This window comes from Qipengyuania pacifica (assembly GCF_019857205.1).
Classification (GTDB): Bacteria; Pseudomonadota; Alphaproteobacteria; order Sphingomonadales; family Sphingomonadaceae; genus Qipengyuania; species Qipengyuania pacifica.
The window spans coordinates 1-108,587 of the sequence record NZ_JAHWXO010000010.1 but is presented as its reverse complement, the minus strand read 5'-3'; the positions used below and the strand labels follow the sequence as shown (position 1 = coordinate 108,587).

Annotated in this window: 103 protein-coding genes, 6 tRNA genes and 1 other RNA gene; 67 read left to right on the top strand and 43 right to left on the bottom strand. The window is 61.6% G+C overall.

The features are described 5' to 3' along the window. The first annotated feature begins 269 nt into the window (after window positions 1-269). Window positions 270-1,649: an NAD-dependent succinate-semialdehyde dehydrogenase gene (locus KYK83_RS14670; protein ID WP_222828810.1), complete on the top strand. Its 1,380-nt coding sequence runs from the start codon at window positions 270-272 to the stop codon at window positions 1,647-1,649. A 127-nt stretch (window positions 1,650-1,776) separates the two neighbouring features. Here KYK83_RS14670 and KYK83_RS14665 read toward each other — a convergent pair whose 3' ends face one another. Together KYK83_RS14665 and ettA are read right to left on the bottom strand one after the other, a co-directional pair. Then, on the bottom strand, window positions 1,777-1,941 hold the full coding sequence (locus KYK83_RS14665; protein WP_221598127.1) for a hypothetical protein: 165 nt from the start codon (window positions 1,939-1,941) through the stop codon (window positions 1,777-1,779). Between the two features lie 154 nt (window positions 1,942-2,095). Beyond that, a complete protein-coding gene (gene ettA / locus KYK83_RS14660) occupies window positions 2,096-3,769 on the bottom strand; it encodes an energy-dependent translational throttle protein EttA (RefSeq protein WP_103025173.1) in 1,674 nt (557 codons plus the stop codon). Window positions 3,770-3,916: 147 nt separating this feature from the next. Between ettA and KYK83_RS14655 the strand changes: the two genes are divergently transcribed. Next, the gene (locus tag KYK83_RS14655) at window positions 3,917-5,266 is read left to right on the top strand and encodes a M20/M25/M40 family metallo-hydrolase (RefSeq protein ID WP_222828809.1); all 1,350 of its coding nucleotides are present in this window, start codon (window positions 3,917-3,919) and stop codon (window positions 5,264-5,266) included. 7 nt (window positions 5,267-5,273) lie between these two features. Here the strand turns inward: KYK83_RS14655 and KYK83_RS14650 are convergent, their stop codons facing one another. The 5 genes from KYK83_RS14650 to KYK83_RS14630 form a co-directional block, all read right to left on the bottom strand. Further along, the gene (locus tag KYK83_RS14650) at window positions 5,274-6,620 is read right to left on the bottom strand and encodes an MATE family efflux transporter (protein WP_222828808.1); all 1,347 of its coding nucleotides are present in this window, start codon (window positions 6,618-6,620) and stop codon (window positions 5,274-5,276) included. Between the two features lie 51 nt (window positions 6,621-6,671). Further along, window positions 6,672-6,748 (bottom strand) — tRNA-Pro (locus tag KYK83_RS14645). Between the two features lie 26 nt (window positions 6,749-6,774). Continuing rightward, window positions 6,775-6,851, bottom strand: a tRNA-Ile gene (locus tag KYK83_RS14640). A 56-nt stretch (window positions 6,852-6,907) separates the two neighbouring features. Next, a complete protein-coding gene (locus KYK83_RS14635; RefSeq protein WP_222828817.1) occupies window positions 6,908-7,909 on the bottom strand; it encodes a polysaccharide deacetylase family protein in 1,002 nt (333 codons plus the stop codon). Window positions 7,910-7,921: 12 nt separating this feature from the next. Continuing rightward, window positions 7,922-9,760 (bottom strand): sensor histidine kinase, encoded by a 1,839-nt coding sequence (locus KYK83_RS14630; RefSeq protein ID WP_222828807.1) that lies wholly within the window; start codon window positions 9,758-9,760, stop codon window positions 7,922-7,924. A gap of 228 nt (window positions 9,761-9,988) precedes the next feature. On the opposite strand from KYK83_RS14630, the gene KYK83_RS14625 reads away from it, so the two are divergent. After that, the gene (locus KYK83_RS14625) at window positions 9,989-10,450 is read left to right on the top strand and encodes an Lrp/AsnC family transcriptional regulator (protein WP_103025164.1); all 462 of its coding nucleotides are present in this window, start codon (window positions 9,989-9,991) and stop codon (window positions 10,448-10,450) included. Next, the gene (locus KYK83_RS14620) at window positions 10,447-10,881 is read left to right on the top strand and encodes a GFA family protein (protein ID WP_222828806.1); all 435 of its coding nucleotides are present in this window, start codon (window positions 10,447-10,449) and stop codon (window positions 10,879-10,881) included. Before KYK83_RS14625 ends, KYK83_RS14620 begins: the two co-directional genes overlap by 4 nt. 317 nt (window positions 10,882-11,198) lie before the next feature. On the opposite strand, the gene accC is transcribed toward KYK83_RS14620, so the two are convergent. The 10 genes from accC to KYK83_RS14570 form a co-directional block, all read right to left on the bottom strand. Beyond that, entirely contained in the window at window positions 11,199-12,548 is a 1,350-nt protein-coding gene (gene accC, locus KYK83_RS14615; protein ID WP_222828805.1) for an acetyl-CoA carboxylase biotin carboxylase subunit, read from the bottom strand. A gap of 8 nt (window positions 12,549-12,556) precedes the next feature. After that, entirely contained in the window at window positions 12,557-13,042 is a 486-nt protein-coding gene (gene accB, locus KYK83_RS14610) for an acetyl-CoA carboxylase biotin carboxyl carrier protein (RefSeq protein WP_103025161.1), read from the bottom strand. A gap of 72 nt (window positions 13,043-13,114) precedes the next feature. Next, window positions 13,115-13,549: a type II 3-dehydroquinate dehydratase gene (locus KYK83_RS14605; RefSeq protein ID WP_222828804.1), complete on the bottom strand. Its 435-nt coding sequence runs from the start codon at window positions 13,547-13,549 to the stop codon at window positions 13,115-13,117. Window positions 13,550-13,579: 30 nt separating this feature from the next. Continuing rightward, window positions 13,580-13,990: a holin family protein gene (locus tag KYK83_RS14600; protein WP_222828803.1), complete on the bottom strand. Its 411-nt coding sequence runs from the start codon at window positions 13,988-13,990 to the stop codon at window positions 13,580-13,582. A 112-nt stretch (window positions 13,991-14,102) separates the two neighbouring features. Beyond that, complete coding sequence (locus KYK83_RS14595) at window positions 14,103-16,130, bottom strand: proprotein convertase P-domain-containing protein (RefSeq protein WP_222828802.1); 2,028 nt, start codon at window positions 16,128-16,130, stop codon at window positions 14,103-14,105. A gap of 101 nt (window positions 16,131-16,231) precedes the next feature. Further along, window positions 16,232-21,310: an isopeptide-forming domain-containing fimbrial protein gene (locus KYK83_RS14590; protein ID WP_222828801.1), complete on the bottom strand. Its 5,079-nt coding sequence runs from the start codon at window positions 21,308-21,310 to the stop codon at window positions 16,232-16,234. Between the two features lie 22 nt (window positions 21,311-21,332). Further along, on the bottom strand, window positions 21,333-22,388 hold the full coding sequence (locus KYK83_RS14585; RefSeq protein ID WP_222828800.1) for a hypothetical protein: 1,056 nt from the start codon (window positions 22,386-22,388) through the stop codon (window positions 21,333-21,335). Window positions 22,389-22,459: 71 nt separating this feature from the next. Then, a complete protein-coding gene (locus KYK83_RS14580) occupies window positions 22,460-22,834 on the bottom strand; it encodes a hypothetical protein (RefSeq protein WP_248284488.1) in 375 nt (124 codons plus the stop codon). A gap of 133 nt (window positions 22,835-22,967) precedes the next feature. After that, window positions 22,968-23,942 carry a hypothetical protein gene (locus KYK83_RS14575; protein ID WP_222828798.1) on the bottom strand — a complete coding sequence of 325 codons (975 nt, stop codon included), beginning with the start codon at window positions 23,940-23,942 and terminating at the stop codon, window positions 22,968-22,970. Between the two features lie 268 nt (window positions 23,943-24,210). Further along, window positions 24,211-24,287 (bottom strand) — tRNA-Pro (locus tag KYK83_RS14570). Window positions 24,288-24,489: 202 nt separating this feature from the next. Here KYK83_RS14570 and yajC point away from each other — a divergent pair. The 3 genes from yajC to secF are packed head-to-tail and all read left to right on the top strand — an operon-like array spanning window position 24,490 to window position 27,421. Next, window positions 24,490-24,813, top strand: coding sequence for a preprotein translocase subunit YajC (gene yajC / locus KYK83_RS14565; RefSeq protein ID WP_103025153.1), 324 nt, complete (start codon window positions 24,490-24,492; stop codon window positions 24,811-24,813). Between the two features lie 18 nt (window positions 24,814-24,831). After that, the gene (secD, locus tag KYK83_RS14560) at window positions 24,832-26,430 is read left to right on the top strand and encodes a protein translocase subunit SecD (protein ID WP_196845850.1); all 1,599 of its coding nucleotides are present in this window, start codon (window positions 24,832-24,834) and stop codon (window positions 26,428-26,430) included. 13 nt (window positions 26,431-26,443) lie between these two features. After that, window positions 26,444-27,421, top strand: a complete 978-nt coding sequence (secF, locus tag KYK83_RS14555) for a protein translocase subunit SecF (protein WP_222828797.1) — start codon at window positions 26,444-26,446, stop codon at window positions 27,419-27,421. Here secF and KYK83_RS14550 read toward each other — a convergent pair. Both KYK83_RS14550 and KYK83_RS14545 read right to left on the bottom strand, forming a co-directional pair. Next, window positions 27,418-28,608 (bottom strand): glycosyltransferase, encoded by a 1,191-nt coding sequence (locus KYK83_RS14550; protein ID WP_222828796.1) that lies wholly within the window; start codon window positions 28,606-28,608, stop codon window positions 27,418-27,420. The genes secF and KYK83_RS14550 overlap by 4 nt on opposite strands. Beyond that, window positions 28,605-29,177 (bottom strand): helix-turn-helix domain-containing protein, encoded by a 573-nt coding sequence (locus KYK83_RS14545; protein ID WP_222828795.1) that lies wholly within the window; start codon window positions 29,175-29,177, stop codon window positions 28,605-28,607. The genes KYK83_RS14550 and KYK83_RS14545 overlap by 4 nt, the downstream gene beginning before the upstream one ends. Window positions 29,178-29,269: 92 nt before the next feature. Between KYK83_RS14545 and KYK83_RS14540 the strand changes: the two genes are divergently transcribed. Both KYK83_RS14540 and KYK83_RS14535 read left to right on the top strand, forming a co-directional pair. Continuing rightward, window positions 29,270-29,743 (top strand): DUF6456 domain-containing protein, encoded by a 474-nt coding sequence (locus tag KYK83_RS14540; RefSeq protein WP_196845854.1) that lies wholly within the window; start codon window positions 29,270-29,272, stop codon window positions 29,741-29,743. A gap of 114 nt (window positions 29,744-29,857) precedes the next feature. After that, window positions 29,858-30,439 carry a glutathione binding-like protein gene (locus KYK83_RS14535; RefSeq protein WP_222828794.1) on the top strand — a complete coding sequence of 194 codons (582 nt, stop codon included), beginning with the start codon at window positions 29,858-29,860 and terminating at the stop codon, window positions 30,437-30,439. Between the two features lie 24 nt (window positions 30,440-30,463). Here the strand turns inward: KYK83_RS14535 and KYK83_RS14530 are convergent, their stop codons facing one another. The 3 genes from KYK83_RS14530 to KYK83_RS14520 all read right to left on the bottom strand — a co-directional run bounded on the left by KYK83_RS14530 (window position 30,464) and on the right by KYK83_RS14520 (window position 34,500). Next, window positions 30,464-31,039: a uracil-DNA glycosylase family protein gene (locus tag KYK83_RS14530; RefSeq protein ID WP_222828793.1), complete on the bottom strand. Its 576-nt coding sequence runs from the start codon at window positions 31,037-31,039 to the stop codon at window positions 30,464-30,466. Next, window positions 31,036-32,841: an ABC-F family ATP-binding cassette domain-containing protein gene (locus KYK83_RS14525; RefSeq protein WP_222828792.1), complete on the bottom strand. Its 1,806-nt coding sequence runs from the start codon at window positions 32,839-32,841 to the stop codon at window positions 31,036-31,038. The genes KYK83_RS14530 and KYK83_RS14525 overlap by 4 nt, the downstream gene beginning before the upstream one ends. A gap of 93 nt (window positions 32,842-32,934) precedes the next feature. Further along, window positions 32,935-34,500: an amidohydrolase family protein gene (locus tag KYK83_RS14520; protein WP_222828791.1), complete on the bottom strand. Its 1,566-nt coding sequence runs from the start codon at window positions 34,498-34,500 to the stop codon at window positions 32,935-32,937. Window positions 34,501-34,626: 126 nt separating this feature from the next. Between KYK83_RS14520 and KYK83_RS14515 the strand changes: the two genes are divergently transcribed. The 4 genes from KYK83_RS14515 to KYK83_RS14500 all read left to right on the top strand — a co-directional run bounded on the left by KYK83_RS14515 (window position 34,627) and on the right by KYK83_RS14500 (window position 37,927). Further along, window positions 34,627-35,346: an SIMPL domain-containing protein gene (locus KYK83_RS14515; RefSeq protein ID WP_248284486.1), complete on the top strand. Its 720-nt coding sequence runs from the start codon at window positions 34,627-34,629 to the stop codon at window positions 35,344-35,346. 69 nt (window positions 35,347-35,415) lie between these two features. Further along, window positions 35,416-35,721 (top strand): PepSY domain-containing protein, encoded by a 306-nt coding sequence (locus KYK83_RS14510; protein WP_222828789.1) that lies wholly within the window; start codon window positions 35,416-35,418, stop codon window positions 35,719-35,721. A 96-nt stretch (window positions 35,722-35,817) separates the two neighbouring features. After that, the gene (locus KYK83_RS14505; protein WP_103025141.1) at window positions 35,818-36,498 is read left to right on the top strand and encodes a response regulator transcription factor; all 681 of its coding nucleotides are present in this window, start codon (window positions 35,818-35,820) and stop codon (window positions 36,496-36,498) included. A gap of 112 nt (window positions 36,499-36,610) precedes the next feature. Continuing rightward, window positions 36,611-37,927 (top strand): sensor histidine kinase, encoded by a 1,317-nt coding sequence (locus tag KYK83_RS14500; protein ID WP_103025171.1) that lies wholly within the window; start codon window positions 36,611-36,613, stop codon window positions 37,925-37,927. A 7-nt stretch (window positions 37,928-37,934) separates the two neighbouring features. Here the strand turns inward: KYK83_RS14500 and KYK83_RS14495 are convergent, their stop codons facing one another. Then, the gene (locus tag KYK83_RS14495) at window positions 37,935-38,231 is read right to left on the bottom strand and encodes a chorismate mutase (protein ID WP_103025140.1); all 297 of its coding nucleotides are present in this window, start codon (window positions 38,229-38,231) and stop codon (window positions 37,935-37,937) included. 65 nt (window positions 38,232-38,296) lie between these two features. On the opposite strand from KYK83_RS14495, the gene KYK83_RS14490 reads away from it, so the two are divergent. From KYK83_RS14490 to KYK83_RS14440, 11 genes are all read left to right on the top strand, one after another. Further along, a complete protein-coding gene (locus KYK83_RS14490) occupies window positions 38,297-39,313 on the top strand; it encodes a polyprenyl synthetase family protein (RefSeq protein WP_196845861.1) in 1,017 nt (338 codons plus the stop codon). A 28-nt stretch (window positions 39,314-39,341) separates the two neighbouring features. Further along, on the top strand, window positions 39,342-41,780 hold the full coding sequence (gene hrpB, locus KYK83_RS14485; protein WP_222828788.1) for an ATP-dependent helicase HrpB: 2,439 nt from the start codon (window positions 39,342-39,344) through the stop codon (window positions 41,778-41,780). A gap of 16 nt (window positions 41,781-41,796) precedes the next feature. After that, complete coding sequence (locus tag KYK83_RS14480) at window positions 41,797-42,075, top strand: ETC complex I subunit (protein ID WP_222828787.1); 279 nt, start codon at window positions 41,797-41,799, stop codon at window positions 42,073-42,075. Window positions 42,076-42,083: 8 nt separating this feature from the next. Next, the gene (bla, locus tag KYK83_RS14475) at window positions 42,084-42,986 is read left to right on the top strand and encodes a class A beta-lactamase (RefSeq protein WP_222828786.1); all 903 of its coding nucleotides are present in this window, start codon (window positions 42,084-42,086) and stop codon (window positions 42,984-42,986) included. A 30-nt stretch (window positions 42,987-43,016) separates the two neighbouring features. Then, window positions 43,017-43,111: signal recognition particle sRNA small type (ffs, locus tag KYK83_RS14470), an RNA gene on the top strand. A gap of 61 nt (window positions 43,112-43,172) precedes the next feature. Further along, a complete protein-coding gene (locus KYK83_RS14465) occupies window positions 43,173-44,969 on the top strand; it encodes a DNA polymerase III subunit gamma/tau (RefSeq protein ID WP_222828785.1) in 1,797 nt (598 codons plus the stop codon). Then, window positions 44,966-45,301 (top strand): YbaB/EbfC family nucleoid-associated protein, encoded by a 336-nt coding sequence (locus tag KYK83_RS14460; RefSeq protein ID WP_430299266.1) that lies wholly within the window; start codon window positions 44,966-44,968, stop codon window positions 45,299-45,301. Before KYK83_RS14465 ends, KYK83_RS14460 begins: the two co-directional genes overlap by 4 nt. Window positions 45,302-45,415: 114 nt before the next feature. Further along, window positions 45,416-45,928: a Csu type fimbrial protein gene (locus tag KYK83_RS14455; RefSeq protein ID WP_222828784.1), complete on the top strand. Its 513-nt coding sequence runs from the start codon at window positions 45,416-45,418 to the stop codon at window positions 45,926-45,928. A 103-nt stretch (window positions 45,929-46,031) separates the two neighbouring features. Continuing rightward, window positions 46,032-46,517: a Csu type fimbrial protein gene (locus KYK83_RS14450; protein ID WP_222828783.1), complete on the top strand. Its 486-nt coding sequence runs from the start codon at window positions 46,032-46,034 to the stop codon at window positions 46,515-46,517. Between the two features lie 197 nt (window positions 46,518-46,714). Further along, entirely contained in the window at window positions 46,715-49,102 is a 2,388-nt protein-coding gene (gene lon, locus KYK83_RS14445) for an endopeptidase La (RefSeq protein WP_222828782.1), read from the top strand. A gap of 251 nt (window positions 49,103-49,353) precedes the next feature. Beyond that, window positions 49,354-49,626, top strand: coding sequence for an HU family DNA-binding protein (locus KYK83_RS14440; protein WP_103025290.1), 273 nt, complete (start codon window positions 49,354-49,356; stop codon window positions 49,624-49,626). A gap of 109 nt (window positions 49,627-49,735) precedes the next feature. Here the strand turns inward: KYK83_RS14440 and rlmB are convergent, their stop codons facing one another. Next, window positions 49,736-50,524 (bottom strand): 23S rRNA (guanosine(2251)-2'-O)-methyltransferase RlmB, encoded by a 789-nt coding sequence (gene rlmB, locus KYK83_RS14435; RefSeq protein ID WP_103025291.1) that lies wholly within the window; start codon window positions 50,522-50,524, stop codon window positions 49,736-49,738. A 141-nt stretch (window positions 50,525-50,665) separates the two neighbouring features. Between rlmB and KYK83_RS14430 the strand changes: the two genes are divergently transcribed. After that, window positions 50,666-50,751, top strand: a tRNA-Tyr gene (locus KYK83_RS14430). Between the two features lie 61 nt (window positions 50,752-50,812). Here KYK83_RS14430 and KYK83_RS14425 read toward each other — a convergent pair. After that, a complete protein-coding gene (locus tag KYK83_RS14425) occupies window positions 50,813-51,523 on the bottom strand; it encodes a Crp/Fnr family transcriptional regulator (RefSeq protein ID WP_222828781.1) in 711 nt (236 codons plus the stop codon). A 101-nt stretch (window positions 51,524-51,624) separates the two neighbouring features. On the opposite strand from KYK83_RS14425, the gene KYK83_RS14420 reads away from it, so the two are divergent. The 3 genes from KYK83_RS14420 (at window position 51,625) to KYK83_RS14410 (ending at window position 54,380) form a co-directional block, all read left to right on the top strand. Then, entirely contained in the window at window positions 51,625-52,767 is a 1,143-nt protein-coding gene (locus KYK83_RS14420; protein WP_222828780.1) for a beta-ketoacyl-ACP synthase III, read from the top strand. A 39-nt stretch (window positions 52,768-52,806) separates the two neighbouring features. Then, window positions 52,807-53,559, top strand: a complete 753-nt coding sequence (locus KYK83_RS14415; RefSeq protein ID WP_222828779.1) for a phosphatidylserine decarboxylase — start codon at window positions 52,807-52,809, stop codon at window positions 53,557-53,559. An 83-nt stretch (window positions 53,560-53,642) separates the two neighbouring features. Beyond that, a complete protein-coding gene (locus tag KYK83_RS14410; RefSeq protein ID WP_196848057.1) occupies window positions 53,643-54,380 on the top strand; it encodes a CDP-alcohol phosphatidyltransferase family protein in 738 nt (245 codons plus the stop codon). On the opposite strand, the gene KYK83_RS14405 is transcribed toward KYK83_RS14410, so the two are convergent. Further along, window positions 54,364-54,603 (bottom strand): hypothetical protein, encoded by a 240-nt coding sequence (locus KYK83_RS14405; protein WP_222828778.1) that lies wholly within the window; start codon window positions 54,601-54,603, stop codon window positions 54,364-54,366. The genes KYK83_RS14410 and KYK83_RS14405 overlap by 17 nt on opposite strands. Before the next feature lie 352 nt (window positions 54,604-54,955). Between KYK83_RS14405 and rpsB the strand changes: the two genes are divergently transcribed. Beyond that, a complete protein-coding gene (gene rpsB, locus KYK83_RS14400) occupies window positions 54,956-55,708 on the top strand; it encodes a 30S ribosomal protein S2 (protein WP_222828777.1) in 753 nt (250 codons plus the stop codon). A 110-nt stretch (window positions 55,709-55,818) separates the two neighbouring features. Further along, window positions 55,819-56,745, top strand: coding sequence for a translation elongation factor Ts (gene tsf / locus KYK83_RS14395; RefSeq protein WP_103023495.1), 927 nt, complete (start codon window positions 55,819-55,821; stop codon window positions 56,743-56,745). A gap of 201 nt (window positions 56,746-56,946) precedes the next feature. Here tsf and KYK83_RS14390 read toward each other — a convergent pair whose 3' ends face one another. Next, the gene (locus KYK83_RS14390; RefSeq protein ID WP_103023795.1) at window positions 56,947-58,548 is read right to left on the bottom strand and encodes an SLC13 family permease; all 1,602 of its coding nucleotides are present in this window, start codon (window positions 58,546-58,548) and stop codon (window positions 56,947-56,949) included. Window positions 58,549-58,768: 220 nt separating this feature from the next. On the opposite strand from KYK83_RS14390, the gene pyrH reads away from it, so the two are divergent. The 10 genes from pyrH to rpmE all read left to right on the top strand — a co-directional run bounded on the left by pyrH (window position 58,769) and on the right by rpmE (window position 68,241). Further along, window positions 58,769-59,494, top strand: coding sequence for a UMP kinase (pyrH, locus tag KYK83_RS14385; RefSeq protein ID WP_103023496.1), 726 nt, complete (start codon window positions 58,769-58,771; stop codon window positions 59,492-59,494). 12 nt (window positions 59,495-59,506) lie between these two features. Further along, window positions 59,507-60,064, top strand: a complete 558-nt coding sequence (frr, locus tag KYK83_RS14380; RefSeq protein ID WP_103023497.1) for a ribosome recycling factor — start codon at window positions 59,507-59,509, stop codon at window positions 60,062-60,064. A 24-nt stretch (window positions 60,065-60,088) separates the two neighbouring features. After that, window positions 60,089-60,772, top strand: a complete 684-nt coding sequence (uppS, locus tag KYK83_RS14375; protein ID WP_196845881.1) for a polyprenyl diphosphate synthase — start codon at window positions 60,089-60,091, stop codon at window positions 60,770-60,772. Continuing rightward, on the top strand, window positions 60,759-61,526 hold the full coding sequence (locus tag KYK83_RS14370) for a phosphatidate cytidylyltransferase (protein WP_248284485.1): 768 nt from the start codon (window positions 60,759-60,761) through the stop codon (window positions 61,524-61,526). Before uppS ends, KYK83_RS14370 begins: the two co-directional genes overlap by 14 nt. Beyond that, window positions 61,523-62,674, top strand: coding sequence for a 1-deoxy-D-xylulose-5-phosphate reductoisomerase (gene dxr, locus KYK83_RS14365; RefSeq protein WP_222828776.1), 1,152 nt, complete (start codon window positions 61,523-61,525; stop codon window positions 62,672-62,674). Before KYK83_RS14370 ends, dxr begins: the two co-directional genes overlap by 4 nt. 3 nt (window positions 62,675-62,677) lie before the next feature. Beyond that, window positions 62,678-63,820, top strand: coding sequence for an RIP metalloprotease RseP (rseP, locus tag KYK83_RS14360; RefSeq protein WP_346729475.1), 1,143 nt, complete (start codon window positions 62,678-62,680; stop codon window positions 63,818-63,820). 171 nt (window positions 63,821-63,991) lie between these two features. Beyond that, window positions 63,992-66,751 carry an outer membrane protein assembly factor BamA gene (gene bamA, locus KYK83_RS14355; protein WP_103023500.1) on the top strand — a complete coding sequence of 920 codons (2,760 nt, stop codon included), beginning with the start codon at window positions 63,992-63,994 and terminating at the stop codon, window positions 66,749-66,751. Further along, window positions 66,751-67,443: an OmpH family outer membrane protein gene (locus KYK83_RS14350; RefSeq protein WP_222828775.1), complete on the top strand. Its 693-nt coding sequence runs from the start codon at window positions 66,751-66,753 to the stop codon at window positions 67,441-67,443. Before bamA ends, KYK83_RS14350 begins: the two co-directional genes overlap by 1 nt. 23 nt (window positions 67,444-67,466) lie before the next feature. Next, a complete protein-coding gene (gene fabZ / locus KYK83_RS14345) occupies window positions 67,467-67,919 on the top strand; it encodes a 3-hydroxyacyl-ACP dehydratase FabZ (protein ID WP_103023502.1) in 453 nt (150 codons plus the stop codon). Window positions 67,920-68,013: 94 nt separating this feature from the next. Further along, on the top strand, window positions 68,014-68,241 hold the full coding sequence (gene rpmE / locus KYK83_RS14340) for a 50S ribosomal protein L31 (protein WP_103023798.1): 228 nt from the start codon (window positions 68,014-68,016) through the stop codon (window positions 68,239-68,241). A gap of 54 nt (window positions 68,242-68,295) precedes the next feature. Here rpmE and KYK83_RS14335 read toward each other — a convergent pair whose 3' ends face one another. Both KYK83_RS14335 and KYK83_RS14330 read right to left on the bottom strand, forming a co-directional pair. Then, complete coding sequence (locus tag KYK83_RS14335) at window positions 68,296-68,730, bottom strand: GFA family protein (RefSeq protein ID WP_222828774.1); 435 nt, start codon at window positions 68,728-68,730, stop codon at window positions 68,296-68,298. A 1-nt stretch (window position 68,731) separates the two neighbouring features. Beyond that, entirely contained in the window at window positions 68,732-69,367 is a 636-nt protein-coding gene (locus tag KYK83_RS14330) for a prolyl hydroxylase family protein (RefSeq protein ID WP_222828773.1), read from the bottom strand. A gap of 192 nt (window positions 69,368-69,559) precedes the next feature. Here KYK83_RS14330 and KYK83_RS14325 point away from each other — a divergent pair. The 11 genes from KYK83_RS14325 (at window position 69,560) to KYK83_RS14275 (ending at window position 79,056) form a co-directional block, all read left to right on the top strand. Beyond that, a tRNA-His gene (locus KYK83_RS14325) sits at window positions 69,560-69,636 on the top strand. Window positions 69,637-69,687: 51 nt separating this feature from the next. After that, window positions 69,688-70,752: a Leu/Phe/Val dehydrogenase gene (locus KYK83_RS14320; protein ID WP_103023505.1), complete on the top strand. Its 1,065-nt coding sequence runs from the start codon at window positions 69,688-69,690 to the stop codon at window positions 70,750-70,752. Between the two features lie 60 nt (window positions 70,753-70,812). Further along, the gene (gene ccmC, locus KYK83_RS14315; protein WP_196845889.1) at window positions 70,813-71,535 is read left to right on the top strand and encodes a heme ABC transporter permease CcmC; all 723 of its coding nucleotides are present in this window, start codon (window positions 70,813-70,815) and stop codon (window positions 71,533-71,535) included. Beyond that, window positions 71,535-71,675, top strand: a complete 141-nt coding sequence (locus KYK83_RS14310; RefSeq protein WP_222828772.1) for a hypothetical protein — start codon at window positions 71,535-71,537, stop codon at window positions 71,673-71,675. Before ccmC ends, KYK83_RS14310 begins: the two co-directional genes overlap by 1 nt. Then, a complete protein-coding gene (gene ccmE, locus KYK83_RS14305) occupies window positions 71,672-72,142 on the top strand; it encodes a cytochrome c maturation protein CcmE (protein ID WP_103023507.1) in 471 nt (156 codons plus the stop codon). The genes KYK83_RS14310 and ccmE overlap by 4 nt, the downstream gene beginning before the upstream one ends. After that, entirely contained in the window at window positions 72,139-74,094 is a 1,956-nt protein-coding gene (locus KYK83_RS14300) for a heme lyase CcmF/NrfE family subunit (protein WP_222828771.1), read from the top strand. The genes ccmE and KYK83_RS14300 overlap by 4 nt, the downstream gene beginning before the upstream one ends. Beyond that, window positions 74,091-74,618 carry a redoxin family protein gene (locus tag KYK83_RS14295; RefSeq protein ID WP_222828770.1) on the top strand — a complete coding sequence of 176 codons (528 nt, stop codon included), beginning with the start codon at window positions 74,091-74,093 and terminating at the stop codon, window positions 74,616-74,618. The genes KYK83_RS14300 and KYK83_RS14295 overlap by 4 nt, the downstream gene beginning before the upstream one ends. Beyond that, the gene (locus KYK83_RS14290) at window positions 74,615-75,031 is read left to right on the top strand and encodes a cytochrome c-type biogenesis protein (protein WP_103023510.1); all 417 of its coding nucleotides are present in this window, start codon (window positions 74,615-74,617) and stop codon (window positions 75,029-75,031) included. Before KYK83_RS14295 ends, KYK83_RS14290 begins: the two co-directional genes overlap by 4 nt. Then, window positions 75,028-75,684, top strand: a complete 657-nt coding sequence (locus KYK83_RS14285; RefSeq protein ID WP_222828769.1) for a tetratricopeptide repeat protein — start codon at window positions 75,028-75,030, stop codon at window positions 75,682-75,684. Before KYK83_RS14290 ends, KYK83_RS14285 begins: the two co-directional genes overlap by 4 nt. A gap of 105 nt (window positions 75,685-75,789) precedes the next feature. Next, window positions 75,790-77,736, top strand: coding sequence for a potassium transporter Kup (locus KYK83_RS14280; protein WP_103023512.1), 1,947 nt, complete (start codon window positions 75,790-75,792; stop codon window positions 77,734-77,736). 147 nt (window positions 77,737-77,883) lie between these two features. After that, on the top strand, window positions 77,884-79,056 hold the full coding sequence (locus tag KYK83_RS14275) for a GAF domain-containing sensor histidine kinase (RefSeq protein WP_222828768.1): 1,173 nt from the start codon (window positions 77,884-77,886) through the stop codon (window positions 79,054-79,056). 98 nt (window positions 79,057-79,154) lie between these two features. Here KYK83_RS14275 and KYK83_RS14270 read toward each other — a convergent pair whose 3' ends face one another. Next, entirely contained in the window at window positions 79,155-79,520 is a 366-nt protein-coding gene (locus KYK83_RS14270) for a hypothetical protein (RefSeq protein ID WP_222828767.1), read from the bottom strand. 132 nt (window positions 79,521-79,652) lie between these two features. Here KYK83_RS14270 and KYK83_RS14265 point away from each other — a divergent pair, with 132 nt between their 5' ends. Together KYK83_RS14265 and KYK83_RS14260 are read left to right on the top strand one after the other, a co-directional pair. Beyond that, window positions 79,653-80,183 (top strand): AAA family ATPase, encoded by a 531-nt coding sequence (locus KYK83_RS14265; protein WP_248284484.1) that lies wholly within the window; start codon window positions 79,653-79,655, stop codon window positions 80,181-80,183. 22 nt (window positions 80,184-80,205) lie between these two features. Then, the gene (locus KYK83_RS14260) at window positions 80,206-81,048 is read left to right on the top strand and encodes an HAD family hydrolase (RefSeq protein WP_248284483.1); all 843 of its coding nucleotides are present in this window, start codon (window positions 80,206-80,208) and stop codon (window positions 81,046-81,048) included. A 33-nt stretch (window positions 81,049-81,081) separates the two neighbouring features. Here KYK83_RS14260 and KYK83_RS14255 read toward each other — a convergent pair whose 3' ends face one another. From KYK83_RS14255 to KYK83_RS14235, 5 genes are read right to left on the bottom strand one after another with little or no spacing between them, the layout of a single operon-like run. Then, entirely contained in the window at window positions 81,082-81,729 is a 648-nt protein-coding gene (locus tag KYK83_RS14255; protein ID WP_103023519.1) for an inner membrane-spanning protein YciB, read from the bottom strand. Next, window positions 81,729-82,655, bottom strand: coding sequence for a signal recognition particle-docking protein FtsY (ftsY, locus tag KYK83_RS14250; protein ID WP_222828765.1), 927 nt, complete (start codon window positions 82,653-82,655; stop codon window positions 81,729-81,731). The genes KYK83_RS14255 and ftsY overlap by 1 nt, the downstream gene beginning before the upstream one ends. After that, window positions 82,652-83,827 carry a MiaB/RimO family radical SAM methylthiotransferase gene (locus KYK83_RS14245; protein ID WP_222828764.1) on the bottom strand — a complete coding sequence of 392 codons (1,176 nt, stop codon included), beginning with the start codon at window positions 83,825-83,827 and terminating at the stop codon, window positions 82,652-82,654. The genes ftsY and KYK83_RS14245 overlap by 4 nt, the downstream gene beginning before the upstream one ends. Continuing rightward, window positions 83,824-84,633 carry a diaminopimelate epimerase gene (gene dapF / locus KYK83_RS14240; RefSeq protein WP_222828812.1) on the bottom strand — a complete coding sequence of 270 codons (810 nt, stop codon included), beginning with the start codon at window positions 84,631-84,633 and terminating at the stop codon, window positions 83,824-83,826. The genes KYK83_RS14245 and dapF overlap by 4 nt, the downstream gene beginning before the upstream one ends. A gap of 47 nt (window positions 84,634-84,680) precedes the next feature. Beyond that, window positions 84,681-86,372, bottom strand: coding sequence for a putative bifunctional diguanylate cyclase/phosphodiesterase (locus KYK83_RS14235; protein WP_234003129.1), 1,692 nt, complete (start codon window positions 86,370-86,372; stop codon window positions 84,681-84,683). 152 nt (window positions 86,373-86,524) lie between these two features. Between KYK83_RS14235 and KYK83_RS14230 the strand changes: the two genes are divergently transcribed. Further along, window positions 86,525-86,932, top strand: a complete 408-nt coding sequence (locus KYK83_RS14230) for an EVE domain-containing protein (RefSeq protein ID WP_103023522.1) — start codon at window positions 86,525-86,527, stop codon at window positions 86,930-86,932. Window positions 86,933-87,047: 115 nt separating this feature from the next. Continuing rightward, on the top strand, window positions 87,048-87,230 hold the full coding sequence (locus KYK83_RS14225) for a CsbD family protein (RefSeq protein ID WP_222828763.1): 183 nt from the start codon (window positions 87,048-87,050) through the stop codon (window positions 87,228-87,230). A 72-nt stretch (window positions 87,231-87,302) separates the two neighbouring features. Here KYK83_RS14225 and KYK83_RS14220 read toward each other — a convergent pair whose 3' ends face one another. After that, on the bottom strand, window positions 87,303-88,970 hold the full coding sequence (locus KYK83_RS14220) for a thiamine pyrophosphate-binding protein (RefSeq protein WP_222828762.1): 1,668 nt from the start codon (window positions 88,968-88,970) through the stop codon (window positions 87,303-87,305). Window positions 88,971-89,102: 132 nt separating this feature from the next. Between KYK83_RS14220 and KYK83_RS14215 the strand changes: the two genes are divergently transcribed. After that, window positions 89,103-89,300 carry a hypothetical protein gene (locus tag KYK83_RS14215; RefSeq protein ID WP_103023525.1) on the top strand — a complete coding sequence of 66 codons (198 nt, stop codon included), beginning with the start codon at window positions 89,103-89,105 and terminating at the stop codon, window positions 89,298-89,300. Here KYK83_RS14215 and KYK83_RS14210 read toward each other — a convergent pair. Further along, window positions 89,297-90,631: an MFS transporter gene (locus KYK83_RS14210; protein ID WP_222828761.1), complete on the bottom strand. Its 1,335-nt coding sequence runs from the start codon at window positions 90,629-90,631 to the stop codon at window positions 89,297-89,299. The two genes, KYK83_RS14215 and KYK83_RS14210, sit on opposite strands and share 4 nt — an antisense overlap. Window positions 90,632-90,744: 113 nt before the next feature. Here KYK83_RS14210 and pgsA point away from each other — a divergent pair, with 113 nt between their 5' ends. Both pgsA and KYK83_RS14200 read left to right on the top strand, forming a co-directional pair. Then, the gene (pgsA, locus tag KYK83_RS14205) at window positions 90,745-91,338 is read left to right on the top strand and encodes a CDP-diacylglycerol--glycerol-3-phosphate 3-phosphatidyltransferase (RefSeq protein WP_103023527.1); all 594 of its coding nucleotides are present in this window, start codon (window positions 90,745-90,747) and stop codon (window positions 91,336-91,338) included. Window positions 91,339-91,494: 156 nt separating this feature from the next. Next, a complete protein-coding gene (locus tag KYK83_RS14200; RefSeq protein ID WP_222828760.1) occupies window positions 91,495-92,556 on the top strand; it encodes a CNNM domain-containing protein in 1,062 nt (353 codons plus the stop codon). Window positions 92,557-92,596: 40 nt separating this feature from the next. On the opposite strand, the gene KYK83_RS14195 is transcribed toward KYK83_RS14200, so the two are convergent. The 4 genes from KYK83_RS14195 to rnd form a co-directional block, all read right to left on the bottom strand. Further along, the gene (locus tag KYK83_RS14195; RefSeq protein ID WP_346729474.1) at window positions 92,597-93,574 is read right to left on the bottom strand and encodes a phytanoyl-CoA dioxygenase family protein; all 978 of its coding nucleotides are present in this window, start codon (window positions 93,572-93,574) and stop codon (window positions 92,597-92,599) included. Between the two features lie 56 nt (window positions 93,575-93,630). Continuing rightward, on the bottom strand, window positions 93,631-94,962 hold the full coding sequence (locus KYK83_RS17550; RefSeq protein WP_222828759.1) for a TylF/MycF/NovP-related O-methyltransferase: 1,332 nt from the start codon (window positions 94,960-94,962) through the stop codon (window positions 93,631-93,633). A 154-nt stretch (window positions 94,963-95,116) separates the two neighbouring features. After that, window positions 95,117-96,013 (bottom strand): hydrogen peroxide-inducible genes activator, encoded by an 897-nt coding sequence (locus KYK83_RS14185; protein WP_222828758.1) that lies wholly within the window; start codon window positions 96,011-96,013, stop codon window positions 95,117-95,119. 9 nt (window positions 96,014-96,022) lie between these two features. Continuing rightward, window positions 96,023-97,225 (bottom strand): ribonuclease D, encoded by a 1,203-nt coding sequence (gene rnd, locus KYK83_RS14180; protein WP_222828757.1) that lies wholly within the window; start codon window positions 97,223-97,225, stop codon window positions 96,023-96,025. A 179-nt stretch (window positions 97,226-97,404) separates the two neighbouring features. Between rnd and aspS the strand changes: the two genes are divergently transcribed. The 7 genes from aspS to KYK83_RS14145 all read left to right on the top strand — a co-directional run bounded on the left by aspS (window position 97,405) and on the right by KYK83_RS14145 (window position 104,107). After that, the gene (gene aspS, locus KYK83_RS14175; RefSeq protein ID WP_222828756.1) at window positions 97,405-99,222 is read left to right on the top strand and encodes an aspartate--tRNA ligase; all 1,818 of its coding nucleotides are present in this window, start codon (window positions 97,405-97,407) and stop codon (window positions 99,220-99,222) included. A gap of 119 nt (window positions 99,223-99,341) precedes the next feature. Then, window positions 99,342-99,578 carry an acyl carrier protein gene (locus KYK83_RS14170; protein WP_006834437.1) on the top strand — a complete coding sequence of 79 codons (237 nt, stop codon included), beginning with the start codon at window positions 99,342-99,344 and terminating at the stop codon, window positions 99,576-99,578. Between the two features lie 93 nt (window positions 99,579-99,671). Further along, window positions 99,672-100,931: a beta-ketoacyl-ACP synthase II gene (gene fabF, locus KYK83_RS14165; protein WP_222828755.1), complete on the top strand. Its 1,260-nt coding sequence runs from the start codon at window positions 99,672-99,674 to the stop codon at window positions 100,929-100,931. 1 nt (window position 100,932) lies between these two features. Then, a complete protein-coding gene (gene mltG, locus KYK83_RS14160) occupies window positions 100,933-101,904 on the top strand; it encodes an endolytic transglycosylase MltG (protein WP_222828754.1) in 972 nt (323 codons plus the stop codon). Continuing rightward, complete coding sequence (locus KYK83_RS14155) at window positions 101,901-102,431, top strand: 2'-5' RNA ligase family protein (protein WP_222828753.1); 531 nt, start codon at window positions 101,901-101,903, stop codon at window positions 102,429-102,431. The genes mltG and KYK83_RS14155 overlap by 4 nt, the downstream gene beginning before the upstream one ends. Window positions 102,432-102,598: 167 nt before the next feature. Beyond that, a tRNA-Met gene (locus KYK83_RS14150) sits at window positions 102,599-102,675 on the top strand. A gap of 94 nt (window positions 102,676-102,769) precedes the next feature. Beyond that, entirely contained in the window at window positions 102,770-104,107 is a 1,338-nt protein-coding gene (locus tag KYK83_RS14145; protein WP_248284482.1) for a tyrosine-type recombinase/integrase, read from the top strand. Between the two features lie 15 nt (window positions 104,108-104,122). Here KYK83_RS14145 and KYK83_RS14140 read toward each other — a convergent pair whose 3' ends face one another. Further along, window positions 104,123-104,320: a DUF5818 domain-containing protein gene (locus tag KYK83_RS14140; protein ID WP_346729473.1), complete on the bottom strand. Its 198-nt coding sequence runs from the start codon at window positions 104,318-104,320 to the stop codon at window positions 104,123-104,125. A gap of 12 nt (window positions 104,321-104,332) precedes the next feature. Continuing rightward, complete coding sequence (locus tag KYK83_RS14135) at window positions 104,333-104,992, bottom strand: lytic transglycosylase domain-containing protein (protein WP_419956935.1); 660 nt, start codon at window positions 104,990-104,992, stop codon at window positions 104,333-104,335. A gap of 126 nt (window positions 104,993-105,118) precedes the next feature. Between KYK83_RS14135 and KYK83_RS14130 the strand changes: the two genes are divergently transcribed. Continuing rightward, window positions 105,119-106,027: a DUF7146 domain-containing protein gene (locus tag KYK83_RS14130; RefSeq protein ID WP_222828751.1), complete on the top strand. Its 909-nt coding sequence runs from the start codon at window positions 105,119-105,121 to the stop codon at window positions 106,025-106,027. 103 nt (window positions 106,028-106,130) lie between these two features. Then, a partial coding sequence (locus KYK83_RS14125) for a strawberry notch family protein (RefSeq protein ID WP_222828750.1) occupies window positions 106,131-108,587 on the top strand: 2,457 nt, incomplete at its 3' end.

Here is a 108,587-nt window from a genome sequence, read left to right as displayed (position 1 = left end):
CCGATCCGGCGGGGGATATGCCGAAAAGGTGTATGAAAGTCAAGCATTTAGCGCAGAAATAGGATTGTTCGAGAGGGGGTCCTACGGCTGGTGGCGGGCATGGCTGCGGTCATCGGCGAGACGGCGATGACGCGCCGGGCCAGGCTGGATTCCCGCCTGCGCGGGAATGACGAGAGCGGGGGTGGGACGGCTGTTCGACCGATTAGTGTTGGAACGTTCGGGGGCGCTCGTTCCTTGAGTGGGTAAACAGACACGAAAGAGAAACCCCCATGTCCACCATCACCACCGTAAATCCCGCAACCGGCGAAAACATCGAGAGCTTCGAGATGATTTCCGCCAAGGACGCCGCGGCCAAGGTCGAGGCCTGCCACGAGGCCTTTAGCGAATGGAAGCTGAAAAGCCTGGAGGACCGGGCTGCCGTAATCGGCGGCATCGGCAAGGCGCTGCGCGACAACAAGGAAGAACTTGCGCAGCTGATGACGCGCGAGGTCGGCAAGCTGATCGGCGATAGCCGTGACGAGATCGAGCTGTGCGCCGGCATCTGCGACTATACCGCCGCCACCGGGCCGAAGGAGCTCGCCGACGAAAAACGCGATCCCAGCAATGCGGCGCGCGGCATCGTCACCTATTCGCCGATCGGCGTGATCTACGGCATCCAGCCGTGGAATTTTCCCGCCTATCAGGTGATCCGCTATGCCATCGCCAGCCTGATGGCCGGGAACGGCGTGCTGCTGAAGCACTCCTCGCTCTGCACCGGCAGCGGACTGATGATCGAGAAGATATTCAGGGAAGGCGGCCTGCCCGAGAACCTGTTCACCGTTCTGGTGATCGATCATGACACGTCGGATGAAATCATCGCCCACGACAAGGTGCGCGGCGTAACGCTGACCGGATCGGACGGAGCGGGGCGCCACGTGGCGGAGAAGGCGGCCAAGGTCATCAAGAAGACCGTGCTCGAGCTGGGGTCGAACGATGCCTATCTGGTGCTGGAAGACGCCGATCTGGCGAAGGCAGCCGATGTGTGCGCACAGGCGCGCCTCTACAACAATGGCCAGACCTGCATCAACGGCAAGCGCTTTATCGTGACCGACAAGGTCTATGACGCGTTTCTGGAAAAGTTCGTCGGGCGTTTCGAAGGGGTCAAGCTTGGCGATCCGACCGCCAAGGATAGCGACATGGGACCGATGTCGTCGGCGGACCTGCGCGACGATCTGCAGAAGCAGGTGGACGAATCCGTATCCAAGGGCGCCAAGATCGCCTGCGGCGGCAAGATCCCCGACGGACCCGGCGCGTTCTATCCGGCGACCGTGCTCACGGATGTCGCACCGGGACAGCCGGCCTATGACGATGAATTGTTCGGCCCGGTCGCCAGCGTGATCCGCGCAAAGGACGACGAGGACGCGATGCGCCTCGCTAACGACAGCCGCTATGGCTTGGGCGGAGGCATATTGTGCGGCGATACCGACCGCGCGATCGAACTGGCGAGCAAGCACTTCGACACCGGCATGGTCTATATCAACACCTATGGCGTGGCGGACCCATCGATGCCCTTCGGCGGGGTGAAGAATTCCGGCTATGGCCGCGAACACGGCGGCTTCGGCGTCAAGGAATTCGTCAACGCGAAGGCGATCTTCATCGGCGCGGAGTAACTAGCTCTTCGATCTTGCAGAGGGCCGTAAGCCAACCCGGGGCTTGCGGCCCTTCTGTCTGAATTAGGCGTGGTTGCGCGGTATTATGCGTCGCGGCAGCGCAACCGCAGCGATCTGCTTGACGCCCTTACCGCTGCGCGGCCGCCGCATCCCGTGCATTGTCGCGCAGCGCCATATCCTTGCCCAAACTATAACCAAAGACGATAGCTACCACGAGAACGAGCCAGAACAGCGTTGCGGCCTTGAACAGCTTGTTGTGCTTCGATTGGTTGGCCGTTGAATGGTTCGTCACTGAAAGCTCCCTCGAACAGAGGCAGGCTATGTACCAACCGGAACAAGGTCAATCAGTTTGGCCAGAACGCCTGGCCCGCCTTTCGTCATCCCCGCGCAGGCAGGGATGACGAAATACGGTGGAGAGACCGACGCAAAGCGCGGCCTCAGCCTTCTCAGCGCGTAAGCTTCTTGTACGCCAGCCTTGTCGGACGGTCCGCAGCGTCGCCCAGGCGGCGGCGCTTGTCTTCTTCGTAGGCTTCGAAATTGCCTTCGAACCATTCCACGTGGCTGTCGCCTTCGAAGGCGAGGATGTGGGTGGCCAGACGGTCGAGGAAGAAGCGGTCGTGCGAGATGACCACGGCGCAGCCGGCGAAGTTTTCGATCGCCTCTTCCAGAGCGCCCAGCGTTTCGACGTCGAGATCGTTGGTCGGTTCGTCCAGCAGCAGCACGTTGCCGCCTTCTTTCAGCATCTTGGCCATGTGCACGCGGTTGCGTTCACCGCCCGACAGCTTGCCGACGTTCTTCTGCTGGTCGGCGCCCTTGAAGTTGAACGCGCCGACATAGGCCCGCGTGCTGGTGTCGTGGCCGTTGACCTTCATGTAATCGAGCCCGTCGGAGATTTCCTCCCACACGTTCTTGCTCGCATCGAGATGATCGCGGCTCTGGTCGACGAAGCCCAGGTGGACGGTCGAGCCGATTTCCACGGTACCGCTATCGGGTTCTTCCTTGCCGGTCAAAATCTTGAACAACGTGGACTTACCCGCACCGTTGGGGCCGATCACGCCGACGATGCCGCCCGGGGGCAGCATGAAGGACAGGTCTTCGAACAGCAGCTTGTCGCCATAGGCCTTGGTGATGTTCTTGGCTTCGATCACCTTGCCGCCGAGACGTTCGGGTACCTGAATGACGATCTGCGCCTTGCCGGGCTTGCGATCCTTCTGGCCTTCCTGGAGTTCCTCGAACTTGCGGATACGGGCCTTGGACTTGGTCTGGCGGGCGGAAGGCGTCTGCCGGATCCACTCCAGTTCGCGCGAAAGGGCTTTCGAGCGGCCGCTTTCTTCGCGGCTTTCCTGTTCGAGGCGCTTGGCCTTCTTTTCCAGATAGGTCGAGTAATTGCCTTCGTACGGATAGTAGCTGCCGCGGTCGAGCTCGAGGATCCATTCCACCACATTGTCGAGGAAGTAGCGATCGTGGGTGATCATCAGCACCGCACCCGCGTAGTCCTTGAGGTGGTTTTCGAGCCACTGGACCGACTCTGCGTCGAGGTGGTTGGTCGGTTCGTCCAGTAGCAGGATGGAGGGCTTCTGGATCAGCAGGCGGGTAAGCGCGACGCGGCGCTTTTCACCGCCCGACAGGTCGGTGACGGGCCAGTCGCCCGGCGGGCACCGCAGCGCTTCCATCGCGACTTCGAGCTGGTTGTCGAGCGTCCAGCCGTCGACCGCGTCGATCTTGTCCTGCAGTTCCGACATCTCGGTGCTGAGCGCGTCGAAATCGGCGTCTTCCTCTCCCATTTCCATGCCGATCGCATTGAAGCGTTCGACCATGTCGGCAATACCGCGCGCGCCGTCCTTGACGTTTTCGAGCACGGTCTTGCTTTCGTCGAGTTCGGGTTCCTGCTCGAGATAGCCGACGGTGATGTTCTCGCCCGGCCATGCCTCGCCGGTGAAATCGGTGTCGATGCCGGCCATGATCTTGATCAGCGTCGACTTACCTGCGCCGTTGGGGCCCACGATGCCGATCTTGGCGCCCTGGTAGAACTGCAGGTTGATGTTGCTGAGCACCGGCTTCTGGGCACCGGGGAAGGTCTTGGTCATGTCCTTCATCACGAAGGCGTATTGCGCGGCCATCTGGCGAATCCTTTTGGCGAGATCTGGAGTGGGGCGGGGCACCGCCCGCGTGACATGGGGCCGCAGATAGGGATGCAGGCGCAAAGGAGCAAGCGGAACGCGCAAAGCGGTGGACAGCGCGGGCCGGGCGACATAGCAGATGCGGCCATGCACAAACCCATCCTCGCGCTTGCCGCGCTTTCGCTCACCGCTCCCGCCCATGCCGACACCGCCGACGACGCGATGAAAAGCGATACGATCGCGTGGGATTTCGTCGAGGGAATCACGACGGAAGTGGGGCCGCGTATGGCCGGTACCGAAGCCGAAGCGCGCGGGCGCGCCTGGGCGCTGGAATGGCTGAGCGCCAACGGCTTCGCCAATGTCGTCGAAGAACCTTACGATATGCCGACCTGGGTGCGCGGGGAAGAACGCGCCGAGATTACGGGTCCGTTCCCGCAGCCGATGCAGATCACCGCACTGGGAACCAGCGCATCGACCGGACCGAAAGGCATCGAGGCGGAAGTGGTCTATTTCCCCAGCTATGCCGATCTGGAAGCGGCGGCACCGGGCAGCCTGAAGGGCAAGATCGCCTTCATCAGCCACGACATGCGCCCGACGCAGGACGGTTCGGGTTACGGCTTTGCCGGCCCGGCGCGCTGGACCGGCGCGGGGCTGGCCGCCAGCAAGGGCGCCGTGGCCACGGTCATCCGCTCGATCGGCACCGAAAACCACCGCACCCCGCATACCGGCGGCACGAGCTTTCCCGAGGGCGTGAAGGCGACGCCCGCCGGCGCGCTATCGAACCCCGATGCGGACAATCTGGAGCGCATTTTCGCACGCGCCGATGGCCAGCCGGTCACCATGCGGCTGACCATGACCCCGCGCGATGTCGGCACCACCAAGAGCGGCAATGTGACGGGCGAGATCGTAGGGCGCGATCCTTCGCTGCCGCCGCTGCTGCTGGCCTGCCATCTCGATAGCTGGGATCTTGGCACGGGCGCGATCGACGACGGTGCAGGCTGCGGTATCGCCGCTGCCGCCGCCAAGCATGTCGCCGCCGCCGGCCAGCCGCTGCGCACGATCCGCGTGCTGTTTGCAGGGGCGGAAGAAACCGGCCTGTGGGGCAGCAAGGCCTATGCCGCGGCCCACGCGGACGAACCCTTCATGGTGGGATATGAAAGCGATTTCGGTGCCGACCGCATCTGGCGCATCGACAGCAATTTCACCAAGAGCGATCCCGAACTCTACAAGGCTCTGGCGCAGGCCGTGGCGCGTTTCGGTGTTGCACCCTCTGCCGCTGTGGCGACGGGCGGGGCCGACATCAATGTGATCCGCGAGCAAGGCACCGCGATCATCGATCTTCAGCAGGACGGCACCCGCTACTTCGACCTGCACCACACGCCCGACGATACGCTGGACAAGATCGACCCCGAACAGCTGCGCCAGAACGTGGCTGTGTGGACGGCGGTGACCAATGTGCTCGCCAACCACAACCGGCCGATCGTAGTCGGGGAGTGACGCCTGCCTAGGGCCGGGCAGCGCGGAAATGCCGGGCGATCAGTCTGCGCATTGCCACCAGCTGCAGCCCGGCCCGAAGGACCAGGAAAGCGATGAAGCTGAGCCACAGCCCGTCATTGCCGAGTGGCCAGGTCAGCCATAGCAGGACGGCATAGCCCGCGACTGCGCCGACCATCGTCAGCAGCAGGGCGCGCGTCCAGCTTGCCCCCACAAAGACGCCATCGAGCACGAAGCCCGCGAACCCTGCCAGAGGGATCGCAACGAGCCACGGCCATAGCTGGCGCGCCTCGCTCGCAACGGCAGGCGTGGCGGCGAAGCTATCGGTAATCGCGCCGCCGATGGCGGCGAAGACAAGGGCAAGCACGATGGCAACACCTAGGCAGCGCCACAGGATCAACCGGATATAGGCCGTGAAGCCCACGCGGTCTTCATCGCCGGCTCGTTCGCCGTTGATGACCTGCGCGGCGTTTTCGAACCCGTCGAGCAGCAGCGCCGAAAGCACGAAGAGCTGGTAGATGATGCCGTTCGCCGCCAGGACGACGGGCCCGCGTTCCGCGCCTAGCCGGGTGAGGGCAGTGATGGCGACCATCAGCACCACCGTGCGCAGGAACAGGTCACGATTGACGGCGAGGAAGGGCTTGAGAGCGGCGAGCGAAACGCTTGTCCCCGACCGTAGCGCCTCGCCGATCTCGCCCCCGGCAATGCGCCAGATGACCAGCGATGCGATCGCCAGCTTGGCAAATTCGGCCGTGAAGCTGGACCAGCCGATCCCGGCGATGCCCCAGTCCAGACCAAGCGCCAGCCACAGGCCGAGCGCGACGTTGAGCAGATTGTAGAAAACCTCGATCGCCAGCACTTCGCGCATCCGGCGACGACCGACGAGAAAGCCGACCAGCGCGAAATTGGCCATGACGGCGGGTGCGCTCCAGTACCGGATGTCGGCATAGATCACGGCGGCCGTACGCACGCGGGCTTCGGCCCCGAGGGCATCGAGCAGCAGCGGCATGAGCACCGGCTTGGCCAATAGCAGCATCGCGGCAATGGCGCCGCCGACGACCAGACCCTTTATCAGAACCGCCGCCTGCGCCTGCGCGCCGGAGCGTGTGCCCGCCTGCGCAACGAGGCCCGTGGTGCCGGTCTTCAGGAAATTCATCACGGTGAACAGGGCGGCGAACAGCTTGGCCCCGATATCGACCGCGCCTTGCGTGGGTGCATCGCCAAGCTGGCCGACGATCCACATGTCGCCCACGCCGATCAGTGCCGTGGCGACATTGGTCACCATGGCGGGCAGCGCGATGGCCCAGATCAGACGCGTGTCGAAAGTGGGGGAGGGTGCGGCTGTCTGGCTAGTCAAACGGCGCACCTCCCGTGCTTCGCTTGCGACATGTCTGCCCTGCTGGAAATCTGGTCGGGGAGACTGGATTCGAACCAGCGACCCCTTGTACCCAAAACAAGTGCGCTACCAGGCTGCGCCACTCCCCGACCGATTTCCCGCATAGCGCCGAGCTTGGTGGGCCCGGCAGGACTCGAACCCGCGACCTAGCCGTTATGAGCGGCCAGCTCTAACCAACTGAGCTACAGGCCCCCAGCCACGCCGTGCGGAAAAGCGCGCCTAGCCGCGGTGCGTGGACGTTGCAAGCTCTAGCGAACAGCAGAGGCGATGATTTCTTCAACCGTTATCGGGCGGACGTCGCGCGTACGCAGATAGGAATAGACGCCGCGCAGCCAGTCATACAGCCGATCCAGATCGTCTTCATTATGGACGTAGGGGGTATGCCCCGGCGCGAGCGAGGGGCTATGAAAACTCAGGACAAGCAGCGGCAGACCATCGTCGACGGCGATATCCACGGCGCGCAGAGCTTCCTCGAGCGTGATGTCTTCCGGTGTCAGGCCGATTCGTTCCAGCATCCCGGTCTTGGCGAGTATGCTGCCAAGCAAGGGGTAGCGATGTGCGAGCGGGTACAATTGCTGCCCCTGCTGGCGCAGCATGCCCCAGAAGGACGTGGTCAGCGGAAGTTCGAGCAGGGTTTTCCCTGCATCGGCCCAATAGGGTGCAACCGGATGGCGGCTGTAATCGGGGCCACCTTCATCCGTGTAATCGAACCGGGCGCGCACCGAACTGTCGATGGCGATACCGCCTTCACCCAGAAGTCCCGCCGTATGCGGGCCCAGGCCATAACGGCCGGCACGGTAGATCAGCGGGACCGCGCCGAAGTTTTCCTCCACCAGATCGCGCAGGCGATGAAATTTCTCGGCTTCGAGTTCGGGAGGAAGATTGCCAGCGAAGCTGTTGCGGCGGTTAACCTCTTCGTGGTGGGGAGGGTTGACCCAGGGGTGTAACTGGACGCCGATTTCCGCCTGTCCGCGGCGTATGGCATCGCCGATGATCTCCTGCGCACGGGCATCCTGGGCTACAGGCCAATCAACGAGATAGACGGGAGAGACACCGATCCCTTCGCAGAATTGCTGAAAACCGGACAATGCCGCGATATGGTCGAGACCATAGCCATCTGCGCGAAAGGGCGCTTCCCAGTCGAATTCCTCTTCCGTGTCGATCGTCAGCAGCGAACGCTGTCCGAACCCATCGGCAAAGCGCGCAGTCTGCGATGAGGCCGGCGGGTTCAGGAGGTCGACTTGGCTGATGGCGTAGGTTTCCTAACCGGCCGCGCGATCGGGCGCATCGGCAGGGCTAGGCAGGGCATCGCTGACGGTCAAGAGAGGGAGGGTAAGGGCGAGCGAATCGCCTGCGCGTGCCAGTTCGCCCCCTGCGGCGCGCGCTTCTGCCCGGGCAAGGCGGAGAGAGAAGCCGGCCCCGAAGATACCGGAGCTGAGCGTGCCGCCACCGGCCCTGACTTCCGACGCGAAGATATTGTCGGCGTGCACCAGCTTGGACGGAAGCTGCGCACGCAGGGCAACCTGGTCGCCATCGAGATCCAGCGACAGGGCGACGTTTTCGCCAGCGCCCGTGGCGCCCGCCAGGGTCGCGAGTACGCGCCAGCCGAGCATTTCCGCTTCGTTCTGGGCCAGGGCGAGCCGGGCGGGCATGTCGGTCAACCTGGCATCGAAGCGCGCCACACGAGGGCCGAGTACCGTCTGGAGCTGGCCGATCTGCGCGCGCGCGATCGCGGCAAAATCGCTTTCGCCCGATTCAAGATCAAGCGCGCCTGTCTCCAGCCGCGCCAGCCGGTCGAGCTCGTCGAACCCGGCAAGAATGCGCGCGCTGTCACCGGCGATGGATGCGGCCAGAGCGCGATATTCGTGCGGTGTCGGGCCGAAGACCTGCTGCTGGATCACTTCCGCATAGCCCTGCATCGCATTTACCGGGGTGCGCAGTTCGTGGAGCAGTTGGCGCAGGCGATCCGCGCTGCGCTGGGCCCGGTCGTCGACCGGCGCGACCGCGCGGCGGAAGCGGCCAACATAGCCATAGAAGCGCCCGTCGCCGCGGGTGAAGCGGGGGGCGGCGTCGACGATCCAGTCGCCTTCGATAGCGTCGGCACCGCGAAGCGCGATGGCAAGTTCGTGAACCGGCTGGCGGTTGGCGAACGCCGCAGCGAAATCGTCCGAAGCCGCGTCCCCTTCGCGGCGCTGCGACAGATCGAGCCCGACGACCATGGGCGCAATTTCCGGTTCGGCCCAGTCGATCCTGCCTTCGGAATTCGTCCCGAAACTGAAAGCGTCGAGCTGTCTGCGCGGCTGCGTATCTTCCAGACCGGCAAGCGGGAGGGTGGGGGCATCGCCATCCCGCGGTTGCGGGCTGCGCGCCTTGCGGAAGGTCTCGATCCGTTCCACCAGAGCGCGGATGCCGTCCGATCTGCCCGAAGGTTCGGCAGCAGCACGGGGGGCAGAAGGCGCGGCGACAGGCTCGGGCCGGGCTGATGGTTCTGCCTGTGTGGGTGTGGCTTGTTCCGGCTCGGCTACCGGCGGTTCCGGTTCGACGTCGCTTGGAGGTGCGGCCTCTTCCTGGCTTTGCGGAAGCACGAGGGGTTCGACTTCGTCGAAATCGACCGTTGCTGCGGGCAGATCCTCGGCAGGTTGAACAGGCGGTGCGGCAATGGGCTGCGGGAGGGCGCGGTCGGATACGCCCAGCCGGTCGAGCACGCGCACAGCACCATCGGGCAGATCCCGGCGATGGCGCAGGAAGCCGCGCGCCCTGATCGGAAGGCGTGGGATCAGTTCGGCCCATTCCTCCCCGGTTAGCTGCGCGCGGTACAGTGCCGCGCCGGCAATCGAGGGGTGTGCTTCCCCAAACCAGCGCACCAGTTCAGGATTGCGGAAGCGCCAGCCGTTTTCACCAACAATGGCTGCGCGTTCGGGAGTGGGGATCATTTCCGCCAGCGCGATCAGGCGCAGATAGGCGGCCGCTTTTAGAGCAGGGTCGCCCGCCTGCGGCCGTTCGCCAAGCAGGTCGAGCAACTGGCGGAACTGTGTCTTTGCCGCGCGCGCACTGGCGGCGCGGTGGCGCAGCACAGTAGCAAGGCGGTCGTCAAAATGCATCGATACTCCGGTGACAGGCAATAGTTTGCGATACGTAAACCATCGCTCAGTACAGGTTCTAACCGTGCAAAACTTACGCTGAACGGAAAGTTGCCTGCGCGTTGCAAAGCGAGACAATTGCTGGCAAAGATAATAATGTTAGCCAAGACGGCTGCATCGCGTTGTCAACATTTCGTGGAAGTTTCGCGATGCCCCGCCGGTGGCGCTAGGGTAGCAGGAACGTATTATATGGCCAATCTCGACGAAATCGACCGGCGATTGCTCGGTGAACTCCAGAATGAAGGGAGAATCACCAATGTAGAACTCGCCCATCGCGTCGGACTGACCGCGCCGCCCTGCCTGCGCCGTGTGCGCGCCCTCGAAGAAGACGGGGTAATCCGGGGCTATCACGCCGAACTCGACCCCTCGAAGCTGGGATTTTCCATCACGGTTTTCGCCATGGTGAGCCTGAAGAGCCAGGCAGAAGATTCGCTGCGCGAATTCGAAATGGCGATGCGCGATTTGCCCGAAGTGCGCGAAGTGCATATGCTCAATGGCGAGATCGATTTCATCATCAAGATCGTCAGCCGCGATTTGCAGAGCTTCCAGGAATTCCTGACCAGCAAGTTGACGCCTGCGCCCAATGTGGAAAGCGTGAAAACCTCGCTCACCATTCGGACCAGCAAGCACGAGCCCGGCGTCCCGCTGTGACCGGGCCTGCGTCGATCGAAGGCCACTGCCTGTGCGGCGCGGTGACGATCACGCTCGACAATCCGGTGCAGCAGGTCGAAATTTGCCAGTGCGGCGTGTGCCGCCGATGGGGCGGCGCATTCTACAGCGCGCAAAGCGGGGACAACCCGCAGGTAACAGGCGCAAACGAGATTACCGAGTTTCGTTCCAGCGAATGGGCAGAGCGGGCGTTCTGTTCGAAATGCGGCAGCAATTTATGGTTTCGCTTCCTGCCGACCGGTAATCGCAGCTTTTCCGCCGGGCTATTCGATGCCGCCGCCACCCACGGGATCGAGAAGGAGATCTTCGTGGACGAACGCGCGGATTGGTGCAGGATCGAAGGCGACCATCCGCGCCAGACTGGCGAAGAGGTGATTGCCGAAGCCAAGGCGGCTGGGTTCAGTTTCGATTAGCGGGGATGGGTTTTTTTAGCTCAGCAGAACGAGGCTGCCTGCTAGCTCTGAGAGAATCTTCTATCCAGCCGGTTTCGGCATTTCTCCGCTTCGATAATCGACGCCGACTTGGCGACTTCCCCAGACCTCTGCGATAGGCTCTCAGGAGATCGGCAAAGCCCAACCGTTGCGCAGATCAACGGCTGAGCATCGGGAAATACTCGTCGTGAGCCTTCCCGATGTCAACCGGACTGCTTAGCGACCATATCCCGAATGGTCGGCCCGCGCAGTTTGCACTGCCTTAGCCTTATATTTTTCAGCAATGGCGGGCGAGGCGCCTACGCATCTCGCGTCTTGAGCCATTCTTCGAGCCATTTGATCGAGTACTGGCCGGTTTTCACGTCGTCCTGCTGCAAGAGTTCCTGGTGCAAGGGAATGCTGGTTTTGACACCCTCGACAACCATTTCTTCCAATGCGCGCTTGAGGCGCATCATGCAGCGTTCGCGGTCGCGACCGTATACGATCAGCTTGGCGATCATGCTGTCGTAATAAGGCGGGATCGAATAGCCTGCGTAGAGCCCGCTATCGACGCGCACATGCATGCCGCCCGCGGCGTGATAATAGGTGACCTTGCCGGGGCTGGGCGCGAAGGTGAAGGGATCTTCCGCGTTGATGCGGCATTCGATCGCATGGCCCTTGAACTCGATCTGATCCTGTCGGCAGGACAGTTCCTTGCCCGATGCGATACGGATCTGTTCGCGCACCAGATCGATACCGGTGATCATTTCGGTCACCGGGTGTTCGACCTGGAGGCGGGTGTTCATCTCGATGAAATAGAACTCGCCGTTTTCCCAGAGGAACTCGATCGTGCCGGCACCGCGGTAAGCCATGTCGCGCATGGCCTGGGCGCAGATTTCGCCCATGCGGTCGCGCTCTTCGGTCGAAAGGACGGGCGAGGGCGCCTCTTCGAGGACCTTCTGGTGGCGCCGCTGGAGCGAACAGTCGCGTTCGCCCAGATGGATGGCATTGCCATTGCCGTCGCCGAAGACCTGGAATTCGATGTGGCGCGGATCGCCGAGATATTTCTCGATATAAACGGTGGCATCGCCGAACGCGGCTTTCGCTTCGCTTCCGGCCTGCTTCATCAAGGTTTCGAGCTGGTCCTCGCTTTCGCAGACCTTCATGCCGCGGCCACCGCCGCCGCTGGCAGCCTTGATGATCACGGGATAGCCGATTTCGGCCGCAATCTCGCGCGCTTCCTGGACCGTTTCGACCGCGCCGTCGGATCCGGGCACGAGCGGCAGGCCAAGGGCGCCGGCCGTTTTCTTGGCAGCAACCTTGTCACCCATGGTGCGGATATGCTCGGGCTTGGGGCCGATCCAGGCGATGTCGTGCGCTTCGACGATCTCGGCGAACTTCGCGTTTTCGGACAGGAAGCCATAGCCGGGATGGATCGCATCGGCATGGCTGACTTCGGCGGCCGAAATGATGTTCGCGATGTTGAGATAGCTGTCGGTCGCGGCCGGGGGGCCGATGCACACGGCATGATCGGCCAGACGGACATGCATGGCATCGGCATCGGCGGTGGAGTGCACCGCGACGGTTTCGATACCCATTTCATGAGCCGCGCGGTGAATGCGCAGCGCGATTTCGCCCCGGTTGGCGATCAGGATACGGGAAATGCTCACGGGCGACCTCAGCCGATGCTGACGAGCGGCTGGTCGAATTCGACCGGCTGAGCGTTCTCGACGTGGATCGCCTTGACGGTCCCGGCCTTGTCGGCGGTGATCGGATTCATGACCTTCATCGCTTCTACGATGAGGAGGGTCTGCCCTTCCTTCACGCTGTCACCGACTTTGACGAAGTCGGGTGCGCCCGGTTCGGCAGCGAGATAGACGGTCCCGACCATGGGCGATTTGATCGCGCCGGCAAAGTCGGCAGCGGGTGCTTCGGGCGAAGGCGCGGCGGCGGCAGGTGCCGCTGCAGCAGGAGCGGGCGCGGCCATCTGCATCGGCGCTGCCATCGGAACGCCGCCGCCGCGCGAAACGCGGATCTTGCGCTCTCCGTCTTCCACTTCGATTTCGGTGAGCCCGGTGTCGCCCAGCATCTCTGCCAGTTCGCGAACGAGAGCGGTATCGACGTTCATGCCGGACTTGCCGGCGCTGCCCTTATGGTCGGCCATGGAACCCCTTGAGTGTTGTTTGGCCCGCCTATGCTCGCGCCGCGCAGATAGGGCAAGGGGGCAGGGACGCTTTTACAGGGCTGCTGCCTTCTCCAACGCTACGGCATAGCCGTTTGCGCCCATGCCTTTCACTTCGTCCACCGCCGCCATGCCGACATAGGAGAGGTGCCGAAACCCTTCGCGTGTCGCCGGGTCGGACAGGTGAACTTCGATTACCGGCACGTCGATGGCCTTGATCGCATCGAGCAGGGCTATCGACGTGTGGGTATAGGCAGCGGCGTTCAGCAACACCGCCTTGGCGCCCGCGGCGTGCGCCTCGTGCAGCCAGTCGACCAGTACGCCTTCATGATTGGTCTGACGGAAGTCGACGGTCAGGCCGATCTCTCCCGCCTTCTGTTCCAGCATCGCAGCAATATCGGCCAGGGTGGTCGAACCGTAAATCTCTGGCTCACGCGTGCCGAGCAGGTTGAGATTGGGGCCATTGAGGACGAAGACAATATCGGTCATGCCGCGGGTTTAGCGGCAATCGGCAGGACCTCAAGCGTCGGTACCCTTCGCTTTGCCCCATTGCCGAGCGGCAGTGTAGCCGAGGTAACCCGTACCGAAGAGCGCGTATAGGGATTCCGGCAAAGCGGCGAGGTAGCCAGTCATGCCTTTGGCGATGGCGCGGGCGGTGGTCGGATCGAAAGCGGCAATTATTCCCATCGGCAGGCTGAAAAGGATCAGCGTATACATGACATAAAGAAAGCTCGGCCGTGCGCGGCTGGTCCAGCCATCGGCACTTCGCGCTTCGGCGACTATTGCGGAAAGCCGTGCTTCGATCTTACGCAGTTCTTGCGTTCCCTGCAGCGCGAGCAGTTCGAGTTTCGCTTTTTCGCGAGCTTGTTTGTCGGGGATCACCTTGTCGATGATCGCTGCGATTGGTCCGATAACTGTTTCGAAAACCATGTTTGCCTCCATTAATAAAGAGGCGGTTCAGATAACCATATCGGTTCGTGTAGGAAACATGATTATGTTCAGTGATACGGGCATATCACCAAAAGGGTTCTCGTGTGATCGGCTATTTCACCATGAATCGTGCCCTGACCGTGGCGGCCCGCCCCGCGATCAGGACGCCGGTGGGGCTGACGCGAAAATCGGACACGGCCGGATCACATCCGTCGGCATCGGGAGTGGGCGTGTAATTCCACGTGGTCCCGCCATCGGCGGAGAATTGCAGGTTGTCGGTCGTATTTCCCAGCGCGACAAAGCTGTAGCCAAGGCCCGATGCCGGGCTGCCGCTTGAAAAAAGTACTGGACCGCTCCCCGGACCAGCGAGATTTGCGAGACACATCTTCGCGTCGGTGGGCGCGTCGTCCGTGATGATCACCGTATTACCGTCGGTGTTGTCGCTGCCCGTATTGCTGACGGTGATGAGGTATTCAATCAGCGCGCCCGGTATCGCCTTCGGATTGGACGTCCCGTTGACCGGGTCGGAAATGACCGAACTGACCTTGGTGACGGCGAGAGTGGTATAAGGGCGGCAGAAATTGATATCGTGCAAGGCTATGCCCTGTTGGCCGGGATTGGTCGGCGCGTTGGTATGGTTGCCATATGTGATGACGATCGTGTCGACCTTGGCGGTGAAGGTGACGACCAGATTGCCAGCCGAAGAATCGTTGTCAGATGCGCCATCCCCGATCGCCGTATTTCCGGTCACGTAATTGGCATTGCCGTTGCTGAGCGTCGGCATCACCGACGCACCGCCATTGGTACCGGTCACAACCACCCTGTCGGTGAACTGGTTCGCGGCATAGTCGACATCGAAAATCGTGAACTGGACGCCGTCGAATGCGCGCGGCAATGTGACAGTGATGGTGACTGCACCGTTACGGCTCGACTGGTCGGATACGACCGCCAGGCTCCGCTGGGCTGGTGAAAGTCCCCCCGTGAACGCGCTTTGCAGCGTGGGTGACTGACCACCGAAAGCGGCATTGTTAAGGTAGGCACCATCATTGCTGAGGTTGAAAGCGATGTTGCCGAACGCCCCCAGCGCGTAGGTATTGCTGGTCGAGCCGGCTGCCCAGCTAATGGCGGGCGAATCCCAGTCGAACAGCGTGGAGCCGTTAGGGCAGTTTACTGCCGGTACGATTCCAGCCGCGCGTCCTGCGACGACGGTGAAGGTCGCCGATGCGAAATCGTCTTCCGTCGTTATGCCGTTGTCGGGCGTGGAATCGCTATCGATGATGCTACTGGAAATGATTTCGGCGGTACTGGTGATCGTGGTCCCGGCATTGGCCGAAATCGTGCCCCTGATATCGAGCGTCGCGCTGGCCCCCGGCGCGAGCGTCGGGACGGACCAGACCCTCGTTCCGGCGTTGAAACTGCCGGCGCCAGAGGCGGACGAGAAAGTGAACTGGCCGGGAAACGTATCCCGCACCGCGATACCCGATGCAGAAGAAGGCGAGTTCGATGCATTGCTGACCGTGAGGCGATATATCGCCTGGCCGCCATTGGCCGGCGGGTTGCCGATGAGAACCTTCGTCAGCGACAGATCGGCGTAATTCGCAGGCGCCGACCTCAAATAGAGATCGGCCCGCACGAATTGCCCGTTATCGGCTGCAGGATAGAGATCGCATATTTCCAGTCGCCACGTACCGGCGGATGTTTCGCCGTCGAATGCGGAAAGCAGGCTGCGGGGCTGATAGGTGTTCTGATAGGGCGGCGCGCTTGTCGAATGGTTGCGGTTCGCCCCGTCCGTGTTGACCAATTGCGTTGCCGCATCGTCCAGCAGGACGTTGAAGTTGTCGCCGCTTATGCTTTGCGTGTCGCCATTGGTCAGTTGCACGCGCGTCCCGGTCGGGGATTGAAGCGTGAACTGCAGATCGCCGCGCCAGCTGTGCGTGGCCAATATGCCGATGTTCACGTCGGCCACCGTGAAATTGCTGCCCACGGCAAAGGTGCGAACCAGCGGGGTGGTGCAGACCGTCGTTCCGTTGATCGTACCGCTGGTGGTATTGGAGAAAGTCGATGTCGACTGCGCACCGGCGGGCGCGGCAACCGCCGTCAGGACGGTGAATATCAACAGGCGGACGAAATGGGCCGTCATGCTCCGCCAACTGACTGAAACCATCCCGTTGATCATGCTCTTGGCATACGCAAACATGGTTAAGGGCCGGTTTAGATCATGGTAACCCATCGTCTCGCCACCTATCGGCCCAGGCCGAGGAAGGAGAAGGTATCGGCATCGAACTTGATCCGGATCGAGGCGTATAGTCCCTCGTCTGTTTCGCGCGCGGCGGAGAAATCCTGGTCGCGAAAACCTGCGAAATTGTAGCCCACCGTTATCAGAGCGTTGTCCGCTGGACTGAACCCGACGTTCGGACCGATGGCAAAGCTCGTAAGGCCGTCCTCCAGACCTTTTCGAACCGTGCCTCGCGCGCCGATTTCGAAACGCTCGCCAAGGCCGAACTTTGCATCGAGTCCGCCCAACAGGGTGGTGCCTGCATAGTCGTAACCTTCGAACTGATCGAAATTGTGCCGCGCGCCGATGAAAATGCCGAATTCGTGGCGACGGACCCTCTGTCCGCTCGCATCCCGTCCCCGTGGCGACCAGTTGGTCGAAAGGCTGGCGATCAGGCGGCTGGCCTTGGCATCGCCGTCCACCAGCAATGCCGTATTGCCGGCAGCGCCTGCTTCACCGGCCACGGCATCGGTGACTTCATCGCTCCGAAACTCCAGTTTTCCGAGGAAGGCGAGGGCGGATTCGGCGGGACGGTGCGCGATGGCAATCGCCGCGTCCATGATTTGGGTTGCAGCTCCATTGTCGGCTTTCGCTTCCGTCCAGGTAAAGCCCGATCCGACGATGCTGCCTTCGCCCAGCTGGCGGATCGCACCGAGGGTCAGGCCCTTGCGATCGGCGAATTCGCCATCGCGATATTCGGCGCGCCCCGTGGCGCTCCACCGATCCTTGCGCCACGCCATGCCAAGGGTGACGGCGTTGAAGTCTTCGAACAGCGTGCCGTCCTGTCCCAGCTGTCCCCCGCTAGCCACGGGCTGAGCCGGATTGACGACGTCGGAAACTGTGTTGCTGCCGCCCAGAGTGCGATTGCCGTCGATCGTGGCATCGATCGTCAGGGCAGGCGTTACCTGAAGCGACTGGGCCAGGCCGAAGGCGGCAAAGCTGCGATTGCCATATTCGCCAATGTCCTGCCGGCCCAGTGAGGTGACGGCCTTCGCGCCTTCCCATGGGGTCACCTCGAGCCCGCCCTTTATGGTGCGCGCATCGATCTCCGCACCGTCCGCCAATTCGTAAAGACCGACGATCCGGACATTCTCTGTCAGCGCATATCGGGCACCAATCCGGTGCCGCGCCGGTAAATCGATCGATTCCGCGCTGTCCAAGGCGATGCTGGTGGATGCACTCAGCTCGAGCCGGTTGTCGAGCAGGCGCTGGGTAACGCCCCCTTCCAGAACGGTTGAATCATTGCGTGTGCCATCGGCCAAGCGATCGGCGAAGTGCGCGATGCCCAAACGCAGGTCGCTCGTCTGCGTCGCATAGCCCAGCTGGATCTGCGCTGCCCGGCGGCGGCCGTCATCGGTGAGGCTGTCATCCTGCCACAGGCTGCCAAGGATCGAGAGGTTTTCGCCCAGCTTGATCCGCGCATCGGTGCCGAACTTGCGCCGACCCTGCTCGGCGCCATTCTGCTGGCCTACTCCATATTCTGCGTCGAGCGAGCGGGCATAGGCAATCACGTCGACCGATCCGGTCTGGTGCTGTGCTTCGACCAGCCAGCCGGTAGAAGTCTCTCCATCGCGGCGGCTTGCAGCGACTTCCGCACGCAGTTCCGTGCTGTCGCCGAACCTGGCACGCAGATCGACGGCACCCATGTCGGTTCGCGATCCGTCACCCTTGTCCGTCACGGCAGTCGCACCGATGCGCACGGCGCCGTCTGGCGCAGTCCAATCGGTCCGAACGCCTGCATTGAGCTCGCCATCCGAGAACCCGTCGATCTCGTAATCGACCACGACAAATTGCGGATTGAGGTCGAAGTCCCGGCTGAGAACGGGTTCCTTGAACGTGATCGTTCCGGACAGGCGATCGATGTCGTAATCGATGAAGCGGACCAGTTCCTTAGAAGAAACAATCAGTTCGGAACGAAACCTGTCACGAACTTCGAGCACAACCTTTTCGCTGTTGGCGATCAGGCCGCGGCTCGAGAGGCGGTAGGGGCCGGTAATGCCCTGTCCCTGGATCTCGTCCCGGCGGAAGCGGGTGGCGATTTCTGCTGCGAAACCCTGCGCGCGGAACTGGCCCAGCCGCGCTTCAGCCTTCACGCCGGTTGCGGTGCGGTTGTAGCGGGCAAGACGGGTCTGGTCGAAGCCGGTTTCGAAATCGCCGTAAAGCGCATAGAACGTGGCCGTCTCCACCCGCAGATAGAGCTTCTCACGCGATGCCGCGTCGAAGCGGCGGGTCGAAGCATCGCCGAACACCGTGTAATAGGCGTGCGGATCAAGCGTACCGAGCACACGCTGGTCTTCGGCCTGCTTCGCGCTGTCATAGGCGAGGGTGACGAGATATTTCCCGAGCACACGGCCCTTGGCATAGAGGGCCACGCGTGCTTCGTCGCCAAGATCGCTGTCGAAGCGGCCGGCGCGTTCCATATTCTCGGCAACGGTCCGGGCGCCCACAGAACCTTCGGCGAGACCGATCACCGTCCATTCGATGTCGCCGGGCACGATCCATGTCTCGAGTTCCTGTTCACGTACGATTTCGCCATCGTCGAACCGGAAGTCGAGCCGGACCGAGCCGCTCACCATGGTCGGGGCCAGTTCGATCAGCGCAATCCCGTCAGTGCCGCCGACGACCCAGCGGGCCGAGCTCGCTTCGAGACCGGTCAGTTGATCGAGCTGCTGGCGTTCGATCTGTTCGGCGCTCTGATAGGGGGCGCTGAGCGTAAACTCGCCGGCCACGCCTTCGCGCAAAGGCCGGTTGTTGCGATCGAGCACGCGCACGGCAACCACGGGCCGTGTACGCCCGTCAGCCACAAAATTCGACAGCTCGGGCACCAGTTCGACTTTCGCGGGAGCGGTGGTGAAGAAGACCTCGCGCTCGATCGTCTCGTTGATTTCGCCGAAGCTGTTTATGATGTCTGCGCTCAACATCGTGCGTTCGTGCTTCAGCGGAATGCCGCGCCACTGGCTTACAGCGTATTTGCCAGCCTCTGCCTCGCGGGTGCCTTCGAAGTTGAGGCCGCTTACAGGCTGGCCGTCGACACGAAGCGCGATTTTCTGTCCCTTGCGGTGCCGGATCGCGACACGAATAGCCGGGGCACGTGGATTGTGACCGATTTCGGGGGTCAGCCAGCCATCGGGGCCATCGCCCAGGGCGATCCAGTCGGTCGCCGGGCTGTTTGCTTCACGCACGGCGTCGCCTTCGCGCTCCGCGTCCGCTTCGCCCTCGCCTGTCTCGACGACCTTCTCGACTGTCGAAGGGAGGGCGTTTTCAGGCAGGCGCGCATGGAAATCTGCGACGACAAGCGATCCGCCCTGTCCAATGGCGAAGCGCGACGTTGCGCTGCCCGCGTTGCGCGTGTCGCGATGACAATTCACGAATTCGCCGCCTTCGGGCAGCGTCATGCGGGAAGCCTGAACCACGTGCGTGCCCGGCACGACGCCTTCGAAGTGATAGCGCCCCTCGCTGTCGGTCATTGCAAAGCTGCCGTCTTCGAGCATGACACGCACGCCCGGAATGCCGCGCCGAGAATCGATGAGCGAACAATCGCCTGCAGTCACGCGCCCGATGATGGTCATCCGGCTGGCAATTGCCTCGCGTTCGATTTCGACACTGGTGCCGGCAATGATTTCCCGCCCGAGCGAGTCGATCGCCACAGCGCGATTTTCGGCATCGCCCGGCGGCGCATCGGGGCGCACGGTCATGGCGTAGGTAACGCGGCGCGTAGCACCGCCGGCGATGTCGCCCAGTTCGATCCGTAACTCGCTCCCATCTGCCGAGAACTGCACTGCGTCCTCGACACTCTCGCCGTCGACCCGCACCGAGTCGCGGCGGAACCTCAACCAGCGTGACGGGGTGTCGACAAGCACGACATTGCGCTTCACGCGCGAAGCGTCGGGGTTCTGCACTGTGATCGCATAGAAGAGCGCATCGCCCGGCTCGGCGCGGTCGCGCGACGCTGTTTTCGCGACCGTCACTGCGCCGCCCGACCAATCGAGCGGAATGTCGATACGGCGGGGAACCTGGTCGACAAGGACGAACCTGTCCCCGAAGGAGCCATCGACTATGACGAAGGTGCTGCCATCCTCGCGCACAAGCTGCTGAAGCTGCGCCGGGGTCGCAACCGAGGGGGCGGTATACATGTCTGGTGGCTCGACCAGGACGCGATAGCTCCCCAGCGCGGTGAGGGGGAACCAGTATTCGCCGGGGCCAATCTGATATGTATTGCCTGCCGCATCCGTAATCGCCTGCCCGCTGATAACGGTAGAAGGCCAGCGGGTTATCCCATCCTCGGCGAAGACCGTGGCGGGCTGGCCGGTCGCCGCATCGATCAGCGTCACGCGTGCGCCGCTGATCTCTTCGCCGGTTTCGCTGTCGAACACTACGCCGAAAGGGTCCGCCAGCACGTCAACCGTCGCCGTTGCAACGATGACCGCGCTCCCCCGCGCATGGATCTCGATTTCCACCGTACCGCCATCCTTCACCCCCAGCCGGCAGTCCGTGGCCGACGGGGAAGGGGGAACATGGTGTGTGAGGATGCGGCCGATGAAATGGCCCGTATTCTCGCCGGTCTCGAAAATGGTCAGGCGTTCGCTGTCCCCGGCACTGCTGATTACCTGGACATCTACCGAATCCACTATCCTCGGATCGATATTCGCCACCGGAACCAGCACGTCGAAAAGAATGGAACCGCCCGGAGAAACCTTGTCGGAAGTCTCGACGATGGCGGAAATCAGCTCGGCATCGGTATTGCCAGCTTGCTGTGCAACCTTGGCCGATGCGATCGACGCGGTATCGCAGCGTGGTGCGCGATAGGATATGCCGGTACCCGATCCCGTGGTCGGCCGGTAAACGGTGATAACCGGTTTCGATCGGTCCACATCGACCGATACCGTATTGGATGTTGTTTCGTAGGTATCGCCGCCAAACACCCATTTTGTATGGGCAATATTGTCGATCGTCTGTGCGTGAACGGCTTCTCCGGACACGACGACCGACAGCAGCGCTGCAAGGAGCGCTGCTGCCAGAAGCCGGAAGGGAAAGCGGAAACGCATTGATTGGAAGTCGCGCTGGCGATCAGTCGATCGTGACGCGGAAATAGACCGAGCGCGATTGCGAAGGGGCGATGTTGCTGAGGTCCGCGGTGATCTCGTGCGTACCGCTAATGTAGCTGGCCGTCGGCGTGGGCAGATTATCGCCCCGTGTGCCGCTGGCGCAGCTGGCATTGCCATCCACGAAGATACCGAATGCGGTCAAATAGGACACATCAGCCGGCAGATCGTCGTTCACATCGATATTCGTGCCCGTCGCCCCTCCGGCCGCGTTCGACACGACGATGCAATATTCGATCGTGGCGCCCGGAATTGCCTTGGGATTGGTCGGCCCGTTTACGGGGTCGCTGACGATGCGGCTGGTCTTGCTGACCGACATGGTCGCGCCGGCAACGACGTATTTGCCGACATCGGAATAGGCTCCGTCGCGCGCCGCGTCGGTGGTGCCCGCCCCATCGGTGAAGACGGTGTCGACGCCTGCCGTATTGGCCCCGGCCGTCTGAGTGATGGCCACGCCCTGCGTCCCGGCGGTGCCGCCTTCGCGGGCGGTGCCGGTCAACACGACGTCGAATTCGTTACCGTTGACTGCACCAAGGCCGATGTCGGCGATGACAATCACGGCGACGGTTCCGTCGGCAGCGACTTCGTCGAGATAGGTGATCGGGCCTGCGGCCAGCTCGGCGGCGCTCAGGCTACGGTCGCCATTGGTGTCGCGATAGACTTCGAAATTGGCGATATTGGCGGCGTTGCCCGCATTGAGCGCTGCAGCCAGCCGGATGTCGATGACGGCGTTCGACAGGTTCGTCACGTCGAACGCGAGAACCTGGTTCTGAGCCCCCGGGGCGACCGACGTTGCGGCTGTTCCGGCAAAGTCCACCAGCACGTCGATCTTGCGATCGACCGTAAAGGTATTGGATGCGGTTACGGCCGTCTGTGTCACACCGCCCACGTCGAAACTGACGGAGACATTGTTCGTGATCGAACTGCCCGCGGTACTCCCCCCCGCCAGAGCGGGGCTGGCGCTGAATGCAATGAGCGCAATCGTGCTCACTGCCCCCAGCAATTGCTTGCTGCGTTTCATTCTACTCTTCCTTCTGATGTACCCTGCATTCCCCTGTCCGCCCGCAAGGTGTGGCGGTTATCGTCCGCCGGTCAGCGGATGATGGCTGGATATTCGAGACGCCCGCTTTCCCCCGGTGCTACCGACGGGAGTGTCCAGCGGACATGAGTGACATCGGCCTGATCTGCCGGACGGGAGCCGCCGTCCTCGGCCATGACGGACAGCTGCGAAAGCGTGCCGAAGCTCTTGCCGCCGTCGACCGATACGATCAGCGTGGTGTCGGCATCCGGCGCCAGGCGTACTGCCGGCGGCAACGGATTGGTGACGACGAAGTTATCGACCGCTTCGTCGCTGCCATTGTTGTAGTCTGTCCCGAAGATCAGCCGATCGCCCGGGATGATCGTGTTGGGCTCGACCAGCTCGGTAACTTCTTTGCCGGACGCGTCGAGTGAGACCGTTTCATGCATCACGCTGCCTGATAGCGATATCGCCTGATCCTGCGCGGACAGCGGAGCAGTGCCCGCCGCCGTTGCTAGAATTGATATGAATAATATGAGGAAAATACGCATAAATCAGACCTTTATGATCGAATGCTAAGTATCAATCTATGGTAACCTGGAATGTCACAATATGGCTCGATCCGCCCGATACGGTCCCGAGATCGACCGAAATTCCGCTCGTGCCGGAGCGCCCGGCATCTGCGTCGGCAGCGTCGGTGAGGGTGGCCCCGTCGAGTTTCAGCGAACCTGCAACGTAGGTGGTGTCGGCGGGTGCAGCGTCGGTGACGACAAGGTCGGAAACCGACCCGCTGCCTCTCACTTCGGCCCGGATCGCGTAGGTGATGGTTGCGCCCGGCACGATGCCGGTACCGCCGAACGGATCGCGCACAGTTGCGGATTTGATAAGGTCCACATCGGTGATGCCGACGCTCAACGATCCGGTCGCAGTGGCATTGGCCCCGGTTGAGCCGACGATGGCGTTGCCGCCGCCGGCACCCTGGCCTGCGAACGCCGTGCCCGGTGCCCCGGTCCCGGTCACCGCTTCGGCAAGCAGGCTCACATCGCTCTGGTCGCCATCGGCAACTCCGCCCGGAATGGTTACGACGACGAAGACGGTCAGGCTCGCATCGGCAGCGATTGCCGCTGTCGTGGCAGGCCCTGTCAGCATTTGATCGACGCCCGGGTCGTACACCCCGTTGCCATTCGTATCGACCGCTATGCCATTGACCGTGGTGTCGAAGTCGTTGCCCGCCACGGCGGGGTTGGCGGTAAACGTATAAGCCTCGGGCCCGTTGCCCGTGTTGGTCAGTTCGAAAGTCAGGACCGCCGATCCCGGAGCGGCCGAAACGGGTCCGGAATCGCGTGACGTGACCGTCACGTCGAGCAGTTCGTCGACCTTTACCGTGATGGTGTTGGAAGGGATCGTCACCGGACCTGCACCACCGTCATAGGTGGCGCTCGCGGTGTTCTCGATCAGTGTCCCGGCCTTCACGCCGCCGGCATGTGCAGGCGTCGTGATCAGGGCTGCCGCGATGGCCAGCGGCGCGAGGGCGAGGCGGAATGGCGCTTTTGTCATGCGCCAGAAGTTAAGGGAAAGTGGTAATGGAACCGTTAAAACATACGCGTTTTTGCGTAAGCTTGCCGCGCGACGCGATGGTAAACGCGATCCTTACATTCGCACCACCCGCTTAACATATCGTGCGATTGGGCGCGCGCGCATCCGTTGGCTAGACCGGCTGCTTCGGAATACAGCCGCGCAAAGACCCGCGCCGATACCGGGGTGGCGGTATGGCCGGACGCACTTGAAGCGCTGCATGAAATGATCGTGAAAGGGGGGAAACCACTGGTCGGGATGACTGGATTCGAACCAGCGACCCCCACACCCCCAGTATGGTGCGCTACCAGGCTGCGCTACATCCCGAAACCAGTGGAGGCGGCCCTATAGGGCCCGTGTCTGTGCATGGCAAGCGTACTTCGCCGCCAATTCGTTGCCCCGGCACCGCAATACTGCTAACCGCGCCGCACTTCCGCATATGGAAGGTGCCCGACCGCTTGAACAGCGGGCAGGCGTCACCCAATTGCGGACCCGACAGATACTGCAATTTCCTACAGGTATACCTTCGATGATCGATATTCTCGCCGCCGCCGGAAGTGCTTCCGCAGCACCGGCATGGACCGGCTGGGTGCTGCCGCTCGGCATGCTCCTGATCCTGTGGTTCCTCATCCTGCGTCCGCAAATGCGCCAGCAGAAGCAGCACCGCGAACGTGTTGCCGGCCTCGCCAAGGGCGACGAAGTGGTTACGGCAGGCGGTCTTGTCGGCAAGATCACCAAGGTGGACGAGCATTTCGTGCATGTCGAACTTGCCAAGGGCATGACCGTCAAGGCGGTCCGCAACACGATCGGTGAAGTGCTGTCCTCGCGCAGCACACCGGCCGCGAACGACTAAGCAGGGGCGCAACCTTCCATGCTCGAATTTTCTACCTGGCGTAAAGTCTGGTTGTGGGTGGTGACGCTGCTATGCGTCGCCGCCGCGCTGCCCTCGCTGCTGTCCGCAACCAGTGTACGCTGGCCCGACTTCCTGCCCGACCCGATGGTCAACCTCGGCCTCGACCTTGCAGGCGGTAGCCACATCCTGCTGGAAGCGGATGCGTCGCAGGTAGCCACGCAGCGCCTCGACAACATGGAAGAAAACGTGCGCAACACCATGCGCAACGCCGAACCGCGGATCCGCATCGGCGACGTTTCGACTCGTGACGGACGGCTCAGCTTCGTGCTGGACGATCCTTCCCAGATCGATCGCGCGCGCGAACTTCTGCTGCCGTCGATCAACGGAACCGGCCTGGTCCGCGAATGGGATATGGCGGTCGAAGACGGCAATCGCATGATCCTTACGCCTACGCAGGAAGGGATCAACACGGCGGTCAGCGATGCGATGGAAAGCGCCACCGAAGTGGTGCGCAAGCGTATCGACGAACTCGGCACGCGCGAGCCGACCATTATTCGTCAGGGCGATGACCGCATCGTGGTGCAGGTTCCGGGCCTGCAGGATCCCGAAGAACTCAAGGCGCTGCTGGGCCAGACGGCCAAGCTCGAATTCAAACTGGTCGATCAGAATGCCCTGCCGAGCGATGTGCAACAGGGTCTTGCGCCTCCGGGATCGGAAATCTTCCCTTATTCGGAAACGTCGGACTTCGCCGGCACGTCGCTCGCCGTTCGCCGTCTCGGCGGCATCCGTGGCGACAGCCTGACCGGCGCACAGCAGAGCTTCGATGCCCAGACCAACGAACCGGTCGTAACGATCCAGTTCGATAGCGACGGCGGCCGCCGCTTTGCCAAGCTGACGACGGAAAACGCAGGCAAGCCCTTTGCCATCATTCTCGATGACAAGGTGCTTTCGGCGCCCAACATCAATGAACCGATCCGTGGCGGCACGGCGCAGATCTCGGGCGGCTTCACGGTCGAAACGGCCAACCAGCTCGCAATTTCGCTGCGTTCGGGCGCACTGCCGGTCGACCTTGCCGTGATCGAAGAACGTACGGTCGGTCCCGATCTCGGCGCCGATTCGATTCAGCGCGGCATGCTCGCCATGGGGCTCGGGTCCTTGCTGGTCATCCTGCTGATGATCGCCAGCTATGGCCGCTTCGGCGTCTATGCGACGGTTGCGCTGGTCATCAACATCGCCATGCTGCTTGGCATCATGGCGGCGCTGAGCACGACGCTGACCTTGCCCGGTATCGCCGGTTTCGTTTTGACCATCGGCGCCGCGGTGGACGCGAACGTGCTCATCAACGAGCGTATTCGCGAAGAACGAAAGCGCGGGCGGCGTGTCGTGGCAGCCGTGGAAACCGGTTATCGCGAGGCGAGCCGCGCGATCTACGATGCCAACATCACCAACTTCATCGCGGGTGTCCTGCTGTTCCTGTTCGGCAGCGGTCCGGTGCGCGGCTTTGCGGTGGTGCTGGTCATCGGCTTGTTCACCTCGGTCTTCACCGCCGTCACGCTGACCCGCATGTGGGTCGCCGGATGGCTGCGCAAGGCCAAGCCCAAAGACATCTTGCTTTAGGAAGGGCGAGGATATGAAACTGCTCAAGCTCGTCCCCGACGACACCAACATCAAGTTCCTCAAATGGCGCATTCCCTTCTTCGCGGTCAGCATCCTGCTGATCGCCGCAAGCTGGGCGCTGGTTCTCACCAAGGGCCTCAATTACGGCGTCGATTTCGCCGGTGGCCTCGAAGTGCGGGCAACCTTTACCCAAAGCGCGGAAGCCCCTGTCGGCGAACTGCGCGAAAAGGTAGACACGCTGGGATATGGCGATCCGGTGGTCCAGCGTTTCGGCGAGGACAACCAGGTATCGATCCGCGTGCGCCTGCCTGATGATGTGTCGGCCAACAAGGAAGCCGCGCAGGCGGCGGCCAACGACATCGTCAGCACGCTGCAGAGCGATTATTCGGACTTCCGGCTCGACGGTAACGACAACGTGTCCGGCAAGGTGTCAGGCGAATTTCGCGAGAAAGCCCTTCTGTCGCTGCTCGCCGCAATGGTCGCCATTGCGCTCTACATCTGGATCCGCTTCGAATGGCAATTCGGTGTGGGAGCCCTGTTCGCACTGTTCCACGACGTCAGTCTGACTCTCGGCATGTTTGCCCTGTTCCAGATGGAATTCAGTCTGCAGATCATCGCGGCCATTCTGGCGATCATCGGCTATTCGCTGAACGACACTATCGTCGTCTACGATCGCATCCGCGAAAACCTGAAGAAATTCCGCAAGATGCCGTTGCCGGAACTGCTCGATCTCTCGGTCAACGAAACTCTCGCCCGTACGGTGATGACCTCGCTGACGCTGTTCGTCGCGCTGATCCCGCTTCTGCTGTTCGGCCCGGCCAGCCTGTTCGGCATGGTTGCCGGCATTACCCTCGGCCTGTTCGTGGGTACTTACAGCTCGGTCTATATGTCGGCACCGATCCTCGTGTGGCTGGGGGTGACCAGCGACAGCTTCGTCCCCACCGAAACGGCGACCGACAAGCAGGAAAAGAAGGCGCGCGGCGTCGTCTAGACCAGCGTGTCGTAATAGGCGGCAAGCGCCCTGCCGTTTGCCGCCCAGCTGAATTCATCGACCGCCGCCGCCACCTTTTCGGGTGAGCGGGGGCGGGCGGTCACCAGCTCGATCCCCTCGCGCACCGCGCGGCAATTGCGCGCCACGATCACCCCGGCATCTGGCGTTGTCACTACTTCGCGCGCGCCGCCCGCATCGGTAATGACGATCGGCGTCCCGCAGGCCAGCGCCTCGATCCACGCATTCGCCAGTCCTTCGCTGGCAGACGGCAGGACCATGGCATCGGCAGCGGAGAGCAGCGGCGGCAGCACTGCCGGGTCGAGGCTGCCGAGCATGTGGACACGGTCGGCCACGCCCACATCCCGGGCCAGCGCCAGAAGGCTTGCCCGGTCCTCACCCTTGCCGATCAGCAGCAACCGCCCCTTGGGCAGATGCGCCAGCGCCTTGATGACCAGCGCCTGCCCCTTCCGCTCGATCAGCGCGCCGACGGTAACCAGCAGCAGGTCGCCATTCGTCAGCGGGACGTCGAAGGTCTGCGCCAGCCGCGCACGCAGCCCTGCATGATCCATCGGCCGGAACAGGTCCCTGTCCAGCCCCGTGTAGTGAACGCGGATCTTCTCCCGCTCCATGCCGAGCATCGCCATATCGTCCGCCAGCGCTTTGCATACGGCAAGCACGCCGGAGGCGGCCCTGGCAGTCTTGAGCAGCGCGTCGCGGCCATATCGGCGGGCGCCCCAGTGATGGATGTCCGATCCGCGTGCCTTCACAGTGAAGGGCAGCCCCAGATCGCGCGCGATCATCATCGCGGCGGGTCCATCGGGATAGAAGAACTGCGCATCGACAAGGTCGAACGGATTTTGCGCGTGGAGCCGCCGGACAAGGGGCAGCACCGCGCGCGCTATCAAAGCCGGGTTCAACCTCCCGCCGATCTTGGGGATCAGGCGAAACACGGGACGATGGATGGAAATGCCGAAATCTTCGCTATCCTGTGCCGCAGCAGCCAGTTCCCGATATCGCCCCAATGCGACCGGCGGCAGGCCGATGGGATTGATCACGGTCACATCCCACTGCGTATCGCGCTGCAGCGCCTCCAGCGACCGCGCCACGAAAATGCCGAACCGGGGCTGGGCAGGGCTGGGAAACAGCGTCGACAGCGAAAGGACGCGGCGCGTCTTGGGCGTTTTCACAGCGTGCGCACCAGCATTTCCGCCACCGCGATCCAGGGGGCATCCTTAATCACATCCTGCTTCTGTCCCTGTCCGGGCGGCAGTATTCCCAGCAGTTCGCCGCGGCGGTCGATCAGCCGCCCGAAGGCGAAGCGTCCCCCCTTTTTCGGCACCAGTACATCGCGGTTGATGGCGCGGCCGGCATCTTCCGGGTCCAGCTGGCGCAGCCAGAGCTGGTCGCCCGGGCGATATTCGCCGTGCGGATAATCGACGTCGAGCACCATCAGCGCACCGTCCCCGCCAAGATCGGTAGACAGTATCGCATCGCGGGTTCTGGAAAGCGCTTCGGGTCCGTCCTTCGCCAGCTTCGCCACGATTTGCGGGTGACCGGCCCGTTCGCTGCGGACCAGCATGTCGGCTTCGACATCCAGCGCGGCAGCTATCCGCTCCATCCATTTCAGCGACAGGTTCCGCATGCCCGTTTCCAGCCGCCCGACGGTCTGCGGCGTGGTCGGCGGATCGCACGCTTCGGCCAGATCGGCCAGCGTCATGCCCTTCTGCTTGCGAATGTCGCGGATGCGATTGATCACTCGGTCACTCCCCTTGATAACCGATTTGGTTTTTTCACTTTCCTACAGGAACCGGGAGCGCGCAAGGCGGAATTTTCACAGTGGAGAATCCGATGCGTAATCTCGTCGAACGCGAACTCACGTCAGCAGGCCCGCGGCGCACGGGCGGGGCAGTCTCCGGCCGTCGCAGCGTAACCGTCAATCTTGCCGAAAGCCCGCTCACCTGGCTGCATTCGCGCGGTCATCTGACCGATCGCCAGTTCGATGCCGGAGAACGCCTGCGCACCGATTACGAACGCGCACAATTGCCGCCATCCGTCACCATGCGCTGGGATCCGGTCAGGGTGGACAACGGATCGTGCGGCCATGGTCTCACGGAATCCGAACGCCAGATTGCTGCCAAGGATCGCTTCGATGGCGCCATGGCCGAAGCAGGCCCGGGTCTGTGCGACATCCTGTGGCGCGTCGCCTGTGCGGGGGAAGGTTTGCCTGCTGCGGAAAAGGCGCTGGCATGGCCGGTGCGAAGCGGGAAACTGGTGCTCTCGCTGGCGCTCGATCGGGTCGCACAATTCTATCGGATCGCCTGACCGTCAGGACAGTGTCAACCTGTCAACTTCACGGCTCGAAAATGAACGGCAGAAACTCAGGACCAAGCAGGGAAGCGGGACGTTGCTTTGACAGGAATTGAAGGAGAATTGAACGTGAAACTCTATTATTCGCCCGGCGCCTGCAGTCTCGCTTCCCACATCGCGCTCGAAGAATGGGGCGGTGATTACGACACGGTGAAGGTCGATCTGGGCAAGCACCAGACCGAGGATGGCACCGATTTCTATTCAATCAGCCCGCGCGGCTACGTGCCTGCCATTTCAAGCGACGAGTTCGATCTGCTGACGGAAAACCCCGCTGTCCTGACCTATGTCGCGGAAAAGACCGACGCGCTCCCCTCCGGCAAGGACCGCTTCAAGCTGCTCGAATGGATCGGCTTTATCGGCACCGAGATTCACGGCGGCTATCACCCGCTGTTCGGACAGGACACGGACGATCGTCAGGCCAAGGCCAAGGACAAGCTGGCCGAAACCTACCGCCTGACCGAAAAACTGATGGATGGAAAAGACTGGCTCGTCGGTGATGGCCCGACGGTGGCGGACAATTATCTGTTCGTTACCCTGCTGTGGGCCGACAAGTTCGATGTCGACTTGCCGCAATCGCTGGTCGATTACCGCGAACGCAACAAGCAGCGCGACGCGGTCAACAAGGCCATGAGCGCCGAAGGCATGCTTTGACGTAACGGCGTTGCGCGGCCGACTTCAAGCGCCGCTCAACGCTGCAGCCACGCTGCCCCGTACGATGGGAAGGAGGTCTTCCTCGAACCACGGGTGCTGACGCATGAACAGCGTGCTGCGCCATGCGGGATGCGGCAGTGGAATGAAATCCGGCTGGAATTCGCGATGGCGGCGCACGCGCTCCGCCATCGTCCAGTTTCTGGCTTGCGGTAAATAGGCGCGCTGCGCGTATGTGCCGACCAGCAAGGTCAGCCGGTCCTGCGGCAATTCGGCCAGCACCCTAGCGTGCCATGTCGCGGCGCATTCGGGGCGAGGGGGCTTGTCGCCGCCGCTTGCCTTGCCGGGATAGCAGAAGCCCATCGGCACCAGCGCCACGCGGGCGGGATCGTACATTTCGCCCTTGGACAACCCCGTCCATTCGCGCAGCCGGTCACCGCTCGCATCGTCCCAGGGGATGCCGCTTTCGTGGACCTTGCTGCCCGGCGCCTGCCCGATGATGAGCAGCCGCGCAGTGGACGAGAAACTGGCAACGGGCCGCACCCCGTGCGGCAGATGTTCCGCGCAGATCCGGCAGGCCGCGATCTCCGCCTTCAGGCTCATCCCTCGACCAGTTCGGCGAGAGCCAGCCAGCGCTCTTCCGCCGCATCCTTTTCATTGCGGGCGTTCTCGATACCCTTGGAAATATTGGCAAATTTCTGTGGGTCTGTCGTGTAGAGATCGGGGTCCGCCAGTATTTCCTCGCCCTTGGCGATGGCCACCTCCAGTTCCTCGATGCGCGCTGGCAGCAGTTCGTAATCGCGCTGATCCTTGTAGGACAGCTTGGTCGATTTCGGCGGTGGGGGGGCAGGGGGCGAAGCCTTGTTATCGCTTCCACCGCTACGAGTCTTGCCGGTAATTGGTGCCTGCCGTTTGGCCATCCAGTCTTCGTAGCCACCGGCGACAACATCGACATTGCCCGTGCCGTCGAGGCCCAGGGTGATGGTAACCGTCCGGTCGAGGAAGTCGCGGTCGTGACTGACGATCAGCACGGTGCCTTCGTAATCGGCGATGACTTCCTGCAGCAGGTCGAGCGTTTCGAGATCGAGATCGTTGGTCGGCTCGTCCAGCACCAGCAGGTTCGATGCCTTGGCGAATTCGCGCGCCAGCAGCAGGCGGCTGCGCTCGCCGCCGGAAAGGACGGACACGTTCATCTCGACGATCTTGGGATCGAACAGGAAGTCCTTGAGATAGGCCTGCACATGCTTGCGCACGCCGCGCACGTCGATCCAGTCGCCGCCTTCGGCCAGCACCTGTCGCACCGTCTTGTCGGCGGTGAGCAACTGGCGCTGCTGGTCGATCATCACGCCGGTCAGCGTCCTGGCGATATCGACCGTTCCGCTGTCGGGTTCCAGTTCGCCGGTCAGCATCTTCAGCAGGGTCGTCTTGCCCGCACCATTTGCGCCGACGATACCGATCCGGTCGCCGCGCTGGATACGCAGGCTGAACGGCTTGATGATCGTCCTCTCGCCATAGGACTTGGTGATATCCTGCACCGCGATCACCGATTTCGACTTGAACTCCGCTTCGGTCGCCAGTTGCAGCTTGGCAGTGCCGGCAGCGGTAATCATTGAGGCCCGCTGCGCGCGCATCTGGCCGAGCTTTTCCAGCCGGCCCTGATTGCGCTTGCGCCTGGCGGTCACGCCGCGTTCCAGCCAGTGCGCTTCCAGCTTTAGCTTGGCGTCCAGCTTGTCCGCAGCGCGGGCTTCTTCGGCATAGACCTGTTCTTCCCAGGCTTCGTAGCCGCCGAAACCCACTTCCTTGCGCCGCAGATTGCCACGGTCGAGCCACAGGGTCGTGCGGGTCAGCCGCTTGAGGAAAGTCCGGTCGTGGCTGATCACGACGAAGGCGCCCTTGTACCTGTCCAGCCAGCTTTCCAGCCAGTCGATTGCACCCAGATCGAGGTGGTTGGTCGGCTCGTCCATCAGCAGCAGATCGGGGTCCTGCGCCAGCGCGCGGGCGATGGCGGCCCGGCGTTTCTCGCCGCCGCTCGCGCCCTTGGTTTCGCGGCTCATGTCGATGCCAAGCTGGCCCGCAATGGCCTCGACCTCATGTTCCTGCGGGGCATGCTCGCCCGCCAATGCCCAGTCCATCAAGTTGGAATGACCGGTCAGGTCCGGGTCCTGCTCGAGCAGCACGACGCGCAGGGCTGGCTTGGTCTTGCGAATGCCGGCGTCGGTCTCGACCTGCCCGTCGATCATGCGAAACAGCGTGGTCTTGCCCACCCCGTTGCGCCCGATCAGTGCGATGCGGTCGCGCGGGCCGATATGCAGGTCCAGCGGATCGTGATCGGGCCCGCCGAACAGCCATTTGCCGCCCTGTTGCAGGGCGATGCCTTCGAGGCTGAGAATTGGGGGCTGTGCCATAGGCCGCGCGAGGTAGTCGCGCAGGGGCGGTCCGGCAAGCCTTCACCGATAAGGTCAGTTGTGGGAGCCTGAGAACGATTGGCTCCCGGCGACTTATTGCTGAGCTGCTGCCCGCTGCTCGTCGGCCATGCGGGCAACATCGGCGAGCAATTGCTGCGCGTCGTATATGATGCCGTCCTTGATGGTCCAGCGCACGCCGCCGACCTGCTCGATCGTCTCGTCTTCGCGATTGAGGCGCGTATGGCCGGTCCCGTACAATACCTTGAAGTTGGCCAGCGGATTCTCGGGCACGATCACCAGATCGGCCAGCTGGCCCACGGCGATCCGGCCCATCGGCGGCGCTTCGCCGCGCGGCTCGTAGATTTCGCGCGCACCGTCGATGGTCGCTGCGCGGATCACGGCGAGCGGCGACAAGCCGGCCTCGCGCAGCATCTCCAGCTCGCCGATATAGGCAAAGCCCCAGGTCTGATAGATATAGCCCGGATCGGATCCGGCAGTGACCCGCCCGCCGCGTTCGTGGAACTCCTTCGTCAGCTTGAACCATTTCTGGTAGAACTTGCGCCAGGCGACCTCGTCCTCGGTGGTCCAGTCCTTGTAATAACTGCCGTGATTGGTGGCGCTGGGGGCGTAGAAATCCATCAGCGACGGGATCGTGTATTTCGCGTGCCAGTCACGCGTCTTCGCCGCCATCACGTCCCTGCTGGCGGAATAGATGTTGAATGTGGGGCTGAGGGTTACCCCGCTGTCGACGAGAAAATCGATATATTCGTCCCATTTCTCGCTGCCTGGCTCGACTGCCTGCGGAGCGAGCTGCGCCACCCACGCAAAGCGCGACTGCTCGTCGAAGTAATTATAATTCTCGGGATAATAGGGCAGCCCGTCCTTCAGCAGGCTTTCGAAATGGCCGTAGAAATGCGTCACGCCGCCGAGGCCCAGTTCCACGGCCGTGCGGGCGTTCACTTCGGCAACACCGGTCTGCGCCAGATGGGCGACAGTCCCCATTTGCTGCTTCTTCGCTTCGTCGAGCGCCGCGCCCAGCACTTCGGGACTGGAGGAGTTGAAGAACTTCACCCCCCAATAGCCCTGTGTCTTCGCCCAGCGCACCCACTCGCGCGCCTTTGCAGGCGTGTCCGGATTACCGCCGGACCATTTGTCCCCGAACACGATGTAGGGGATCAGGCGCGGTGCGGTAATCGTGTTGGCCGCGCTGCGGCTGGCGTCCGACAGGTCGGGTGTGCCGGGGCCAAAGTAAAAACTCACGCCGCGTACGGTTGTGACGCCGTGCGCCAGCCACAGCTTGTATCCATAGGATGGCTGCGCCGCCTTGCCCTCATCCCCGTTATGGCCGTGCACATCGACGAAACCGGGCAGCACATACATGCCCGCGGCATCGACCACGCGCTGGGCGCCCTGCGCTTCGCTATCGGGCGCACCGCCGGGGTAAAGCGCGGCGATGCGATTGCCTTCGACCATGATGTCCACGGGGCCTGCGGGCGGGGCGCCGCTGCCTTCGATAACCGTCGCGCCGCGGATCAGCAGCTTGCCGAACGGGCCTTCGCCTTCGTCCGATGCCCGGTCGGGCACACGCTCCATTTGGGCAGCGAGCGGTTGCAGGCCGATGGTGGCCAATGCGGCGAGTGCGACTTTCCAGACTTTCATGTGTCCCCCACGTTTGGTCCGGTGGGCTAGCGCCAACGACGCGCAGAGGAAAGTGGGAACACATCTGTTCAGCAAGCCGTAAAGCCGAAAGGCCGACTAACCGTCCGAACAATGAGGAGTATTTTGATGATCCGTTACGCAATTCCTGCCTTGGCTGCTGCGGCTATCGCCTCCAGTGCACAGGCGGCAGAGGTCCAGATCCAGTCGCAGGGCCCGGTTGTCGAACTGTCGGTCAGTGAAAGCGTCGATGCCAAACCCGATATCGTCGATATCGGTGCCGGTGTCACCAGCCAGGCGAGCACCGCGGTCGAAGCCATGCGTACCAATGCCCGCGAGATGAATGCGGTGATCGATCGCATCAAGGCGTTGGGCATCAAGGATAAGGACATCCAGACCACCGGCATCAACCTGAGCGCGCAATACGATTACGATCAGAGCACGAGCCGGCAGGTCTTCCGCGGCTATCAGGCATCGAACCGGGTAAATGTCACCCTGCGCGAAGTGCCGCGTGCAGGCGAGGTGCTCGACGCGCTGGTTGCTGCCGGGGCGACCGATATCAATGGCCCGAACTTCTCGCTCGACGACGATACCGGCGCCCGTGCACAGGCGCGTAAGGCCGCGTTCGACAAGGCGCGTGCGCAGGCCGAGGAATATGCACGCTGGTCGGGCTTTTCCGGCGTGCGCCTGCTCGAAATCAACGAATCCGTCGCCGCCGGCCCGCCCATGCCTTACGCCCAGTCGGCCGAACGCAAGATGATGGACGTGAGCGCCGCGCCGACCCCGGTCGAACCCGGCCTCGTCGGCACGATGGTCTCGCTGACGGTTAAATTCGAGATGACTCGCTGAGACTTAACGGGCTTACCCCGCCAGCATTCACACCTTGTTCAATGCTGGCGGGATAGGCATGGTCGCATCATGAAGCGCATCTTTGCCTCTCTCCTCGCTTTCGGGCTGGTCGCCGGTCCGATAATGGCCGAACCTGCCTTTGCGCAGCGTCGCTCCGAACAGGGCGAAGCGCGGCGGGAAATGAGCGCGGGCAACATCCTGCAACTGCGGGAGATCGAGGCGCGGGTTCTGCCAAGCATGCGCGGCGCCGAATACCTCGGCCCGGCTTACGATTCCGCTGCGATGGCGTACCGTCTCAAGTTCATCAAGGACGGGCGGGTCATGTATGTCGATGTGGATGCACGCACCGGCAAGGTGCTGCGGCGCAGCCGCTAAACGGGCCGCGCGGCATTCCCATTGAAACCCCGTTCATGTTGACGCGTTCATCTACATGAACGAAACGCGTGATAAATTATCCGAGGACGGACATTCATGAGGATCCTGATCGTCGAGGACGAGCCTACGCTCGGCCAGCAACTTAAATCGACGCTCGAACAGAACGGCTATGCGGTGGACCTGTCCACCGATGGCGAGGATGGGCATTTCCTGGGCAGTACCGAGGAGTATGACGCCGTCATCCTCGACCTCGGCCTGCCGGAAATCGACGGGCTGACGGTGCTGGGCATGTGGCGCAAGGAGGGCCGCAAGTTCCCCGTTCTGGTGCTGACCGCGCGTGACAGCTGGTCCGACAAGGTCGCCGGCCTCGATGCCGGTGCGGACGATTATCTCGCCAAGCCGTTCCAGACCGAAGAACTGATTGCGCGCCTGCGGGCGTTGATCCGCCGCGCATCGGGCAACACCTCCAGCGAACTGACGGCGGGCGACGTGCGTCTCGATACGCGCTCGGGCCGCGTCACTCTGCAGGGCGAGCCGGTCAAGCTCACCGCGCAGGAATACAAGCTGCTGTCCTACCTCATGCACCACAAGGGCAAGGTGGTCAGCCGCACCGAACTGATCGAACATATCTACGATCAGGATTTCGACCGCGATTCCAATACGATCGAGGTCTTCGTTACCCGCATCCGCAAGAAGCTGGGTGCAGACGTGATCACGACGATCCGTGGACTCGGTTACAGCCTCGACGATCCCGCCGACCAGCCGCGCGCATCCTGACGGAGACGGCGGCGAGGCGGCGGCGGTCGGGCAGGTCCCGCCGGCGTCCCCGCCTGCCGAAAATCCGGTGACCATCGGCCACCCGGCGGCGCGGCGCAGCCTTGCGCGGCGCATGATGGTGATTGCCGCGCTGTGGATCAGCATCCTGCTGCTCGGCGGCGGCTTCGCGCTCGACCGTACTCTCGTCCGGCTGGTGGAGGATAATTTCGACGAGCAGCTGGAATATGTCCAGACCGCGCTGATCTCCACGGCCGAAATCGACAGTTTCGGCGATGTGCAGCTCTACCGCTCCCTCGGGGACCAGCGTTTTCTGGAGCCCAACAGCGGGGTCTACTGGCAGGTCACGGGCGAAGGGCATCAACCCTTTCCCAGCCGCAGCCTGTGGGATCGCAGCCTCGAACTGCATGGCGATCACGTCGACAAGCAGCCGCATTTCTACAATTCCGATCAGTTCGAAGGCGAGCCCCTGCGCATTGTCGAGCGTACGGTCATGCTGCCCGACAGCGATACGGAATGGACCTTCGCCGTCGCCTCCGCCCGCGGCGAACTCGACTATCAGATCACCCGGATCCGCTCGATCCTGATCTGGAGCTTCGCGGCGCTGGGCATGGGCCTTCTCACCCTCGCCATGCTGCAGAGCTGGTACGGTCTTTCGCCGCTGCGGCGCGTGCGCAACGCCATCCAGGCCATGCGCAGCGAAGGCGCGAACCGCATTTCCGAACCCCTCCCGCTGGAGGTCGAACCTCTGGTGGAGGAGATCAACGCGCTCCTCGCCCATACCGAACAGCAGGCGGAAGAAGCGCGCATGCATGCCGGCAATCTCGCCCACGCTCTGAAGACGCCGCTGACGGTGCTCACCAATGCGGCGACCGCGCACGATCCCAAACTGTCCGATCTGGTGTGCCGCGAAACCAAGACCATGCAGCGCCATGTCGAACACCATCTCGCCCGGGCTCGGGCCGTGGGGCGGCGTGCCACCGGCCATTCGCGCGCCGAAGTATGGCCCAGCGCCGAAAGCGTGCTGCGCGCGGTGACCCGCATCTACGATACGACCCGCTTCGATCTCGACGGAAATCGGAACGCTGCCGTCTCGATCGAGCGGCAGGATCTCGATGAAATCCTCGGCAATCTGATCGAAAACGCCGCCAAATACGGAGGTGGCAGCGTGTTCGTCACCATCGATGCGCAGCGCGATTCGAAAGAATGCATCATCTGGATCGAAGATGACGGGCTGGGCATTCCCGAAGCCGACCGCGCCCGGATATTCGATCGCGGTGCGCGGCTCGATACGGGCAAGCCGGGCACCGGCCTCGGCCTCGCCATCGTGCGCGATGTCGCGGAAATCTACGGCGGCTCGGTCGAACTGGCGGAAAGCGAGGATCTGGGCGGCTTGCTGGTGCAGCTAAGCCTGCCGCGAAGCGCGCTGTAAGGGCTGCCTAACGCTGCGCCGCCTGTTCGTGGTGGCGGATCACCTCGTCGATGATGAAGCGCAGGAATTTCTCGCTGAATTCCGGGTCCAGCTCGCTTTCTTCCGCCAGCCGCCGCAGCCGTTCGATCTGCTCCTTTTCGCGGGTGGGATCGGCAGGGGGCAGCGTCACCTTCGCCTTGTATTCGCCCACCGCCTGCGTGATCCGGAAACGCTCTGCCAGTATGTGGATGAGCGCGGCGTCGATATTGTCGATGCTCTTGCGAAAACCGGCGAGAACGGGATCGGGCTGGGGCGATGTGGTCATGCTGCCACGCTAGCGATAAATCCCGGCTTGCCAAGAAAGCTTGGGCAGACCATGGCCAAGCCGAAATGTCAGCCGAAGTTATCCCCCTGAAGCGCAAGGAGCTGGAAGGCTCCATCGAACCCATGCTGTCCCTGACGGCGCATGGCATGAACCAGGTCAATCAGGTGATCCTCGATCGCATGCAAAGCGAAGTGCCGCTGATCCCGGCGCTCGCAGGGCACCTGATATCGGGCGGCGGCAAACGCCTGCGCCCGATGCTTACGCTCGCCGGGGCGGACCTCGTCGGTTACAGCGGCACGCGCCACTACAAACTCGCCGCCGCGGTGGAATTCATCCACACCGCCACGCTCCTGCACGACGATGTCGTCGATGGCAGCGATCTCCGGCGCGGCAAGGCTGCGGCCAACATCATCTACGGCAATCCCGCCACCGTTCTGGTCGGCGATTTCCTGTTCAGCCGCTCGTTCGAATTGATGACCGAAGACGGCAGCCTCAAGGTGCTGAAAATCCTTTCGGGTGCAAGCGCGATCATTGCCGAAGGGGAAGTCGACCAGCTGACCGCCCAGCGCAAGATCGACACCAGCGAACAGCGCTATCTGCACATCATCCGCGCCAAGACCGCGGCCCTGTTCGCGGCCGCCAGCCGGATCGCCGCCGTAGTTGCCGAATGCAGCGACGAACAGGAACAGGCGCTCGACGAATATGGGCGCAATCTCGGCGTGGCCTTCCAGCTCGTCGACGATGCGCTGGATTACGATTCCAACGCCGCTGCCATGGGCAAGGACCGGGGCGACGATTTCCGCGAAGGCAAGATGACGCTGCCCGTCATCCTCGCCTATGCCCGCGGGACCGAGGAAGAACGGGAATTCTGGAAAGCTGCCATCGGCGGTTTCCGGACCGAAGATGAAGATCTCGATCACGCCATCCAGCTCATCGAACGCCATCAGGCGGTCTCCGATACCAAGCTGCGTGCGCGCCATTTTGCCCAGCGGGCGATCGATGCCCTGTCGATCTTCCCTGACGGCAAGGCACGCCGGGCGATGACGCAGGCCGCGCTGTTCGCGGTCGCGCGGGGGTATTGATCCCGTCTCCACGTGATAGGGCGCTCTCGTGAATAACGATCTGCCCATTCATGCCGTCCTGCCCGAACTGCTCGGCGCGCTTCGTCAGGGCAGCGGGGCCGTACTCGTTGCGCCTCCGGGCGCGGGCAAGACCACGGCGGTCGCTCCGGCACTGCTTAACGAAGAGTGGTGCACGGGCACCGTCATTCTCACCTCGCCGCGGCGCGTGGCGGCACGGGCTGCTGCGGAACGCATGGCGCAAATGCTGGGCGAAAAGCCGGGGGAAACCATCGGCTATCTGACGCGGCTCGACAGCAAACGCTCGGCCAGAACCCGCGTTCTGGTGGTGACCGAAGCCATCTTCGTGAACACCATTCTCGCCGATCCCGAACTGGCGGGAATATCCGCCGTCCTCTTCGACGAAGCGCATGAGCGTCACCTCGACAGCGATCTCGGCCTTGCGCTCGCGCTCGAAAGCCGCGCCGTCCTGCGCGACGATCTGCGCGTCCTGGTCATGTCGGCCACGATCGACGGCGCGCGTTTCGCACAGCTTCTGGGGGCCGATACGCAGGTGATCGAAAGCGCGGGCAGGGCGCACCCCTTGCAGATCAGATGGTTCGGATCGTCGCCGCAGCTCCCGGTGGAAGATGCCGTGGCGCAGGCCGTCGCTTCCGCCTGGCGGGAAGAGCAGGGCGATATCCTCGCCTTCCTGCCCGGCGTACGGGAAATCGAACGGGTGCGCGAACGTCTGGAAGCGCGTCTGCCGTCCGCACTCGTCCTTCCACTCCACGGGCAGGTCGATCCTGCGGGGCAGCGTGCTGCCATCAGGCGCGATGCCGAAGGGCGCCGCCGCATCGTTCTTGCCACCGCCATTGCCGAAACCTCGCTGACACTCGACGGCGTATCCGTCGTGGTCGATGCCGGCCTGTCCCGCCGGGCCGAATTCGACCGCGCGGCAGGCACAACGCATCTGGTTACCCACCGCGCCAGTCAGGCAGCCGCCGCCCAGCGCGCCGGGCGCGCGGCGCGGCAGGGGCCGGGCATCGCCTATCGCCTGTGGGAAGAGGCAGGCCATGGCGGGCGGCCGCCCTACGATCCGCCCGAAATGCTCACCGCCGATCTTGCCCCGCTCATATTGGCGTTGGCTCAATGGGGCAGCGGGGACCCGCTGGAACTCGGCTGGCTCGATCCGCCGCCTGCCGCCTCCATCGGCGCGGCCCGGCAGACACTGGTGGCGCTCGGCGCGCTCGACGCAGATGGCCGGATTACCGAACGGGGCACCCGTCTCGCGCAGCTTCCGCTCGACCCACAGGGGGCCGCGACCATTCTTTTCGGCGCGGAACATGGGGCGGAAACGCAAGCGGCGCGGATCGCCCTGCTGCTGCAGGAACGCGGTCTCGGCGGGCAGGGGGAAGACCTCGAAGCGCGCCTCTCGCGCTGGAACGGCGATCGCGGCGCCCGGGCAGAGGCCAACCGCAAGCTGGCGGCCAGATGGGCAAATCAGGCGCGCGCTCTGGCACAGGCGCCGCCCGATGGCGAGAGTGGGCACAGCCCGCCGCCCGGCATCCTGCTTGCCGCGGGACGGCCGGAATTCATCGCCAGACGACGCGATGCCAGCGGTGAAAACTGGATTACCGCCGGGGGCAGGGGCTTCGTGCTAGATCCTGCATCTCCGCTTGCCCGTGGGCAATTTCTGGTCGTGGGCGATGCGCAGGGGCAGGCGAAAGGCGCGCGGATAACCTCGGCCATCGCGCTGGAAGAAGCCGATCTGGAACGCTGGCTGCCGAACAGGATCGAACGCAGGCATGTGCTGCGCTGGACGGGCGAGCGGGTGGAGGCGTTGCTTGAACGCAGACTTGGCGCGATCACGCTGGCGCGCGGACCGGACCCGGCACCCGATGGGCAGGCCATTGTGGACATGCTTGTGGAAAAAGCTCTGGAAAACCCGGCAAAGATCCTCCCGGCAGAACTGCTCGCCCGCGCCGGTCATGCCGGTGTCGCCGGGCTGGAACGCGATGGCCTGGCTGAAAATGCTCCGCTCTGGCTCGCACCATTGCTGCAGGGGCGGCGCGATCTCGATCTGCCCAAGGGCAAATTGGTGGATGCCTTGCTCGGCCAACTCGACTGGGACAGCCGCCAGCGGCTGGACCGGCTGGCACCGCGCGAATTTACCTCTCCTGCGGGCACCACGCACCGCATCGACTATACGGGCGACGATGCACCAAGCGTCGAGGTGCGCGTGCAGGCTCTCTTCGGACTGGAGAGCCACCCCATGGTCGGCGCAACGCCGCTCCTCCTGAAGCTCACCAGCCCCGCCGGGCGGCCGATCCAGTCCACTCGCGACCTGCCGAATTTCTGGCGTGGAAGCTGGGCCGATGTGCGCAAGGACATGAAAGGTCGGTACCCCAAGCACCGCTGGCCGGAGGAACCATGGGCGGAAAAGCCCAGTTTGAAGACCAAGAACGCCTTTTCACGCTTCGAAGGTTGAATTACAGGGTTAGTCCATGACCGCGAGAATCTACCAGCGACCGAAGAACGCCATGCAATCGGGCCGGGCCCGCACCGATGAATGGGTGCTCGAATTCGAGCAGTCCGAAGCGCGTCGGGCGGATCCGCTGATGGGGTGGACCGGCAGCAGCGACACGCAGGCACAGGTGCAGCTCACTTTCCCGAGCAAGGAAGAAGCGAAAGCCTATGCCGGGAAATACGGCATCGCCGCGCGCGTTCACGCTACGCCGCCCAAAAGTCTCAAGCTTCAGGCCTATGCCGACAATTTTCGCTGACCTGGCGGGTGAGGGCTCTTTTCCTCCCCCTGCTGCTTGCAACGGCGGCCTGCACCGTCAATCCCCAGGGTTCGCCTGAACGGGACAAGCCCGAAACATCTGCCGCGCAGCAGGATCTTGCGGCGCGGATTTCCGAAATTGAAACGGCGTCCGGCGGGCGGCTGGGCCTTGCATTGCATTCGCCGGACAAGGGCCTCGTTTACGCCTATCGCGGTGACGAACGTTTCGCCATGTGCTCGACCTTCAAGCTCGCCCTTGCGGCGCTGACGCTGGATACGGCGGGCCTGCGCGAAAAGCGCCTCCACTTCGGGACAGGGGACATTCTCAGCTATGCTCCCTACGCGAAAGAGCGCGCATCATTCGGCTGGATGAGCGGGCTGGAAGCGGCACATCACGCCGTCACCCTCAGCGACAACACGGCGGCCAATCTGCTTCTGGCAGAGGTAGGCGGGCCGTACGGATTTACCCGCTGGTTGCGCTCCATGGGGGACGAAACGACCCGCCTCGACCGGAACGAGCCCGCGCTCAATGAAAACGCGCCGGGCGATCCGCGCGATACCACTACGCCCACAGCGCATGCGGACCTCGTCGGCACGCTTTTGTGGGGCGACCGGCTCGCGCAGGCCGACCGCGCCCTCCTGCAGGAATGGCTCGTGGAAACGACGACGGGGATGAACCGTCTTCGCGCCGGCCTGCCGGGTGAATGGCGCGCCGGAGACAAGACCGGCACCTGCGGGACCGGCGCTCAGGGCGAAGTAAACGATGTCGCCATGTTCGAATCGCCCGATGGCTCGCGCTACATCCTTGCTGCCTATCTCGACCGCGCGGATGGCTCCGCATCCGATGCCGAAGCCCGTCTGGCAGAGGCCGCCCGCGCGATTGCCGACTGGCTGCAGCAGATGGGAGCTTGAAACTCCTCTGACATCCGGCCATATGGCGCGCCGGGAGTCGGTCGGACGTTTGCGTTCGCTCACCGGGTCAGATCCGGAAGGAAGCAGCCCAGGTGGATTGCGGCGGGTCGGCCGGCTCCTTTTTCACCCACATTTCGTGACTGTGATGGCATGACATTCCTGCCGTCAGTCCCTACCTGTTCCAACATGGGTGATTCACCGGACAATCCAGATGGCCTTCCTTGGGAGAGCGAAGCGGACGCTCCCGACGCGCCGAGCGCTGCCGAACTCGAGGAAGCCGGACAGGAAGCCATGTTCGGCGCCGAACAGACGCCTGCGCCGGCCGATCATACGTATGATCCACATGCCTCCACTGTTCGGCAGCCGGCTCAGCCCTACCGCGTTCTGGCCCGTAAATACCGTCCGCAGACCTTCGCCGAACTCATCGGTCAGGAAGCGATGGTGCGTACGCTGGCCAACGCAATCGCCCGCGATCGCCTGGCTCACGCGTTCCTGATGACCGGCGTTCGCGGGGTGGGGAAGACCTCCACCGCGCGTCTTATCGCCAAGGCTCTGAACTGTATCGGGCCCGATGGAAACGGCGGTCCCACGATCAGCCCCTGCGGCGTATGCGAGCCCTGCCGCGCCATCGCCGAAGGCCGCCACATCGACGTCATCGAAATGGACGCCGCCAGCCATACCGGCGTCGATGACGTGCGCGAGATCATCGAAGCGGTGCGCTACGCCGCCGTTTCGGCGCGCTACAAGATCTACATTATCGACGAAGTTCACATGCTGTCCCGCAATGCTTTCAATGCGTTGCTGAAGACACTTGAGGAACCGCCTGCACATGTGAAGTTCCTCTTCGCCACGACCGAGGTGGAAAAGCTGCCGGTCACGGTGCTCAGCCGGACCCAGCGTTTCGACTTGCGCCGCATTCCGGTCGAACTGCTCGAAAGCCACTTTGCCGACATCTGCGCCAAGGAAGGCGTCGAAGCCGATGCGGAGGCTCTGCACATCGTGGCCAACGCCGCCGAAGGTTCGGTTCGCGATGGTCTCTCGATCCTCGACCAGGCCATTGCCCACGCCGATCTCGACACCGAAGGCAAGGTAACCGCCGCCCGCGTGCGCGATATGCTCGGCCTTGCCGACAAGGGCGCACAGCGCCGCCTTTTCGGGCATATTCTCGAAGGCCAGGGCCGCGAACTGCTGGCCGCGATCGACGAGCAGTACGCCCTCGGCGTCGAACCGCTCGCCCTCATGCGCGCCCAGATGGATCTCGCCCACCGGATCACCGTGGCGCAGGTTTCTGGCACCGAGCCCGAAGGCGTCAGTCCCGATGAGCGCGAACAATTGGCGGGCTGGGCTGCACGGCTCCCGGCGGGCCAGCTGCATCGCCTCTGGCAGTTGCTGCTCAAGGGCCACGATGAAATTCGCCTCGCGCCCGATCCCCTGATCGCACTGCGCATGGCGCTCCTGCGCACGCTGCATGCAGGCCAGATGCCCGATCCGGGCAAGCTGGCGAAGAAGATCGAAACACTGGCTGAAGCCGGTCCTGTCAGGCAAGCTGCGGGTGAGGGAAGTGCGGTTGCAGAAGCGCCGCAGGCTTCGCTGGATTGGCAGGAACTGGTCGATGCGATCGATGCATCCGGGCTGATGCAGGAAGCCAGCATCATGCGCCTGCAGGTCCGCGTGGTCGAACTGGCAGACGGCGTCCTCCGCTTCGGCAGAGATGCGAAATTCTCGGATGATGTCATCCCGGTGCTGAAAGAAGCGCTGCACCGCCACACCGGGAAACGCTGGGCCGTGGAAGAAGTCGCCGGGGGAGCCGGGGCTCCTTCGCTCGTCGAAGTACAAGTCAGCGAGCGCGATGCCGCAGCAGCCGCGACGCGCAATCACCCTCTGGTCAAAGCGGCCTTCGACGCTTTCCCGCAGGCAGAACTGATCGATGATGGCGGCGCAGCTCCCCAGCGCCGCGAAATACCCTGGAGTAGAAACGCATGAACATGGAAGAAATGCTCGCGCAGGCCCAGAAGGCTGCTGAAACGATCCAGAAGCAGATGGGCGATGCCCACGCCAAGCTTGACGATATCGAGGTCGAAGGCGCGGCTGGTGGCGGTCTCGTCAAAGTCCGCGCCACGGCGCGTGGTCGCATTCTCGGCGTCTCGATCGACGATAGCCTGATGAAGCCGGAAGAAAAGCAGATGGTCGAAGATCTCGTGACAGCCGCTTTCAACGATGCCCGCGACCGCGCAGATCGCGTATCTGCCGAAGAAATGGATAAAATCCAGCAGGGCGTTGGCTTGCCGGCAGGCTTCAAATTGCCGGGTATGTAATCCTGGCTTTGCCCACCAAAGCGGCGTTTATGCCTAATTTTGTGGTAACGGCCGCTTAGGTATTTTTCAAAAGGTGTCGCCTAGTCTTCCCGGACGAATCGACGGGAAGACGGCGTGGGCAAAACGGGGATCAGGACTACTTGTTCGGCACTGGCGGGCGCGTGCGCGCTCACCGGTCTTTCCTCGTCCGCCGCCGCAGCGCCTAATGGATCGCAGATGCAGGTCGGCGCGCAGGTCGAGGGGCGATGCTCCGTGTCGACGACGGATATGGCATTCGGGGTTCTCGATACGAAGAATGTGACCCGCGTCGACACGAACGCCACCGTTTCGGTGTCCTGCGCGGGCCTGCTCACGTTCTTTCGCCTGACCATGGACTGGGGGCAGAATGCGTCGGGCGAGCAGAGGCGGATCAAAAACGCTTCCAACAACTACCTTCCTTACGAAGTCTATCGCAATAACAACCGCACGCAGCGCTGGGGTCAGCGAAACAGCGAGAGCCGCACCGGGGTGATACTGCTCGGTATCGGCAATGAGGACTTCGAAGCTTATGGACGCTTGTCAGGCATCACCCCCTCCACGCCAAAGGGCCGGTATACCGATCAACTGACGGTCACCATCACGTTCTAGGCGCGGGCGTGAGGCGCTGCGACACGGCGGTGTGCCCGCCGAATTAACCGATATTTAGCCGAGTTGTCCTAGAGACGTCCTCTCGATTTCCAGAGGGGTGCTGGTGGTTTCTATTCGTTCCGGATCGTTGCTGTGGGCGCTCGGCGCCGCCTGTCTCCCGGCGGTCGCTCATGCGCAGGCAACGCTTACCCCGACTGTCGAAGTGATCGATGGTTGCACGGTTCTTACCGCGGAAATGGCTTTCGATATCAGCGCAGGCGCTGGGGCAGGGCCGGTCGACAGCACCACGCAGATCGACATCGAATGCACCCGTCTGGCCCTGTTTCGTGTCGATATGGACCGGGGCAGCAATGCCAATGGCACCCAGCGTCGCATGCGCAACGGCTCCGGGGATTTCATTCCCTATGGCATCTTCCGCAATACCGCCCGCACGCAAACCTGGGGCAGCGGTTCGGGAAATGCTCCGCTGGGCATCGCCTGGGGGCGGGGCAGGGGCAGCATGACCGCCTATGGCCGGATCGCATCCGTACCGGCCAACCTGACTCCCGGTGTTTACGAGGATATCGTGACCGTCAGCATCACCTTCTGACGTCCAGCCTGGATCCTGTCTCGCGTACGGCGGGGCAATGACAGTTTCTTCTCGGTCACACGCATGTTTGTCACTGCGACGCGGGCAGGCGCTATTCCATCTCATCCACATGACTTTGGCGCGCGACGTTGCGGAGCGCGACTGGTCTCACCATATTCCGAGCGAACGGCCTTACCGGCCCCGAATGGAATTGATTGATGACCCAGACCTTCCCCCTCCTCCCCTTGCGCGACATCGTGGTATTTCCCGGAATGGTGGTGCCTCTGTTTGTCGGACGCGACAAATCGGTTGCAGCCCTCGAAGCGGCAATGGAAGGCAGCAAGGACATCTTCCTGCTCGCTCAGCTCGATCCGGGTTGCGACGACCCCGAACGAGATGACCTGTTTGACGTCGGCGTGATCGCGCAGGTTCTGCAGTTGCTGAAGCTGCCCGACGGCACCGTCCGCGTGCTGGTCCAGGGTACGTCGCGCGCAACGCTCGAACAGCTTGCACAGCGCGGTGAGCATGTCGAAGCCACAGTTTCCTCGCAGGACGAGGTAACGGCATCCGGCAGTGAAGTGACCGCCATGATGCGGCAGGTCGTCGAACAGTTTGGCGAATATGCGAAGCTCAACAAGAAACTTGGCGAAGAAGCCGCCGAGCAATTGAGTGACATCGACGATGCCAGTGAACTGGCCGATTCGATCGCCGCTGCGATTTCCGCGAAGGTTTCGGACAAGCAGGCGCTACTGGTCGAAAAGGACCCGCTCAAGCGGCTGGAAATGGTGATGTCCTACATGGAAGGCGAGCTTTCCGTGCTGCAGGTGGAAAGGCGCATTCGTGGCCGTGTAAAGCGGCAGATGGAGCGTACGCAGCGCGAATATTATCTCAACGAACAGCTGAAAGCGATCCAGAACGAGCTCGGCGGTGACGAAGACGGCAGCAACGAGATTGCCGAACTGACCGAAAAGATTGCCAAGACCAAACTCAGCAAGGAAGCGCGCGAGAAGGCCGAAGGCGAACTGAAGAAGCTCAAGGCCATGCAGCCGATGAGCGCCGAAGCGACCGTCATCCGTAACTACCTCGACGTCCTGCTGGGTCTGCCCTGGGGCAAGAAGAGCAAGGTCAAGAAGGACATCGACAAGGCGCAGGAAGTGCTCGATGCGGATCATTATGGGCTTGAAAAGGTCAAGGATCGTATCGTCGAATATCTCGCCGTCCAGGCCCGTACACGCAAGTTGAAGGGCCCGATCCTCTGCCTCGTCGGCCCGCCAGGTGTGGGTAAGACTTCGCTCGGCAAAAGCATTGCGAAGGCGACGGGCCGTGAGTTCGTACGTCAGTCACTTGGCGGGGTACGCGACGAAGCCGAAATCCGGGGTCATCGCCGTACTTATATCGGGTCGCTTCCGGGCAAGATTGTCAGCAATCTGAAGAAGGCCGGCAAGATCAACCCTCTGTTCCTGCTCGACGAGATCGACAAGCTGGGCCAGGATTTCCGAGGCGATCCGGCATCGGCCCTTCTCGAAGTGCTGGATCCGGAACAGAACAACAAGTTCCAGGACCACTATCTCGAGCTCGATCTCGACTTGTCGGACATTATGTTCGTCACCACGGCGAACAGTCTCAATCTGCCGCAACCGCTGCTCGACCGTATGGAGATCATCCGGCTCGAAGGGTACACGGAAGACGAAAAGGTCGAGATCGCCAAGCGTCACCTGTTGCCCAAGCAGATCGGCGAACACGGCCTGAAAAAGGGCGAGTTCGAACTGACCGAAGATGGTCTGCGCGATCTGATCCGGTATTATACGCGTGAAGCGGGTGTCCGTACGCTCGAGCGTGAACTTGCTCGACTGGCCCGCAAATCGCTGCGCAAGATTCTCGAGAAGCAGGTCGAGAGCGTCACGATCACGCCTGAAAACCTGAGTGAGTTCGCCGGCGTGCGCAAGTTCAAGCACGGCATGGGCGAGGAAGAGCCGCAGGTCGGTGCGGTCACCGGACTGGCATGGACCGAAGTGGGCGGCGAATTGCTGACCATCGAAAGTGTCACTACGCCGGGGAAGGGCGACATCAAAACGACCGGCAAGCTCGGCGAAGTGATGAACGAAAGCGTTGCCGCCGCCTTCAGCTTCGTGAAGGCGCGTGCGCCGCATTACGGTATCAAGCCGAGCCTGTTCCATCGCCGCAACATCCATATTCACCTGCCTGAAGGCGCTGTTCCCAAGGACGGACCCAGCGCGGGTGTCGGTATGGTGACATCGATCGTCTCGACGCTTTCGGGTATTCCTGTCCGTCCAGATGTCGCGATGACGGGCGAGGTTACTCTGCGTGGGCGTGTGCTGGCGATCGGCGGGCTGAAGGAAAAGCTGCTCGCGGCACTACGCGGCGGAATCAAGAAAGTCCTGATACCGGAAGAAAACGTGAAGGATCTCGCGGAAATCCCGGGCAATGTGAAAGATGGCCTGGAAATCGTCCCCGTTTCTCATGTCGACGAGGTGCTGGCGCATGCATTGTGCAGCGTGCCCGAGCCGATCGAGTGGACCGAAGCGGATGATTTGGCGAGCCAACCCGATCACACGCTGCGGGCGCCATCGCCGACTGCCCATTAAGTAGGCCGAACCTGAGCGACCGAATCGGGAGCTTTGGCGACCTACGCTGCGCGCTAATTTCGGTGTGTGCAGTGCAGCATCGGCGGATAGCGGGTCGCTTTATCTCAATTTTCCCGTCTCCGACCCCGTAAACCGCCGATTTTGGCCGAGAATGCCTTTGACAGAGGTCCGAAAAAACTCTCAATTCGTTCGCCTTCGCCGAGGCGATTCAGCCGAATTGATTTGATGATAAAAACTAGGGGGTTTCTCTAATGAACAAGAACGACCTGATCAGCGCAGTTGCCGATTCCAGCGGTCTTTCGAAGAACGATGCGTCGAGTGCCGTCGAAGGCGTTTTCGACGCTATCACCAAGGCCCTGTCGAGCGGTGACGAAGTGCGCCTGGTCGGCTTCGGCACGTTCTCGGTCGCCAAGCGCAAGGCTTCGACCGGCCGTAACCCGCGTACGGGTGAGCCCATGACGATCAAGGCGTCCAACCAGCCCAAGTTCAAGGCTGGCAAGGGCCTGAAGGATTCCGTCAACTAACTCGGAATTTTCCGGTTCGCCCCCGCATATTGCAGAACGCAGCCGGTTCGATACTCGCCGCGCTTTCCCGATCGGAAAGCGCGGCGTTTTCGTTTTCCCTACACAGAGATCACCGCGTCGCGATGGCGTAGAGCGCGATCGCACCGGCGTTGGAAACGTTGAGGCTCTCGATCTCTTCGCCAATGGGCAGGCGGGCGAGGGCATCGCAATGCGATTCGATATTCTGCCGCATTCCTTCGCCCTCGGCCCCAAGCACGATGGCTACCGGACCTGCTGGAAGAGCTTCGGCGAGCGTTGTTTCGGTGGCCCCTGTCAGCCCTATGCGCCAGTATCCTGCTTCCGCCATCTGCTCCAGTGCCCGCGCCAGGTTGACCACGCGCACCCACGGCAGGATTTCCAACGCACCCGAAGCCGCCTTGCCGATGACCCCGCCTTCAGGTGGGGCGTTGCGATCCTGCGTCACCAGGGCAGCAGCGCCGAAAGCCGCTGCCGATCGCATGATCGCGCCGACGTTATGTGGGTCGGTCACTTGATCGAGAACGACGATGGGCCGGTCGGCATCGCCGCTCAGAACTTCATCGAGATGGATATCTTCCAGCGGCGCGCATTCGAGCACCAGCCCCTGGTGCGGCGCGTCCTTTGCAACAAGCCGCGCCAGATCCTGCACATCGGCATATTCCAGAGGGAAGTCTTCGGGCAGTTCACCATCCAGCGATTCGATGGCTTCGCGCGTGGCCCATAGTTTGCGGTGAACCCGGTTGGGGTTCTTGAGCGCAGCTTCGACCGCATGGCGGCCCCACAGGCGAACCTGTCCACTACTTGCGCGGCCACTGCCTCGTCCGCCCTGCATTCGCCCTGCGCGACCTCGTAAAGCCCGCTTGCGTTCACCCTTAGCCATCAAATCCGTCCTGTCTGCAACATTGGCTGCGGCCTGTGCCAGTGGGGGCATTGACAGGCAAGCGCCGCTTCGCCAAAGGGGCGCCTCTCGGCACGGGATCGCCATGCGATCTCACGATTTCTTCGATGAAATGGCCCGTGTGGACAGGTGGCCGAGTGGTTAAAGGCAGCAGACTGTAAATCTGCCCGCGCAAGCGTACGCTGGTTCGAATCCAGCCCTGTCCACCACCGCCATTTTCATTCTCGTTTAGAAGTCCAGGGGGCGGTGGGCCCTTTTCTTTGGGCCGGCCTATCCGGCTATTGTTTGCAGTTCTTCGATCATATCGATTCTGATCTCGCGCCGAGATGAAAGCGTAATGATGCCTTTCGCCCGCAACTGGGTCAGCTGCCGGCTGACGGTTTCCACTGTCAAACCGAGAATATCTGCAATCTGCTGCCGCGAAAGTGGCAGGAGAACGGTCGTCGATCCATCTGCTTCACTCGTTCCAAGGCGATCTGCCATCTCGAGCAGAAAGCTGGCGAGTTTCTGTTCTGCGGTCATGCGGCCGAGTAACAGCATCCACCGGCGAGTCCGGTCCAGTTCGCCCAACGTGCGTTCCAGAAGCTTATGTTCCAGGCGCGGATGTTCGCGGGCGAAGCGTTCGAAATCCCTTCGTTCGAACACGCAGATGTGGGAATCGGTCAGCGCCTCCACGCCATAGGGCGACGTTTCGCCGAATGGCCTGCCGAGGAAATCGGATGGATAGACGAGGCCGAGTATCTGTTCCTTCCCGTCTGCCGAATGGGAAGAAAGCTTCAAAATTCCCTCGATCACATTTGCGACGAGGACCGCTTCATGGCCCTCCCACATCAATTGCTCGCCCGCGGCAAGCCTGCGCCGACGGCCAATGCCGTTGAGAATGGCGATTTCCCGCGTATCGAGATCGGAGCAGATCGCCTTGTTGCGAATGGCGCAGGCCTGGCAAAGGTCATGTCGCGACGATGCGGGCGCTTCCTCCATAAATGCGGGGACTATCCGTTGTCGCATGAGATGCCAAGACATGGTGCAAGGCATCGGCGGGGGAGCTTGTCGGGATTGGCCAGTCGGCCTAGTCAGCTGCAATGACTCAGAGCGAAAAGCTGACCGGGCGTCCTGTCATCTCTGCCACAGGGCTGTTTACGCCATCCGACACCATCACGAACGAAGAGCTTGTTGAAAGCTTCAACCGCTATGTCGAGCGTCACAATGCCGACAACGCTGCTGCAATCGAGGCAGGGGATGTGGAAGCGCTACAAACCAGTTCGGTGGAATTCATCGAAAAGGCGAGCGGGATAAAGGCGCGCCATGTCATGGCGAAAGGTCCGATACTGGATCCGGAGATAATGGCGCCCCGCTGGCCGGAACGGTCCAATGAAGAGCTCTCGATGCTGGCAGAGATCGGGGTAAAGGCTGCCCGGCAGGCGCTAGAGCGGGCAGGGCGTGATGCTGCGGAGGTCGATGCCGTCCTTTGCGCTGCCTCCAATATGGAGCGGCCCTACCCGGCGATGGCGATCGAAATCCAGCAGGAGCTGGGCATCGATGGTTTCGGTTTCGACATGAATGTCGCTTGTTCATCGGCGACGTTCGGCATCCAGACGGCTGCGGACTACATCCGCTCGGGCAACGCGCGAAGCGTGCTGGTGATCAGCCCCGAGATAACCAGCGGCCACCTCAACTGGCGCGATCGGGACAGTCATTTTATTTTTGGCGATGTGGCAACGGCGGTGCTTGTCGAAGATGCTGGGATCGCACCGGCCACGCACTGGGACATTCTCGGCACAAAGCTGAAGACCGTCTTTTCGAACAACATCCGCAACAATTTCGGCTTTCTCAATCGTGCATCCCCTGACGGCGAGGGCAAGGCGGACAAGCTCTTCGTTCAGGAAGGGCGCAAGGTGTTCAAGGAAGTCGTTCCGATGGTTGCCGAGATGATCGTGACCGAGGCAGAGAATTTCGGACTCGATCGGCAAGGACTGCGGCGCCTGTGGCTTCACCAGGCCAATGCCGGGATGAACCGTCTTATCGCCCAACGCGTGCTGGGACACGAGGCGACCGCCGACGAAAGCCCGACGGTACTCGATACCTACGCCAATACGTCCAGTGCTGGTTCGATCATAGCTTTCCACAAGCATAGCGACGATCTGAAGGCAGGCGATACCGGACTGATCTGCAGCTTTGGTGCCGGATATTCGGCAGGCGCGGTCTTCGTGCGCAAGGTGGCATAACACCTTGTGACTATTGGCCGCAGTCCCTAGGTGTTGAACATGCCTGGTGATCTTCTTGACAATCGTGGCCGCGGCGATGCTCGCTGGTCATGGCCCCCCATCCATCCCGAAGGACGCAAGTTCGGGATTATCGCAGTAATCATTAGCCTCGTTTTCCTGCTCGGTCTCGACTGGGAAATCATTGGCTGGCCTCTGCTGCTGCTTTCTCTGGGCGTGTTCGCGTTTTTTCGCGACCCGCAGCGCGTGGTGCCGCAGGACGACAGGTTCATCGTCGCGCCGGCCGATGGCCTTGTCTCGCTTATTGCCGAAGTCGAACCCCCGGCAGAATTGATCATCGATGATGGTAGCGAACATGCCGGGCTGGAAGCGGCCAAGGTCACGCGGATCTCGATCTTCATGTCGGTCTTCGACGTCCATATCAACCGCACGCCGATCGCGGGGACCATCCGCCGTGTCGTCTACATTCCCGGCAGCTTCGTGGACGCCGGCCTTGATAAGGCGAGTGAGGAAAACGAGCGTCAGCATATTCTGGTCGAGCGGACGGACGGATTGAAGCTGGGTTTCACTCAGATAGCTGGCCTGGTTGCGCGGCGGATCGTTCCTTTCGTCAAACCGGGCGACACCGTGGGCGTAGGGCAGCGGATTGGCTTGATCCGGTTCGGTAGTCGGGTCGATGTCTACTTGCCGGCAGGCACCGATTCGAAGGTTCTGCTGGGTCAGAAGGTGATCGCAGGCGAGACCGTTCTGGCAGAAATTGGAACGCAGGCGCTGATCGAGGGCGTTTCCCAGTGAGCTTACTCCCGCCGCAGGCCCCCGCAGAGCCGGAAGAGCGCGCACGTTTGGGCCCGAAGGCGGCGGAAGATGAACGTCCGGTAATGGGCCGCTCGCGTGCATTGACGCTCAAGGCGATGGTGCCCAATGCGATCACGGCTGCTGCTCTGTGTTCCGGCCTTACCGGCATCCGATTTGCCATCGGCGAAAATTGGGGTGCGGCGGTTGTCGCGATCATTCTGGCGGGCCTGCTTGACGGGATCGACGGACGAATAGCCCGTGCCCTCAAGGCGCAATCGCGGTTCGGAGCAGAACTGGACAGCCTGGCTGATTCGTTGAGCTTCGGCACTGCGCCCGCGATCATCATTTACCTGTGGTCGCTGTCAGCCGAACCGAGACTCGGCTGGTTCGCAGCGCTGGCTTTTGCGATATGTTGTGCTCTCAGGCTTGCACGATTCAATGCTCAGATCGATGTGAAGGAGCAGCCGCATAAATCCCTCGGTTTCCTGACTGGCGTTCCTGCGCCTCTGGGGGCGGGGCTGGCCTTTGCGCCATTCTATCTCTGGATGGCTACGGGGCTTGAAGAGCTTCGTCATCCGCTTCTGGTCGGCGTTTGGCTGGTCGCGGTAGCATTGCTCATGATCTCGAGCATGGCCACACCCGGTTGGACGTCACTGCGGCCACGGCGCGGGATCAGACTCGAGATAATCGCCTTGGCGGGACTTCTGTTTGCCGCTCTGCTGGTCGAACCATGGTGGACCTTGAGTGCGATTTGCGTCGGCTATCTCTTGCTGCTGCCTTATACTCTGCTCCGCTATTCCCGGATCAAGCGGCGCAGTTGATCGTGCCCTTCGCGGCGCGGCCCGCGGCCGATCTATCGAACGCCGTATGACCTCCACCCGCGATGACCGGACGAAGTGACGGCAGAGCGGGGACGTTTCCGTTCTTCAAATCGCGGCGTAGTCTGCCGAAAGCGGACCACCACCGTAGACCGCTATCGGCGAGAACTCCCACTGCCGCCAGAGCGGTAGCGGCGAGAAGGATGACAAGAAACAGTGCGAACATTGCGATATCTCCAACCCCGGCTGCCGCCAACTATGTTGACAGACTGGGGAAATCAGGTGGAAAACCCGTACTGACCACCGTCGGTTCCGGTGATGTGGGCCATGTTCTCTTTTTGTTCTTCCCTGTCAACTGCTTTTCGCGTCCGGATTCCCTTTTTTAGCGGTGAATCGAAGCTGGATTTCCTGCCAGAACGGCGCTAAGGGCGCCCGGTTCGCATCGGAATCGGTCGTTTCAATGACTGTTCCGGTCGGGCAAATCCACATGGAAGGCACACCATACCGGTGCCCTGCGCGGGACATGACCGCATTCGGGTTCCAGCTTTCCAGAGGCATAACCGGAAAGGAATATGATTATGGCGGCTCCTACCGTCACGATGCAGCAATTGATCGAAGCCGGAACGCACTTCGGCCACCAGACCCACCGTTGGAACCCGCGCATGAAGCCGTATATCTTCGGCGCGCGCAACGGCATCCATATCATCGATCTGTCGCAGACCGTACCGCTGTTTGCGCGCGCGCTCGACTTCATCCAGCAGACCGCGCGTTCGGGTGGCAAGGTGCTGTTCGTCGGTACCAAGCGCCAGGCGCAGGACGCGATCCGCGATGCCGCGCTTGCTTCGGGTCAGCACTTCGTCAACCACCGCTGGCTCGGCGGCATGCTGACCAACTGGAAGACCATCAGCGAACGCATCAAGTACCTCAAGACGCTCGATGAGCGCCTTTCGGGTGACACGGCCGGTCTGACCAAGAAGGAAGTGCTCGACCTTACCCGCAAGCGGGACAAGCTCGAAATGTCGCTTGGCGGCATTCGTAACATGGGCGGCATTCCGGACGTTATGTTCGTGATCGACGCGAACATGGAAGATCTGGCGATCAAGGAAGCCAATGTTCTCGGCATCCCCGTCGTCGCCGTGCTCGACACTAATGTCGATCCTGAAGGCATCGCTTTCCCGATCCCGGGCAACGACGATGCTGCACGCGCCATCCGTCTGTACTGCGATGCAGTCGCCAATGCAGCCAAGAGCGGCAAGGGCGAAGGCATCCAGGATTCGGGTGCCGACGTTGGTGCGATGGAAAATCCGCCGGAAGAAACTGCGGCGGCCTAAGCTCTTCAACGACCGGGCGCCATCACGCGCTCGTCACAAAGCGGAGTTACGCGCCGGGCCGCTATCCAGCTGGCCCGGTGCCCGCACATCATCTCTAGAAGGAAAATACCATGGCTGCATTCACTGCCGCTGACGTAAAAGCCCTCCGCGAAAAGACCGGCGCGGGCATGATGGACGCCAAGAAGGCACTCGAAGCCGCAAACGGCGATATCGAAGCTGCGGTCGACGCACTGCGCGCCAAGGGCCTCGCCACTGCTCAGAAGAAGTCGAGCCGGACTGCCGCCGAAGGTCTCGTCGGCATCGCCGTCGAAGGCACCAAGGGTGTTGCCGTCGAAGTGAACTCGGAAACCGACTTCGTTGCCAAGAACGACCAGTTCCAGGATTTCGTCCGCAAGACCACCCAGGTCGCGCTCGGCACGGCTGGTGACGACGTGGAAGCGCTGAAGGCTGCCGACTATCCGACCGGTGGCACCGTCGGCGACAAGCTGACCGACAATGTTGCGACCATCGGCGAGAACCAGCAGGTCCGCCGCATGAAGACCGTTTCGGTCACCGACGGCGTCGTCGTGCCCTACATGCACAATGCAGTCGCTCCGGACCTCGGCAAGATCGGCGTGCTCGTCGCGCTTGAGAGTGAAGGCGACAAGGACAAGCTGGCCGAGCTCGGCAAGAAGCTCGGCATGCACATCGCCGCCGCCTTCCCGCAGGCTCTGACCGCTGACGGTCTCGACGCCGAAGTGATCGAGCGCGAGCGCGCGATCGCCAAGGAAAAGGCTGCCGAAAGCGGCAAGCCCGAGAACGTCCAGGACAAGATGGTCGAAGGCGCTGTATCGAAGTATGCCAAGGAGAACGCCCTGCTGAGCCAGGTCTTCGTCATGGATAACAAGACCCCCATCGCGCAGGTCGTCGAGCAGGCTGCCAAGGATGTCGGCGCCAAGGTCGAGCTGGTGGACTATGTCCGCTTCCAGCTGGGCGAGGGCATCGAGAAGGAAGAGAGCGACTTCGCCGCCGAGGTCGCCGCTGCCGTAGCCGGCTAAGCGTAACCGCTTCCTACAGGATTGGGCCGCCGGACCGTGTGTTCGGCGGCCTTTTTCGTGGGCGGGGTGCCGGGGTGGGCGGCATCTTGGCCAAGTTCATGCATGGGCATGCGGGTGTGGCCGAATCGGGGTTGGAGTGGCCCGCCGCGAAGCTAGCGGGACGGCGACGTGTAGGAAATCGGGTGATCGAGTGGGCCTGCGCTAGAATTGCAGGCCCATCGTCGCGCCGCCCAGGAAGTAGCAGAACAGCGTTATCAGCACGACTCCGACGAGGTTGAGCACCAGGCCGCCGCGCGCCATTTCGGCGATGGTGACGGCACCGGTACTGAACACGATCGCATTGGGCGGAGTCCCCACCGGCAGCATGAACGCACAGGTGGCGGCGAAAGCGGCAGGGACCAGAAGGCCCATCGGATCGACCCCGATACCCAATGCGACCCCGCCGAGGATCGGAATGAAGGTGGCGGCAGTCGCCGTGTTACTAGTGACTTCGGTAAGGAAGAGCACGATCGCGACCACTGCCGCGATCAGCAGGATGAGCGGCAATGCGCCGAGGCCACTGGCCTGCACGCCGAACCATGCGTCGAGACCGGTGGCGGCGACCGCGCTGGCGAGACTGAGGCCGCCGCCGAACAGCAGCAGCACGCCCCAGGGCAGACCGTCTTCCGCGTCTTTCCAGGTCAGCACCATTTCGCGCCGGCCCCGTCCGGGCAGGATGAACATGGCGATGCCGGCGGCAATGGCGACGGCGGTATCGTTCATCTGTCCGAACCAGCCGAGATTATCGCCAAGACCCGGAACGCTGGAAAGGAGGCCCGGTACGACCCACAGAAACGCGGCGCCGACGAAGACGGCCGCAACCATCTTTTCGCCCTGCGAGACGGGTCCGAGCTTGTGGATTTCCTTTTCGATCATGTCGCGGCCGCCCGGAATGTCGCTGAGATCGAAGCGATAGAGCAGCCGGGTCATCAGGAGCCAGCCGACCAGGATGAAGGCGAGTGCAGTCGGCACGCCGAGCATCATCCAGTCGAGAAAGCCGATTTCGATACCCAGTTCCGTGCTGGCATAGCCGGCGATGATCGCATTGGGCGGGCTGCCGAGCAGCGTGCCCAGGCCGCCCATGCTGGCTGACCATGCGATGGCCAGCATCAGACAGATCGCGAAACGACGAATGTCGGAATCTTCCCCCAGATCCACGTGCCCGGGCCGGGGCAGGGCGGCGGTATTGTCCGCCGCGTCCGACGCCGTATTCGCGCGGTCGCCCATGAGCGCGATGACCGACAGGCCGATCGGCAGCATCATGAGCGTTGTGGCGGTGTTGGAAACCCACATGGAAAGAAAGCCAGTGGCGAGCATGAGGCCAAGCACGATCTGCTTGGGCGACGTGCCGACCCGGCGCAGTGTCCACAGCGCAATCCGCCGATGCAAATTCCATTTTTCCATCGCGATGGCGATGAGGAAGCCACCCAGAAACAGAAAGACGATCGGGCTGGCATAGGGGGCAGTGCTGCCTGCTACATCCAGATCGGTAACCATCGGCATCAGCACGATCGGAAGAAGCGAGGTGGCGGCGAGCGGGATCGCTTCGGTAGTCCACCATACAGCCATCAATGTCCCAATTGCGGCAACGGCACGGGCATCCTGGCTCAAATTCTCAGCGCCGCCGAGCGCCAGCCAGACCGCCAGCGCGGCAATCGGCCCCAAGGCGCGAAGCATCCAGGTCAGCCGTGCGGGGCGCAAGCCCGGCGTAGCCGGTGCGTCATAATCTTCGTACCGGCCCTGGTGGCGAATTTCATCCGACATGCATTCTCCCAATCCCATGCCCGCCATATCGACCCGATCCCCCAAGATCGACGTTGTCGGGCTGTCGGCCTTATCCGACACATTGCACCGCGTCACTAGGGTGGGTGGCTTTCTTGCCTGAGATTGCCGGGTCGGCAGGCGCACGGCTTTCCCTTTGCGCCTGTGCCCCTTCGCGGCTAAGGAGCCGCAACCTCTTGCGCAACACGGATTCTCCGCCTCCATGCCTCTTAAGACGATGAAGCGTGTCCTCCTGAAACTATCGGGCGAAGTCCTGATGGGCGATCAACAGTTCGGGATCGATCCTGCTTTCGTCCTTGAACTGGCCAAGGAAGTGAAGACCGCGCGGGAGACGGGCTTGGAGATCTGCCTGGTCATCGGCGGCGGCAATATTTTCCGCGGTATGGCCGGGGCGGCACAGGGCATGGACCGGGCGCAGGCCGATTACATGGGCATGCTGGCGACGGTGATGAACGCGCTGGCGATGCAGAGCGCTCTGGAGCAGCTTGGCGTGCAGACCCGTGTGCAGAGCGCGGTGCAGATGGATCAGGTGTGCGAGCCGGTGATCCGCCGCCGTGCGGAACGGCACCTCGAAAAAGGGCGCATCGTGATTTTCGCCGCAGGCGTCGGCGCACCCTATTTCACCACCGACAGCGGCGCCGCCCTGCGCGCAGCCGAAATGAACTGTGACGCGCTGCTGAAAGGCACGAGCGTCGACGGGGTATATGACAGCGATCCCAAGAAGAACGCCGAAGCGAAGCGGTTCGACACCGTTACCTACGGCAAGGTTCTGGCCGACGACCTGAAGGTCATGGATGCCAGCGCGGTCGCGCTGTGCCGCGACAACAATATTCCGATCGTCGTTTTCTCGATCCGCGAGAAAGGCAATCTGGCCCGCGTGCTGAGCGGGCAGGGTGTGCAGACGATCGTCACGAACGAAAAGAAGTAAGAGGAAGCCGCCATGGCAAAGTACGACAAAGCCGACATCGAGCGCCGCATGAATGGCGCAGTGGAAAGCCTGAAGAGCGACCTTTCGGGTCTGCGCACGGGCCGCGCCAACACCAGTCTGCTCGATCCGGTCGTGGTCGAGGTTTACGGGGCGATGATGCCCCTGAACCAGGTGGCCACCGTCAGCGCACCCGAACCGCGCATGCTGAGCGTGCAGGTGTGGGACAAGGCCAATGTGACGGCGGTCGAGAAGGGTATCGCGAAGTCCAACCTGGGCCTCAACCCGATGATCGACGGTCAGAACGTGCGTCTGCCGATGCCCGACCTGACCCAGGAACGCCGCAAGGAGCTGGCCAAGCTGGCGGGCGAGTATGGCGAGAAGGCGAAGATCGCCATTCGCAACGTGCGCCGCGACGGTATGGAAGCGCTGAAGGACGACGAGAAGAAGAAGGAAATCTCCGAGGACGACCGCAAGCGGTCCGAGGACGAGGTCCAGAAGCTGACCGACAAATACGTCGCCGATACCGATGCGGCCGTCGAAAAGAAGGTTCAGGAAATCCTGTCACAGTAAGCTGGCAGGACGGGGAGCGGAAAGATGAACGGGGAAGGGCAGCACGCCCGGCATGTAGCCATCATCATGGATGGCAATGGCCGCTGGGCGAAGCGCAAGCACCTGCCCCGGGTCATGGGGCATCGCAAGGGCGTGGAAGCCGTACGCGAGTTGGTGCGCAGCCTGAAGGACACGAGCATCGAGTGCCTGACGCTCTATGCGTTCAGCAGCGAAAACTGGAAGCGGCCCGAGGAAGAAGTCGACGATTTGATGAACTTGATGCGCAAGTTCATCAAATCGGATCTGCCTGAATTCATTGCCAACGACGTGAAGCTGCATATTCTGGGCGACTGGAAGGGGCTGGCTCCCGACATCGTCGGCATGCTGGAAGACGCGCTGGCGCAAACGGCCAGCGGATCGCGCACTCTGGCCGTGGCGCTCAATTACGGATCGCAGGCCGAGATCGCCCATGCGGCGCAGGCCGCCGCGGCAGAGGGCGAGATCACAGAAGAGAGCATTGCGCGCCACCTTTACAGTGCCGGATTGCCACCGCTCGACCTGCTTATTCGCACAAGCGGCGAGGTACGGTTGTCCAATTTTCTCTTGTGGCAGGCGGCTTACGCGGAGATGCTGTTCCTCGACGTGCTATGGCCGGACTTCACGCCTGACCATCTGAAGAGCGCGCTGATCGAATATGGGGAACGGGAGAGACGTTTTGGCGGGCGGTGAACCGCAGGTTGAATTGCGCAAACGCGACCGGATGAAAGCGACCGCAAGGCGTTATGTCCGCGTGCCTCTGGCGGTGCGCACATCCGACTTGCCGAAACGCGCCGCGTCAGCGGCAGTCATGCTGGCCGTGGCAGGCGGCGCGCTGTGGGCCGGCGGCATTGCGCTGACGCTGTTTATCGTCATCGTGGCGGCGGCGACCTATGCCGAACTGGTCAGGCTGGTCGGCAGGGCGACCGTACGGCCGGGCTGGCGGATCGCGGGGTTGATACTGGGCGCCATTTATATCGGGTTTGCCGCCTATTCCCTCGTCATCATGCCGCGTTTCTATCTCTATCTGGTGATCGGATCGGTCATCTTCACGGATACATTCGCCTATTTCACCGGACGTACGATCGGCGGGCCGACCATCGCCCCGCGGATCAGCCCATCCAAGACGTGGGCAGGGCTGGGCGGCGGCATGGCCGGCGCGGCCCTGTTCGGCGTCATCCTGCTGCAGGCGATCGTACCGATGTCGGATAGCTGGCATCTGGGGATCGATGCCTATCCCTGGTCGTCGCTCGCCGCGATCGCGATCGGTGCGATAGCGGCTATCGCTGCACAATCGGGCGATTTCCTGGAGAGCTGGCTGAAGCGCAAGGCGCATATGAAGGATTCGTCCAATCTGATCCCCGGACATGGCGGGGTATTCGATCGGACCGACGGGATGCTGCCGGTGGCCGTGGTGGTCGGTCTGCTGGTAACAGGCATCGCATGACCCGCACGATTTCCATCCTCGGTGCGACGGGTTCGGTCGGCGAACAGACGCTAGATCTTGTCCGCCGCAACCGCGACGACTGGCGTGTGGTCGCGCTGACGGCGAATTGCCAGGTCGCCACGCTTGCTGCGGCAGCGCGCGAGTTCGGGGCCGAGATTGCCGTAGTGGCCGACGAGAGCTGCCTTGCCGACCTGCGCGACGCGCTGGCGGGTAGCGGCATCGAGGCTGCGGCGGGCAGGACCGCGCTGTGCGAAGCGGCGGCACGCCCAGTCGATCTGACAGTGGCCGCGATCGTCGGCTGTGCCGGACTTGGCCCGACCATGGCTGCGATCGAGCAGGGCGGCACCATCGCCCTGGCCAACAAGGAAGCGCTGGTTTCCGCAGGCGAGGTCATGACTGCTGCAGTGAGCCGCCACGGCGCCACGCTGCTGCCGGTGGACAGCGAACACAATGCGATCTTCCAGTGCCTGCAAGGCGGCCGGATCGAAGATGTCCGCTCGATCACGCTGACGGCCAGCGGCGGACCCTTGCGGCTGGTAGAGGATCTGTCCGAGGTCACGCCCGAACAGGCGATCGCCCATCCGAACTGGGACATGGGCGCCAAGATCAGCGTCGACAGTGCCACCATGTTCAACAAGGGGCTGGAGCTGATCGAGGCGCATCATCTGTTTCCCGTCGGACTGGAGCGGATCCGGATCGTCGTGCATCCGCAAAGCGTGATCCATTCCATGGTCGAATATCGCGACGGGTCAACGCTGGCGCAGCTTGGCCCATCCGACATGCGCGTACCGATCGCATCGTGCCTTGCCTGGCCCGCGCGGATGGATACGCCGATGGCGCCGCTGGATCTGGCCGCGATCGGCGAACTGTCCTTTTTTGCGCCGGACGAGGAGCGTTTTCCCGCTACCCGACTGGCGCGCGAGGCGGCCGAAGCGGGGGGAGCGGCCCCGGCGGTGCTCAACGCGGCGAACGAAATCGCAGTAGAAGCTTTCCTGAAGCGTAAGATTGCGTTCAGCAGGATCGCGGTATTGGTCGAGCGTGTTCTTGCGGGCGGGAATCACCCCGATGCGCCGCGTTCCCTCAGCGACGTGCTGATGGTGGACGAGGCTTCGCGCAGACGCGCCACCGAAATGCTGGAGCTTGCCTGACCCGTGGAATTGAACCTGCCTCTCTGGCTTTACTATGTCATCGGTTTCCCGCTGCTGCTGGGCCCGCTGGTGACGATCCACGAGCTCGGCCACTATCTGGTGGGGCGCTGGTTCGGCGTTCACGCGGAAGCCTTCTCGATCGGCTTCGGCAAGGAAATCTGGGGCTTTACCGACCGGCGCGGCACGCGCTGGAAGCTGAGCGTGCTGCCGCTGGGCGGTTATGTCCAGTTCAAGGGCGACATGAATCCTGCGAGCATTCCCGATCCGCAGGCGGCCAGGCATGCCAGCGCCGAGGAACGGCAGGGCAGTTTCCACCATGCCGCGCTGTGGAAGCGCGCGCTAATCGTTTTTGCCGGGCCGGCGACCAATATCCTGCTGACGCTGGCGATTTTCGCCGGCTTTTTCGCCTTTTACGGCAAACCCGTCCCGGCCGATGCCGAGCAGCAGCTGGCCGTGGCGGAATTTGCCGAGGTGTCCCCTGCACGCGAGGCGGGTATCGAGGTCGGCGACCGGATCGTTGCGGTCGAGGGCGAGCGGATGGAGGATTTCCGCGATGTGCAGGATTCGATCATGCTCTATCCCGGCCGCACGCTCGACATAACGGTCGACCGCGACGGGACGGAGCGGACCTTTGCCGTCCCGGTCCGCAGCGTGGAAATGGAGGATCGCTTCGGCAATGTGTCGAAGGTGGGTCTGATTGGCATCGCCTCGGGCGCATCGGCCTTCGAGTTCGAACCGCAGGGCGTGATCGCCTCGCTCGGGCTGGCCGTCGATCATTCGATCGGGATCGTCGACATGATGGTCACGGGAATCGGGCAGATATTCACGGGCGAACGGTCGGTTCAGGAACTTGGCGGGCCAGTGAAGATCGCGAAATTTTCCGGCGAACAGCTCAGTCTGGGCGGGATGGCCTTCATCAACTTCGTGGCCCTGATCTCGCTTAACTTGGCATTCATCAACCTGCTGCCAATTCCGGCCCTCGACGGCGGGCACCTGGCTTTCTATGCGGCTGAAGCGATCCGCCGGAAGCCGGTGGGCCCACGTGGAACCGAAGTGGCGTATCGCGCCGGTGTGGCCCTCGTGCTCATGCTGATGGTATTCGTCACGATCAACGATCTGGTGCACCTCCCGGTATTCGGGAATTAGCCGGGGAAACGGAGCGGGATACCGGCAAATCGCAGCAGCAAAGCTTGATTGGCGAGGGCGCTTGAGGCAGGGGGACGATTGGTCGCTCCGCACACGCGGCCCGATGCCGGATCGGGGACTGCGCCTGCCGGGTCTTCTGTAAGTGTAACGAGGACGGGAATCTCCTTGTCGATGACTGAATTTGCTTCTGCCGCTACGCGTCGCAAGAACTCTGCTGCGCGGCTGGCGATCGGCCTGCTGGCCGGGACCATGCTTGCCGGGATGCCCGCTGCGGCATTCGCGCAGGACGAAGATGCGGCAACGCCTTCTCCCGCGCCCGCTCCGGCGACGCCGCAGGACGGCGAGGCCTTCGTGCCGACGCTGGCGCCTGCAGCAACCGCGCAGCAGGACGTCGTCCAGACGATCGCGATCAGCGGTGCAGAGCGTCTCGAGCCGAACACGATCCTGTCGTATATCAAGCTGCGCCCGGGCGATGTGTGGACGCAGGCGGCCGGCGACCAGGTCCTCAAGGACCTGTCCGCCACCGAGCTGTTCTCCAATTACAGCGTGACGAACGATAACGGGAACGTGGTTATCACCGTGGTCGAGAACCCGGTCATCAACCGCATCATTCTCGAAGGCAACAAGCGGATCAAGAACGACAAGATCCTGCCCGAGATCAAGCTGTCGCCGCGCCAGATATTCACCCGTTCCAAGGTGCGCGCCGACGTTGCCCGCATCATCGAGCTCTACAAGCGGCAGGGCCGCTTCGCCGCGACGGTCGAACCGAAGATGGTCGAACTGTCGCAGAACCGCGTCGATGTCGTGTTCGAGATCAACGAGGGGCCCAAGTCCAAGGTCCGCCAGATCAACATCATCGGCAATGAAGCGTTTTCGGACGGTGACCTGCGCGGCGAGATGATCACCAAGCAGGCGCGCCTGACCAGCTTCCTGAGTTCCAACACGAGCTACGATCCCGATCGCCTCGCCTTCGACCAGCAGAAGCTGCGCCAGTTCTACCTGACCGAAGGCTATGCCGATTTCCGCGTGGTTTCGGCGGTTGCCGAGCTGACCCCGGACAAGCGCGACTTCATCATCACCTACGTCGTTGAAGAAGGCGAACGCTACAAATTCGGCGACGTCGGGGTCGAGTCGCGACTGCGCGATTTCGACGATAGCGCGATGACAACTCGCCTGCCGATGAAGACGGGCGATTGGTACGATGCCAAGCTGGTCGAAGACACTGTCGAGCAGATGACCGAACTGGCTGGTACCTTCGGTTACGCCTTCGCCGATGTTTCTCCCGAGTTCCGCCGGAACCCGGAAGATCATACGATGAGCGTCACATTCGTGATCCGCGAAGCGCCGCGCGTTTATGTCGAACGTATCGACGTCAACGGCAACACGCTGACACAGGACAAGGTCATCCGCCGCGAGTTCCGTATTGCGGAAGGCGATGCGTTCAACTCGCTTTCGGTTGCGCGTTCGACGGCGCGCATCAATTCGCTGGGCTATTTCCAGGAAAACTTCGAGATCAACCAGGTCGAGGGCAGTGCACCCGACCGCATCATTCTCGAAGCCAACGTGGAAGAGCAGCCGACCGGCGAACTACAGCTTTCGGCTGGTTTCTCGAGCATCGAGAACTTCATCCTTGCCGGCTCGATCCGCCAGCGCAACTTCCGCGGCCGCGGCCAGACCGTCGGGCTGAGCCTGAACTATTCGCGCTTCTCGAAGTCGGCGCAGGTCAGCTTTACCGAGCCTTACGTGTTCGATCGCAATATTTCGGCCGGCGTCGATATCTATCGCCGCGACATCAACAGCTTCAATTTCCGTAACAATCAGCGCAACACCACTTTCCAGCAATCCACCACCGGTGCTTCGCTGCGGGCCGGTGTGCCGTTGACGGAATATATCTCTGCGATCGGCAGCTACACCTTCAACTACGACGACGTGTCGCTCGACGAGTCGCTGTATTTCTCGGATCGCGATGGCGACGGGGTCGCGAGCTGTGACCCGCTGCTCGCCAGCCGTTATCTGTGCGAAGCGATCGGCAAGCGCGCCAGCTCGATCCTCGGCCTGACGATCAATTACAACACGCTCAACAGTCGGCTGCGTCCAACGCGCGGGGAAACGCTCAGTGTCACGGGCGAATTCGCCGGTCTGGGCGGTGACGCGAAATACGTGCGCGCGCGCGCCAAGGGCAGCAAGTTCTGGCCAGTGGGCGCCGGCTTCATCTTCTCGGTTACCGGTGAAGGTGGCTGGATCCACAGCTTCGAAAACAACGCCGTTCCCGGACAGGACAATGTGCGCCTGACCGACCGGTTCTTCCTCGGTGAGCCACAAATGCGTGGTTTCGACATTCGAGGCGTAGGCCCGCGTATTGTACGTCTGCAATATCTGGATGACGATGGCGACGACAGCACGCCCCGCGTACTCCAGACGATCGACGAAGCGCTCTCGGGCGACCGGCGGGTCGACGATTCACTTGGCGGGCGGGCCTATTATCTGGGCCGCGCAGAACTGGAAATCCCGCTGGGTAGCGGTGCCCGCGAGATGGGCCTGCGTCCGTCGATCTTCCTCGACGTCGGTTCGCTGTTCGACATTACGCAGCCGGTTCTCCAAGATTATCCAAACGGCCTCCAGGCGACCGACGGCAGCGGAAATCTGCTGTTCGTCCAGTCGGGCGTCGGGGCCGACGGGAACCCTACCGTCGAACTCGTGACCAGTCCGGTTGCGCCCGATGGCACCGTCAATCCTCCAAGCATTATTGGCGGGACCTACTTCAGGGAGGTCTTCGTTGGCGACAGCCCGTCGCCGCGTATTTCAGTGGGTGTGGGCGTGAACTGGAATTCGCCCTTCGGTCCGTTCAGGATCGATGTAGCTCACGTGCTTAAAAAGCAGGTTGGAGACGATACCAAAGTCTTCACCTTCAACGTAGGAACGCAATTCTGATGAAAATTTTCGCAAAAACCATCGTTGCTGCCTCGCTTGCCAGCGTGGCCGCCATCGCGACTCCTGCTGCGGCGCAGGTTGCAGGCATTGCCACCAGCAGCCCGGAAGCCGTGATCGTTCGCAGCCAGGCGCGCATCAACGCGTATCAGCAGATCGACCAGCAATTCGCGAGCCAGATCACTCAGCTCCGCACGATGCGTCAGGAAATGCAGACGCTTCAGCAGAGCCTCGATACGGACAGCAACGGTCAGATCAGCCAGGCCGAAGCACAGGCCAACCAGTCCGTGGTGCAGCAGCTGCAGCAGAAGGAACAGCAGCTCCAGCAGGCATCGCAGCCGATCGTCCTCGCGCAGACCTATGCCATCGAGCAGCTGATCAACGATTATCAGAACGTTCAGCAGCAGGTCGTCCAGCAGAAGAAGATCCAGCTCCTGCTCAACCCCGATGCGATCCAGTGGGCGCCTGACGCAGTGAACGTGACCGACGATCTCGTCGCCGCGCTGAACCAGCGCGTTCCCAGCGTGCAGACGACACCGCCTGCCGGCTGGCGCCCGCGCCAGGAATCGCTGGCAACGCAGCAGACGGTTTCGCAGGTCCTGCTCAATGTCGCCCAGCAGCAGGCAGCGCAGCAGCAGCAACAGGCCGGCCAGCAGCCTGCACAGCAGCAGCCCGCACAGCCTTCGGGCCGCTGATTTCGGATAATAGGGGCAGGGTGATGAGCGATTCCGGTTTCGACGTGGTCGAGGTGCTCAAGCGCCTTCCGCATCGCTATCCCCTGCTTCTCGTCGACCGGGTGAAGGAGCTCGTCCCTGACGAGCGCATTCACGCGGTCAAGGCCGTCAGCTTCAACGAAGATTTTTTCCAGGGCCATTTCCCCGGTGCGCCGATCATGCCCGGGGTTCTGCAGATCGAAGCCTTGGCGCAGGCCGCCGGTGTTCTTGCGGTGGAAAGCCTCGGGCTCGCCGGATCGGGCAAGCTCGTGTATTTCATGGCCATCGAGAACGCCAAGTTTCGCGCTCCGGTGACGCCGGGCGTCCTGCTCGATCTGAAGGCCGAGTTCGTGCAGAAGCGCGCCCGGGTCTGTAAATTCGCTGGCGCGGCATCGGTCGAAGGCAAAGTAACTTGCGAAGTGAGCTTCACAGCGATGATTGCCGACGCACCCGAATAAGGTTGCCAATATCGGTGCTCGCCGCTATGCGCGCGCCTTTCCCATTCACAGCTGGACCGGTCGGAACCGTTCCGAAGCTAGAAGGACGATTACCATGAAGGCCGAAGGTCACCCCGATTACCACATGATCACGGTCAAGATGACCGATGGTACCGAATTCCAGACGCGCTCCACCTGGGGCAAGGAAGGCGACACGCTTTCGCTGGATATCGATCCGACCAGCCACCCGGCATGGACGGGCGGCACCAAGCAGATTCAGGAAGGCGGCCGCGTCGCAGCCTTCAACAAGCGTTTCGGCGGCCTGTCGCTCAAGAAGAACTGAGCGAGGCGAGCCTCGAGGCTTTACGAAAGGGCGGTCCGGCAGGGCCGCCCTTTTTCATGCGCGATCTCGGCCGCCGGTTCGTTCGAACCGCATCATGCCTGCGTAAGTGTACTCTCCACCATCGGCCGGGTGGTCCTGTCCATCGAATACGGGGACTTCGGCCAGATCGTAGATTGTCATTCCATCGATGCAGGCAAGATTGAGTCCGTAGTGATCGGGTTCGGATCGTAACTGGTGAAAGGGATGGATGCCGCATCGAGCGCAGAACCTGTGCCGGGCCTGTCCGCTGCCGAATGTGTAAAGCGTCAACGCATCCTCACCAGCCGTGATTTCGCAATCTGCGATCGGCACGTCGAGCATGACGACGCCCTTCATCGCGCAGATAGTGCAATTGCAGCGCCGGATCACCGGATCGGCAGGCATGGTGAAACGGAACCGTACCGTGCCGCAATGGCAACCACCGTGATGGATCTTGCCAGCTTCGATCATCTCACCACCCCCAAGGCTTTTCCCGGTACCATTTGGTAATCACGTATTTCAGCCCCTTCCTGACCTTCATGCCATGGTGGATCGTGTTGGGGTTTTCGCGCAGGTCGGGGCGGCGGTTGTTCCAGCATACCAACTTGCCGGCTTCGGGCTGGAACATCTTCTTGGCAGCCTTGAAGCGCGTCGCACCGCCGGCATCGACATCGTTGAGATAGATCATGAAGGTCCAGGTGCGCTGCCCCGCTACGGAGCAGTATCGCGTCCAGTCCTTGCCGCCCGGATTGAAATAGTCGCAGTGCGGCTTGAATTCCTGCCCCACATCGTAGCGCTGACCCTGCAACGGTTCGCCATGAGCCGGATCGATACCGTTCAGCGCGTGGAGCAGAGCTTCCATTCGCATCACTGCCGGTAATCCGGCATCGAGATCGCAGGTCTCGCTGGTGCGGAAATAATTATCGTCGCCCGCATCGGCCAAGGTCGAGGGACGGCGATCCAGTTCGATCAAGGAAATCAGTTCCTGGCACAGATCTGGCGCCACGAAATCGCGTAACTGGAACAGTTCCAGCTTCTCGCTCGGAATGCGCTGCACGCCGTCCCGCGCAAGAAGCTTATCGGCTGAAGATTCGCCCGGATTCATCATCGGCGGAACATTAGCGTCCGAAAGTGCAGCATCAACCGCGAAAGATAATTGCGTGCAATGTGCGCAGGCGCGTTTTTCGCTTCCCAATTCCCGTTCATTGTGCAACAGGCACGCGCCGTTGTGCAGGGCCGCTTGACGCTGGCCCTTGCATGCGTAACAGGCCCCCTTCCCGGGCGGTTCCGGGGGCATGTGGCGATCGTAGCTCAGTTGGTTAGAGCGCCGGTTTGTGGTACCGGAGGTCGCGGGTTCGAACCCCGTCGATCGCCCCATTTTCTCCCGCTATCAGCCGTCCATAACACCTCTCTGGGGGCATACGGCGCATGACGGCATTCTGGACCGAAGCGGATTTCGACGACCACGAACTCGTACAGGTTGTACGTGACGCGAAAAGCGGTCTGACAGCGATCATCGCGCTCCATTCCACTCACCTCGGGCCGGGTGCCGGCGGCACGCGTTTCTGGCACTATGCCGATGCGTCCGACGCCATGCGCGATGCGCTGCGCCTGTCGCGCGGTATGAGTTACAAGAACGCGATGGCCGGTTTGCCCATGGGCGGTGGCAAGGCGGTGATCCTGGCCAACCAGGACAAGGCCAAGACGCCCGAAATGCTCGCCGCTTTCGCCGATGCGGTGGATGCACTGGGCGGTAAATACGTTACGGCCGAGGACGTTGGCATTTCGGAAGCCGATATGGCAGCCGTGGCCGAGCGCACCCAGTTTGTCTCCGGCCTTCCGGTCGAAGGTGATGACGCTGCTGGCGGCGATCCCGGTCCGTTCACCGCGCTGGGCATTTTTCTAGGCATCAAGGCCGCGGTGAAGCACAAGCTTGGCAAGGACAGTGTCGAAGGCGTGCATGTCGCCATCCAGGGCACGGGAAGTGTGGGTGGAGGCGTTGCCCGCCTGCTCGCCAAGGACGGCGCGAAATTGACGCTATCCGATATCCACATGGACCGCGCCGAAGCGCTGGCCACGGAAATCGGTGCCGAAACCGCTGCGCCCGATGCGATCATGTCCATTGCCTGTGACGTATTCAGCCCGAACGCGCTGGGCGCGGTACTGGATGACGAAGGTATCGCCCGGCTCGACTGCCAGATCGTCGCCGGCGGTGCGAACAACCAGCTACGCCGGGCCGAGCACGGACCGATGCTGGCCAAGCGCGGTATTCTCTACGCGCCGGATTATGTCATCAATGCAGGCGGGATCATTTCGGTAACGCTGGAATATCTGTGCCGCAACGACAAGGCGCCGTGCGACATCAACGAGGTGCGCAAGCGCATCGCGCTGATCCCGGGCCGGCTCGAGCAGATCTGGCAGGAGAGCGACAGTTCCGGGGCCTCGCCCGATCAGGTCGCGGACCGCATGGCACAGGAACTTATCGGCCGCTGACACTGCGCCCTTGCGGGGGAGGGGCCGCGCTGTCAAAGCGGTGCCGGACGGTAAAATTCGATGCACGGCTTCGCCAATCCCAAACGCTTTCTGTCGCTTGCCAGCTTGCTGACGCCGATCTTCCTGATCGGTGGACTGCTGGTGAGTGCGGGAGCTTTGTGGTGGGGACTTACCCAGGTATCGCCCGATCGGCTGATGGGCGAAACTGTTCGCATTCTCTTCCTTCACGTACCGGCGGCATGGCTGGGTATGGGCGGATGGACGGCAATCGCCCTGTCCAGTCTGGTTTTCCTCGTCTGGCGGCATCCTCTGGCGGCGCTCGCCGCGCGTGCCGCGGCAGTGCCGGGGCTCGTCTTTACCCTCATTTGCCTCATCACCGGTTCGATCTGGGGGCGGCCCACGTGGGGAACATGGTGGGTGTGGGACGGCAGGCTCACCAGCATGCTGGTGCTGGCCTTCCTCTATGTCGCTTATATCGCGCTGGCACAGGCGGCCGAGCGCGAAGGCGTTTCCGCGCGAATTCCGGCGATCTTCGGTTTGCTCGGTGCAATCAACATTCCGATCATCAACCGCAGCGTGGTGTGGTGGAATTCGCTCCACCAGCCGCCCAGCATCACCATGGGCCAAAGCGCGATCGATGCTGAATTCCTGGTGCCGCTGCTCATTGCGGTATTCGGTTTCTCGCTGCTCTTCGCGGGCGTCGTGCTGGCCCGGATGCGGGCGCTGCTGGCCGATGTTCAGGCCGAAGCCCGCCTGCGTCGCAGGGCGATGGAGGCAGTTTGATGCGCGAAGCGTTGGATCAGTGGGATTTCGTCGTGGCTGCCTATGCAGTCGGCATTCTGGGCACACTCGCCATGGTGGTGTGGGCCTGGATCGACATGAAACGTGCTGAAAAACGCCGCGAGGAAAGCAGACGCAAATGAGTGCATTCAAGCCAAAGCATCAGCGGCTCGTGCTGGTGGTGCTCGCGCTGGTGGCGCTTGTGGGGGCGGGCCTGCTGGCTGCCTATGCGCTGCGCAATCAGGCCAGCTATTTCTACCTGCCGGAACAGATGCTGGAGAATCCGCCCGCACCGGGACAGGCAGTCCGCCTCGGGGGCATGGTAGAACAGGGTTCTCTGCAAACCGCGGCGGACGGCGTGACGCTGACCTTCGCAGTGACCGGCAAGGACGATGCGCGTGTGCCCGTACGCTTCAGCGGAATCGCACCGGACCTGTTCGTGGAAGGATCCGGCGTAGTGGCGGAAGGCCGGCTTGGCCCGGATGGCACCTTCATTGCGGACAATCTTCTCGCTAAGCATGACGAAAACTACGTGCCCCGCGAATTGCAGGAAATGACCGAGCATCAGGCCGCCAAGATGGCCGAGGAAACGACGGTCGGCCTGGAATGATTGCCGAACTGGGTCTTGCCGCGCTGTGGCTCGCCGCCGCGCTTGCCGCGACGCAGATGGTGGCAGGCTTTCTGGCGGTGCGCGACAATGGCACCAGCGAACTCGCCAAGCTGATCCGGCCCGCGGCTATCACTCAGGGCGTGCTGGTCGCATTCTCCTTTGCCATGCTGGTGTGGCTCTTCGCGATTACCGACCTGTCGGTCAAACTGGTGGTGTCGAATTCGCATTCGATGAAGCCGCTTATCTTCAAGCTGTCGGGCACGTGGGGTAATCACGAGGGCTCGATGCTCTTGTGGGTCATGGTGATGGGTTTTGCCGGCGCCCTTATCGCGCTGGTGGAACGCCGCCTGCCCGAGCGCACGATGAATGCAACGCTCGCCGCCCAAGGTGTCGTATCCCTGGGCTTCTACGCCTTCCTGCTCCTGAGCTCGAACCCTTTCGAACGCCTGCCGACGCCGGCTGCGGAGGGGATGGGCCTCAATCCGTTGCTGCAGGACATCGGCCTCGCGTTCCATCCGCCTACGCTCTACCTCGGTTACGTCGGCCTGTCCGTTGCCTTCAGTTTCGCCGTGGGCGCATTACTGACACGGCAGGTCACGCCGGAGTTTGCCCGCGCCATGCGGCCCTGGGTGCTGGGTGCGTGGGTATGGCTGACTGTCGGGATCACGGCAGGGAGTTACTGGGCCTATTACGAACTGGGCTGGGGCGGCTGGTGGTTCTGGGACCCGGTCGAAAATGCCTCCCTCATGCCCTGGCTTGCAGCGACAGCGCTTCTCCATTCCGCCAGCGTCTTGGCCAGCCGCGATGCGCTGCGGACGTGGACAATCATGCTCGGCGTCGTCGCCTTTTCAATGAGCATGGTCGGCACATTTCTTGTGCGTTCGGGTATTCTGACCAGCGTGCACGCCTTTGCCGTCGACCCGGAACGCGGGACCTTTATCCTTGTCCTGCTCGGCATATTCATCGGCGGCGCGCTGCTGTTGTTCGCCCTGCGCGCCAATACCATCAGCGAGGGCGAGCGCTTCCGGATTGCCAGCCGCGAAGGGGCGCTGGTCTTCAATAACGTGATGCTGAGCGCCATTCTGGCGATCGTACTGCTTGGTACCCTCTATCCGCTGTTGACCGAAGCTTTCGACGTGCGCGTGTCCGTGGGGCCGCCTTACTTCAACCCCGTGGGGGCGATCTTCGCCATTCCCATGCTGATTGTCATGGGTGTGGGGCCATTGCTGCGCTGGCGGCAGGACCGTCTGGACCGGATCGGCAAGGAAGTCGCGCTGTTCGGTGCTCTGGTGCTGGCCGCACTGATCCTCGCTAGCGTTCTCGCCGACATTGGCATTCTTCCGTTGCTGGGCTTGGCATTGGGTCTCGGTCTCGCTGTGGCGAGCCTGTTGCCACTGCGCCGCCGCAAGCTGTCGCGTACTCCGCTCGCGACGTGGGGCATGGTGGTCGCGCATTTCGGGATCGCCGTTGCACTGCTCGGCATGTCGAGCGAAAGCGCGTTCACACAGGAACGCCTGGCCGCGCTCGAGGAAGGTGGTCGCACAAGCGTGGGACCGTGGAGCATCGAGTTACAAGGGGTCGAGCCCATAGCCGGGCCGAACTGGACGGCCATGCAGGCCCGGATTGCGGCGCGTTACGATGGTGGCAAAGCCAGCGTACTGACACCGCAAGCGCGCAATTTCTGGGCGCCGCCGCAGCAGACCACCGAAAGCGCGTTGCTGACGCGCTGGAATGGCCAGCTTTATGCAGTGGTCGGCGATCGTACCCCTGATGGCCGTTGGCAGTTGCGCCTGTGGTGGAAGCCTTTCGTGCCGCTGATCTGGTATGGCGGACTGCTGGTGGGACTGGGCGGTGTGCTCGCGCTGATCGGGCGTGTCATAACCGATATCCGCAACCGCCGCCTTGCCGTCCGCATCGCCGAGCGCCGGGCCGACCGGGAGGCACTGGCATGAACTGGCGGCTGTGGGTTCCCCTGTTCGCCTTTGCGCTGTTTATCGGTTTGGCGGCGTATCAGTTGACGCAGCCGCGGGACGATTTCGTCGAAAGCCGGATGGTCGGACAGGAGCTTCCCTATTTCGACCTGCCGCCCGCGATGGAGGGGGCAGAGGGCGTCGCCAATGTCGATTTCGCTGACGGCCAGCCGCGCCTGCTCAATATCTGGGCGAGCTGGTGCCTGCCCTGCATCGCCGAAGCGCCGCATCTCGAAGCGCTGAAGGAGCAAGGTGCTGAAATCGTGGGTGTTGCCATTCGCGACCGGCCTGAGGACGTGGCGCGTTTCCTGGCGCAGCATGGCAATCCGTACGTGCGTATCGGGCGGGACGACCTGTCCGAGGTGCAGCTGGCGATCGGATCTTCGGGGGTTCCCGAGACCTTCGTGATCGATGGCAAGGGCGTGATCCGCTATCAGCATATCGGCGATATCCGCGAGAGCGATGTGCCGGTTCTGCTCCAAAGGTTGGCGGAGGCACGTCAATGAGACGTATGATTTTGCTGCTGAACACCGTTTTACTGTTCGGCATGTTCGGTCCCGCGGCAGCGCAGGATTCCCTACCGCCGGCGCCCTATGCCTATCGCCAGCTCGACGATCCGCAGCAGGAGGCCGCAGCGCAGGACCTGATGGAAACTCTGCGCTGCCTCAAGTGCCAGTCCCAGTCCATCGCCGATAGCGATGCGCCGATGGCGGGCGACATGCGTCACCAGGTCCGCATCCGCATTGCAGCCGGCGAAAGCCCGGAAGAGGTGCGCGGCTGGCTCATGCAGCGCTATGGCGACTACGTCAGCTACAAACCGGCGGTCAGCGCCACGACATGGCCGTTGTTTGCCATTCCCGTACTGTTGATACTGCTGGCAGGGGGCATCCTGATCCGCCGCATGCGGGGCCGTGCATGAGTTGGTTGCCGATCCTGATCCTGACGGCGCTGGTCTTTGCGCTGGCCGTGTTCGTACTCAAGCTGCCACGCACGCTATGGACGCTCTTCGGCTCGGCGCTGCTGTTCGGGCTGGCGGGCTATGCGGCACAGGGAAATCCTGGCCAGCCGTCAGCCCCGGCATCGCCGGTGCGCGACGATGCGGCGCAATCCGGCGAACTGATGGTCGAGGCGCGCCGCGAATTCTATCCCGAGGGACGGCTTCCGTCGCGCTTCGTGGTCACGGCCGATGCCTTTACCCGCCGCGGCCAGCACGATCAGGCCGCGAATTTCCTGCGCAATGCGGTTGCCGAGAACCCGAAGGATGGCGAAGCATGGCTGGCTCTTGGCAATGCACTGGTGGAGCATGCCGGGGGCAGGCTGACCGCCGCGGCCCTTTACGCCTATTCGCAAGCAGAGACAGTCAGCCCGGAAAATCCGGCGCCGACCTATTTCCTGGGCCTCGCCTTCCTGCGCGCCGGCGAACCCGCCAATACGCTGACCCTATGGCGCGAATTGCTGGAAAGCGCACCCGCAGATGCCGAGTGGCGGGGGCCACTGGCGGCGCGACTCGAGCGGCTTGAGGCGATTCTCGGCGTGACCGAGCGGGACGGCTCTGTAGAAACCGAAGAATAAACAGCGTGTTGCGTCCCTTGTTGCGGGTGCGAATACATGCTGCTAATCGCGGCGACTTCGCCATACAGGCCGAGTGACACGAAGTTGTCGGAAACCCAATCCAGCATGAATGATCCCGTTCCCGCGCCGCCACCGCTGAACGAAGGCGTGCCGCCTGCGGATTCGCATGGCGGCCATGGCCATAGCGGATCGCGCACGGCGCTGGCCGTGGGCGCCATCGGCGTCGTCTTCGGCGACATCGGTACCAGCCCGCTTTACGCCTTTCGTGAAACCTTCGCGGGCGCTGCCAGCATCGCGATCGATCGCCTGCACGTGCTGGGCGTGGTCAGCCTGATCTTCTGGTCGATGCTGATCGTGGTCGCATTGCAATATGTCACCATCCTGATGCGCGCGGACAACAAGGGGCAGGGCGGTAGCCTGGCGCTCGTCGCACTGCTGAGCCGCCACATGGGCCGATCGAGCTATGGCTGGCTGGTCGTGCTGCTGGGCGTGTTTGCGACATCGCTGTTCTATGGCGACAGCATGATCACCCCGGCCATCTCGGTGCTTTCGGCGGTCGAAGGCCTGACGGTGGTCAATCCCGGACTGGATCCGCTGGTCATTCCCATAGCACTGGTGCTGCTGATCTTCCTGTTCTTCCTGCAGAGCAGGGGCACGGCCAAAGTCGGCGCGCTCTTCGCGCCGGTGATGATCGTCTATTTCGTAACGATCGCCGGCCTCGGCCTCAACCAGATCATCCAGCATCCCGGCATCCTGTGGGCGCTCAACCCGTGGTACGCGGTGCAGTTCTTCCTGACCGACGGTGCGGTCGCATTCTTTGCGCTGGGCGCCGTGGTGCTCGCCGTGACCGGTTCGGAAGCGCTTTATTCCGACATGGGCCACTTCGGACGCGGGCCGATGCGCCTGTCCTGGTTCGGCTTCGTCATGCCGTGCCTGCTGCTCAACTATTTCGGGCAGGGCGCCATGATCGTGAGCCTGCCGGCCGAACAGGCCGCCGAAGTCGTGCGCAACCCGTTCTTCCTGCTGGCTGCCGAGGAATTCCGCCTGCCGCTGGTGATCCTTGCCACCCTGGCGACCTTCATCGCCAGCCAGGCCGTGATTTCCGGTGCGTTCAGTATCACGCATCAGGCAATGCAACTGGGCTTCATGCCCCGCCTGTCCATTCGCCACACCAGCGAAACCGAAGCGGGCCAGATCTACATCCCGGTCGTTAACTGGGCGCTGATGGTGGCTGTGATCATCCTCGTCCTGACGTTCCAGAATTCGTCCAGCCTCGCCAGCGCCTATGGCATCGCGGTGACCGGTGCAGTCACCATCGATACGCTGCTGATGGGCGTGCTGTTCGTGGGCGTCTGGAAGTGGAAATGGTTCCTTGCGCTGCCAGTGGTGCTGTTCTTCCTGATCGTTGATGGCGCCTATTTTGCCGCCAACCTCGCCAAGGTGCCCGACGGTGGCTGGTTCCCGCTGGTAGTGGGGCTCGTCGCCTTCACCCTGCTGACCACCTGGTCACGCGGCCGCAAGCTGATGCGGGACCGGATGAGCGAGACCGCACTGCCGATCGAGATTTTCGCCAAGAGCGCGAAGAATTCCGCCACCCGCGTGCCCGGCACAGCCATTTTCATGGCCAGCCAGACCGCCGGTGTTCCCAGCGCGCTGCTGCACAACATCAAGCATAACAAGGTGCTGCACGAGCGGGTCGTCATCCTGACCGTGCTGATCGCCGATGCGCCTTATGTCGATGCGAACAAGCGCTGCGAAATCCACGATCTGGGCGACGGGTTCTACCGCGCGATCCTGCATTACGGTTTCATGGAAGAAACCAATGTGCCGTTGGGACTGAAAGAAATGTCCCGCTGCGGCGGCGCATTCGACATGATGCACACCAGCTTCTTCCTCAGCCGGCAGACGCTGCTGGCGAGCGACAAGCCGGGCATGCCCATATGGCGCGAGAAGATCTTCTCCTGGATGCTGCGCAACGCCGCGACCGCCATGGATTTCTTCCGCTTGCCCACCAACCGCGTGGTGGAGCTTGGCAGCCAGGTCGAGATTTAGGCCTGGGCAGGCGGCCCGGACATGTCGGGTTGTGCGCTCCGGGTGTGGCGGCGTAGTTAGCAATGATGGCCGCGTCGCAATTTCGTCTGAAGAGGGCCTGCGTCACCGGAGAGTGACACGGACTACAGCGTTCTCTATCACAGTGTGATGAATTCGGATTTTTCCCGCGATGTCGAAGTGGTCGGCGCTATCAGCGTCGTACCTTCCATCCTCGAGGTGGTCTGCCAGTCGACCGGGATGGGTTTTGCCGCGGTCGCGCGGGTGACCGAAGATCGCTGGATCGCCTGCGGGGTTCGGGACGAGATTGCCTTCGGACTGGAGCCTGGCGGAGAGCTTCAGGTGGAAACGACGATCTGCAACGAAATCCGGGACCATCGGGACCCTGTGGCCATCGATGACGTCGACAACGATCCCACATATCATAACCACAAGACGCCACAGATTTATGGGTTGAAGAGCTATATTTCCGTCCCGATCCTACTTTCGGACGGCAGCTTCTTCGGCACGCTTTGCGCAATCTCGCCAAAACCTGCGAAGGTCAGCGAACCCAAAACGCTGGGCATGTTCAACCTGTTTGCCGAGATGATCGCCTATCATATCGAGGCCGGTCACGCCGTAGAGCAGACCAACAAGGCGCTGCTGGACGAACAGGAAACGTCGGCATTGCGGGAACAGTTCATCGCGGTTCTCGGTCACGATCTGCGCAATCCATTGGCCAGCATCGCCAGCGGGATGCGGCTGATTGGCAAGGAGCCATTGAGCGAGAACGGGAAATCCCTTGTCGGCCTGATCGAGGGAAGCGTGGCGCGCATGGCGGGGCTGATCGATAATGTCATGGATTTTGCGCGCGGCAGGCTGGGTGGCGGCTTGACGCTGACGCGGTCGCGAAAAAATATCGCGGAAACGCTCGATCAGGTGATTTCCGAGTTGGCAGCCAGTCATCCGGATCGCATTATCCATAAGTCCGAATGGACCGACCTGGAGGTGGATGGCGACCATGATCGCCTTGGTCAGGTTTTCTCCAACCTGATCGGGAATGCCCTGATGCACGGCGATCCGAACGAACCCGTCAGGATCGCCCTTGTCAGAGATGGCGAGAACCTCGTATTTCGAACTGTGAATATGGGAGACACCATTCCCCCCGACGCGATGGAGCAGCTATTTCAGCCATTCTCACGTGGCGAGGTGCGCTCGAGCCTCCAGGGTCTCGGGCTTGGTCTTTATATCTCTGCCCAGATTGCTGCCGCGCATGACGGCACGCTGAGTGCCGTATCAGCGAATGGCAAAACCACGTTTACCTTCGAACTTCCGCCTGTGTGAGATGGCTTGGCGCAAACGTCAGCAAGCCAGTTCCGTCAGTTTGTAAAATCGTTGGCCACGGATCGCTCCTGAGCCGTGCGGCTGACTGGGGCCCCGTTTTACGGAAGTACGCTCGCCGGACACTTCCCATCCGCTACCAGCTTCGCCCGGTAGCTGTGACCATGTTCGGCGCGCCAGGCATCTGCGGCAGCCCTGCCATTTGTCCGTAAGCGGTTTTTGTATTCCGTTTCCATGGCGCGCCGCTCGGGCCCTGGCCCGGAATCGGCGAAACAGCGGGGGGAAATGGAAGCGGCTGACGAGTTACCATCTGCGATGTCGCCCGAGATCTTGTTGGCCATGACGCTGGTTACAGCATTGCCCATAGGTATCGGATCAGTCGGCGCATATTGGCCAAACGCCGGCACGGCGCTGGAGAAAAGAACCGTTACACTGAGTATGCCAAGACCGGTGCGTCTCACTGCCATGAAAATCCTGTTCTGCAGCAGGCACGATAGACCCGGCCATGATGAACGTCCAATTTATCCCGAGACGAGTTGACCACCATCCGGGGTCGACGGGATGTCCATCGAATGATCCAAGACGAAGAGGAAGGTCCCATGAACTCTTGCCACGTCGTGCTGTCCGGTTGCTCAAGCGGCGGGAAATCGACGCTTCTGGCAGAACTAGGGCGCAGGGGCTTTGCGATCGTGCCCGAACCGGGTCGCCGCATCGTCGAGGAAGAGCTGCGAGGCGACGGGAGCGCGCTCCCCTGGGTCGATCTGAAGGCCTTCGCCAATCGGGCGTTGAGCCTAGCAGGTAACGACAGGCACGATGTGCCAGAGGAGGCCGGCTGGGTCTTTTTCGACCGCGGTCTCGTGGACGCAGCGGTCGCGCTGCAACATGCGACGGGACGAGCTGCCGCCGGGTTGCTGACAGCGTATCGGCGCTATCATAAACGCGTATTTCTGGCGCCTCCTTGGCCCGAAATCTTCGAGACAGATGGCGAGCGTCGCCACAGTCTAGCGGAGGCGAGCGCCGAGTACGATCGCCTGCTGAAGACCTACCGCGAATTGGATTATGAAACAGTCATCCTGCCAAAGGTGAGCGTCGAAGAACGAGCCGATTTCGTTCTTCGAACGCTTCGCTGATCGCGCCGAGAATGCGCTGACGTTGGTTCTCTGGATGGACACCAGACGGGAAGGTGGCCGGTTACACCATGTCGTCATCATCGCGACTGTATCCAAACAGCTCGCCGGGCACACAAACACCTCGACCTTTACGCGTCATTCCCGCTACGCAGGCGGCTATTGGTTCAGGACGGTGATGGGGTTAGGCTTCCGGATGCTCTTTACAGATTGCGATGCCCTGATTTTTGATAGCGACGGTGTGCTGGTCAATTCGGAGGTGATCAACATCGCTGTCGAGCAGGAGTATCTTGCCGAACTCGGGCTCACGTATGATTACGCTACTTATGTTTCCCGGTTCGTTGGCCTGGCGAATTCGGATTTCCATGCGCAACTTGCGGCGGATTTCAACGAGCACGTCGGGGGTGAATTTCCGCAGGACTTTGGTTCGCAGTTGGATGAACGCATCTGGCCTAGGATCGAGGCCGAACTGAAGCCGCTCGACGGCGTGGAAAAACTGGTGGCTGCATTTGGCGGGCGCGTGGCCGTCGGTTCTTCGGCTTCAATCGATAAGCTCGTTCAAAAACTGGAACTTACCAAGCTCGAGCGTTTGTTCGCCCCACACATCTATTCAGCCGATCACGTTCAGCGAGGAAAGCCAGCACCCGACCTTTTTCTTTACGCCGCGAGCCAGATCGATGTGCAGCCTGAGCGGTGCATTGTCATAGAGGACAGCGTGAATGGGGTGCTGGCAGCGCGAGCAGCGAACATGACGGCTATCGGGTTTGTCGGCGGGGGGCATGCGGATTCCGGACTGGCCGAGCGTTTGAAAGCCAGCGGAGCTGCAACGGTGGTTTCCAGCCACGCCGAGATTCTGGGAATGCTCTGACCGCCGCGTCAAAGACGGATCGTCCTTCCGTCCTCAGGCGGTTGGCGGTTCGTCCTTTACCACTTCGTCCCTGTCTTCCAGCGCCAGCCCGTGTTTCAGCAGCATCGGGATCTGGGTAAAGGTGAAGATGAAGCTGAGCGGCATGAACACCCACAGCTTCGCCCAGAGCCAGCTTTCGAAGGTGAGCTGCATGCGCAGCACCTCGTTCAGGACGGCCATGAAAACGAAGAAGAAGCCCCAGTTGCGCGACAGCTTGAGCCAGCCCTGGTGGTCGACACCTTCGAAGGCCGCTTCCAGCAGGATCTGCAACAGTGCCTTGCCGCGGAGCCACCCGCCGATCAGCAGGGCGCCAAACAGGAGATAGATGGCGGTTGGCTTGATCTGGATGAACTTTTCATCCTGCAGCCAGATGGTCAGCCCACCGAAGCCCACTATCAGTGTCGTAGAGAGGATCAGCATCGGGCTGACATGGCCGAATTTCAGCTTGCTGAAGACCAGCGCCACGACGGCTGCGACCATGAAGGCGATCGTGCCGTAGATCACTGCCGCGATCTCGCCGAAGGTCGATGTCTCGGGGGGCTGGTAAAACTTGTAGACGCCGAGGAACACCAGCAGCGGGCCGTAATCGACGAGGATGTTGAGCCAGCCGGATTTGGGCTTGGGTTTAGCTTGTTCGTTCATCAGGCCACTCCTGCGATCACGCGCGCCACAAGATCGGGATCGAAGGGGCGCAGATCGTCGATCTTTTCGCCGACACCGATCGCGTGGATGGGCAAGCCGTATTGTTCGGCCGCCTGCACCAGCACGCCGCCGCGCGCCGTGCCGTCGAGCTTGGTCATGACGAGGCCGGTGACGCCTGCAACCTCCTTGAACACGTCGATCTGGGACAGGGCGTTCTGGCCGTTGGTGGCATCGAGCACCAGTACGACGTCATGCGGCGCTTCGGGATTGAGGCGGCCGAGGACTTTCCTGATCTTGGCGAGTTCGTCCATCAGTTCGCGCTTGTTCTGGAGGCGGCCCGCCGTATCGACGATCAGCACGTCGGTGCCGATCTCGGTCGCCTTCTTTACCGCATCGAACACGATCGAGGCCGGGTCGCCGCCCTCCGGTCCGCGCACGAGCGGCACGCCGACCCGCTCCGCCCAGGTCTGCAGCTGACCGATGGCCGCCGCGCGGAAGGTGTCGCCCGCCGCCAGCATCACGGCGTAATCGTCTTCCTGGAAGAGGTGTGCGAGCTTGGCGATGGTCGTCGTCTTGCCGCTGCCGTTCACGCCGATTATCAGCAGTACCTGCGGGCGGGGAAAGGCGGTGATTTCGAGCGGTATGGCGACGGGGCGCAGGATAGCGGCGATTTCCTCTGCCACCGCTTCCTTCAGCTCCCGCTCCGTAATTTCGAGGCCGAAGCGCTTTTCGCGCAGCTTTTCGCGAATACGCGCGGCTGCCGACGGGCCGAGGTCGGAGAGGATCAGTGCATCCTCGACATCGTCCAGCGTGGCATCGTCCAGCCGCGCAGTGCCCACCACCTCGGTCAGGTTGCTCGTCAGTTTTTCGGAGGTCTTGCGGAAGCCCCCGAACAGCCGGTCGGTCCAGCTTTGCTTGTCACTCATTGCAGAAGGCCATTCTCGAAACGTGTCGGCGATACGGTGATCACGCTGCCGGCGGGTGTGCCTTCGGGTACGGATACCCGGGCGAAATGCGGCGTGTAGCCGGTCCCGTCGCGTTCGGCGAGGACGGCGTGCGGATTTTCGACGAGCGATGCAAGCCATACGTCGCGCGTAGAGCTGGCCAAGGCACGCAATTCGGCGGCACGGCGCTTGACCGTTTGACGCTCGACCTGCGGCATGCGGGCGGCAGGCGTGCCGGGGCGGGGCGAATAGGGAAAGATGTGGCCATGCACGATGCCGAGTTCCCGGATGATCGACAGGTTGGCCGCGTGATGGTCTTCGGTTTCGGTGGGGAAACCGGCAATCAGATCCGCGCCGATGGCGCAATCTGGGCGGAGGCCCTTGAGCCGCGTGACGAGGTCCATCGCATCGCGGCGCAAGTGCCGGCGCTTCATGCGCTTTAGGATCAGATCGTGACCGTGCTGCAGCGAGAGGTGAAGATGCGGCATGAGACGCTGTTCATGGGCGAACAGTTCGAACAGCTGCGGATCGATTTCCACCCCGTCGAGCGACGACATCCGCAGCCGCTGAAGGGTCGGAAAGCGATCCAGCACTGCGCCCACCAGTTGGCCGAGAGGCGGCGTATCGGGCAGGTCGTGGCCCCATGACGTGACGTCCACGCCGGTCAGCACGACTTCGGGCGCGCCGTGGTCGAGATGCCGTTCCACCTCGGCCAGAACCTCGGTGATCGTCAGCGAGCGGCTGGGCCCGCGTCCCTGCGGAATGACGCAGAAGGTGCAGGCGTGGTCGCAGCCGTTCTGTACTGCGATAAAGGCGCGGGTGCGATCCTGCGGGGCCGGGGCTGCATCGGCCGGGACGTTCCAGGCGCGTGCATCAAGCTTGGCCGTATTGGCAACAAGCCCGTCGACCTCGGGCATGGCGGAAAGCTGAACACGCTCGATATCGGCAGCGCAACCGGTAACCAGCAGGCGGGCATCGGGATTGGCGCGACGCGCGCGGCGGATCGCCTGCCGTGTCTGGCGTACCGCCTCGCTGGTCACTGCGCAGCTGTTGACGACCACCAGGTCCTGCTCCCCGGCCAGCATGGCGCGGATCTGCTCGCTTTCGGAAATGTTGAGACGGCATCCGAGTGAAATGACCTGCGCTTCGCTCACGTGAAATCATCCCATTCGAAGCTTCCGCGATAAGCTTCCGTGGCGGGACCGGTCATGCGGATGCGGTTGTCTTCGCCCCAGGCAATGGTGAGATCGCCGCCGGGCAGGGTCACGGTGACCTCGCGTTCGACCAGCCCGCGACGCATGGCGTGGACGGCGGTTGCGCAGGCACCAGTACCGCAAGCCTGTGTAAGTCCGGCGCCGCGTTCCCAGACGCGCAGGCGGATGTGGCCGCGGTTTTCAATGGTCGCGACATTGACGTTTACACGCTCGGGAAAGAGCGGATCATTCTCGATTTCCGGACCCAGCACATCGAGCGGCACGGCACCGCAGTCCTCGACGAAAAATACTACGTGCGGGTTGCCGACATTGACCGCGCCGGGCTGGTCGAGGCCATCCCAGCCGACCGGCATCGCAGCCGTGTCCATGCCATAGGCAAGCGGGATCGCGTCCCATTCGAAACGGGGTTCACCCATATCGACACTGGCGCCGCCTGCCGCCGGTTCGATGCGGATTGTGCCACCTGCCGTTTCAACATCTGCTGGCGCGCCATGGAGGAGGGCAACGGCGCGGCTGGCGTTGCCACAGGCTCCGACCTCGCTGCCATCCTGATTGAAGATCCGCATGCGGAAATCGGCAGCACTGCTTGGCTGCAGAAGGATCAGTTGATCGCACCCGATCCCGGTGCGACGGTCGGCGAGTGCGCGCGCGATGCTGCCATCGATTTGCGGCAAGTCCTTTGCGCGAGCATCAAGCACGACAAAGTCATTGCCCAGTCCATGCATTTTGGTGAAATCGACGCGCATCGTGCGGCGCATCTATGCATTTGGCGCCGCAGCGTCCAGTGCATGCGTCAGACGGCGCGAGTGCCGCCTTCGCGCCCGGGCTGACGCTTGCCGAAATCAACCTCCGTCACATTGGCTGGCAGATCCTTGGCGAGGAGATCCTGCTCCTCCAGCCGGCGGAGAACGTCGGCAGCCGGTTCAGGTCGCCCATAGTGGTACCCCTGGCCCTTCATTTTCCCCATCCGCTTCAGCGTTTCGAGAATGATCTCGTTCTCGATGCCTTCGGCCGTCACCGGGAGTTTGAGCCCATCGCTCATGGCTAGAATGGCATCGACCAGCTTGGCGCCATTTTCCTCGTTCTTGAGTTCGGCAATGAATGCACGGTCGATCTTGAGATTGTCGAACGGGAGGCTGCGTAGCTGGGCCAGACTGGAATAGCCGGTTCCGAAATCATCGAGACTGATATGGACGCCCTGATTGCGCAGAGAGGTGATCATCGAACGCACCATGCCGACATTTTCCAGTAGGCAACTTTCGGTGATTTCGATGACTAGGCGATTGGCGGGGAAATTATGCTGCACAAGTAGCTTGAGCAGTTTCTGCGCAAACCAGGGATCCCGCATCTGGACGGGCGATATGTTCACCGACAGGGTCAGGCTTGCGTCCCATGCGAGCGCGTCCTGGAAAGCCTGCGCAATAAGTTTCTCGCTCATCTCGCCGATGACCGCGATGTCTTCGGCAATCGGAATGAAAATGTCTGGCCCAACCAGGCCCATCTCGGGCGATTCCCAACGTGCAAGCATTTCGAAGCCGACAATTCTTCCGGTTTCGAGATCGATCTGCTGTTCGTAATAGGGACGAAATTCGCCGTTCACGATGCCGCGGCGGATGCCGGCCTCCAGTTCGTTGCGGAAACGGAGTTCATTTTCCATTGACGGTTCGAACCAGTAGAAGCGGTTCTTTCCCTGCTTCTTGGCGTGGTACATGGCGATATCCGCCTTGTGCATCAGGCTTTGAGCAGAGGTGGTGCCATTGCGCATATCGTCCAGTTGCCGGCTGGATGCGATACCGATCGAAATGGTGATATCGATCGTTGCTGTTCCGCACTTCACCGGGCGCGCAACCTGTTCGGCCATCCGGGCGGTTAGCTGATCGACCCGATCGGGGACCTCAGGGTGATAGGGCACGACGCATACGAACTCATCCCCACCGAGCCGCGCGAGGATCGCCCCGTCCGGTAGCAGGCGATCGATCCGATCGGCCGTATTGCGCAGAACCTCGTCGCCCGCCTGGTGTCCATACAGGTCGTTGACCTGCTTGAAGTTGTCGAGGTCGAGGGCGATTGCGGCAAGTGCATGTTCGCGCCTTTCCAGATGCGTCAGCCGATCGCCGAGCAGTGTCGTAAAGCTGCGGCGATTGAAGCAGCCGGTGAGATGATCGATGTCGGCGAGCCTTCGTGCCTCTTCTTCGGATTTCCGGCGTGCCTTGAGTTCGGCAGAAAGCGATTTGTAGCGCTGCCATCCCAGAAGGATGAGCGCCACATTGAGCAACAAGGCGTTGGTGAGGGCCACATCCGGAGATGCTGCTTCGCCATTCCACGCCTTGAACAGCGCGGGCAGAACGACGCCTGCCGTGCCCACGAAGAGGATAACGGCGGCAAGAGCGATGCCAAGAGAGACGAAATCGCGTTCACCGACGCCAGTCTTCTGCCGGGCAGAGCCAGGTCGACGATCGATTTCAGATGAGGTCTCGACGACCAATGCCACCCCCTGGCGTCCGGTTACGTTTCCCCAAATATACTCATTGCACCTAAGAACCGGTTAATTGCCGGGCACGACGGGAAGGCGGGTGGCAATACTGTGCATGGATCGCTAACCGCGGCGCCAAGGCGAAAAAATGGAGAATACCCGCGATGCGCTACTGGCTGATGAAATCCGAACCCTTCAAATATAGCTGGGACGATCTTGTTAGCGAGGGCGAAGGTACATGGGACGGGGTGCGCAACCACCGGGCCAAGAACAATCTCGCCGCGATGGAGGTGGGGGATCAAGCGTTCTTCTACCACTCGCGCGAAGGGCTGGAGATTGTCGGCATATGTGAAGTCAGCGTGGCCGGAATCACCGACCCGACCGATCCAGAAGGAAAGTGGGCTGCGGTAAAGGTGAAGCCCAAGAGCAAATTGCCATGCCCGGTGACCCTGAAGCAGGTGAAGGCCGAGCCGAAACTGGCCGATTGCGAGCTCGTGAAATATTCGCGGCTATCGGTGGCGGAAATCAAGGCCGACGAGTGGTCGATAATCTGTTCGATGGCTGGCATCTGATCTTCGTCGCAACCCCGGTTCGCTTGGTCGCGAGGGCGAGGAACGTAATTCGCTAGCAGATCGTTATGTCCCTGTAGCCGCGCGATTATCCGCGCGATCGAAAAGGAGACGTATCATGGGTGAACTTACAGACAAAATCAAAGGTAGCGCAAACGAAGCAGCCGGCAATGTAAAGCAGGCCGTTGGCAAAGCGACCGACAACGAGAGTATGGTTGTCGATGGCAAGACCCAGGAACGCAAGGGCGAAGCCCAGCAGGTCAAGGGCAAGGTCAAGGGCGCTTTGGGCGACGATGTCTGACGATAGCGTTACGCTGAGATAACAGCGAGGAAGGCCACCTCCCCAACCGGGGCGGTGGCCTTTTCTTTTTGGTCAGCGATTGCGAAGAGCGCTGACGCTTGCTCCGCTGGCGGCAAGCTGCTCGATGTCGATGGTGCAGTGAATAAGGCGGAGACCATTCCGTCCATGTGCCGCAGCAAGTGCATCCTTGAATTCATCCGTCGTCGCTGCCTTGGCCGACCAGCTGCCATAGGCAGCCGCCAAGGCGGCAAAATCCGGATTGACCAAGCGCGTGGCGCTGATCCGGTCTTCGCCAGGGAATTCGCGTTCCTGATGCATCCGGATGGTGCCGTACGCGGAATTGTCCACCACGATCACGATCATGTTCGCATCATGCTGTACTGCGGTCGCAAGCTCCTGCCCGTTCATCAGAAAATCGCCGTCACCAGCCACCGCGACAACCGTTCGCTGAGGAAACCGCAAGGCAGCAGCGACTGCGGCCGGAACGCCGTAACCCATGGCGCCGCAGGTGGGAGCGAGCTGTGTAGGGAACCCCCCGTAGCGCCAGTAACGGTGCCACCAGCCCGAGAAATTGCCGGCACCGTTACAAATGATCGTATCTGCGGGGAGGGTGTCGCGCATGAATTGCACGGCCTGACCCATATCCAACGTATGGCCGTTGGGATGCGCCGTAGCCCATTCCTCCCATTCGGCGTGGGCCTGCATTCCGGCATCGAAATCGATAGCCTCACCATCATCCCAGAGTGCCGCGCTCTCGGCAAACTCGTCCATCGAGGCGCAGATTGCCAGATCGGCTGGATAAACGCTGTTAAGCTCGTTCGCATCCGGGTGGACATGAACCAGCTTGCGATCGCCATCGATCAGCGGGGGTACGGTATAGCCATCCGTCGTCGCTTCCCCGAGCCGCGCACCGATCGCGAGTATCAGATCGGCGTTCCTGACGCGTTCGACAAGCTTCGGACTGGGGCCGTAGCCGAGGTTTCCGGCATAAACCTTACTTGAACTTGAGATTGCATCCTGCCGACGGAAAGCCGTTGCAACGGGAATGCCCAAACGCTCTGCGAAGATCTGGAAATGTTCGCGAGCCTTGGTGTTCCAGCCGGCTCCACCAATGATCGCAATGGGCGAGGCGGCATCCGCGATCATTGCGATCATCGCCTGCATGGCATCGGGGCAGGGGGCCTGCGCCGAGCGTTCCACCCGCGGGCGCGGCTTTGCGGACGTATCCCGGCCCAGCATGTCTTCGGGAAGAGCAAGGACGACGGGGCCAGGCCGACCCGAAACCGCCATGGCATAGGCGCGCGCGACATATTCCGGAATGCGATCCGCCGAATCGATCCGCGCAGCCCATTTGGCGATCGGGCCGAAGAAGGCCGCGAAATCGACTTCCTGAAACCCTTCGCGGTCGCGCATCTCGCTATCCACATCGCCGACGAACAGGATCATCGGCTGGGAATCCTGCATGGCCACGTGAACGCCGATGCTGGCATTGGTCGCGCCGGGACCGCGGGTCACAAAGGCGACACCCGGGCGGCCCGTCATCGCCCCGTCGGCGCAGGCCATGAAAGAAACCCCGCCTTCCTGCCGACACGTTACGACGTCGATGGTGCTTTGTTGGCCCAGCCCGTCGAGAACCTGCAGGAAGCTTTCGCCGGGAACCGTGAAGACCCGGTCGCAGCCCTGTTCGATCAGGCAATCGACAAGAAGCTGGGCGGCTTGCGGAGTGTTAGGTGCTTTCATGTCACTGCGGTTAGCCCGCGTAGGTTGCGCGCGCAATCGCGCCAAACATGGTTAATTTCCGGCAAACCGTTTCAACGGGGGACGGCGCTTATCTGACCGGAGACCAAATGGTTAAAAAAGCATTAATCCCGCATGATGAGACGCGCACTTGTATTGACGAGCGAAGGATCGCGGCACTGGTTCAGAGCCAGCCTCCCGCAGCGCCGTGCCGCATTTGCCGATATTCCGGCGAACACGCCAATCGATTGGCGGCTGACAGCAGACGATGTGCGCGGGGTGGCAACGACCTATTTCGCGACGGTCGCAGCCGTGCTCGCGTTTATCGTCTAAATTGCGCCGGCGGCGATTTCCGCCGCTTCGTTCTCGGCCGCGATCAGTCTCTTGGCGAGCCACGCGGAGAACAGGCACATGGCGGCGCACAGAAGAATCTGTTCTGTGATCGGGACACCGACAGCGCTCAGTGCCATGGCCAGAAGCGATCCGCCCACCATAGCACCCGAATTCACGATATTGTTCGCCGCAATGGTCCGCGATGCCTTGTCCGGTGATACACGCGTGGTCAGAAAGGCGTATAGCGGGACTACGAACATGCCGCCTGCCACTGAAATGCCGAGCAGGCACAGCATAAGCAAAGACGCCATGGGCCACGCGATGAACTCGCCCACGTCCAGCAAGTCCGCCGGCTGGTCCGCTTCCCACAGTTTGGCGACAACGTAAAAGGCGACCACGAAGATGCCCATCACTATGACCGACGCTGGAGAATAGCGCGCCGATACTTTGCCTTTGAGCAGCGCGTTCACCGCCACTGACCCTATTGCGACGCCAATCGAAAATACCACAAGGAAGAGACTGGCTACTTCCGGACTGGCCATGATCGTGTTCTTTGCCAGTGGCGGAAACTGGATGAACAGCACGGCGCCGATCGTCCAGAAGAAGCTTATGGCAAGGATCGCGTAATAGACTTCCGCATTGTGCATCGTGTCCCGCACCAGCTTCACCGATGCGCGAAGGACATGCCAGTCGAGCTTTTCGATTTCGCCAAGAGGCGGTGCGGGGGGGATCTGGCGGCTGATCATGTAACCGATACACGAGACTACGATGATCCCCATCGCGGCCCACCCGGTATAGTCGACCGCCAGGGGACCTGCCAGGATCGTACCCATCAGGATGGCGATGTAAGTACCAGCCTCGACCAGTCCGGTCCCGGCTAGTACTTCGTCCTTCTTCAGATGCTGCGGCAGGATTGCATATTTGATGGGGCCAAGGAAAGTGGACTGCACGCCGGTCAGGAATAGCGCGAGCAGGAGCAGCGGGATCGCCACCGTGTGAACCATTATCCCGCGCCATGCCATGTACAGGCCTGCGGCCCCGATCATCATGAGCCCGATCTCGCACATCTTTACCGTGCGGATGATCTTTGCCTTGTCGCGCATGTCGGCCAGTTGTCCGGCGAGCGCGGAGAGAATGAAAAACGGGAGGATGAACAAGGCGGAAGCCAGACTGCTGAAGCTGGATTCGGTCGTTTCGTCGTTATAAACCGCATAGACGACGAACAGGACCATAGTGGTCTTGTAGAGATTGTCGTTGAATGCGTTGAACAACTGCGTGACGAAGAGCGGCAGAAACCGTCGGCGGCGCAGCAAATGCGTGGCTGTAAACATGACCCCCCGGGTAGAAACCCATTCTTGCACTGCTGTGTAGTCCTATCGCGCCAGCGGACAAGGCCATTCGGCGGCTTTTGCGATGCACCGATTGCCGCTAGAGCGGAGTGGTAATGCTCAATCTGCCGAACATCCTCACCCTGTCACGAATCATGGCCATTCCGCTGCTTGCTTGGTTCCTGTGGTGGCCGGGATGGGAGATGGGCTATCTGATCGCCTTCGCGCTGTACTGCCTCATGGGGATTACCGACTATTTCGACGGCTATCTCGCGCGGACCAGCGGGACGGTATCGAAGCTGGGTATCTTTCTCGACCCGATTGCCGACAAGATCATGGTCGCTGCCGTCATATTGGTCCTGGCGGCGCAGGGTGTTCTGAACGGGCCCTATGTTGGCGACATGCATGTCGTCGCGGGACTTATCATCCTCATGCGCGAGATTGCGGTATCGGGCCTGCGCGAGTTTCTGGGACCTCTGCAGGTATCCGTTCCGGTGAGTAAACTGGCGAAATGGAAGACGACGTTCCAAATGGTCTCGCTCGGAGCTCTGATACTCGGGGAAGGGTTGCCCCGCTGGACGATGATGATCGGCGCAGTCGATGCGAACATTCCGCACACCGTTGGGCTGGTGACGCTATGGGGGGCAGCGGTGCTGACGGTCATAACGGGCTGGGACTATCTGCGGGTTGGCCTGAAGCACATGGACTGAAGCTCCCGGAGCGGGGGACGGAACTGACGGACGCAGTCACCTCTGCGGGCAAATTTCTTTGCCATCGCGCCGCAAGAATGCTGGCGTAACTCCGCAGGCTCTCTAGGTAACAGACGAACTGCAAATTTCGGAGACGGCGCCAAGACGCCTGCTTTCATGGCCCTACTGATTTTCTACGTTTCGCTCGCGCTGATCGTATCGTTCTTCTGTTCATTACTGGAGTCATCGCTGCTGACGATAACTCCGTCCAGCGTTCGCTCCGCGGAAGAACGCGGCGCGAAGTGGGCCGCGAAAATGAAAGGGCTGAAAGACGACGTCGAGCGCCCGCTTGCTGCGATCCTGACGTTAAACACCGTGGCGCACACTATGGGGGCAGCGGGGGCGGGCGCGCAGTATGCCGCGCTCTACGGAGCGGGACGGGAAGCTGTTTTCGCCGGTGTCCTGACCGTGGCGGTTCTGGTGGTGACAGAGATCATCCCCAAAACCATTGGTGCGCGTTATGCGACCAGCCTGGCACCGTTCACAGCTTCCCTGCTGCCCGTGCTGATCACTGCGCTCGCGCCACTGGTGTGGGCGTCACGGCAGATCACGCGACTGATAACATCCGGCAAGCCCGCGGATCCGCCTCAGCACCGTGACGAACTGCTGGCTATCGCCAGTCTGGGGCAAGCTTCCGGCCAGATCGATAAGGTCGAAGTGCGGTTTATGAAAAATCTTATCCAGCTCAACGCGGTCAAGACTTCGGATATCATGACGCCGCGCACGGTCGTTTTCAGTCTGAGCAAGTCGGATGATCTTGGCAAATGGGCGGAAAAGGTCAGCGCCTCGCCCTACAGCCGCATTCCGGTTCTCGATGGGGAGAGCGACAAGCCGAGCGGCTTCGTGTTGAAAAGCGATCTGCTTGTGTGCCTCGCGAAAGGCGAAGCGCAGTGCGATATCGACGGTATCATCAGGTCGCTGCCAGGTGTCCTCGACGAAGTGCCGGTGAACAAGCTGTTTCATCGCATGGTCACCGATCACAACCATATTCTGGCCGTGCTCGACGAATATGGCACTTTCGTAGGCTTGGTAACACTGGAGGATGTGCTCGAAACCATTTTCGGCTTCGAGATTGTCGACGAGCTCGACGAAAAACCGGATCTGCAGGAGTACGCCCGCGAGTTGGCGCGCCGCCGCAACACGGAACGCGCAATGCCCGATGGGTTGACGCCAGACTAACGCTCGAGGTCTGGCTCGCCGCTACAAGGCCGTCGGATGTCTAGTTGCGGCGTCCCAAAAGGCGCTTCGCCCTCGAGCGGAGGGAAGCGGGTTCATTGGATTTGGCGCTAACTAACACCTCGCCGAGATATGTATTTGGCTTTGGTGTCTGGTCGGAGACCGAGACGAGATTTCGGAGGGCCAGCTGGCCCAGCGCCTCATCGGAGAAGGCCGGGGTGTAATAGATACAATCGTCGAAGAAATAATGGGTGACCTGCGACCATCGCGTGAGCGTGGGATCGGTTTGACGGCTACCACCATGCAACAGGTTTGCGGTCCAAATTAACGCTTGCCCTTTGCGGGCCAGAAACGGTTCTTGCTTTTTGTCGTGTGTCTCGCACAGGGCTTGCCATGCGTCGGCGTAGGGTGCCTGCGCAGAGTGCAGGTCACTGCCATAACCGCGTCGACCGATCATGGCGTTCGAGATAATCGGCCATCGATGTGATCCGCGCACATAGAAAAGTGGCCCCGCTTCGGCAGCAATGTCTTCCATTGCCAGCCATACGCCGCACATGAATCGCTCGGGAAGGCTGGAAAAGTGCACTGAATCCGCATGGGGCGCCTGTTGAGTTCCGACCGGAAAATTCAAAGTCTGAAAGGGAAAGGCACGACGGCCATAGAGTTTGGACAACAAATCGAGAATAGCGGGATTTGATGCGATGGCATGCACATCTTCGTCAGTTGTCCACGCATCCTGAACCCGTCGCTCGCCCTTGGTCTTGTCGGCTCCAGGATCGTCAAGTGGGATGCCGAAACCGGGACCCAGATTGCTTTTGATACGGTCGATCCGCGCGTCGATATCAGGGTCGGGAAAATCGATGACTCCGAAACCATCGGTATTCAACTGCCGAGCCAATGTCTTTTCCTGGTCGGAAAAGCCCGCAAGGTCCTCGCTGTCAAAGATCGGCGATTCGATCAAAGGCACACCGGGGAATAGCGCTGCCGTTTTCGTATCGGGAAGGGTAGTCAGATCTGCCACTCGAAGCTGCCTTTTTGTATCGCTGCCGACCTGCCAACAGGCAGATCAAATCACCGCTATTTGAATATCTCTTTTTTGAGAATTTCCAGTAATCTCGTCAGCGTCTCATGATAAAGGGCGGGAATTCCTTCCGTGCGTGGCCAGAATGCTCCGGTATGGCCGTGAATATGGTGCCCGGTAAGGGGGCGCCCCAACTCCTCGAACCGGTCGAGTACCGGCGGGATGGGGTTATCGGGGCGGGGCGCCGTCACGATCTCTCCGTCGGCAAACATGTCCGCCACGCACTCGTGGCTGAAGAGGCTGGCCTTAGGATCAAGACGATCAGCCACAACCATCAAGTCTTTGGCCGATACTTCGAGATCCACGTCCATCCAAAGACACATGAGCTGAGGCGGGCGGTATTCGCGGAAAGTATCGGCGTAGAAACCCTTGTGAAAAGTCACCTGATCGACCGATCCCAGCCGGCGAATATTTTCACTAACCTCTTCGAGGCTGCCGGCATAATCGCCCGCGGTATAGCCGCTGTGCTTCGCCTCTGGCAGGCCTTCGAACGAATCGAAGATGTGCATTTTCAAATCCAGCTGTTTGCAAGCAAAACTCAGCATCGACGAGCTGAACCCCTTGAAACAGCCAAATTCGGCAAAATCGCCTTCAACTCCGTAGGATTTAAGCACGTAAAGTTGGTGCGCGATTGAAATGATTTCGCCCACCGAATTGGGCTTGCCATGGAAATCGGCGGAGCCTTCACGTGCTCGGGGGTTGGCGGTGGGGAAAAACCGATCGACGAAGGCGAAATGCGCAGAGATGGTCTGGAGATAGCGGATGTAATCCGCGATCGCCGGCGTTTCACGCAAGGATGGCACGACAAGGATTTCGCGAAGGGCGACGATGAACTGATGTTGACCATCCATGGAACGCAAGTCGGTGACCGCCTCTGGTCGATAGGCGGCGACAGCATCGATGATAGCTGCAGGGAAAGGGCCGACGATATCCGTTCGCGGGGCGGACGCGAGCTTCTCTAGAAGGCCATCTCCTGCCAGATTTGCCGTTGCCAACCAGACTCTGGGGGCCAATCGCCCTTCGGGATGGGCAGTTATCTTGACGTCGACTACACGATCATGCGGTATCGCATCTTTCGGCACCTCCAGCGTGAAGCCGCTGAATCTGCCGCGCTTGTAACCTGGTAGATGACGTTCGACATCGGGACGCTCCACACCCGTCTTGGTTGAAGCGACGGGCCTGCCATCGATCCACGCCTCGATCAGCACATCCTTGTCGCCGCGCGCAGCGGCCCAACCGGAAAAGCGGTTGAGCGCATTGGTATCGAGTGTGCCCCGCGTACCAGCCAATCGATTAAGCTGTCGAACCAGACGTTTAGGTCGCTTCACTTCTAATTCCCACGGAAAATATCCGCCTAGACGTTTAGACAGCCATGTTTATTCCGCAAGTGGCAGTGCTCGGTTCCATTTCGGACTAAGTTCCCGAATTGCCGGTGATATTGGAAGATCACACGAGTAGTTCAGCGGCGCGCATACGCCCGCGTCAGCCCTCGCGTAATTCCTGTGCCAGAAGTTCGAAATCGTCCCGTCTTGGCGAGTTGCGGCGCCAGATCAAGGCGATCTCGCGCGTGGCGTTCTTCGACTTGAGGGGACGCGCGACGACTTCGGTGCCATTTAGAATGCCCGCATCGATGGCCATCTTGGGCAGCATCGTCAGCCCCAGATCGTTATCCACCATCTGGACAAGCGTATGCAGGCTCGTGCCGATCATGGTAGCCGAGGCCCGCAGTTCTGGCCGGTTGCAGGCGGCCAAGGCGTGGTCTTTGAGGCAGTGTCCGTCTTCCAGCAGCAGCAGGCGTCCCTCATCGATCATGCTTGGAGGAATGACATCGGGTGGGTCACGGGGGTCGCCTTTTGGAAAGGCGACATAAAGCTCGTCATCCGCAATGTGGGCCTGTTCGATCTCGCCCGTCGTGAAGGGAAGGGCGAGTAGCACACAGTCGACGCGCCCGTGCTGAAGCGATTCAACGGCGTCTTGGCTGGTTTCCTCACGCAGTAGTAATTGCAGATCAGGACGCTCGCGACGCAGGCGCGGAAGAAAGCGTGGCAGCAGAAACGGGGCAATAGTGGGAATTACGCTCATACGCAGTTGGCCGGCGAGGGGCTTTCCCGCAGCCTGTACCAAATCCGCCAGTTCCTCCGCTTCGCGCAGAATCCGGTGAGCTTTTTCGACCACCTGATTGCCGAGCGCTGTAAAGCGCACGACCCGGCGACTTCGTTCTACCAGCGTTACACCAAGGAGCGATTCCAGCTCGCGTATCCCGGCACTGAGCGTCGACTGAGAAACGAAGCTCGCCTCCGCAGCGCGGCCGAAATGGCCGTGCTCGTGCAACGCGACAAGATACTGCAGTTGCTTCAGCGTCGGCAGATAGGTGGACACTCGGCCGGCCTATTCTGCAGCTTGCGTTTCGACCATACCGGCATGGAGGTCATCAATGTGCGTCATGAGCAAGCGGCCATCCTTGACCGCGAAGGCAAGCCGGCCCTCGACGAGTTCGAGCGCGTCTTTGCCGAATACCTCGTAACGCCAGCCATCGAGGATTTTAAGATCGCGAACACCCGCGGCAAGGGCTTCCATTTCATCCGCCTTGGTCAGCAACCGGGATGCAACATCGATTTCGCGGGCGCGGATCTTCAACAGCAGCTTCAGAAGGTCGGCAACGAGGGCGCCTTCTTTGCCTAACGGCGCGCCGCGCTTGGGCTTTTCGGGCATTTCCTCTTTCGAAAGCGGTTCCGCCTTGTCGAGCACTTTCATCAGGCGTTTGCCGATGTCGTTGTCTTTCCAGGCGTTCGACAGGCCGCGAACCTTCGTGAGGTCGGGCTGTTTGTTGGGGGGGTGGCTGGCGATATCGGCCAGTGTTTCATCACGCATGATGCGGCCGCGCGGAATGTTCTTGTGCTGAGCTTCGCTCTCACGCCAGGCGGCGAGCGCCTTCAGGCGCCCAAGTACCTGTGCATTGCGGCCGGGCGATCGAATGCGGTGCCACGCGATATCGGCATCATTGGCATAATTCGCAGGATCTGCGAGCCGATCCATTTCGGCATCGAGCCAAGCACCACGCCCGGTCTTGATGAGCTTCTTCAGGATACGGGGGAAGATCGTGGCGAGGTGGGTCACATCGCCGATCGCATATTCGATCTGCCGATCGGTCAGCGGGCGACGGCTCCAGTCGGTAAAGCGGGCGCCCTTGTCTATGGTCAGCCCGAGCCAGCTCTCGACGAGATTGGCGTAGCCGATCTGTTCGGACTGGCTGATCGCCATCATCGCGATTTGCGTATCGAAGATCGGTTGCGGCGTCTTGCCGGTAAAATTGTAGACGATTTCCACATCCTGCCCCCCTGCGTGGAAGACCTTCAGAATGTCTTCATTTTCACAGAGCAGGTCCCACAGCGGTGTCAGATCGATACCGTCGGCAAGCGGGTCGATGGCGGCAGCTTCTTCCTCATTGCCGATCTGCACCAGGCAGAGTTCAGGCCAATAGGTATTCTCGCGCATGAATTCGGTGTCGACGCAGACGAATTCGTGTTTTGCCAGGCGCTCGCACAGTTCGGCCAGCGGTTCTGTCGTCGTAATCAGTTCGTGTATTTTCATCGTACTCGTTTCTGGTTCGGGCGGAGTGCCGCCCACGGGCCGGACCGGCCCAAGACAACAGGGCGTGCGCAACCTTGACAAAAAGCCGTGCTTGCCCTGTTAGCGCGCGCGATTCCTGCTAGAGGAGCGCAGCCCTTCGCGCCCCTAGCGCTATAGCTCCGAAAATGGAAAGATTTTAGATGCACGCCTATCGTACCCACAACTGTGCCGCGCTGAACAAAGACGATGTCGGCGAAACCGTTCGTTTGTCGGGCTGGGTGCATAACAAGCGCGACCATGGCGGCGTTCTCTTCATCGATCTCCGCGATCATTACGGCATCACGCAGATCGTTGCCGATGAGGATAGCGAAGCCTTGCCAGTTCTTGACAAGATCAAGCTGGAATCGGTCGTCACGATCGACGGTGTCGTGAAAGCGCGCGCCGATGTGGCGGTCAACAAGAACCTGCCGACGGGGGAGATCGAAGTCTTCGCGCGCTCGGTCAATGTCCAGAGCCGCGCAGACGATCTTCCGCTGATCGTCAATTCGGCGGAGGATTACCCGGAAGAAACGCGCCTCAAATATCGGTTCGTGGATCTGCGCCGCGAACGGGTGCACGCCAATATCATGCTGCGTAACCGCGTAATCACTTCGCTGCGTCGCCGGATGATCGACCAGGGGTTCAGCGAATTCCAGACCCCTATCCTTGGGGCATCGAGTCCGGAAGGCGCACGCGATTATCTCGTGCCGAGCCGTCTGCACCCGGGTCGCTTCTATGCGCTTCCGCAGGCCCCGCAGATGTTCAAACAGTTGCTCATGGTTGCCGGTTTCGACCGTTACTTCCAGATCGCTCCTTGCTTCCGCGATGAAGATCTGCGCGCCGATCGCAGCCCCGAATTCTATCAGCTCGATTTCGAAATGAGCTTCGTGACGCAGGAAGATGTCTTCCAGACGATCGAACCGGTTCTGGCGGGCGTTTTCGAAGAATTCGCGAACGGAAAAACTGTGACCCCTGCAGGTGAATTTCCGCGCATCCCATATGCCGACGCCATGCTGAAGTATGGCAGCGACAAGCCCGATCTGCGTAACCCACTGCTCATCAGCGACGTGACCGAACACTTCACGACCAGCGGTTTCGGCCTGTTCGAAAAAATCGTCGGGACCGGCGGCAAGGTCCGTGTGATCCCAGCGCCGGGAACGCATGAAAAGAGCCGCAAGTTCTTCGACGAGATGAACGACTGGGCCCGCCGCGAAGGCTTTGCCGGTCTCGGCTACGTCACCCGCAAGGGCGGCGAATTCGGCGGTCCGATCGCCAAGAACCACGGTACCGAGGGCATGGAGAAACTCTATGCAGAATTGGGCCTGGGCGAAAACGACGGTCTGTTCTTTGCTGCAGGCAAGGAAAAGGACGCGGCCAAGCTCGCGGGTGCTGCCCGCACCCGCGTGGCCGAGGAACTGGGCCTGATCGAGGAAGGCTGCTTCAAGTTCTGCTGGATCGTCGACTTCCCGATGTTCGAATATGACGAGGATCTCAAGAAGGTCGATTTCAGCCACAACCCGTTCTCGATGCCGCAAGGTGAGATGGAGGCGCTCGAAACCCAGGACCCGCTGGACATCAAGGCGTGGCAGTACGACATCGTCTGCAACGGATACGAACTGTCCAGCGGTGCGATCCGTAACCACCGGCCCGACATCATGTACAAGGCCTTTGAGATTGCCGGTTACACGCAGGCCGATGTCGATGAAAACTTCTCGGGCATGATCGAGGCGTTCAAGCTTGGCGCACCGCCGCACGGCGGTTCGGCCCCGGGTATCGACCGTATTGTCATGCTGCTTGCGGATGAACCCAACATCCGCGAAGTCATTGCCTTCCCGTTGAACCAGAAGGCACAGGACCTTATGATGGGCGCACCGAGCCTTGTTTCGCCGCGCCAATTGCGTGATGTTCATATTCGCACCGTTGATGCACCCAAACCGCAGGGCGCGGAAGCGACGCGGGTCGACCAAGCCGGGGAGTGAACGGGTCCCGGGCTACCGTCCGCGTTCTGTCAGAACGATTCCTAGACCCTTGCCTAAGCCTTCAGCGTTCATTAGGGCGACAGGCAATTCAATAACCCCCAGATCTGAGAGGGATTACAATGAGCGATACTGCCGACCGCGTGCAGAAGATTGTCGTCGAGCATCTCGGCGTCGAGGCCGACAAGGTCACCCAGGAAGCCAGCTTCATCGATGATCTCGGTGCGGACAGCCTCGATATCGTCGAGCTGGTTATGGCGTTCGAAGAAGAATTCGGTGTCGAAATCCCCGATGACGCTGCCGAAAAAATCACCACCGTTGGTGATGCGACCAAGTACATCGAAGAGCACAAGGGCTAAGCCTTCAGCTGCCTTCATGCCCGCCCAGTGCGGGTTCGGACAGGCCCGACCCGGTAACTGGGCCGGGCCTGTTGTCTTTTTGCGGAGAATAGCATGCGTCGTGTGGTCGTAACCGGACTTGGCCTCGTCACCCCCCTGGGTGGTGATGTGGAGACTTCATGGAAAAACCTTATCGCTGGTAAAAGCGGGGCGGGGCAGATCACCCGGTTCGATACGACCGGGCAGAAATGCACTATTGCCTGCGAAGTGAAACCCAAGGACCACGGAGACGGTTTCGATCCCGACAAGCGGGTGGATCACAAGGTTCAGCGCCAGGTTGATCCATTTATCATATATGGGATCGATGCAGCTGGCCAGGCGCTGGAAGATGCCGGTCTTGTCGACATGGATGACGATCTCAAACTGCGCGCGGGCGTATCGATCGGTTCGGGCATCGGCGGTTTGCCGGGCATTGAGAGCGAATCTATCGTTCTTCACGAGCGCGGCCCTGGGCGGGTGAGCCCGCATTTCGTTCATGGGCGGTTGATCAACCTCATCTCCGGGCAGGTTTCCATCAAATACGGCCTCATGGGCCCCAATCATGCCGTCGTCACGGCCTGCTCCACCGGCGCGCACTCCATCGGCGATGCCGCGCGGATGATTGCGCTCGACGATGCTGATGTGATGCTGGCAGGTGGTGCAGAATCGACCATCAATCCGCTCGGCGTAGCCGGCTTCGCGCAAGCGCGGGCCCTGAACACGAGCATGAACGATCGCCCGACCGAAGCCAGCCGCCCGTACGACAAGGACCGCGATGGTTTCGTCATGGGCGAGGGGGCTGGCGTCGTCGTGCTCGAAGAGTATGAACATGCCAAGGCTCGCGGTGCGAAAATCTACGCGGAAATCGTCGGCTACGGCCTTTCTGGCGACGCCTATCATGTGACCGCGCCTCATCCTGAAGGTAAAGGCGCTGAGCTCGCCATGCGTATGGCCTTGAAGAAAGCCGGCATGGAGCCGAGCGATATCGATTACGTAAATGCGCACGGTACATCGACCATGGCCGATACGATCGAACTTGGCGCCGTGAAGCGTGTGATGGGCGATGATCTTGGTGGCGCATCCATGAGTTCGACCAAGTCTGCCATCGGCCATCTCTTGGGCGGTGCGGGTGCAGTCGAGGCGATTTTCTGCATTCTCGCCATTCGCGACCAGATCGTCCCGCCGACGCTCAACTTACATAACCCCGACGAGGGCACGGAAGGTGTGGATCTTGTGCCCTTGAAGGCGAAACAACGCGAAGTGAATGCCGCACTCAACAACAGTTTCGGCTTCGGCGGCACCAATGCGTCGGTAATCATCAAGAAGGTAGACTGACGTGAAGAAGGCCGGGTGCCTTCTAACCAGCGTATTGGCGCTCGTCCTGGCGATTGGCGCTATCTGGTTCCTGTCGGGCTGGTGGGGCAGTGCCCAGGTCGAGGATGATACGAATTTCATCGTCCCGTCTGGGGCCAGCCTGACGTCCGTGGCTGACAAGTTGGCGGATGAAGGGCTGATCTCCGACCCTCGCGGCTTCCTGCTACGCGCCAAGATCTTCGGATCGTCCGATCCGATCATGGCCGGCGAATTTCTTTTGCCCGCAGGCGCCAGCAATTCGAAGATCCTCGATACATTTCAGCATGGCGAGGTGATAAGGCGTTTTGTTACGATTCCCGAAGGATTGCCTTCCGTCATGGTTCACGACCGGCTGATGGCAGAAGAAAATTTAACCGGTGAGATCCCCGTTCCGGTCGAAGGCTCGGTGCTTCCCGATACGTACGACTATGAACGCGGCGAATCCCGCGGCGCCGTGCTGGCACGTATGCAAGCGGCAATGCAGAACTATCTCGCCGAAGCCTGGCCCAAGCGCGCCGACGATATCGCTGTCGATACCATTCAGGAAGCCGTGACACTTGCCTCCATCGTCGAGAAAGAAACCGGCGTCGCCAGAGAACGGCGCATGGTCGCCGGCCTCTACTCCAATCGCGTGAAGGATGGGATGCTGCTGCAGGCCGACCCCACGATCATCTACCCGATTACGAAGGGCCGGCCGTTGGGCCGACGGATCAAGCAATCCGAAATTGCCGCCATCAACGACTATAACACGTATTCGATGGTGGGATTGCCGAAGGGGCCGATTACAAATCCGGGCCGCGAGTCCATTGCTGCCGTGCTCAATCCGGCAAAGACGTCTGCGCGTTATATGGTGGCCGACGGCACTGGTGGGCACGCATTCGCCCAGACGCTGGACGAGCACAATCGCAATGTCGCCAAGTGGTTCGAGATCCGCCGCCAGCGTGGGGAAATGTGAACACCGAAGGTGAAGCGCCTCTGATTGTCACGGCCCGGCTGCCGCGTGATCTGCACGCCCGATATACGGCCCTTCGCAAGGCCCATTTTCCTGCAGAACGCAATTATCTCGAAGCTCATGTCACGCTGTTTCACGCCTTGCCGGCCATGTGCGAAGAGGAAGCGTGCACGTATCTCAGGCGCTTGGCAGCAGAGTTTGCGCCCATCGATGGCCATGTCGAAGGCATAATGTCATTGGGCCGGGGAACGGCCGTCAAACTGATCAGTGCGGACATGCTTTTACTACGCGAACTGATTGCCGACCATTTTCATGGCCTGTTGACGCAACAGGATCAGCATCGCCCACGCCTGCATGTGACGATCCAGAACAAAGTCAGCGGCAAGGAAGCAAAGGCACTGCAAACAGCCTTGGCGGGCACGATCGAGCCCCGAGCATTCCAGTTCACGGGGGTTGACCTCTTCCGGTATCGAGGGGGGCCCTGGGAGAAGGTGAAAGGGTTCGACTTCCGCGGACATGGCCGTCTCTAGCTGGTAAACAGATGGCTTGCCGGCCCGTTGTGACCGAAGATAAATTGTTTGCGTGAGGCCCATTCCGGAAATCGCACATGTAGCACATTTGCGCGGTTGACCCGGTGGCCGGACCGCCCTAAACGCGCCGCCTGCCGAGCGAGCAAATGCCCCGGCATGCCTTTCGGGGCGGAGTAGCTCAGGTGGTTAGAGCAGCGGAATCATAATCCGCGTGTCGGGGGTTCGAGTCCCTCCTCCGCTACCATTCCTTGATCCGGAAGCTTCCACTAGCTTCCGCATTTTTCCAAGAATCGAAAGAAAAGCAGAGGTTTGCGGGTGATTCGCGTCCGCATGCGCCCATGGTCTTCCACATGCAGCCAGATTTGGTGTGGGGGTATTTTGGGGGTATTTTCGCGGAGTATCGGAAAGGAGCGATACCCCCAATGCCTCTCACGGAGATTCAGGCCCGAAATTCCAAGCCACGCGAGCGCGCCTACAAGATGGCCGACGGGGAGGGCTTATTCCTGTTCGTACAGCCGAACGGGTCAAAGTTATGGCGGATGAAGTACCGCTTCGCGGGCAAGGAGAAGTTGCTCTCGTTCGGCGCTTACCCAGATCTCGGGATAGCTGCCGCGCGCGACAAGCGCACAGCCGCAAAGGCGTTGCTAGCCGAGGGCAAGGATCCAATGAAATCCAAGGGAGAAGTGATCTCGCAGGAAGGAGCCACCTTCCTCGAGGTCGCAAAGCGCTGGCATGAAAATCGAAAGAGCGCGTTGAATGCCGCGCACGCCGAACGCGTCTGGTCGCGCATGGAAAGGGACGTCTTTCCAGTCATCGGCGAAAAACTCGTGAATGAAATCATGGCACCCGACGTCCTGGCAATGATCCGCAAGATCGAAGCAAGAGGCGCGCTCGATATCAGCCGGCGTGCGAAACAAGGGGTGGGGCAAGTCTTCCAGTTCGCAATCGCGTGTGGTCTGGCGTCGAACGATCCGACGACACATTTGCGTGGGGCGCTAAAGCCGCGACCAAGAGTGAAGCATATGAGCCGGTTGCCGCTCAGCGAATTGCCCGCATTTATCGAGAAGCTGCATGCCTATCAGGAAGAGGGCGAACGACGGTCCGCGATCACCCGTGACGCAGTTCTCTTTGCGCTCCTGACTTGGGTTCGAACCAAGGAACTGCGTTTCGCCGCCAAATCCGAGTTTGAAGACCTGGGCGGCAAATCACCTGTCTGGCGCATACCAGCCGAGCGAATGAAGATGGGACGAGAGCATTTGGTACCCCTCTCGCAGCAGGCAACGCACATCGCGAAATCCATGATAGCAGCAGCGCCTGGCGAGTTTCTCTTCCCGGGCAACGGCCCGAACAAGCCGCTTTCAGAGAACACAATGATCTACGCGCTCTATCGCCTCGGATACCACAGCCGCCAAACCGTACACGGCTTCCGGGGCTTGGCGAGCACCTGGGCCAATGAGCAGTTGGTCGAGTTCGGTAAGCCGCCCATGTGGATCAGGAAATACCATGAGGATTGGGTCGAACTACAGCTCGCGCATTCGGAGAAAAACGACGTGCGTGGAGCTTATAATGCCGCTGAATACCTGGCTCCCCGGCGCCGGATGATGCAGGACTGGGCTGACTATCTGAGCGGCGGGAAGGTGATCGACATCAAGAAGGCAGGGAAGCGCGCAGCCTGATAACTATGGCTTCGATCAGACCGGTCCAATCCAGTCTGCGCGCAAACGATCTCGACCTGCGACAACCCCCTCGACAATCACCTCTGATCCGACGAATTCGCATTCGGGTTCTTCGCTCTCGATGATCCAGACGACTTCGTCTGTCGTGGTCAGGAACATCCCGCGTCTACCGCGGCTTAAAATTCCCGAGACGCGTATTCGACCCGCGCTCACAACACCCCCCGTTCAAAAACGCCAATGGCGCAGCACTTCGCGCACATAGGCCGGCGTCTCGCCATTGCGAGGAATACCGCCTGCGCGCTCGACGGCACCTGGACCTGCGTTGTATGCGGCGAGGGCCAGATGAACCACCCCGAACTTGTCCAGCATCTGGCGTAGGTATCGGGCCGCACCCAAGATGTTTGCCTTGGGATCGGAGCGATTTGAAACGCCAAGGTCCCGCGCTGTCCCTGGCATCAATTGCCCCAAGCCTGCGGCCCCGGCCTTGCTGATGGCCATCGGATTATATCGTGATTCCGTCCATACAAGAGCGTCGAGAAGGCCGCTTGGTAGCGAGTATTGAGCCTCAGCAGCGTAAACATGAGGAAGGTAGCTTGCCCGACGGAAGCCCGATGGCGCGCTGCCTTGGGGCTTTGGATATCGATAGGGCAGATGGGTTCGACCCGCATCGGTAGCCGGCGGCTCGGACGAGGCCGTTGGAGGCTTTCTCCAAATGCCATGTTCGACGAGAAGGAAGCCATCGGTTCCTTCTGCAACGCGGAAGCCGTCGGTCGTCAACTCCGAGGCAACGGTCATCTGATTGGGCTCAAGTTCCTGCGCGTGAGCGGGGAGGACGAACCCAAGTCCTGCCGTTGCCACTGCGGCTACTGCCCATTTCAGTCTCATTCCCGAATCCTTTAATGGTCGAATCGGGAAAGAACATATATAGAACATCTGATGTAGGAAAATGAAACGTCAGCGACGCAGAGCGGAGGCTGCGCGGGTGGAGGCACGTTACGATGGAGATGCCCCATGCACCAACACCGATCATCCCGATTCCAAGGCGGGCAACTGGAAAACCGCGCGCGCAAGATAGTCGAGCAGCTGGGCGGTGCCTGGTCGCGTTCGCGCGGAATGTGCTGCTGCCCGGCCCACGACGACCGTACTCCTTCGCTAAGCATCACACTCGGCAAGCGCGCAATTCTTGTTCATTGCTTTGCCGGCTGCACGAACGAGGCGGTGATAGAAGCCATGGCCGGGCTCGGAATACGAATTGCGGACCTGTTCGATGGCACGAGTGGTCCGATCGTGGCCGAACCGCGCGAGGAAATCGCCAATCGCAATGCGCTGAGGCTCTGGCGTGAGGCGTCGACCATCGCTGGCAGCCCCGCCGAGAAGTACCTCGTGTCCAGAGGCATCACGATTTCTTCGCCGGAGCTGCGTTTCCACCCGCATATGCCGCTGGGGCCAAAGGGTGCTGTCCGGTTTCTACCCGCGATGGTGGCGGCTGTGCGCAATGATGCCGGAATTCTGGCGCTGCACCGCTCCTTCCTTGACCTCGACAAAACCAGCTTGGCTTCTTTCGATCAGCCCAGGCGTGCGTTAGGCAGCCCCGGTTCTGGGGCGGTGCGTTTCGCGTACCCGAATGGGGGACGCCTTGGCCTCGCAGAGGGAAATGAAACGGCCCTCTCAGCGATGCAAATGTTCAAGGTTCCCTGCTGGGCGACGCTAGGAAACGAACGCTTCGGCTTGGCCACAATCCCGGAATCGGTGCACCAGCTGTATCTCTTTGTCGACAATGATGCGGGCGGGCACCTTGCTGAAGAGCGTGCGCGAGAGGCCTACGCTTGCGAAGGGCGGCTGATTGTCACCAGGCGTCCGGAGCTAACCGGCGACGACTGGAATGATGTGCTCATGCGCTCAGTCCGAGCTACGGTCTGAATGTCGGTGAGAGGAAAGCGGGCTTGGGGCCTTGTGAGGCCCCCGGGCGGATCCATCCGAACGGACACCCGGACAAACCCAGGGCCTCTTCAGGAGGTCTCTCATGTCACACGCAAATACCGCTTTCGCATTCTCCGATCCCGCCGAGCCGCAAGTGCTGGCAGCCGCGAGGGCGCTGGCCGCGCGGCTCGCTGCAGATCAAGCAATTTCACGGCTCACTGTGAATGCAACAATGGCCGATCACTTCGGCGGTAGCGACGCCGAAGGACGCTGGTCCATACGCGATGCCCATGCTGCACTTGAATTGGCGCAGGTGTTGTTCCTGGCGCAGGCAACTGAATTCTCACCTGCAATGTCATCCAGCTTTGCCGATGAGGCTTTCACGCGCCTTGAAGGTCTGGTCCCGACCCAGTCCAACCGGAGCGATGAGCAGATCGAGTGGCAACAATTCGCGACGCCGCCCCGTCTGGCCTGGATGGCTGCAAAGGCATGCGCGATTTCTGCCAATGAACTGGTTCTCGAGCCGTCGGCCGGGACCGGGATGCTGGGCGTATGGGCAGCAAAGACAACTTCGCGTCTTGCTCTCAACGAGATTTCGCCGTTGCGCCGCGAATGCCTGGGCACTGTGTTTCCGGAGGCGACAATCACGGGATTTGACGGGGAACTGATCGACGAACTTCTCACGCCTGACGTGGGTCCGAGCGTGGTGCTGATGAACCCGCCCTATTCACACGGTATCGAGAGGGGCCACGATAGCCGCACTGGCGACCGGCACTTGCGTTCTGCCTGGAAGCGCCTTCTGCCTGGTGGACGCCTGGTCGCAGTGATGCCCGAATGGTTCGAGCTTCCGAAGTTTCTTGTCGGGATCGCCGGTCCCGTCTCGTTGCGTCTCAACGCGACGATCGAGCGCGGCTTCGTCAAGCAGGGCACCTCTATCTCAACCCGGCTCGTGGTTCTCGACAAGGCTGAGGATGATAACAGCCCGATCATCGCCCAGCCGGCAAACTTTGTCGAGCTTCATTTGCTGATCGATATGCTCCCTGACCGGGTAAGCCTGCCCGCCGAACCCAGCATCGGCACCAAGCCAGCCTTGCCGCTTCGACTGGTGGCGAACAGGACGAAACCGGTTCCACTTAAGATCCATCCAGCCGCGGCAGCGGCGTCGATACTGCCGCTTGAATTTACTCCGCTCGAAGCACCTGCGCCGATCGAAAGCCAGGTTGGGCATTATTTGCCTTACCGACCGAGCCGGATCTCGATTGCAGATGCTGTCCCGCATCCGACCCCGCTGGTCGAATCCGTTGCGATGGGTTCGATAACCGCACCCGTGCCCGAAGTGGTGCCTCAGCTCCCGTCGAGCCTCATTGCTGGGGGCGCCCTATCCGCTGCGCAGGCCGAGACCCTGATCTATGCCGCAAGCGCGCATGCCCGCGATCTGCCGGGACGGTTTGAGCCCGACGACAAGGGCTGCGCCTTGAAGGCGAGCGCCGAGGGGCACGCCTACCGCATGGGCTACTTTCTTGGTGACGGAACTGGTGCAGGGAAAGGACGGCAGGTCGCTTCCGTCATCCTCGATCGGTGGGTGAGGGGCGAACGGCGCCACATCTGGATTTCCAAGAACGAAGCTTTGCTCGAAGATGCCCGCCGCGACTGGAGCGCGCTCGGCGGCCTTCCCATCGACGTCCAGCCCCTTGGCCAATGGAAGCTCGGTGTCCCGATCGGGATGCGCGAGGGCATACTCTTCGTGACTTATCCGACACTCCGTTCGGGTCGAAGCGACGCGACCCGGCTCGATCAGATTCTCGAATGGGCAGGGGAGGACTTCGACGGGCTCATCGTCTTCGACGAAGCCCATGCGATGGCCAACGCCGCAGGCGGGGAGGGCTCACGTGGTAAGGTCAAAGGATCGGAACAGGGCATTGCCGGTGTTCGCATCCAGAATCTGTTGCCGCGCGCCCGAGTGCTCTACGCATCGGCGACCGGGGCATCCGACGTCAATAATCTCGCCTATGCCACCCGTCTTGGCCTGTGGGGTCCCGAGACGGCTTTTGCCAATCGTGAAGCCTTCGTCGCAGACATCCGCGATGGCGGTATCGCTGCAATGGAACTGGTCGCGCGCGATCTGAAGGCACTCGGACTGTACGCGGCGAGGGCACTTTCATTCGCCGGAGTTGAGTACGAGATTCTCGAGCATTGCCTGACCCCCGACCAGGTAGCGGTTTATGACGCCTATGCAGGCGCCTGGGCAATCATTCATGCCAACCTGCGCGAGGCACTCGAGGCAACCCGGATCGTCGACACTGACAGTGGCGATACCCTGAATTCAGGTGCCAAATCGGCTGCGCTTTCGGTGTTTGAAGGCACCAAGCAGCGCTTCTTCGCGCAGCTCCTTCTATCGATGAAGCTGCCGAGTCTGCTGCCTGCGATTGATACGGCGCTTGCCGACGGCAACGCTGTTGTAGTGCAACTCGTCTCGACCGCCGAAGCCATGCTTAACCGCCGCCTCGCCGATCTCTCCGATGCAGAACGCGAAGCACTCGAAATAGATCTCTCCCCCCGC

Bases quoted from the DNA above. Each gene is read 5' to 3' on its own strand.
- KYK83_RS14670 (WP_222828810.1), top strand. From the start codon at position 270: ATGTCCACCATCACCACCGTAAATCCCGCAACCGGCGAAAACATCGAG.
- ettA (WP_103025173.1), bottom strand. From the start codon at position 3,769: ATGGCCGCGCAATACGCCTTCGTGATGAAGGACATGACCAAGACCTTC.
- KYK83_RS14655 (WP_222828809.1), top strand. From the start codon at position 3,917: ATGCACAAACCCATCCTCGCGCTTGCCGCGCTTTCGCTCACCGCTCCC.
- KYK83_RS14630 (WP_222828807.1), bottom strand. From the start codon at position 9,760: ATGCATTTTGACGACCGCCTTGCTACTGTGCTGCGCCACCGCGCCGCC.
- KYK83_RS14625 (WP_103025164.1), top strand. From the start codon at position 9,989: ATGGCCAATCTCGACGAAATCGACCGGCGATTGCTCGGTGAACTCCAG.
- accB (WP_103025161.1), bottom strand. From the start codon at position 13,042: ATGGCCGACCATAAGGGCAGCGCCGGCAAGTCCGGCATGAACGTCGAT.
- KYK83_RS14605 (WP_222828804.1), bottom strand. From the start codon at position 13,549: ATGACCGATATTGTCTTCGTCCTCAATGGCCCCAATCTCAACCTGCTC.
- KYK83_RS14600 (WP_222828803.1), bottom strand. From the start codon at position 13,990: ATGGTTTTCGAAACAGTTATCGGACCAATCGCAGCGATCATCGACAAG.
- KYK83_RS14595 (WP_222828802.1), bottom strand. From the start codon at position 16,130: ATGACGGCCCATTTCGTCCGCCTGTTGATATTCACCGTCCTGACGGCG.
- KYK83_RS14590 (WP_222828801.1), bottom strand. From the start codon at position 21,310: ATGCGTTTCCGCTTTCCCTTCCGGCTTCTGGCAGCAGCGCTCCTTGCA.
- KYK83_RS14585 (WP_222828800.1), bottom strand. From the start codon at position 22,388: ATGAAACGCAGCAAGCAATTGCTGGGGGCAGTGAGCACGATTGCGCTC.
- KYK83_RS14580 (WP_248284488.1), bottom strand. From the start codon at position 22,834: ATGCATGAAACGGTCTCACTCGACGCGTCCGGCAAAGAAGTTACCGAG.
- KYK83_RS14575 (WP_222828798.1), bottom strand. From the start codon at position 23,942: ATGACAAAAGCGCCATTCCGCCTCGCCCTCGCGCCGCTGGCCATCGCG.
- yajC (WP_103025153.1), top strand. From the start codon at position 24,490: ATGATCGATATTCTCGCCGCCGCCGGAAGTGCTTCCGCAGCACCGGCA.
- secD (WP_196845850.1), top strand. From the start codon at position 24,832: ATGCTCGAATTTTCTACCTGGCGTAAAGTCTGGTTGTGGGTGGTGACG.
- secF (WP_222828797.1), top strand. From the start codon at position 26,444: ATGAAACTGCTCAAGCTCGTCCCCGACGACACCAACATCAAGTTCCTC.
- KYK83_RS14540 (WP_196845854.1), top strand. From the start codon at position 29,270: ATGCGTAATCTCGTCGAACGCGAACTCACGTCAGCAGGCCCGCGGCGC.
- KYK83_RS14530 (WP_222828793.1), bottom strand. From the start codon at position 31,039: ATGAGCCTGAAGGCGGAGATCGCGGCCTGCCGGATCTGCGCGGAACAT.
- KYK83_RS14525 (WP_222828792.1), bottom strand. From the start codon at position 32,841: ATGGCACAGCCCCCAATTCTCAGCCTCGAAGGCATCGCCCTGCAACAG.
- KYK83_RS14520 (WP_222828791.1), bottom strand. From the start codon at position 34,500: ATGAAAGTCTGGAAAGTCGCACTCGCCGCATTGGCCACCATCGGCCTG.
- KYK83_RS14515 (WP_248284486.1), top strand. From the start codon at position 34,627: ATGATCCGTTACGCAATTCCTGCCTTGGCTGCTGCGGCTATCGCCTCC.
- KYK83_RS14510 (WP_222828789.1), top strand. From the start codon at position 35,416: ATGAAGCGCATCTTTGCCTCTCTCCTCGCTTTCGGGCTGGTCGCCGGT.
- KYK83_RS14505 (WP_103025141.1), top strand. From the start codon at position 35,818: ATGAGGATCCTGATCGTCGAGGACGAGCCTACGCTCGGCCAGCAACTT.
- KYK83_RS14500 (WP_103025171.1), top strand. From the start codon at position 36,611: ATGATGGTGATTGCCGCGCTGTGGATCAGCATCCTGCTGCTCGGCGGC.
- KYK83_RS14495 (WP_103025140.1), bottom strand. From the start codon at position 38,231: ATGACCACATCGCCCCAGCCCGATCCCGTTCTCGCCGGTTTTCGCAAG.
- KYK83_RS14490 (WP_196845861.1), top strand. From the start codon at position 38,297: ATGTCAGCCGAAGTTATCCCCCTGAAGCGCAAGGAGCTGGAAGGCTCC.
- KYK83_RS14480 (WP_222828787.1), top strand. From the start codon at position 41,797: ATGACCGCGAGAATCTACCAGCGACCGAAGAACGCCATGCAATCGGGC.
- KYK83_RS14465 (WP_222828785.1), top strand. From the start codon at position 43,173: ATGGGTGATTCACCGGACAATCCAGATGGCCTTCCTTGGGAGAGCGAA.
- KYK83_RS14460 (WP_430299266.1), top strand. From the start codon at position 44,966: ATGAACATGGAAGAAATGCTCGCGCAGGCCCAGAAGGCTGCTGAAACG.
- lon (WP_222828782.1), top strand. From the start codon at position 46,715: ATGACCCAGACCTTCCCCCTCCTCCCCTTGCGCGACATCGTGGTATTT.
- KYK83_RS14440 (WP_103025290.1), top strand. From the start codon at position 49,354: ATGAACAAGAACGACCTGATCAGCGCAGTTGCCGATTCCAGCGGTCTT.
- rlmB (WP_103025291.1), bottom strand. From the start codon at position 50,524: ATGGCTAAGGGTGAACGCAAGCGGGCTTTACGAGGTCGCGCAGGGCGA.
- KYK83_RS14425 (WP_222828781.1), bottom strand. From the start codon at position 51,523: ATGGAGGAAGCGCCCGCATCGTCGCGACATGACCTTTGCCAGGCCTGC.
- KYK83_RS14420 (WP_222828780.1), top strand. From the start codon at position 51,625: ATGACTCAGAGCGAAAAGCTGACCGGGCGTCCTGTCATCTCTGCCACA.
- KYK83_RS14415 (WP_222828779.1), top strand. From the start codon at position 52,807: ATGCCTGGTGATCTTCTTGACAATCGTGGCCGCGGCGATGCTCGCTGG.
- KYK83_RS14410 (WP_196848057.1), top strand. From the start codon at position 53,643: ATGGGCCGCTCGCGTGCATTGACGCTCAAGGCGATGGTGCCCAATGCG.
- KYK83_RS14405 (WP_222828778.1), bottom strand. From the start codon at position 54,603: ATGTTCGCACTGTTTCTTGTCATCCTTCTCGCCGCTACCGCTCTGGCG.
- rpsB (WP_222828777.1), top strand. From the start codon at position 54,956: ATGGCGGCTCCTACCGTCACGATGCAGCAATTGATCGAAGCCGGAACG.
- tsf (WP_103023495.1), top strand. From the start codon at position 55,819: ATGGCTGCATTCACTGCCGCTGACGTAAAAGCCCTCCGCGAAAAGACC.
- KYK83_RS14390 (WP_103023795.1), bottom strand. From the start codon at position 58,548: ATGTCGGATGAAATTCGCCACCAGGGCCGGTACGAAGATTATGACGCA.
- pyrH (WP_103023496.1), top strand. From the start codon at position 58,769: ATGCCTCTTAAGACGATGAAGCGTGTCCTCCTGAAACTATCGGGCGAA.
- frr (WP_103023497.1), top strand. From the start codon at position 59,507: ATGGCAAAGTACGACAAAGCCGACATCGAGCGCCGCATGAATGGCGCA.
- uppS (WP_196845881.1), top strand. From the start codon at position 60,089: ATGAACGGGGAAGGGCAGCACGCCCGGCATGTAGCCATCATCATGGAT.
- dxr (WP_222828776.1), top strand. From the start codon at position 61,523: ATGACCCGCACGATTTCCATCCTCGGTGCGACGGGTTCGGTCGGCGAA.
- bamA (WP_103023500.1), top strand. From the start codon at position 63,992: ATGACTGAATTTGCTTCTGCCGCTACGCGTCGCAAGAACTCTGCTGCG.
- KYK83_RS14350 (WP_222828775.1), top strand. From the start codon at position 66,751: ATGAAAATTTTCGCAAAAACCATCGTTGCTGCCTCGCTTGCCAGCGTG.
- fabZ (WP_103023502.1), top strand. From the start codon at position 67,467: ATGAGCGATTCCGGTTTCGACGTGGTCGAGGTGCTCAAGCGCCTTCCG.
- rpmE (WP_103023798.1), top strand. From the start codon at position 68,014: ATGAAGGCCGAAGGTCACCCCGATTACCACATGATCACGGTCAAGATG.
- KYK83_RS14335 (WP_222828774.1), bottom strand. From the start codon at position 68,730: ATGATCGAAGCTGGCAAGATCCATCACGGTGGTTGCCATTGCGGCACG.
- KYK83_RS14330 (WP_222828773.1), bottom strand. From the start codon at position 69,367: ATGATGAATCCGGGCGAATCTTCAGCCGATAAGCTTCTTGCGCGGGAC.
- KYK83_RS14320 (WP_103023505.1), top strand. From the start codon at position 69,688: ATGACGGCATTCTGGACCGAAGCGGATTTCGACGACCACGAACTCGTA.
- ccmC (WP_196845889.1), top strand. From the start codon at position 70,813: ATGCACGGCTTCGCCAATCCCAAACGCTTTCTGTCGCTTGCCAGCTTG.
- KYK83_RS14310 (WP_222828772.1), top strand. From the start codon at position 71,535: ATGCGCGAAGCGTTGGATCAGTGGGATTTCGTCGTGGCTGCCTATGCA.
- ccmE (WP_103023507.1), top strand. From the start codon at position 71,672: ATGAGTGCATTCAAGCCAAAGCATCAGCGGCTCGTGCTGGTGGTGCTC.
- KYK83_RS14300 (WP_222828771.1), top strand. From the start codon at position 72,139: ATGATTGCCGAACTGGGTCTTGCCGCGCTGTGGCTCGCCGCCGCGCTT.
- KYK83_RS14295 (WP_222828770.1), top strand. From the start codon at position 74,091: ATGAACTGGCGGCTGTGGGTTCCCCTGTTCGCCTTTGCGCTGTTTATC.
- KYK83_RS14290 (WP_103023510.1), top strand. From the start codon at position 74,615: ATGAGACGTATGATTTTGCTGCTGAACACCGTTTTACTGTTCGGCATG.
- KYK83_RS14285 (WP_222828769.1), top strand. From the start codon at position 75,028: ATGAGTTGGTTGCCGATCCTGATCCTGACGGCGCTGGTCTTTGCGCTG.
- KYK83_RS14280 (WP_103023512.1), top strand. From the start codon at position 75,790: ATGAATGATCCCGTTCCCGCGCCGCCACCGCTGAACGAAGGCGTGCCG.
- KYK83_RS14275 (WP_222828768.1), top strand. From the start codon at position 77,884: ATGAATTCGGATTTTTCCCGCGATGTCGAAGTGGTCGGCGCTATCAGC.
- KYK83_RS14270 (WP_222828767.1), bottom strand. From the start codon at position 79,520: ATGGCAGTGAGACGCACCGGTCTTGGCATACTCAGTGTAACGGTTCTT.
- KYK83_RS14265 (WP_248284484.1), top strand. From the start codon at position 79,653: ATGAACTCTTGCCACGTCGTGCTGTCCGGTTGCTCAAGCGGCGGGAAA.
- KYK83_RS14255 (WP_103023519.1), bottom strand. From the start codon at position 81,729: ATGAACGAACAAGCTAAACCCAAGCCCAAATCCGGCTGGCTCAACATC.
- ftsY (WP_222828765.1), bottom strand. From the start codon at position 82,655: ATGAGTGACAAGCAAAGCTGGACCGACCGGCTGTTCGGGGGCTTCCGC.
- dapF (WP_222828812.1), bottom strand. From the start codon at position 84,633: ATGCGCGTCGATTTCACCAAAATGCATGGACTGGGCAATGACTTTGTC.
- KYK83_RS14230 (WP_103023522.1), top strand. From the start codon at position 86,525: ATGCGCTACTGGCTGATGAAATCCGAACCCTTCAAATATAGCTGGGAC.
- KYK83_RS14225 (WP_222828763.1), top strand. From the start codon at position 87,048: ATGGGTGAACTTACAGACAAAATCAAAGGTAGCGCAAACGAAGCAGCC.
- KYK83_RS14220 (WP_222828762.1), bottom strand. From the start codon at position 88,970: ATGAAAGCACCTAACACTCCGCAAGCCGCCCAGCTTCTTGTCGATTGC.
- KYK83_RS14215 (WP_103023525.1), top strand. From the start codon at position 89,103: ATGATGAGACGCGCACTTGTATTGACGAGCGAAGGATCGCGGCACTGG.
- KYK83_RS14210 (WP_222828761.1), bottom strand. From the start codon at position 90,631: ATGTTTACAGCCACGCATTTGCTGCGCCGCCGACGGTTTCTGCCGCTC.
- pgsA (WP_103023527.1), top strand. From the start codon at position 90,745: ATGCTCAATCTGCCGAACATCCTCACCCTGTCACGAATCATGGCCATT.
- KYK83_RS14200 (WP_222828760.1), top strand. From the start codon at position 91,495: ATGGCCCTACTGATTTTCTACGTTTCGCTCGCGCTGATCGTATCGTTC.
- rnd (WP_222828757.1), bottom strand. From the start codon at position 97,225: ATGAAAATACACGAACTGATTACGACGACAGAACCGCTGGCCGAACTG.
- aspS (WP_222828756.1), top strand. From the start codon at position 97,405: ATGCACGCCTATCGTACCCACAACTGTGCCGCGCTGAACAAAGACGAT.
- KYK83_RS14170 (WP_006834437.1), top strand. From the start codon at position 99,342: ATGAGCGATACTGCCGACCGCGTGCAGAAGATTGTCGTCGAGCATCTC.
- fabF (WP_222828755.1), top strand. From the start codon at position 99,672: ATGCGTCGTGTGGTCGTAACCGGACTTGGCCTCGTCACCCCCCTGGGT.
- KYK83_RS14145 (WP_248284482.1), top strand. From the start codon at position 102,770: ATGGTCTTCCACATGCAGCCAGATTTGGTGTGGGGGTATTTTGGGGGT.
- KYK83_RS14135 (WP_419956935.1), bottom strand. From the start codon at position 104,992: ATGAGACTGAAATGGGCAGTAGCCGCAGTGGCAACGGCAGGACTTGGG.
- KYK83_RS14130 (WP_222828751.1), top strand. From the start codon at position 105,119: ATGCACCAACACCGATCATCCCGATTCCAAGGCGGGCAACTGGAAAAC.